The organism is Haloarcula sp. KBTZ06, assembly GCF_048595605.1.
In the GTDB taxonomy this organism is placed as follows: domain Archaea; phylum Halobacteriota; class Halobacteria; order Halobacteriales; family Haloarculaceae; genus Haloarcula; species Haloarcula hispanica.
Map to the genome: position 1 here is coordinate 1,316,271 of NZ_CP184337.1, position 111,238 is coordinate 1,427,508.

A 111,238-nucleotide genomic window follows, 5' to 3' on the forward strand; every position below is an offset into this window, starting at 1 on the left:
ACGACCCCCCGGACTGGGAGTTCAGCGAGCGGGACATGTACATTCTGCGCGAACTCTCGGCGGACCCACAGCGGTCGTCCCGCGAGCTTGCGGACTTGCTGGAGTCCGAATACGGCATCGACGTGTCCCATGTAACGGTCAGCGAATCGATCCGGGAGATGCGCGCCGCGGGCGTCTTCCGGGAGACAATCGTCCCGAACGAGGAACTGTTCAATTTCGCGCTGTTCGAGTTCAAGTTCAACCCCGAGCATTTCGCCGACTCCTGGCACGACGCGATGGTCGCTATCCGGGACGACCGGCACACGCTGTTTTACTTCCTCTCCGACGGCGAGTATCAGTGGAAGTCAGTGATGATGTTCCCGAGTCGGACGGCCGAATCCCGCTGGATACACGACTTCTACAAGGACCACGGCGACGTGATTCAGAACATCCGGAACTCAGTCGTCCACAACGTCCTGAAATTCAAGACGGACCCGGAGCTGTTCACCGAACTCGACGGGGAGCAATCGTAGCCAAGCGGGAGAAGACAGCCGAAATAAAGACGAGAGAGACTGCGACTCGATAGCGTCGTACTTACAGTTTCCGCTCGGCGTCCTCGGCCAGTTCCTTCATCCGCTTGCTGACCCGGCCCGCGTCCGAGAACTCGTCTTCGCTCATCGCCGTCGCCAGGGAGTTCCCGAGCACGAACACGGCGTGTTTGTGCTCGCTTTTTGACTTGTGTACGTCCGATGGCCGCACGTCGAGTTCCTGATACGCGTCGAACAGGTCCGGATCGACCGAGTCCATGTCGTCGCGGAAGTACTCCATGATCGTCACCATCTGCTCGTGTAGCTCGAGAAGCTCGTCTTTGTGCATAGCTACAGTATGCGGTGGCACGTCCATAAGAATTGCTTGAGAAGGGATACCAGACGCTCACGCCCGTATTTTCAGAAGACGTACTCGTCGTCGTGGCCCATCATGCCGTCTTCTTCGAACCCTGGCTCCTCGTCTTCGTCCTGTGGTCCGGAGGTTTTGTACGCCTTGAGCCCGGTCGACAGGAGGTCCTCGATGGCTTCCTCGCGGTTGAGGAACTCGCCTTTCTCGACGAGCTGCGCGATCTGCATCTCCAGGTGTTCCGGGATATTGATCTCTACCTTAGGCATCGCAACATAGGGGGCTTCGACTATGCCCTATTTAAACCTGACGGGGGTGTGTTCGCAGATTGCAGAATTACAATTGTAGAACCGTGATAGGAAATTCGTAAACTCGGAGATTAATTTCCGCGAATCTGAACCAATAGCCGGCAGAGTACGTGGCGGGCCAGAACGGCGTGAAATCGACAGTTCCACCGTGTCCGTCCGATTGATTCCGACTACGCAGAATCGAGCGTATAGTTAGGCTCAAAGGTACGCAATCCTAAGGCATTGCTGATGGAACCACTGCGTGGTGACGAGACGACGGTTGGTGAGACAACGGTCGTCGCACGCGGGTGTCGCCTCGACGATGCACCGGTGCGGGCGGTACTGGAAACGGACGCTCGCCCCCGGTTCTTCTGGGCGGCCGGTACAGAGTCAATCGCGGCCCGCGGGAGCGCGGCGACTGTGACTGCCGACGGGCAGTCGCGGTTCGACGACGTGCGGACAGCGGTCGAAGCGCTGTTCGCTGACTGCTCAGTTCCCGACGACCTCCCGAGCGTCGCTCGACCGCGAGCGTTCGGCGGGTTCGCTTTCCACAACGGAACGCATGAAGGAGAGGACTCTCCCTGGGATGGGTTCCCCAGTGCGGCGTTTTTCCTCCCCGAAATACAGGTAACCAGAAGGGACGACGATGCCTGGCTCACAACGGTCGCGACAGGACCTGAGGCCGCGACCGAGGCGGAGGCGCTACTGGAGGAATGGCGCGACCGACTGGTCGCAGACTCCGAGCGCAATCCGGGTACACCGCCGGGAATCTCACACCGGAAGCGCACGCCAACACAGGACGGCTGGCGCGAGCAGGTGGCGGCCGCCACAGAGAGTATCGACCGGGGCGAGCTCCAAAAGGTCGTGCTCGCCCAGAGTCTCAGCGCCACACTGGACGCGGAGCTATCGGTCCCGGACGTGATGGCCCGGTTGTCGAAGACGTACCCGGACTGCTACCGGTTCATGTTGTCGCCCGACGCCGGCGGCACCTTCTTCGGGGCTACGCCGGAGCGGCTGGTGTCGGTCCGCGGGCGAACCGTCCGCACGGAGGCCCTCGCTGGCTCGACGGGGCGGGGCGACACGCCCGCTGAGGACGAATGGCTCGCCGCGGAACTCCTCGACAGCGAGAAGGACCGCCACGAGCAGAAGCTCGTCGCCGACGCGATACGGGACCAACTGGAACCGTTCGCTTCGACGGTCCGCATCGGCGACCGGACCGTTCGCCGACTCGCCACGGTTCAGCACCTTCGAACATCGATAACAGCTGAACTGGACGACGACGAGCACGTCCTCTCGCTCGTCGAGGCGCTCCACCCGACGCCAGCCGTGGGCGGACTGCCCCCGGACGCGGCGCTGCGGACTATCCGCGAGACAGAGGCGTTCGATCGGGGCTGGTACGCTGCCCCGGTCGGTTGGGTCGACGCCGCCGGCAACGGCACCTTCGCCGTCGGCATCCGCTCGGCCGTCGCCACGGAGCGCGAGGCGACGCTCTTTGCAGGCGCGGGCATCGTCGCGGACAGCGACCCCGACCGCGAGTGGGACGAGGTCCAGCTCAAATACCGGCCGATACTCGACGAACTAGAATGACCGCCCCGAACGTCAACACGCTGTGGGCGGAGACGCTCGTTTCCGAACTCGCCGCGGGTGGCGTCGACGCGGTGTGTCTCTCGCCCGGCAGTCGCTCGACGCCGCTGACGGTGGCATTCGCCGAGCACCCCGACATCGAAGTGTTCTCCCACCTCGACGAGCGCTCGGCGGCCTTCTTCGCGCTGGGTCGCGCCCGCCGGACGGGTGAGCCGACGCCGCTGGTCTGTACCTCCGGCACTGCCGCGGCGAACTACCACCCGGCGGTCATCGAAGCGAACCAGTCAGGTGTTCCACTACTCTTGCTGACGGCGGACCGACCGCCGGAACTCATCGACAGCGGAGCGAACCAGACCGTCGATCAGGAAAAGCTGTACGGCGACGCCGTGCGCTGGTACCGGGATATGCCCGAGCCCGAGGCCGAGCCGCGGAAGGTGCGAATGCTGCGGACCACCGCGGCCCGCGCGCTCGCAGAGAGCACCGGCGCCGACCCGGGGCCGGTCCACCTGAACTGTCGGTTCCGGAAGCCGCTGGAGCCGACGCCGATGCCAGATGACGACCCGGCGGGCGTTCCCGCTGGCTGGGCGGGCGGCGACGACGCGGCCGAGGTTGGCCGCGACGGCCCGTTCGTCACGACGAGCCAGGGCGTCGCTGCGCCGGACGAGCGGACGGTGCGCCGGGTACAGGACACGCTTCGGTCCGCCGAGCGGGGCCTCATCGTCGCTGGGCCGGCCGACCAGGGACTCAGCGCAGAGTCGCTTGAACGGCTGGCAACAGCCACGGGCTTCCCCGTTCTGGCAGACCCGCTCTCTGACCTGCGGTTCGGCCCCCACGTCGACCGGCTCGACGTGCCGGTCTGTGGCGGCTACGACGGCTATCTCGGAAGCGACGGCGTCGACGAGTGGAGCGACCCCGATGCCGTCGTCCGCTTCGGCGCGTCGCCGACCTCGAAGCCGCTGCGTCACTACCTCCGGGACGCCGACTGCCAGCAGTTCCTCGTTGACCCGGCCGGCGGCTGGTCGGAGGCCGAGTTCACGGCGACGGACCTGCTCGTTGCCGACCCCGACGCCACCGCGGATGCGCTCGCGGCAGGGTCGCTGGGTAGCGTTGCGGCGTCGTGGCGCGAACAGTTCGCCAGGGCGGAACAGACCCACTGGGACGCCGTGAGCGAAACCGCCGCGGAAACCTACTGGGAAGGCGGCGTCCTCTCTGACGTGGCCGCGCTGGCCCCGGACCCGGCCACGCTGTTTGTCTCCAACAGTATGCCGATACGGGACATGGACCGCTTTGGCCGGCCCCGTGACGCCGACCTGACCGTGCTTGGAAACCGCGGGGCGAGCGGGATCGACGGCATCACCTCGACGGCGCTCGGGGCCGGGAGCGCGACGGCGGACCCGCTCGTGCTCGTCACCGGCGACCTGGCGTACTACCACGACATGAACGGCCTCCTCGCGCTCGGTCGCTGTGCGGTGGACGCGACGGTCGTCTTGCTCAACAACGACGGCGGCGGCATCTTCCACATGCTCCCAATCGATGACCACCCCACCTTCGAGGACCAGTTCCGAACGCCACACGGGCTCGATTTCGAGCCGACGGAGGCGCTCTACTCGCTGGAGTTCGAGCGGGTGGCCGACCGCCGGCAGTTCCGCGAGCGGTTCGGCGAGTCGGTCCGAGCCGATGGGACACAAGTCATCGAGGTCCAGTTCGACGCGGGCGACAGCCACGCGGTCAGAGCCCGGCTTGCCGAACGGGTCGCCGAAACCCTCGCTGGCGACTGATTTTTCAGAGCCGCAACACGGACGCCGTCAACAGCGACAGTCCGAACGGGAGCCACGTCCCCGACAGTGCGAGCGCCCCGATGAGCGAGAACGCGCTGATGTTCAGCGTGACCAGCAGCACCGTCGTCGTCAGGCTCCAGCTCCCGAATACCATGATCGCGATAGTGGGCTCGGACTGGAGATAGCCGATCATGAAGAGGGTGCAGACCCCGATTGTCAGATTGACCCACAGCGGGAACGCCGGGAGCAGCGCGCTGAACAGCATTACCGGATAGAGCGCAAAGGTAATGGCAAACAGTGTCAGCCCCCGGCCGGTTGGCTTCTCCAAAAGCGATCCGCGGGAGGGAGTGTCGGTCTGGCGGACAGAGTACGCGGACGACGAACTCCAGGTGGCACCGCCGCCGGCGTTGTCGCTGAAGCCACTGGTCGCGGTGGTTCCGGATTGCCAGCCCGAATCTGACTCAGACGCTGTCGCCGTCTCGCTGGTCGTTTCGCTCGATTTGTCGTCGCTCGACGACGCCTCGGTGTCGTCCGTCGAGCGCTCGTGTCTGTCCTCTGCGACGCGGTCCCTGGCGGCCCGTTCGCGGCGTGCCCGCTCCCGGGCGCTCGTCCGAGATGTACTGCGGTCAGTGCTCGCTTCGGCCCGGTCGCCGGCCGACGCAGACCCGTCGTAGCCCGCGCGCCGTGCCGCTTCGGCCGCGTCACTGCCGCCGCCGTCCGCTATATCGCTCTCGCCCGCGACGTAGGCGTCGTGACCCACCCGGTCGTATCGCGCCCGCTCGTCCTCGTCGGTGAGCACGTCCCGGGCTTCGATGAGTCGCTGTGTCGCCTCGCCGGCGTCGGCCGCGTCGCTCACGTCGGGATGGGTTTCCTTCAGCCGCTCCCGGTACGCCGCTTCGATAGCCGCCGTCGAGGCGTCGGTTGAAACGCCCAGTACCTCGTAGAACGTCTCCGTCATGCCGGGCGTAACACCTGTAAGCGCGCGACCGACGTTCGCTGCCAGCTACCGCACTCAATCACTCGTTCTCGACGCCCCCTTCGGTCTCCGTACCGCGTTCGTACGACTCGGACGGTCGCTGGTAGTCTCCAGCGGATCCAGACCCAGCCGACTCCGACTCACGGGCGCGCGCTGTCGCAAGTCGTTCCAGCGCCGTGGCAATTCGTTCGAGCGTGAGGATGAACCGTACAACCAGATACAGGAGCCATGGGACCACAGCCACGATCAGTCCGAGCAGAATCTGCTGGACGATGATGAGACTGTACAGGACAACAACGATGGAGAGGCCCGCGAGTATCCCCACCATTGCTTTCTTGTTCGATGTGGAGGGCATCGCTAGTCGGTTCAGGTGCGCGACACCAAAGGGTTTCCTCCGCTGTGGTAGCACGTACGAGGAATCTTTTTGCGAGGGCCGTCCCGAGCCACGGTATGGTCTCTGAAATATTCGACCCGGAGCGGTGGACGGCCATCGACCGGTTCGACTTCGCCGACATCACCTATCACCGCTCGACCGACACGGGCGCGGTGCGTATCGCCTTCGACCGACCGGGGAAGCGCAACGCCTTCCGCCCGGAGACGGTCGACGAACTCGCGACGGCACTGGATCACGCCAAGCGCCAGACTGACGTGGGCTGTGTCCTCCTGACCGGGAACGGCCCCTCAGAGAAGGACGGCGGCTGGGCGTTCTGTTCCGGCGGGGACCAGAGCATTCGGGGTGAAAGTGGCTACGAGTACAGCGGGTCCGAAGAAACAGATGAGAGCGACGGCGTGGCAGACGACGCGCCAGAGAACGTCGGCCGCCTCCACATTCTCGAAGTCCAGCGTCAGATCCGCCACATCCCAAAGCCCGTCGTCGCCGTCGTCCCGGGGTGGGCCGTCGGCGGCGGCCACTCGCTGCACGTCGTCTGTGACCTCACGCTCGCCAGCGAGGAGCACGCCAAGTTCCTTCAGACGGACCCCGACGTGGGGAGCTTCGATGGCGGCTTCGGCTCGGCGTATCTCGCGCGACAGGTCGGCCAGAAGAAGGCCCGCGAGGTGTTCTTCCTCGGCAAGACCTACGACGCCGCCGAAGCCGCCGACATGGGGATGGTCAACGACGTGGTTCCTCACGAGGACCTTGAGGACACTGCTATAGAGTGGGCCGAGCGCATGAACGAGAAGTCACCGACGGCGATGCGGATGCTCAAGTACGCATTCAATCTCGACTCCGATGGGATGGTCGGTCAGCAGGTGTTCGCCGGGGAGGCGACGCGGCTGGCCTACATGACCGACGAGGCCCAGGAGGGGCGGGACGCGTTCAACGAGGGCCGCGACCCGGACTTCGACGACGTGCCGTGGCACTACTAACGCACGCCGCGTAACCGTCGGTCAGTCCTCGTACGCGAGGGTCATGACCCACTGCGAGAAGGTGTCGTCGTGGGGGTCGACCTCTTCGTCGCCGATAAACGGCGAGAGCTGGTCACCGGCCATCAGAAGCGAGAAGTCGAGGTCGCGGGCCGCGGGCGTCAGGTAGTACGTGTTGTGCCCCTCATACACCGTCTCCTCACGCTGGATGAGGTCCTTCTCGAACAGGGACTCGACGATGCGACTCCCCTTTCGCGAGGAGACGTCGAGTTCCTTCCAGAAGTCGCTCTGGTGGATGCCACCGGACTCACGAATCAGTTCGAGCCCGGCCCGCTCGCCGTCAGAAAGGTCCGCCTCCGACGCTGCTGAACTCATGTATTGTGTACACCGTGAGTCGGCCGCTTAAATCTGACCTTCGACCGGGCGGTAGGGCGTCCGGCACGGTGGCCCATCTGCGTACCGGTACTCCCTGTCGGCACCCAGCGTGATGAGCGACGACGACCGCGTCCCAAATCCGTCACCGTGGACGCAGACGCCGTACTCGTGGTCGCTGATGGTTTCGCCTGCCCGGTCAATCCATTCGCCGGCGGATTCGCCGGGCTCCGGAACCAGCGCCTCGCGCAACCGCGTTGCATTGTTCGCTTGCTCCTCGCCCGCGTCGGGTCGGTGGGCTGGAATCCGGTAGTCGCCGTCCGCCCCGACGTTGACAACGACGTGAACGCCGGGCTGGAAGTTCTGGACCGCGAGCTGGCCGTCCCATTCCAGCAGGACGGCAGCGTTCTCGTCTGCCAGCAGAAGGTTGAATCCCGAGTATTCGGCGTCTCTGGTCGCTTGCTCGACAGCGCGGGCAGCGGACTCCGCGCTCTCGTGACTCAGCGTGTCCCGGACGAGGAGCCCGCGCGAGCGCTCGCCGGCCAGGTCGGCGTCGACCCAGCGGTTCGTCACCGCCGCCAGCAGCCCCTGCTCGTTGTAGCCGATCCACGTCCCGTCGGCCTCCTCGTCGGCCGGCGCGACGACGTGACTCCCCCAGTGGCGCTGTTGTGGCGGCTGCGATGGCCTTTCAAGCCGCTCGTCGCGGTTCGCCGCGACCGCGACCGGCGTGCCGTCGAAGACCTGCCACGCGAGGACGATTGTACACACGGGACTGCATAAACTGCGGACGTAGAAAACCGCTTGGCTCGGCATCCCGAACTACCGGATCGAGTCGCTCGGTTCGTCATCCTCGGAAAGAAGCGACCGAACGGCGGACCGGTCGACAGTCCCGGACGCCGTCCGCGGAAGCGCGTCGGCAATCCGAACCGTCTTCGGGACTTCGTACGGCGCGAGTCGCTCGGCGCAGTGGTCGCGAACCGCCGCGGGCGAGATGTCCCCGACGACCAGCGCGGCGACGCGCTGGCCCCATTCCTCGTCGGAGAGCCCCACGACGGCAGCTTCGGCAACTGCTGAATGGTCACGAATCGCCGCGGCGACCGTGCTCGCGTCGACGTTCTCCCCGCCGGTCACGATCTGGTCGTCGACGCGGCCCTCGACCCAGAGGTGGCCGTCCGCGTCCCGGTAACCGATGTCGCCGGTCCGGAAGCCGTGGTCGCCGAACGCGCCGCCGTCGCCGTTCAGGTAGCCCGATGTCACCGTGGGACCGTCGACGACGATTTCTCCTCGCTCGCCGGAGTCGCAGGGTTCGCCGTCCGCGACGACCGTTACGTCAGTGAAAACGAGCGGCTGGCCGACGGTGCCGGACCGCTCGAATGCTGTTTCGGGCCGTGCTGTCGCTATCTGGGACGCCGTCTCGGTCATCCCGTAGGTCGGACAGACAGGAACGCCCCGCTCCCGACATCGCTCGATGAGGCTCTCGCTGGCCGGCCCGCCACCGAGCAGGACGAAGCGGAGCGAAGACGGCGGTTCCCAGCCAGCGTCCAGCAGCCGCGAGAGCATCGTCGGCACCAGCGAGACGCCCGTTACCGCCCGGTCGGCGATGACCTGCTGTGTCGTTTCGGCGTCGAACGACCGCTGAACGACAACGGCGGTGCCATACAGCGCGCTTCGGACGAACGGAGCCAGCCCGCCCATGTGGTAGGTCGGTAAGCAGACCAGCCAGCGGTCATCCGGAAGCACGCCGAGGCGGTACGACGACGCGACGGCGCTAGCGACGAGGTTGCCGACGGTCAGTCGGACGCCTTTCGGCTCGCTGGTCGTCCCCGAGGTGAAGATGACCAGCTGGGTGTCCGTGCGGGAGAGGGGTGCCGGGGTCACGTCGGTGGCTGTTTCACCAGCCGAACCCGCCGCTGCTGTCTCGTCGGCGACGGCAGCCGCTGACAGTTCCCTGTCGACCGAAACGGTGGGACAGCCGTCGATGTCGGCCGCCAGCGACGCGGTGCCGTCTCCACAGACCAGCAGGTCCGCGTCAGCTGTCGAGAGCTGGCTTTGGAGCGTCGCCGCGTCGAGTTCGACGTTCAGCGGCGCGAGTGTCGCCCCCAGTCGCATCGCCGCAAACAGGAGCGTCCCGACTGCCGGCCGTGTCGGCAGGAGCGTCGCGACGGTGGCGTCCGGGGCGTCGACCCGCCGGTCGAGTTCGGCAGCCACCGCATCGACGGCAGCATCGAGTTTCCGGTAGGTGACCGCGTTCCCGGAGGCCGCCGCGACCATCGCCGTTCGGTCGGGTGTCGTGTCGGCGCGGTGCGTTACGAGGTCCTGTGTCGGCCAATTGAGGGGGTCACGCATCGGTCCCCACCTCTGTCGGATCGATTCCCAGACCGGTCGACTGGGGGACCGACATCGCACCATCCGTTACTGTCGTCGGGTCCGGCGCGAGGTCGGCCGCCAGTCGGTCGCCGGTCGCCAGACCGCACGCGGCCACGTCGGGAATCGCGGCGGCGACGTGCAGCGCCGCAAGGCGGGCAACGACGGCGTCGATGGTCGTCGTGACGACCGGCTCGACACCCTGTTCGCGTGCCCGGAGTGCCAGCGTGTGGGCGTTGCCGGGGCCGCCCAGCACCATCGGCTTCAGTATCAGCACGTCGGCTGCGTCGGCATCGAGGACGCTGTCGACCCGGCGGTCGACGAGGGACTCGTCGAGCGCAACGCCGACCCCGTTGCCTCGAAGCCCGGCGTGTCCCGTGAGGTCATCGGCCGGGAGTGGCTGTTCAACGTAGGCCACGTCCAGCGGTGCGAGCCGGTCGAAGGCGTTAGCGGCCTCCTTGCGGGACCACGCGCCGTTGGCGTCGGCGCGAAGCGTCACGTCGTCGCCCACGCGCTCACGGACGGCCCGAACGCGCGCGACATCTTCATCAACGGTGTGCTTTCCGACTTTGAGCTTACAGCAGTCGTAGCCGGCCTCGACCGCCTGCTCGACGGCGTCGGCTGTCTCGGCCGGTGACCCGTCGCCGACCGTCGCGTTGACCGGGACCCGGTCGCATCGCCTGTCGGGCTCGAACCACTGGTACAGCGGCACGCCGTCGGCTCTGGCGTCGGCGTCCAGTAGCGCGGTCGCAAAGCCGTGTCGGGCGGCGGGGACGGACGCGGCGTCCAGCGACAGGAGAATGTCGGTGTGGCCGCCGTCAATTGCAACCGTGGCAGCGTCGTTGAGCCCGCGCTGGCAGTCGTCGACCGACTCCGTCCAGCCCGGAAGCGGCGTGGCTTCGCCGACACCCGTTTCGCCGCGGTGGTCGTAGCGGACGACGAACCCCGAGCGCTGGCTGATGGTCTCGCGGGCGGTGGCGAGCGGACTCGACAGCGGGAGCGAGAACGGGTCGACCTTCATAGTAGCTGTGGGACGGCGAGTCCCAGCGCGAACAGGACGGAGTGGACAAAGAGCGTCTGCCCGACCCGTTCGAGTGTCGGATTCAGTGCCTCGCCGTCGGTCTGTGTGAGGACTGTCTTCGAAATAGTCGCCGCCAGTGGGAGGGTCAGCAGCGGGGCCAGTGCGGGCAGACCGTACCGGCTGTCGAGGGCGAACACGACCGGGACGACGTAGGCCATCCCGACCATCAGGAGGAACTCGACGCGGCTCCACCCGTAGCCCAGATAGACGGCCAGCGTCTTCTTGCCCGTGGCGCGGTCCGTCTCCCGGTCGCGGATGTTGTTGACGACGAGAATCGCGGTCGACAGGCCGGCCGCCGGGAGACTCGCTGTAATGGCGGCGGCAGTGACCGACCCCGGCGGTAGCGTCATCGGGAACGTGCCGACACCGCTTTCGCTCGCAACGGCCTGCACGTAGTACGTGCCGGTCACAGCGACGAGGCCGAAGTAGACGAACACGAACAGATCACCCAGACCGCGGTAGCCGTAGGGGAACGGACCGCCGGTGTAGAGAATCCCGGCGGCGATACCCGAGAGACCCACGACGACGATGGGGAGGCCGCCGACGGCGACGAGATAAACACCGATGACGACGGCGAGCCCGTAGGTCGCGATCATCGCTCGTTTGACTTCGTCGGCGTCGATGAGACCGCCAGCCGTCACGCGGGTGAACCCCTCGCGCTCGTCGGTGTCGGCCCCCTTCACCGCGTCGTAGTAGTCGTTCGCGAAGTTCGTACCTATCTGGATGAGCAGCGCGCCCACCAGCGCTGCGACCGCCGGCAATGGAGCGAAGACGCCGGCGTGGACTGCCAGCCCCATCCCGACGATGACCGGCGCGGCCCCGGCAGGTAGTGTCTGTGGCCGCGCGGCCATCACCCACGCCTGCCGCTTCGAGACGTCCGCCGTCGCTGTACTCATTGGTGAAATCTGGGGACGCTATCCCCAAAGCGACTGCGGTTCGACCGATACCCGAAATATGACCCGTCGCGTGACAGCAAGATCAGGGGTGTATCACAACCACTTTATCATGATTAACCATACGATAGTCTGAGATGCATAAGCCACTGCTGACCACGGATTTTCTCGACCGTGCGCGGGAATACTACGGGGACAAAGAGGCTGTCGTCGCCACGACCGGTGAACGCTTCACGTACGACGAGTTCGGGGAGCGAGCCGACGGGTTCTCGGCGGCGATGGCCGCCCGTGGCATCGAGAAGGGGGACCGGGTGGCCGTGCTGGACCCGAACACGCACTACCAGCTCGAAGCGGCCTACGGGACCATGCAACTGGGTGCGGTCCACACGCCGCTGAACTATCGGCTCGTGCCGGACGACTTCGAATATATCCTCTCGGACGCCGAAGTCGACGCCGTTTACGCGGACTACGAGTACGCGGACAAGATCGAGCCGATCCGTGACGAGGTGCCCACCGACATCTTCGTTACTAACGACACGGATGCCGTCGACGGCGACTGGGAGTCCTTCGACGAAATCATCGAGGAGGCGGGAACCGACTACGAGCGGCCCGAGATGGACGAGGACGACCTCATCACCATCAACTACACCTCGGGGACCACCGGCGACCCGAAGGGCGTCTGCCGGACCCACCGGACGGAGACGCTCCACGCGTACATTGTCGCGCTCCATCAGGAGATCTCGGACGACGACGTGTACCTCTGGACGCTGCCGATGTTCCACGTCAACGGCTGGGGCCACATCTTCTCGGTTACCGGCATGGGCGCGAAACACGTCTGTACCCGCGGCGTTGACGCCGAGGGCATCTTCGACGCCGTCAGGACCGAGGACGTCTCCTATCTCTGTGGCGCGCCGACGGTGCTGAACATCCTTGCGGACCGCTACGAGGACCATGACGGGGAGATCGAGACGACCGGTGCCAACGACGTGCGCATCGCGACGGCCGGCAGCGCGCCGCCGGAGGCCGTCATCCGAACCGTCGAGGACGACTTCGGCTGGTACCTGAAACACGTCTACGGCGCGACCGAAACCGGCCCGCTCGTCACGACCTCGGACGCTCGCCGCTTCTTCGAGGACGGCAGCGACGCCCGCTTCAGCGTCAAGAAGCGCCAGGGCATCGGCTACCTCGGGACCGATGTCCGGGTCGTCGACGAGGACGGCAACGACGTGCCACATGACGACGAGACGCTCGGGGAAGTCGTCGTCCGCGGCAATCAGGTGATGGACCGCTACTGGAACAAGCCCGAACAGACGGAGGAGGCCTTCTCCGACCGCGTCGAGGGCTACTACCACATGGGAGACCTGGCGACAGTCGACGAGGACGGGATGATCGCCATCCGCGACCGCAAGAAGGACATCATCATCTCCGGCGGCGAGAACATCTCCAGCATCGAACTGGAGGACACCCTCTACGAACACGACGCCGTCAGCGATGTCGCAGTTATCCCCGCGCCGAGCGACGAGTGGGGCGAGACGCCGAAGGCCTTCGTCGTCCCGAACTCCGGTGACCCCGACAACCCGGGCGTGACGGCCGAGGATCTCCGGAACTTCACCCGAGAGGAACTGGCAACCTACAAAGTCGTCCGCCGCGTCGAGTTCGTCGAGGAACTACCCACGACAGCGACCGGGAAAGTCCAGAAGTACGAACTCCGCGAACAGGAGTGGGAAGACGAGGACGAGATGGTCGGCCAGGGATAGAAACAGCCAACAGACGGAAAAACATCAGAAAGGTGTAATATTCTTCGGGACGAGATATAGTCCAGACTGACCATTAACGGCGTCGATATGTCACCTTCTGAGTACAGAGACGGTCTTTTAATTCGGCGTCCTGTAATGTGTGACTACTGGGCAAAGTTATGACTGATATCGCTGGGACGATGCGTATTCTCCACGTCGACGACGAGCCGGGATTCGCCGACATGACGGCGACGTTTCTCGAACGCGAGGACGACCGGCTGGACGTGCAGGCCGCGACGAGCGTCGCGGCGGGACTGGAAATCCTGACCGACACCGACATCGACTGCGTCGTCTCCGACTACGACATGCCTGACCGGAACGGGATCCAGTTCCTCGAAACCGTTCGCGAGGAGTACGGTTCGCTCCCCTTCATTCTCTACACCGGCAAAGGCTCGGAGGAGATCGCCAGCGATGCGATTTCGGCCGGTGTCACCGACTATCTACAGAAACAAAGCGGCACCGACCAGTACGCGGTGCTCGCGAACAGAATCACGAACGCTGTGGAGTCACAGCGCGTCAAACGCGAGCGCAACCGCCAACTCGACGCCATCGAGACCGCACAGGAAGGAATCAGCATTCTCGACGAAGACGGGACGTTCATTTTCGTCAACGAAGCCTACGCCGACCTCTACGGCTACGAACCGGACGAGATGGTCGGTGAGCACTGGGAGCTACTGTATCAGGCGGAGGACATCCCGCGAATCTACGACGAGATCGTCCCGACTGTCGATGAAACTGGGTACTGGAGTGGGACGACGACCGGGCTCCGTGCCGACGGGAGCACGTTCACGGAAGACCACGTACTCGCGCGGACCGACCGCGGTGAACTGGTCTGTACTGTCCGGGATATCTCCGACCAGCGAGACGGCGAAGAGGAACTTTCCCGGATCAAACGTGCCATGGACGAGGCACCGGTCGGGATCACGATTACCAGCCCCGAACAAGATGATAACCCGATCACCTACGCCAACAGGCAGTTTCTGGAACTGACCGGCTACACGGAGTCGGAGGTGTACGGCCGTAACTGCCGGTTCCTGCAGGGTGAGGAGACCGAGTCAGAGCCAGTCGACGCGATGCGAGCGGCCATCGACGCGGACGAACCCGTGTCGGTCGAACTCCGGAACTACCGGAAGGACGGAACGATGTTCTGGAATCAGGTGACTATCGCCCCAGTCCGCGACGATGACGGAACAGTCGTCAACTACGTCGGGTTCCAGCAGGACATTACTGAACGGAAGGAACACGAACACCGCCTCAGAGCTCTCAGTGAGTCTGTACAGAACCTCCTTCAGGCAGACACACGCGAGGAAGTCGCCGAGATCGGCGTCGACACGGCGTGCACTGTGCTCGGGCTCGAAGCGAACACGATCCACCTCTACGACGAGGGCGACCGGACCCTCGAACCGGTCGCCGCGTCCGACGCGATATACGACCTGCTAGACGATTTGCCGACCTTCACGCCCGGAGGCAGCATCGCGTGGCGTGTCTACGAGTCCGGCGACGCGCTCGCCGTCGATGACGTCCATGCCGACCCCGACATCTACAACCCGGACACGCCGATCAAGAGCGAGCTATATCTCCCGCTCGGCGAGCACGGAATCCTGCTGGCCGGTTCGGAGACGGCCGCGGCGTTCGACCAGCGGGACGTCGTCCTCGGTGAGATCCTGGCCGGACACGTCACCAGCGCGCTCAAGCAGGTCGAAGGGACCGAACAGTTGCGCGACCACCAGCAGGAACTCGAACAGCACAACGACCGGCTCGAAGCGTTTACCAGCGTCGTCTCCCACGACCTGCGGAATCCGCTGACCGTCGCCGAGGGACGACTGGAACTAGCACGCGAGGAGTGCGAGAGCGAGCATCTGGCCGCTGTCGAGCGGGCACACGAGCGGATGGACACGCTGATAACGGACCTGCTCACGCTGGCACAGGACGGGGAGACGGTGACCGACCGCGAACCGGTCGCGCTCGCATCGCTCGTGGAAGATTGCTGGACGAACGTCGAGACAGCCGATGCCACGCTCGTCACCGACATCGACCGGACCGTCCTGGCAAACGAGAGCCGTCTGAAACAGCTATTCGAGAACCTCGTTCGGAACGCGGTCGAGCACGCCGGGGCGGACGTAACCGTGACGGTCGGGGCGGTAGACGACGGGTTCTACGTCGCGGATGACGGCCCCGGCATCCCCGAAGCCGACCGCGACACCGTGTTCGAAGTCGGCTACTCGACGAGCACGGAGGGGACCGGGTTCGGGCTCAGTATCGCCCGGAAGGTCGCGGAGGCCCACGGCTGGGAAATCAACGTTCGCGATAGCGCGGACGGTGGTGCACGCTTCGAGGTTACCGGCGTCTCGTTTGACGAGGTGTAGCGACTGTCGAGGAGTCGTTTGCGGTTTTGCTGGCACTCACTGGGAGCCGGTCGTCGCCTCGCCACTGTTCGATGGTGAGCGGACGCGATCTATCTGGAGGAGATGTCTCTGCCTCGTTTGTCTGCAAAAACGTCGGCAAGTCGTGTTCCGTTAGTCTTCGAGCGCGTCGGCGATGCGGTCGAGCGAGCGTCGCATGTCGTGGACTTCGTCCCGGAGCTTTCGCATCTCACGGGTAAGTTCCTCGTTGTCGTTGCCGCCCGATTCCTCGTGCTGCCCTGGCGGGCCGCCGCCCATGCCGCCGGGGCCGCCCGGACCGGGGCCGCCGGGGCCGCCGCCCATCATGCCGCCCATCATCTGCGCGAAGGGGTTGCCCCCGCCCATGCCGCCGGGGCCGCCGCCACCGCCCATCATCTCTTCCATGCGCTCCTCGCGGCTCATCTCTTCGCCGTCACCCTCGCCTTCTTCGCGCTCCTCGGCGCGCTGCTGTCGGATCTCCTCGACCCGCTCGCGGAAGGACTTCTCCTCGCCGCCGTCCTCGGTCGCGTCCGCCGATTCGTCAGCGTTTTCGGGTTCATCGTCTGCCATACGCCCGGTTTTGGTTGGCCCGCTGAAAAGGGTTGCCGTCCGAAGACAGACTCGATAAACGGTCGGTCAGCGAGGGACGCTGGTCCGGAGAATTGCGCCGTCTTCGGGTGACTGGTTCGCAAAGTTACAGATGAACAGCGACTCCTGCTGGTCGCCGGTCCCGAAGAGCACATCGGAAGGGAACACCAGCCCGTCGTCCGCCGTTGCGACGACGTCCGTGGTCCCGTCCGCAGTCACTCTGACGACGCGGTTCTGGCTGTTGGCCGCGACGTAGATGTCGCCGTCCCGGCTGGTAATCCCGTCGGCTCCAAATATCGCCCCACCCTCGAAGAACATCGAGGGCTCGCCGGCAGCGCCGTCCGACTCAACCGGAACGCGGAGCAAGCGGCCAGTTTCTTCGGGGGCTCGCGTCACTGCGACGAAGATGTCGCCGTCGGCGTCGCGGGTGATTCCGTTCGCGCCGAAACTCTCCGTTTCCAGCCGGTCGGCATCCAGCCAGGTCGACCGCTCGCCGTCGGTCGTGACCGCGTAGACCACGCCGTTCCGGGATTCCGTCACCAGCAGGCGCTCCCGGTCGGCGTCGTAGTGGATGTCGTTCGGAAACCCGCTAATCCTGACGAGCTGTGACGCTTCGCCGTCGGGTGGGACTTCCCAGACGCCAGCCTGATCGTCCTGTGTGGCGACGGCAACGTACACCGTTCCATCGGGCGCTGCTTCGACGCCAATCGCGCCGGGCAGCGTCGCAATCTGTTCGGTATCTTCGAGAGAAAGGCCGGTCGCGCCGGTCTCTGCCGCAGGGACGCGCCGAACCTCGCCGGCCGTGATACCGAAGTACAGGCCGCCGTCAGGACCGAGGGCCATGTTCTCCGGTACGCGGTCGCCGCCGACCGAGACGAGCGTCTCGACGGCCGCTTGGTCCGGCGTCGCTGTCGCGGTGTCGGTTGCCGGCGGCTCGTCGGTTGTCGTCGTGGGTTCGGCATCACCATCGTCAGTGGGTGACGGCGTCAAGTCAGTGGCAGTCGACTCGTCGCCGCCGGTACAGCCGGCCAGCCCCACACTGGCGATGGCGCTGCAGCCCATCAGGAATCGTCGCCGCGTCGCGCGTCGTTGGGTCATGATATCCCTCTCGACGTATGGCTGACAGGTGCCTGAAACCTCGGATTACTGAAACGCCGACTGTGGGTACCTGATATGGCTGGGGACGGGCTCAGGCGAGTCGTCGGACCAGCACCGAGAGCCCCAGTCCGCAGCCGAGCACCACGGCGAGGTTGAACGCCGCGTTGAACAGCGGTCGATATCTGTCGGTGACGAACGTATCAATCGCCGACGACGCGGAAAAGTAGAACTGGAGTGTCCCGATGAGCGCGACGAGCGTGAGGATAGCGAATACGGCCCATTGCGCGTAGATAGCTATTGTCGGACCCGCGTTGTCGTCGTCTGGCTCATCGACTCCGCCGCCGGTATCCGCGTCAATATCCTGTGCCACTGTGTCGGTGGTGGAGGTATCACTCATTGGTCTGTCTCCGTGCGATGAGGAGCGCGCTTGCGAGGACGGCAATCAGGCCGACCAGCGCCGTGAAGCCGGGACCTTCTCCGGCCGCAGTCTGCTGTGGTTCGTCCATCTCTCGTTCTTCGGGGCGGTCCCGTTCGAAGTCGCTGGACTGGAAGCCGACTTCCTGTCGTGTTTCGTTCTCCTGGAGGCGCTCCGTCGGGTGGAGGTTCGCCGGGGAACTTTCGGTCCCGACGATGACGCCGTCGGAGAGCAGCATGCCGTCGAGCCAGTAGTTGTAGTCGTCAGGCACCGTCAGGTGGGTTCTGACGATCTCTGTTCGGCCGGGGCGAATCTGGCCGACCCGTACGGTCGACTCGTCGGCGATGACGTTCGAGTCGGCCTGCCGCGCCCGGAGCCGGAGCGAAAGGTCATCAGACGGGTCGTTGCCGGCATTTGTGACGTACACTGAGACGTTCAGTGTCGTCCGGTTGTCCGAGACGCCGTCGATTCGGTAGGTGATGGAATCGAGCGGGACGCCGGCGTTCTCGAACCGCTGGAAGGTCACGCTACTCCGGGCGTACGCCGGCGTGAGCGCGTCGACGTTCTGGACCGACTGCTGACCGGTCTCGACGCGGTCACCGTCCTCGTAGACGATTGTGTCGATACGATAGCCGCCTGCCCGCTCGACCGTGATGTTCGACCGCACCGATACCTCTCGTTCCCCTTCGATTGTGCCGACTGACTGCCGCGTCGTCGTCGCGACGAGGCCGGTGTCCGCGTCGATGGCCCGCGTCTCGACGGTGACGTTCTCGGCGGGACCGCCGCGGTGCGAGAGCCGGGCGTCGATAGAGAGCGTCACTGTCTGGCCGTCGACCGACGCCGGTTCGATGGTCGTCTCGCGGAGGTCGAGATAGCTCTCGCGAACGTCGTCCTGTGGTTCGGAGAGCGCGCCGGGGACCGCTGTTGCACCGATGAGCATGGTCAGGACGACCACGACCACGCCACCGGTCAGGAGGGTTTCACGTCGCACACGAGGATGGGCAACAGCCGCCACTAAATGTCTTCTGCACAGACAAGTGCGGATTACAGCGACGCCAGTCTCGCGTGTTACCTGAACGCGCCGAGACTCGACTGGAGATTGCGGTCCGTTCCGCCGTCTGTGAGTTCGTAGCCGACGAGCTGTCGGAGGTCGACGGCGTAGACGCTCCCGTTGTTCTCAAGCACGGCGACTCGCCCCTTCGTCCCCCGGACAGTCCCCGTCGCCAGGGTTTCGGCCATCGGACGGTCCGAGAGGTCGAGCCCGTATTCGAAATCGTAGGTTGTCAGCGGGTCGTAGCGCTCACAGAGCGACGCCCACCAGTCGGTGTCGACGGACTGGTCGAAGCCCGCTATTTTGGTGGGTACTCTGACCCGGTCCCCCAACTCGACGGCGATGTCGGCCTCGACCTGCCGGGCGATTCGGCCGTCGGCGACGGTCCGGAGGTGGGCGGCCCTGTCGGCCCCCTGCTCGCGGAGGCGGGTCTCCAGTCGCCAGGATCGGGTGACGCCGACCTTGACGATGTCCGGCGCAAACGCCGCCAGATACACCGCGTGTTCCTCGTCGCAGGTGTCGAGCGGCTTGTTGCAGTCCCCGGTACAGCGGGCACACGGCCAGATGTCGGTGTGTTCTGGACAGTACGGCGCGGGGTCGTTGTCGCATCGAAAATGCTGCTCCCCGTCCACCGCGCCGGCGCAGTGGCGCTCCCCGAGCGTATAGGAGAGTTCGGTTCCCGGGTCAAGTCGCTCAGTAGTGACGCTCCCGTCCTCGGCTAACAGGAGCGCGGCGTGTTCGTCGACCCGCGCATGGTAGCCCACGACCTGCACGTCCGGCGGTTCGGTGCGGAGCCGCAAATGGCTGCCGGGACGACGTTTTTGTGTTTGTCTGTCATATCTCCCGACATGGCAGACCTACAGCTCCGAAGTCCGGCCTTCGACGACGGGGACCGTATCCCCGAGGAACACGGCTACTCGGCGGCGAACACGAACCCCCCGCTGGAGGTCGAGAACGTCCCGTCGAACGCGTCGTCGCTCCTCCTCATCGTCGACGACCCGGACGCCGAGGAGCCGGCCGGGAAGGTGTGGGACCACTGGCTCATCTGGAACATCCCGCCGGATATCGACCGGATTCCAGAGGGATGGGCACCCGACGAGGCCACAGAGGGACAGAACGACTTCGGCGAGGTCGGCTGGGGCGGTCCGAGCCCGCCGGACCGGGAGCACACGTACCGTTTCCTGCTGTACGCGCTAGACACGACGCTCGACCTCTCCCCGGCAGCGGACAAGGACGACGTGTACGACGCGGCCAGCGGCCACGTCGTCGAAAAAGCACAATTAAACGGTACGTACCCGGCCTGACGCCGCGCTCAGAGTTCTTCGAGTAGTTCGCGGGTCGACTGCCGCACCGCGTCGTCGCTCGACTGTTCGGGCTCCCAGCCCAGCGCCGAGAGCTTGTCGACGGAGAGGCGCATTCGCGGCACGTCACCCGTCCAGCCGCGGTCACCGCCGGTGTACTCGTACTCGGGGTTGATGCCCATCTCGTCGGCGACGATGCTGGCGATGCGGTCGACTGACGTGGTGGTCCGCGTCCCGAGATTGAACACGTTGTGGTCCTTGTCGGCGTGTTCGACGGCGAACAGCATCGCGTCGATGCACTCGGAGATGTGCATATAGGACTTCTCTTGACGGCCGTCACCGAGAATCGTCAGCGTCGACGGGTCCTCGGTGAGCTTCTCGATGAAATCAGGAATGACCGCGCCGCGCAGGCGGGGGCCGACGATGTTGGCGAAGCGGAACACCCACGACTGGATGTCGTGGCTGTGGGCGTACGTCGAGACGAGCGACTCCTCGGCGAGTTTCGTCGCGCCGTAGACGCTGATTGGTTCGAGCGGCGCGTAATCCTCCGGAGTCGGCCGCGGCGCTTCGCCGTATACAGTAGATGACGACGTAAACACGAGGTTCTCGACGCCGACTTCCTGCATCCGTTCGAGGATGTTGTAGGTGATGTCGCTGTTGTCCTCGAACTGTCGGCGGGGCGTGTCCGTGTCGACCAGTTTCGACGCCGCGAGGTGGACGACGAGGTCGACATCGCTCGTGATGGCCTCGGCGACGACGTCGGGGTCGGTGAGGTCACCATCCAGATAGGTCGCGTCCTCATGGACCCACTCGGATTGCCCGTTCGCTTCGTTGTCGACGACCACTACGTCGTTGTCCGGACCGAGGCGCTCGACCAGATGCGACCCGATAAAGCCCGCCCCGCCGGTGACGACTATTCGCTTCTCTGATACGTCCATAGGTGCGATGCTTCCCATGCGAGAAAAAACGTTGTGGTCGCGGCCGATTCCAGGGGAATCCGTACCCCAGTAACGGATGACAACGTCGTTTTATAGCTTCCCCTGTGAGAGTCGGCTATGACTCGATTCACTCGCCGCGGGCTGCTGGCGGCCACCGTCGGCACTGTCGGCGCGATGGCCGGCTGTGCCGGCGGTAGCTCGGAGTCGGAATCAGCCGGGACAACGGAGACGCCGACGCCCCTCCCGGGCCAACCGCTCTCAACGCCGGTTGCGGGCGACCCCGGGGCCGACGTGACCGTTGCGGTGTACGAGGACTACGCCTGTCCACATTGTGCGACCTACTCGGAATCCGTTTTCCCGCAACTCCGCGACGACTACCTCGCTGACGGAACCGTCCGCTACGAGCACCACGACTTCCCGATTCCGGTCGACGAGGAAGTCTCGTGGCAGGCCGCAAGCGCCGCGCGCGCCGTGCAGGACAACGTCGGCGCGGCGGCCTTCTTCACGTATTCCAAGCGCCTATTCGCGAACCAGAACCAGCTGGGCCCGGACACCTACGCCGAACTGACGGAGGGACTGGACGTCGACGGCGAAACGGTTCGAGCGGCCGCGACGGGGGAACTGTACCGCCCGACAGTCTCCGGCGACCGCGATGCCGGTATCGACCGTGGCGTCCAGGGGACGCCGACCGTGTTCGTCAACGACGAGCGGGTCGAGTGGAGCGAAATCGCCTACGAGCCGGTTCGGTCGGCTATCGAAGCGGCACGGAGCGACGGATGAAAGAGTCGCCGCAGGTGACGGTGCTTCGACTGGGCCACCGCCCCGGTCGGGACGAGCGGATGACGACCCACGTCGGACTGACCGCACGCGCGCTCGGGGCCGACAAGGTCGTGCTGGCCAACGCCGCCCGCAATCAGGCCGACACAGTCATCGACATCACCGACCGGTTCGGTGGCCCCTTCGACGTGGCCTCGACCGAGGAGCCAAAGCGACTCATCCGTGATTTCGAAGGCCGCGTCGTCCACCTGACGATGTACGGCGAACCGGTCCAGGATGTCGAGGACGACGTTCGTGACGCCCACGCCGAGGAGCCGCTGCTTGTCGTCGTCGGCGCGGAGAAAGTCCCCTTCGAGGTGTACGAACACGCCGACTGGAACGTCGGCGTCACCAACCAGCCACACTCCGAGGTCGCTTCCCTGGCCGTCTTCCTCGACCGCCTGTTCGAAGGCCGGGAACTGGACCGCGAATGGGAGAACCCCGACAGGGTCGTCGTTCCTCAGGAAACCGGCAAGCGGGTCGTCGACCCCGACGAAGAGTGATACCCACGCAGTTGTGCCGCGGGCCTTTTATCCCTCGACGCGAAGTGGGGCTCAGATGTCGCGTCACAACGTGTTGGTCGTCGTCGCTGACAGTCTCCGCGCCCGGAACACCTCAGTCCTGGGCTATCGCCGGGAGACGACGCCTTTCCTCGACGCCTTCGCCGAGGAGGCGACGGTGTACACACAGGCTCGCAGCCCGAGCAACTGGACCGTTCCCAGCCACGTCAGTATGTTCACTGGCCACGAGGTCCACGAACACGGCGTCGACCACACCGCTAGACTCGACGCCGGCCACACGATCTTCGAAGAACTGGCAGAAGCGGGCTATGACACGGGGTTGTTCTCCGACAATCCGTTCCTGACTGACCACGAGTCGGGGCTCGACGAGGTGTTCCAGACGGCCATCGGCTCGCCCGAGCAGTACGACTCGGCCTACGAGACGAACGGTTCGCTGGGCGACTGGCCAAACGGCTTCTGGTACGCCGACCGGACGCTGGAGTGGATTGACGAGCGTGAGAGCGAGTGGGCCGCCTGCATCAATCTGATGGACACCCACCGCCCGTACGAACCGCTCGCCGAGTACGACGAGTGGAGCGACGAGCGCTCCCGCGAACTCCAGGAGTCGATGGGGTTCAAGTGGCACTGGGAGTTCCTCTCGGGGAACCTGTCGCTTGGCTTTGCCAGCATTCTCGAACAGATATACGACGGCGCAGTCCGGCAGGCCGACGCCATCTTCGAGACCCTGATCCGCGGGCTGGACGAGCAGGGCGTCCTCGACGACACGCTGGTCGTCTTCGCCGGTGACCACGGCGAGGGCTTCGGCGAACCGACGGCAATTCCCGAGGAACCGCCGGCCGTCAGCCACCGTATCGGGACCCACGACGCGATGTACCACGTCCCGCTCGTCGTCCGTGCCCCCGGCCAGCGGCACGGGCACCGCGTGACCGATCTGGCGACGCTCAGCCGCTTCCCCGACGCCGTCCGCGCGATGGCACTCGGCGACGGCAACGCGGACGGCCCGGCGTTCGCCTCGCCGAACGGGACCGTCGTCGCGTCCCAGGCCCCCATCGGCCCGGCGATGCGCGAGGAGGCCGAACGGATCTGTGGCGACGCCGCACCCTTTGCGAAGCACGCCCGACTGGTCTACCACGACCGGCCCGGCGACGAGGTCCGAAAGCGGGCGGCGTGGGGCGACAGCGCTCACGAATCCGTCATCAAGGGCTGTGGCGGCACGGCCGAGGACAGCGATATCGCCGCCGCCGTCGTCCGGAACCACTTCGACAGCGACCGGTACGCCGACGTGGATATCGCGACGCTACTCGATGGCTACACCGAGTTCGAGGACGCGTCCGACACACAGTTTGCCGACGATCTCGACGACCGGCTGGAGGCACTTGGTTACAAATGACAGCACCCCACACCGAACTGGTCCTCGTAGTCGCAGCCGACGAGAACAACGTCATCGGCCTGGACGGCGGCGTCCCCTGGCACTATCCCGAGGACGTGCGCCAGTACAAGGACCGCATCGCGGGTCACCCGGTCATCCTCGGCCGCCGGACGTTCGATTCGATGGACCCGCTAACTGACTGCTACACTGTCGTTCTGACGACCGATGATAGCCGGAGCGCCGACTCCGAGACGGTCGAGTACGCCACGACGCCGCAGATAGCCGTCGATGCCGCCGCCCGCGCTGGCGCAACCGAAGCGTTCGCTGGCGACGACTCAGCCGAACCGAGCGACTCGCCACCCGTCACCTACGTCATCGGCGGCGAGGCGGTGTACGACCTGTTTCTCCCGTTTGCCGGCCGGATTTTTCTCAGCCGCATCCACGAGCGAAACGAGGGGGACCGCTACTTCCCGGACCTGGGAGCGGAATGGACGGAGTTGTCCCGGGAGTCCCACGACGGGTTCGACGTTATCGAATACGAACAGGCGTCGCCGCGACCGCTCGACGACCTCTGACCGTTCATCAGTGAAGCCGGTCGTCCGGAACTGTCCGTGGCTTGAAAACCACAGCTGTTAAAGTAATTCAAATGACTACTATCCTGCACCAACTCGCGATGCTAGACAAAATCAAAAAATCCGTATCGGACGTACTCTCGGGTGGGAAACGGCAGTCGGACAGCGGACCACAGGCCGGAACAGTGACGGAGAAACGAGTCAAGGCCAGTTCTGCCGGGGATAGCGGTACGGACGCGGCCGACGGACCTGAATCGAATCTCTACGAGTGCCCCTCCTGTGACTCCGTCTTCGTCGCTATCGACAAAGAGACCTGTTCCTCCTGCCGGACCTCGGTCGAGAAAATCGAATAGTGGGGTTGTCGAGGTCGTCGCGACGGGTTCCAGTGCTGGTGGTATTACAAAGGGACTGCTGTCCGTCGTTGTGGCCCGTTTGCGGGCACATCGGGAACTCCCCGACAGCATCATGGCCCTGGCCTCTGCGTCAGCGTTCGAGAGAGGACGACCCGATGGTTTTAACCACATGACTCCCGGATGTGCGGGTAATGGCTTTTGAGGAACTCTTGGAGGACCCCGTCATACAGAAGTACCTCCACGAGCTGGTCGGACCGAAAGGGATGCCGGTCGCCGCCGCGCCGCCGGACGGCGAAGTGACCGACGAAGAACTGGCCGAGGAGCTCGGACTCGAACTGAACGACGTTCGCCGAGCGCTGTTTATTCTCTACGAGAACGACCTCGCGACCTATCGTCGGCTCCGCGACGAGGACTCCGGGTGGCTCACGTACCTCTGGACGTTCCAGTACGAGAAGATCCCCGAACAACTGCAAGAGGAGATGCACCGCCTGCTCGACGGCCTTGAAGAGCGCCGCGAGTACGAGCGGGAAAACGAGTTCTACCTCTGTGAACACTGCGGCATTCGCTTCGAGTTCGGCGAAGCGATGGAGTTCGGCTTCGAGTGCCCCGAATGTGGCAACCAGGTCGAGACGATGGAGAACACCCGTCTCGTCACCGCGATGGAGAACCGCATCGAGGAGCTCAGAGACGAACTGAACGCTGACGTGGACGTGGAAGCCTGATGGTCGTCCTCGGTACAAAAGTGTACGTCGCCGGCGACGCCCGGGACCGTACGCTCGACGGCCTGCGCTCGATGGTCGGCAACGAACTCGGCGACCTCGACGTGGCGTACGACATCGGCCTCCGGGACGACGAGTTCCCGTCAGTGACCGTCGACGGCCCCGACGAGACGGTCGCGAAGAACCTGCTGCGCGAGGAGTTCGGCGAGATGGTCGCCGACCACGAGGACGGCGAGACGTACGTCGGAACGCTCGATAGCTGGGACGAGGACGGCTTCGTCCTCGATGTCGGCTTCGGGCAGACGGTCCGAATTCCGGCCGATCAGCTCGGTCTCGGGCAGGGGACGCCCAGCCAGATCCGGAAGCGGTTCGGACTGGTCCAGCACCTTCCGCTCCGGTTCGTCGCCGGCGACCCAGCACGCCTCGCGGAGGTCGAACAGGACCGACTCTACGAGTGGACCCGTGGCGACAACGGTCGTATCAACGCGAACAGCGTCACGCGCTCCGAGGCGCGAGCGACAGTTAACCGTGCCGGCCACGCACAGGACATCGTCACTGTCGAACGCATCGGCCTGTTAGAACAGAGCATCATCTGCAACCCGGACACCGACCCGCCGGGGCTGCTCGCCGACATCGGGCAGTACATGCCGTCGGAGCTGCTGGCAATCGTGCCCTGACTTTCGAGCTATGAAACGCCGCCATCTCCTGTTGGTCGCCGTTCTCGCACTGGTCGCCCTTTCGGGGTGTAGCGGCTTCTTCGGCTCCGAAGAGGTCGACCCGGAGCGGCTGAACGAGAACGCGAGCTACGACTGGAATACCTCGGCAGACGGAACAATCGTCATCGAGGAATCGAGATACACCGCCGTCTACGCCGTGGAGAACGAGACCACATTTGACGTGTACACCGTCGACGGCCTCGGGCGCGAGCGAAGCGTTCCCATCAGTGCGCTTCGGTTCCGGTACGCGAACGGGACGGTCGTTAGCGCCGCAAACTCCTCGCTGAGCGCTTCGGAGAGTCGCCAGCGAACGACAGTCAATCTCTCCGGGAACGTCTCCGGAAAGGTGGGCTACTCGGTCGCTCGGACCGGCAAGCGCTTCGCTTCCCCCACGCTCGTCGAGGACGGCTCGTACACGGTCGTGCTCCCGCCCAACACTGGGGCCGGGATTCCGTTCCTCTCGCGAATCAGCCCGGGAGGCTACGAGTCGGAGACCGTCGACGGCCAGCAGGTCATCCGCTGGGACGAGGTGACCTCCGACCAGATTGTCGTCCGGTACTATCTTGACCGCGACCTGTGGCTGTTCGGCGGCCTGTCGGCCATCGCCATCGTCATCGGCGTCGTGGGGACGCTGTACTACTATCGGCAGTTGCAGGAAGTGATTCGCCGACGCAAGGAGGCCGGTATCGACCTCGAAGAAGAGGACGGTGACGACGACCCGCGGGACCGTGGTCCGCCGCCAGGGATGCGTTGAGGCCGGATCGAAAGCGAGATCCGACGCGTTTCGCAGGCGCTAACCGGGTCACTTTTTCGCGTCGGGCGTACACACACGGCTATGAGCAACGGGTGGTTCGCCGGGCTGGACCCGGACGACGACGCGGCCGCTGTCGAACAGATAGAGGCCGGGCGAGCCGACACGCCGGAGGACTGGCCACAGCAGGCAGTCGAGGCGGGGTTCGCAGACGACGAAGCGGACTACTACGACCGTCTGCACGAGGTGACGATGGCGGCCACCAGCGCGGCGGTCGCCGAACGAGAGGGCGCTGACGACCAGCAGCTCGTCCACGCGGTCCGGGCGATGGCCGACTGCGAGCGCACGGCAAACGAACTCGCCGAACGGGTCGCCGAGTGGGGCGGGAGCCGGCACGGTGATAGCGGGAGCGGCGTCGAGTACGCTCGCTCGCTGGCCGACCGAGACGACGAGGACGAGGGAGACACTGCCCTCCGGTCGCTCGCCGGGCAGACGGCCGAGCTGGCCGACGAAGCGGACTCGCTTCGGGCGTACATCGAACGGACCGCGCCCGCCGTCGCGCCGAACCTCTCGATGCTGGCCGGGCCGGTGCTTGCGGCCCGCCTGATTTCACTGGCCGGCGGCCTCGAAGCGCTGGCGAAGAAACCGAGCGGGACGGTACAGGTCCTCGGCGCGGAAGACGCGCTGTTCGCACACCTCAAAGGGAACGCGCCGTCCCCGAAACACGGCGTCATCTTCACCCACGAGTACGTGCGCGGGACCCGTCGTGCGGACCGCGGGTCTGCCGCGCGGGCGCTGGCCGGGAAGCTCTCAATCGCCGCTCGCGTCGACCACTACAGCGGCGATCGTCGGCCGGACCTGCAGGCGGAACTCGACGGGCGTATCGAGCGGATTCAGGCCCGGGCCGAGGAGGGCGACGAATGACGCTCCCGACTGGCGTCGAGCGCCACGACTTCGACGGCGAGACGAGCCTCGCCACGCAGGGTCAGCCGGTGTACGGCGAGCGGACCGACGGCGACTGGCGGCGGTGGGACCCGCACCGCTCGAAGCTCGGCGCGATGCTCGAACAGGGGATGGACACCGGTCTGGAGGGCGGTGAGACCGTCCTGTACCTCGGTGCGGCGGCCGGGACGACCGTGAGTCACGTTGCCGATTTCGGCGGCCCGACCTACGCCGTCGAGTTCGCGCCCCGGCCCGTGCGGGAACTGCTGGACGCCGCGGAGAGCCGGCGGAATCTCTTCCCGCTGCTCAAGGACGCACGCAAGCCTGAGAGCTACGCCCACGTCGTCGAACCGGTCGACGTCGTCGTGCAGGACGTGGCGACCAGGGGGCAGGCTCGGGTGGCGACGCTCAACAAACAGTTCTTGACTGACGACGGGCGGCTCCTCGCGGCTATCAAGGCCAGAAGCGAAGACGTGACCGCCGACCCCGACGCCGTGTTCGACAGTGTGCGTACGGAACTCAGCGCTGAGTACGAACTGCTTGAGACGGCGCGTCTGGACCCGTTCCACGAGGACCACCTCGGTATCGTTGCCCGGCCGCGAGAGGACTAGTTGGGATTGGTACTGCCCGCGATAATCGTCCGAGACGGAATCCAGTTGTGCGGGCTGAGCGGGCGGGGACGGAAGGCTTTACCGGGTCGATTCCGATGTGCTGAGTAATGGACGCGACGGGATCTGCCGAGCATTTTACCCGGATGGGGACGCTCGGCATCGAAGAAGAGTTCTACGTCGTCGACGAGTTCGGTCGCCCGACGTCTGGCACGGACGAACTCGTCTACGAGACGGAGCCGCCTGCGGTTCTCGACGGCCGGCTCGACCACGAACTGTTCAAGTGCGTTATCGAGACGCAGACGCCGCGTATCGACGACCCGGCGGACGCCGGGAAGCACCTTCGGTCAGTCCGGGATGCGCTGGTCGACCACGCCGAAGCGAACGGGTTCGGTATCGCCGCTGCTGGACTGCACCCGCTGGCGAAGTGGCGCGAACTCGAACACGCCGAGAAGCCCCGGTACAAGTCCCAGCTAGACCGAATCCAGTACCCACAGCACCGCAACACGACCGCAGGCCTGCACGTCCACGTCGGCGTCGACGACGCCGACAAGGCCGTCTGGGTGGCGAACGAACTCCGCTGGCATCTCCCGCTGATGCTTGCACTGTCGGCGAACTCGCCGTACTGGAACGGCTTCGACACCGGGCTGCAGTCCGCCCGCGGGAAGATATTCGAGGGCCTGCCCAACACCGGGATGCCGACAGCGTTCGACGACTACGACGCCTTCGAGACCTACGAACGGCGGATGCTCGAAACTGGTAGTATCGACGACCGCGGCGAACTCTGGTTCGACGTGCGACCGCATTCGGGCCACGGCACCGTCGAGGTACGTGCTCCGGACGGGCAAGCCGACCCGGACCGGGTGCTGGCCTTCGTCGAGTACGTCCGCGAACTCGTCGTCGATCTCGCCGAGCGCTACGAAGACGGGGAGTCCGGCCGGCGACTCCGCCGGGAGTTCCTCGACGAGAACAAGTGGCGTGCAATCCGCCACGGCCAGTCCGCAGAACTGATATCGCGTGACATCTCGACGACACGCTCGGTCGAGGAACTGGTCGAGATGGAGAGCGACCGGCTGGGTATCGGCGGACTGTGGGAGCTGTACGACCGCGAAAGCGGGGCCGAGCGACAGCGCCGGCTTCGTGCGGAGGAGGGGGTCATGGCGCTCGCTGACTCGCTTCGCCTGTCCTGATCTGGGCTGTCGTCCGCGGCCGGACTTGCCTGCTCGATACTGCGGAGCGACAGGAGAGTCTGAGCCAAGGGTTTTTATCCAGCTGTAGCTTTTGTCCTCACAGAGACAACGCATGTCTGCAGACGACAACGATCACGACGACCTCGAGGACACAGGCGATGTCCGTGAACGAATCGAACAGGAGGCGGACCGCGCGGTCGAGCAGTTCGACGAAGGGATCGTCGACCTGCTGGCGTGGGTGCTCGACACGGAGACGCGGGCGCGGATCTACGTCCACCTAAGACAGCATCCCGAGAGCACCAGCGAGGAGATAGCCGAGGGGACCGGTCTGTATCCGAGCACGGTCCGCGAGGCTCTGGCGGCGCTCACCGAGGAGGAAGTCGTGACCCGCCAGAAGCGTGAGAGCGACGGCGCGGGCAACAACCCCTACGAGTACAGCGCTATTCCGCCGAGCGACCTCGTCAACACCATCGTCGGTGACATCCAGTCGGAACTGAACACGGTGTTCAACCTCGACGACCATATCGGCGGCGGCGAGACGACGCTGGAACCCGACGACGAGCCGGTAACGATTTCGGTCGAGGATGCGAACGACGGCACGAACGACGCCGACGCCAGCGAGGACACTGGCGACGAAGGAAACGGGTCCGAGGGCGGCGACGACGACGCCGACGTGTAGTCAAAACGGGTTCCTGCAAGCCGTTTCGCGAGTCGATATTACTAAACCTACCCGCGCCGTTGCCCGGGATATGAATGTCGCGCTGGGGGGAACGTTCGACCCGATTCACGACGGACACCGCGCGCTGTTCGAACGCGCATTCGAACTCGGGGACGTGACAGTTGGCCTCACCAGCGACGACCTCGCGCCGAAGACGCGCCACGACCAGCGCCACGTTCGGCCGTTCAGCGAACGGAAATCTGCACTCGCCGACGAACTCGCGACGCTCGCCGCCGACCAGGGCCGCGAATGGGCGGTCCGGGAACTCACCGAGCCGACCGGTATCGCCACGGAGCCGCAGTTCGACACGCTCGTCGTCTCGCCCGAGACGGAGACCGGCGGCCGCCGCATCAACGAGATCCGCGAGGAGCGGGGCCACGACCCGCTCGAAATCGAAGTCGTCCCGCACGTCCGCGCCGAGGACGGTGACATCATCTCTTCGACCCGGATCGTCGAGGGCGAAATCGACGAACACGGGAACCTCACGCCGAACCGCACCGGCCGTCAGAACATTTCGTAGCTACCAGCCCGGCGCTTCCAGCCCGGCCGTCTCCAGCAAGTCCTTCCAGCGCTGTTGAATCGTCAACCGGGAGACGCCAGTCGCCTCCGCGACAGCGGACTGGGACCGCTCCTCACCAGCGACCAGCGCGGCGACGTACACGCTGGCAGCCATTGTCGCCTGTTTCGAGCGGTCTTCGTCCGGAACTGTCGAGAGAAACAGGTCGACCGCGTGGGACCGCGCCTCCGTCCCGAGGTCGAGCCTATCCGACGCGGCTTCGATGTCGGAGAGCCACTCGTCGTGCTCGATTCGGTCGCTGGCGCGGTACATACGAGTTCGTTGTTCCCCATCCTACCTAAACCTTCGTCGCCCGCAAGCGAAGGGTTCTTGATGCCAACGCGGATACCGACTGGTGCGCGCGGGTTGCCGAGCCAGGCCAAAGGCGTAGCGCTTAGGACGCTATCCCGTAGGGGTCCGCCGGTTCGAATCCGGTCCCGCGCATTCTTGCTGCGAGCAAACCGCGAGCAGCAGAATCGCCAGCGGATTCCGAACCCTGGGAGTCGCAGCGGCCGAGCAACGCGAGGCCGACCGTCTCCATCCGGTTCGAATCCGGTCCCGCACACCGCTCTACCCGAACAGTTACTGGGGCGATAGCATCCACCGCCTCTACTGGCTGATTCTCACACCGCAGGAATCACAACTGCCGCTTATGAGGAGTGTCCACGTCGTTTCAAACGAGGGACTGACGATGTCGGTGTATGACCCACTCCGTGATTCGTCTGCTCGCCCCGCGGGATCGGCTCGCTTCGACTATGCGGTTGACGACGCGGACAATCCGACAGAGCTCACTGTCTTCAGCGATCAGGACGACGAGCTCCCCACCCACTGGATTTCGGTCGACATCGAGCACGCGGTCGCGCTCGACGAGATGCGGTGAGCGAGGAGTGGGCTCGCTCAGGCTCGCGGTCATCTATTTTGACGAGAGACGGGACAGCGAACGCTCTGGAAGCGTTGTGTCCGAAGTAAGTTTGCGTGGGTGCAGTCCCAAGGGAATGCACCTGCACTCTGAGAGTGCGTGGGACCGGATTCGAACCGGAGCAAGAAATGCTCGCTCACAGCAGTTCGCTGTGCGTTCCTTGCAGGGTTCGAATCCGCTCTGTTCGATTAGCAGAGCGCTCACGATTTGTTCGCGCTCAAAGAAATGCGTGGGACCGGATTCGAACCGGCGGACCCCTACGGGACAGCGCCCTCAACGCTGCGCCGTTGGCCTGGCTTGGCTACCCACGCGCGCTCTTGCTGAGTGCATTCAATCGTTTCCGGTGGGATAATAAAAGCGCTTTCGTTTGGACCCGCCCCGGGAGGGTGTGTCACTCGCGCGAACCGGACGTTTGAAATATCACGAAACCGCTACGGGGGGCATGGCCAAATACTCGACCGGCAGTGGTGGCGATAGCGCCGGCGGGAGCTGTGAGCTCTGCGGTAGCGACGGCGGCGACCTCCAGACCGCGAACGTCGCTGGTGCGACCCTCCAGGTGTGTGACAGCTGTGCGCGTGACCACGGGGAAAACGAGCGAACGACGGGCAGTGACAGCTCGCGCGACGAGCAGAACCGGAAACGCAAAGCCGCGCAGAACGCGGCGAAGATGCAAGACGCACAGCAGGCCGATGCCTCCCACTGGGAGGACGGCGCTGATTACGACGACGACCAGCTCCCGTATCTGGTCAGCAAGTACGGCGAGCGCGTGACGGAGGCGCGTCAGGGCGAGGGCCTCCAGACAGGTGAGTTGGCCGAGGAGCTCGATCTTGACGAAGCGGACATCCTCGCTGTCGAGCAGGGGCGCGCGACGCAGGCGAACGTCGGTGGGTCGACGATCAAGGCGCTCGAACAGTACCTCGACATCGACCTCGTCGAGTCCAACTGACCCCGAATATTTTCGTGACTCCGCTGTAACGGTCGGTATGGATCTCTCCGCTGCACAGCGAGCCATCCGTGACACCGTTCGAGAGTTCGCGGTCGAGGACATCCGTCCGAAAGCCGCCGATGCCGACCGCGAGCAGTCCTTTCCCGAAGAGTGCTGGGACGGGCTCGCGGATATCGACATCACTGGGCTGACGACACCGGCCGAATACGGCGGCTTCGACGCCGACAAGCCGACGTACGCGCTGGTCAACGAGGAACTCGCGTACGGGTCGCTCGCGGTCGCGACGGCGCTGTCGGTCCACTGTCTCGCGACCTCGTGTATCGCACAGTTCGGCTCCAAAGCAGTGCAGGACGACTGGCTCCCCGACATGGCCGACGGCCGCCCGGTCGGCGCGTTCGCGCTCTCGGAGCCACAGGCCGGGTCGAATCCGCGGGAGATGTCGACCACCGCCCGGCGCGACGGCGACGAGTACGTCATCGACGGCGAGAAGCAGTGGATTACCAACGGCAAGCGGTCGGGCGTCGTCATCGTCTTCGCGAAGACCGACCCCGACGACCCGGACTCGATAACGCAGTTTCTGGTGCCGAAAGACACCGACGGGCTCACCGTCGGCGAGAAAGAGGACAAACTCGGCCTCCGCGCGAGCGACACGACTCCGCTCCAGTTCGACGGCGTCCGCGTGCCCGAGCGCTACCAACTGACCGAGGAGGGCAAGGGACTGGCCGCGGCGCTGTCGATTCTGACGACCGGTCGGGTCGCCATCGCCGCGCAGGCCGTCGGACTCGCACAGTCCGCGCTCGACGAGGCCCTCGACTACGCGCAGGAGCGCGAGCAGTTCGACCAGCCGATCAGCGAGTTCCAGACGATTCAGCACAAGCTCGCGGACATGGCGACGAACGTGCAGGCGGCGCGGCTGTTGACGTGGGACGCCGCAAAGCAACTGGAACGCGGCGAGCGAGCGAGAGCGGCGGCGAGCATGGCGAAGTACTTCGCGAGCGAGACGGCGGTGGACGTAGCCAACGAGGCGATTCAGATCCACGGCGGCTACGGCTACACGACGGACTACCCCGTCGAGCGCTTCTACCGCGATGCGAAGGTGACGACCATCTATGAGGGGACCAGCGAAATCCAGCAGAACATTATCGCACAGGACTTGCTGGAGTAGGCTCGACGGGGCGAAGCGGTTTTGCGGGCGTCGGCCCTATCGCTTGGTGTGACACACGACGCCGTCATCTACGACCTCGACGGGACGCTCGTCAGGCTGGCCGTCGACTGGGCTACGGTGACCAGCGACGTCGCGACGGTCCTGCGGGAACGAAACGTCGACCCCGAGAACCGCGACCTCTGGGAGATGCTGACGCTGTCATCCGAGACCGGCCACCGTGACGCCGTCGAGGCGGCGATCACCGACCACGAGCGGACCGGGGCGCACGAGTCGGAGCGACTGACCCTCGCCGACGGCCTCCCACACAGCGTCCCCGTCGGCGTGTGCTCGCTCAACGCCGAGGAGGCGTGTCGGGCCGCGCTGGATGTCCATGGCCTCGACGGTCACGTTGGGCCGGTCGTCGGCCGTGACACCGTCGAGTCACCGAAACCTGACCCGGAGGGTCTGCTGGCGATTGCCGAAGAAATCGGGGTCGACCCTGGCGCGGCCGTGTTCGTCGGCGATTCAGAGAGCGACGCGACGGCCGCCCGGCGGGCCGGGATGGCGTTCGAGTGGGCGAGCGAGTTCGATCAAGCCCGGTATCGCGCGTAGAGGTAGACGCAGACGGCCGTCAGGAACCAGATGAGTGCGCCGACGCGGACCGCGAACATCGCCCGCGCGGTCCAGGTCTGGAGCGTGACCGCGGTCGACGCGAGCACAACGAGTGGCGAGCCGACCAATATCGTCGTCACGAACGTGACCTGCATCACCCACCCGAAGTCCACGCCGTCCGGGTCCGTCTTCTCGACTGTTGGCACGACCTGTGGTACAGCTAGGTGCGGCAAGCACCTTGCGGTTTCCTGTGCGAACTGCGCAACCCGAACAGGTAAGGCGCAGGCGCGCCCCCGCTCGGATATGCCAACTGTCCGGGATCTGCAGGCGATGGCTGGTGAGGAGCCGATCACGATGCTGACAGCGTACGACGCCGTGACCGCGAGCATCGTTGACGACACCGGCGTGGACGTCATTCTCGTCGGCGACAGCATGGGGAACGCCGTCCTCGGCCACGACGACACGCTCCCGGTCACGCTCGACGAGATGGCCTCACGGGTCGGCGCGGTCGCACGCGGTGCGGACGACGCGCTGGTCGTCGCCGATATGCCGTTTCTCTCCTTCGGCACGGACGAGAGCGAGAGCATCCAGAACTGCGGGCGGATGCTGAAAGAAGAGGGCGCAAACGCGGTCAAGCTCGAATCAGGGCCACATACGGTCGAACTGACCGAGCGGCTGACGGAGCTGGGCATCCCGACGATGGCCCACCTCGGACTCACGCCACAGAGCGTGAACCAGACCGGCTACACGAGGCAGGCGACCGGCCGCGAGGAGGCAGAGGAGATCCTCGACCTCGCGCGGGAACACGAGGCCGCCGGCGCGTTCGCGCTGGTGCTCGAACACATCCCGGCCAACCTCGCCGCCCAGGTCACCGAGGCCGTCGACATCCCGACTATCGGCATCGGAGCCGGCGGCGACTGTGACGGGCAAGTGCTCGTGTTCACCGATGTGGTCGGCCTCTCCGAGTCCAGCCCGCCTTTCGCCGAGCAGTTCGGCGACGTTCGCGGCGAAGTCGCCGACGCTGTCGACGAGTACATCGACGCCGTCGAATCCGGCGAGTTCCCGGCTGAGTCCCACAGCCACACCGAGGGCGAACTCGACGACCTGTACTGACGCTTTTCACGCCTACTCAGCAGTCCGCTAGTCGGCCGAAGCCGTCTGATTCTCCATCCAGGCGTCGTAGGCGGACTGATTCTTGACGACGACGGTGGCGTTCATCTTGCTGTGGCCGGACCCGCACATCTCAGCGCAGTACAGCCGGTACTCGCCGGGTTCGGTCGCGTGCGTTCGGGCCGTTATCGTCCGGCTGGGGAAGACGTCCTGTTTGACGCCTAGTTGCGGGATGTAGATGGCGTGGATCACGTCCGTCGTCCGCAGCCTGAACGTGACGTTCCTGTCCGCTGGAAGGACCAGCCGTTCCTCCGTCGTGACGTTCGCTTCGGCGTAGGAGAACTCCCATCCCCACTGGTAGGCAAGCACGTCTATCTCCGTATCCTCCGCGAAGGCGTCGCCTCCGCCGGCGGATGCCTCGGCCGCTGCAGGCGTGATGTAGGGGTTAGCCATCACCACGAACGCCGAGATCCCGACAAAGACAAGTATTGCGCCCGTCGCGGCCGTCCAGGTCACCTCTAGCGCCGGGTCGTCGACCGTCGGTTGCGGGTCGTCGTTGTTCCGGAACCGGTAGATCACGTACACGAGCGTGAGTTCGACGAACAACGTCAACGGCAGAGCGACGTACAGGAGCTGTTCGTTGAGGTCGTCGATAGCCGCCCTGTTGACCGACTGCGCTGTGGCCGGGGCAGCAAGTAGCGAGAGCCCGACCACGACAAGGCCCGCCTGAATCACGCGTCGTCGGAGACGCATTGTCACACTGTACCAATCGCCGTGTCAAATAACTTGCCCAAGGTGATGACAGCTGACCGGTGACCCGTACTGGTGTCGGGTTCCCAGCGTAGTTTTATGAATGTGGGCGTGTCAATTATTGGTAACGTGTAGCATGACGAGACGAGCAATCGTTCCGGGACGGCACGTTACACACAGATGCTAAACAGGGCTATCGTTGAGGGAACTGCCCTGGCCGTGCTGGCGCTGTCGGTGCTTCTTCTGTGGCTCCGGGAGCGGCAGAAAGCACGACCGGAGAGCGACGGCGGCTACACGACCCGAGAGGAGATCGAATTCGAAATCGGTCGACTCCAGTCTGAAGTGTCCCGCTGGCTGACGACGACGGACCACCGGGACATCGGTCTGCTCTACATCGCTTTCGGCACCGCCGCCGGTCTGTGGGGTGGCGTCGACGCGATGATGCTCCGGACGGAACTGCTGACGCCGCCGGCGGACATCTGGACGCCGGAGACGTACAACGCGCTGTTTACAACGCACGGGCTGACGATGCTGATATTCTTCGTCCTGCCCGTGTTCTTCGGCATCGGGAACTACGTCCTGCCGCTCCTCATCGGAGCCGACGACATGGCGTTCCCGCGGGTCAACGCTATCGGGTTCTGGCTCCTGCCGCCGGCACTCATTATGGTCCGGATGGGACTCATGATCCAGGTCCTCGGCCAGGTTCTGAATCTGGTGCTCCCGGCGAACGCTATCCGGTTTTTCCTCACGATGCGCGAAGTGAGCATCGGCTGGACACTGTACGCACCACTGTCCGTGCAACAGCCCAATCCGCAGATAGACCTGCTGTTGCTCGGGTTGCACCTGAGCGGCATCGCCACGACGGTCGGTGCTATCAACTTCATCACCACAATCGTCTACGAACGTGGCGAGGGCGTCACCTGGGCGAACCTCGACATCTTCTCGTGGAACATGCTCGTCACGAGCGGAATTGCACTGTTCGCCTTTCCACTGCTGGGGAGCGCGCTCGTGATGCTCCTGCTAGACCGGAACCTCGCGACGACGTTCTTTGCGACGGAAGGCGGTGGTGCTATCCTCTGGCAACACCTGTTCTGGTTCTGGGGCCACCCGGAGGTGTACATCCTCTTCCTCCCGGCGACGGGGCTGATGAGCCTTATCTTGCCGAAGTTCGTCGGCCGGAAACTCTTCGGCTACCAGTTCATCGTCTACTCGACGCTGGGGCTGGGCGTCCTCTCCTTCGGCGTCTGGGCGCATCATATGTTCACGACGAGCGCGGACCCGCGGGTCAAGCTGTCGTTCATGGCGGTTTCCATCGCTATCGCCGTTCCGAGCGCGATCAAGGTATTCAACTGGATCACGACGATGTGGGAAGGGAACATCCGCCTGACTGCGCCGTTTATCCTCTGTGCTGGCGGGATAGGGACGTTCATCATCGGTGGCGTCACCGGCGTGTTCCTCGCAGTTATCCCGATCGACATCCTCTATCACGGCACCTACTACGTCGTCGGCCACTTCCATCTCATCGTCGTCGGCATCATCCCGTTCCTGATGATCGCCGCGAGCTACTACTGGTACCCGCTCATCACTGGTCGGTGGTACGACACGCGGATGGCGAGATTCCAGGCGCTGCTGATCGTCTTCGGCTCGTTCGTGACGTTCATGACGTTGCTGGTCATCGGCGGGCTTGGGCTGCCGCGACGACAGGCCATCTACCCACCGGAGTACCAGTTCGCCCAGCAAATCGCGACCGTGGGCGGCTACATCATCGGCCTGAGCGCCCTGCTGTGGCTGTACAACATGCTCGTCTCTTACTGGCGGGGGACGCCCGTGTCGACGACGGACCCGTGGGGCCTGAAGGCGACGAGCCAGTTCACCCGCGAGTGGCAGTGGTTCGAACAGCACATGATGAACAAGTACGATATGGAGCCGACCGAGCCCGAGACGACACGGCGCTCCTACGCCCCTGAAGCCGAGCCGACCGGACTGGCCGGCGGCGTCGGTACCGTCGCCGAGACCGTCTCACGAAACGCCTGGATGGCCGCGGCTGGCGGGTTTGTCGGCACAGTCCTGATGAGCGGTGGGCTCATCACAGCGATACTCATCGGCGTCCTCGACCCGGTTTCCTTCAGTGAAATCGCCGAACTGGTCGGGCTGCCCGCGAGCCCGGCTATCGGGGCCGTGCTCTTCCTCGTCGGTGGGACCGTCACCTGGCCGCTCCTGTTCCTTGCGTTCTCCGACTACCTCCCCGGTCGCTTGCTGTTCGAGACCGGGCTGGTGTTCGCAACGCTGATATCCAGCGGGTTTGCTATCGCGTTCTACACCGGGCAGAGCGGGCTCGCGTTTGTCGGGTACCTCACCTTCGTACTCGTCTCTCACTGGGCCTACGGCATCGGGCTAACCGTGACCTTCCAGTACCTCAAGTCGGACGAGACGCTTCGGACCCGGACCGACGGGGGCGGCTGACAGATGAGCGACGGCGCTGATTCGTTCGTCTTTCAGTATCTCGCGCCCTTCGTCGGCGTCTTGCTCATCGCGGTCGGTATCGCCGGAGCCGTGCCCGGCGGCTACGCGATTATCGAGCCGGACCTGGAGAACTGCGGGAACCCGACAATCGGCGTGGAAGGGCCGGAGGAGACGGCCGAGCGGTTCGGCGGCGACGAGCTGGGGCCGCGGCTCCCGCAGTTGGCCTTCGAGGACCTCTCCGCGGACGAACAGACGGCGTTCCTGACCGCCGTAGACGACCCGGTCGGTGAGGAGCAGGTCGTGGGTGACGTGCCCAACGCCGACGCCTTCCGCCGCGGGGCTCTCGTCACCTACGAGGGCGAGCAGTACTACGTGACCCTCGTCGCCGAGAACACCTGCTTTGCGGCCGCGCCGCTACAGTTCCCGCTGGGGGTGTTCGCCATCGCGCTCGGGTTCCTCGGCGTCCTGGCCCCGCCGCTGTACCGGCGGCTGGTGCGGTTGGAACAGCGGGCCGGCCGGTCAGAGTAGCGGTCCCTCGCTCGGTGTTCGCTCAGAGCGCAGCGCCGACGTACAGCACGACGACGAGGAACACCCACACGAGGTCGACGAAGTGCCAGTACAGCGACGTGGTCCGGATGGCGGTGTCGCGTTCGGGTGCGTAATGGCCCCGGAGCGCACGAGCGAAGGCGATAGCGAGCAGGAGCACGCCGAGCGCGACGTGGAGGCCGTGGAGGCCGGTCAGGCCGTAGAACGCGCTTCCGAACGCGCCGGAGCCGATGCTGAATCCATCGACGGCGACGAACTCGTAGTACTCGTACACCTGTCCGGCGAGGAAGACGACGCCGAGCGCGAGCGTCACCCCGAGCAGGCCCAGGAACCGCCGCCGGTTCCCGTGTTCCAGCGCCTCGTGCCCGTAGTGGAGCGTCACGCTGCTGGCGAGCAGTAGCACCGTGTTGATGACCACCAGCGAGCCAAGCAACGGCGGGAGGTGGGCCGGTGGCCACGACCCGGCCCGGATGAAGGCGTAGTAGATGAAACCGGCGGAGAACGTCGCCACGTCGGAAACGAGGAACAGAACCATCGTCGTGGCGTACAGGTCGGAATCGCTGTCCCCGCGGTTCCGGACGTAATCGGCGATGAATGCCTCGTTGGCCCACCCGGCGAGTCCGGCCAGCAAGCCAATCGCACCAGCGCCGCCGAGTGCGATCGGGACCACGGACGGGACCAGGTCGAGCCCGACAAACACCAATCCGACGCCCAGGTACAGCGACGCAGCACCGATTGCAGCTATTAGAGGCCACCGACTCCGGTGTTCGTGGCCGTCTTCGGCGGCGTGCTCAGTTGCCGTCTCCGTCGAACCAGCCATGTGACTGCGTAGCAGTGGGTCTGGTAAAACGGTACCCCCACGATCTGTGTGTCGGTCGCCGGACCCACCCGAATCTTTATCAGACCGTCAACCGACAGCGAGAATGTGGTTTACGAGACGGGCAACCAAACGATAGACGACGCTGTCGCACGCGTGCTGGACGGCGAATGCCTCGACCGCCGGGACGGATTGGCTCTCATCGCACAGCCAGTCGACGACCTGGCGTCCGGGGCCGACTACGTGCGCACGCAACTGGGTGACGACACCGTCGACGCGTGTTCGATCGTAAACGCCAAAGCCGGGAACTGCGCGGAGGACTGTGGCTTCTGTGCCCAGTCTGTCCACTTCGACACCGGCATCGACAACTACGGCTTTCTCGGCCCGGAGAAGATACTGGAGGCCGCAAAGCGCGCCGAACGCGACGGCGCACAGCGGTTCGGTATCGTCGTCGCCGAGAAGGGCGTCTCGAAGGAGAACCGCCCCGAGGAGTGGGAGGAAGTCCTCGAAGCCATCCGCCTCGTCCGCGACGAGACGGACGTGGAGGTCGACGCGAGCCTCGGCATTCTGACCGAGGAGGAGGCCGCGATTCTGGCTGATGAAGGACTCAACCACTACAATCACAATATCGAGACCTCTCCCCGGTATTTCCCGGAGGTCGTCCAGACCCACACGTTCGAGAAGCGGGTCGAGACGCTCCGGGTCGCCAAGGACGCCGGGATGGACCTCTGTGCCGGTGTCATCCTGGGGATGGGCGAATCCCCGACCGATAGAGTCGACGCGGCGATGGCCCTGCAGGACATCGGCATCTCCTCGCTCCCGGTCAACATCCTGAATCCGGTCGCTGGGACCCCCATGGCCGAACAGGGGCTGCCCGATATCACGACCGAGGAGGTCGTCAAGACCATCGCGGTGTACCGCCTGCTCCACCCCGAGTCCCGGGTGCGCCTCACCGGCGGACGCGAGGTCAATCTCGACACAGATGGACAGGTGGCCGCGCTGGAGGCCGGTGCTGACGGCATCCTCACTGGTGATTATCTCACTACCGAGGGACAGACGGCGGCCGACGACCTCGAAATCATGGAAGAGGCCGGACTGGAACCCAACACGGAGGCCAACGAGTTCGACCCTGAGGCGGTCAAAGAACGCGCGGCTGACGAGACAGAAACCGAGACGGCGGCAGGGACAGCACAGACGAAATCAGAACTCAAATCCGACGACTGACAATGGACGACATACGCTTTGCAGTGCTCGGAACCGGTGGTATCGGACGGCGGACGCTCGAAGTCTCACAGCACAAGGACGGCCTCACCGCGGTCGCGGCCTGTGACCGCAACGGCGTGGCTCTCGACCACGATGGCCTCGACGTAGACGAACTGCTGGCGGCGACGGAAGGCAATATCGCGAGTGGGCCGGCGGAACACGCATCCGACTCGACCCCCGCGGCACCCACGGACGACTACGCCTCGGACGGCGGGGCGGCCGCAGTCGAGGGTGGCGGCGTCAAACAACATGGCGATCAGTCCGGTATCGTCGCCAGCGAACAGGGCGAACCCACGGAGACACCTATCGACGACATCATCGCCGAGAGCGACGCTATCGACGCCGTGCTGTTGGCGCTCCCGAACCTCGAACACGACTTCATCCCGCGCGTGGCTGAGCGCTTCGCCGAGGCCGACTACGAGGGCGTCATGATCGACGTGCTCAAACGCTCCCGAGTCATCGGCATGCTCGACGACCGCGAGGACCTGCTGAAAGAGTCCGGCATCACGTTCGTCTGCGGGGCCGGCGCGACCCCCGGCTTCCTCACCGGCGCGGCGGCACTCGCCGCCCAGTCCTTCGTCGAAGTCGAGGAGGTCGAGATCTGGTGGGGCGTCGGCCTCAAGTCCGGCTACGAGGACAACCGGGGGACGGTCCGGGAAGACATCGCCCATCTCGACGGCTACGACATCGAGACGGCCAGGGAGATGAGCGAAGCCGAAATCGAGGCACTCATCGACGAGCACGACGGCGTGCTGGAGTTCCACGACATGGAACACGCCGACGACGTGCTGCTGGAGCGGGCCGGCATCTGTGACGCCGAGGACGTCCACGTCGGCGGCGTCCTCGACGTTCGCTCCGACGAGAAACCGACCACCACGACGGTCAGCGTGACTGGCACGACATTCGACGGGGAGACGGGGACGAACACCTTCGAACTGGACGACGTGACCAGCATGGAGGCCAACGTTAACGGCCCGGCGCTTGGCTACCTGAAAGCCGGCGTCCGGAACAACCGCGCCGGGCACTACGGCGTGTTCGGCCCCGCCGATCTGATGCCCGGCTTCTGAGACCGCCTGATTCCCCTTTTCATGACACACGGCTTCGATTTGAACGACCGACTCGAACAGCGTGACGCACAGAACCTCCGCCGGCATCTGGAAGTCGCCGAATCCGTCTCGGCTCGGACCCGCTTTACCGACGACCCGAAAGGCGAACCACCGGAGTTCGGCGACGAAGCCGTCGTCTTCGCCTCGAACAACTATCTCGGGCTGGCCGACGACAGCCGGGTCCAGCGAGCGGCGGAACTGGGCGCACGGACCGTCGGTACCGGCGCGGGGGCTTCGCGGCTGGTCACCGGCGACACGCAGGTCCACCGGGCGCTGGAACGCGACCTCGCAGCCTCGAAAGGAACCGAGCGAGCGCTGGTGTTTTCCTCCGGCTACGCGGCCAATATTGGAACAATCGACGCGCTGGCCCCGGATGTCGTCTTTTCGGACGAGCTGAACCACGCCTCGATTATCGACGGCTGTCGCGTCGGAGCCAGCGAAACAGTGGTGTACGACCACTGCGACTCCGACGATTTGCGGGCGAAAATGGGCGCGCGAGCGGCCGATGTCGGCGGAGACGAACAGTGGCTCGTCGTCACAGACTCCGTGTTCTCGATGGACGGAGACATCGCGCCGCTATCGGCCATCTGTGACGCCGTCGACGAGTACGGCGCGTGGCTGATGGTCGACGAAGCACACGCGACCGGGCTGTTCGGCGACACCGGCGGCGGTGTCGTCCAGCGCGAGGGGCTGAGCGACCGCGTCGACGTGCAGTTGGGTACGCTCTCGAAGGCATTGGCGAGCCAGGGCGGCTATATCGCTGGCGACGAGGTGCTTATCGAGTATCTGCTGAACGCCGCGCGGTCGTTCGTCTTCTCGACCGGGCTATCTCCACCGAACGCCGCGGCGGCCCGCGAAGCGCTGCGAATCGCTCGCGAGACCGACCGCGCGGCGGAACTCTGGGACACTGTGGCCACGCTCCGGGACGGACTGGAGACGATGGGCTACGAGGTGCTCGGCGAGACGCATATCCTCCCAGTCGTCGTCGGTGACCGCGGGGACGCGCTGGAACTGGCCGACAGACTCCGCGACCACGGTATCGTCGCGCCTGCGATCCGACCGCCGACAGTGCCCGAGGGCACCTCTCGTATCCGGGTCGCGCCGATGGCGACACACACCGCCGACGACATCGCGCAGTGTCTCGACGCCTTCCGAACCGCCGGTACAGAGGTGGGCGTGCTATGAGCGATACGAGCGAGGATTCGGGCCTTGACCGCGGGACTGGCCGCATCGCGGAGGACGGCGTGTTTGTCGTCGGCACCGACACCGGCGTCGGCAAGACGGTCGTGACTGCCGGGCTGACGGGCTGGCTACGGGACGCGGGTACGGAGGCAGTCGCCGTCAAGCCCTGCCAGACCGGATATCCGCCGGACGACGACGCGGCGTTCGTTGAGTCCGTCTGCGGTACGACCGATGCCGCGGTCTGTCTGAAGCGGTTGTCGCCACCGCTGGCACCGGAAGTGGCCGCAAGAGAAGCAGACGACGACGTCACGCTTTCCTACGAGTCGATCCGCGACGGGGTCGCCGATGTCGTGGCAGGAAGCGAGACGGCTGTCGTCGAGGGTATCGGTGGCCTGCGCGTCCCACTCGCGGACGGTCGGGAGATCATCGACCTCGTTTCGGATATCGGGCTTCCCGCGCTGGTCGTCGCCCGCTCGGGCCTCGGGACGCTCAATCACACGGCGTTGACGGTCCGAGCGCTCCGCCAGAGAGATGTGCCAGTCGTCGGTGTCGTTCTCAACGAGTACGAAGGCGCGACGACCGCAGAGCGGACGAATCCGTCGGTCATCGAACGGATGACCGGGTGCTCCGTCTGGCCCGTTCCGCCGCTGGACGTCGAGTCGTCAGACAGCGTGATTTCGGGGATCAGCACAGATCTCCCGCGGTCGGTGGTACGGCCAGCTATCGACCAGTAGCTGTCCATACGTGGCCGAGCAAAGGGGATAGAACGGGGGCAAACCCCCGTCGTGTGACACTACGGAGCCGGTAAGGCTCCATCTGATACTTGACTACCAACCACTAAAATAGTAAGGCACGTTTCATGTGGAGGTTTCGCCCTAGCGCGGGGCCATGTTCCGTTAGGAACGGACTAACGCCCAGCCGAAACGACGGTACTACAGATCGATTGACAGCAGCGCCTCGATATCGACACCGTCGTCCAGTAGCGACTGCATACGGTCGACTGTTGCCTCGTTGCGTGTCTGGCCGGTCCGGAGCACCTCCTCGACCCTGTCTATCGTCGTCCGCGTGTCCGATTGGACTGACAGCACTGGGACGTTTTTCTCGGCCGCCTGTCCGATGACCGCACTGGGGGGCTGGAACCCACCCGTGAGGAGTAGCGCCTTGATACCGGACGCTTCGAGAGCAGCGGTCTGGACCTCCGAGCGGTCGCCGCCGGTGACGACGACGGCATCGCGCGTCCGCCGGAAGCGTTCGAGTGCGCTGCTCCCGCTCATCGCGCCGACGCTGAACCGCTCGACGTGGACGTCGGTGTTGGCATCGCCAGTGAGGATGTCCGCGCCGAGGTTCCGGGCGAGGTCGGCAACGGTGACGCCGGCGAGCGAGCGGTCACGCGGCAGAATGCCGTGGACTGGAATCCCCTCGCCTTCGAGGAACGGAACCACGTCGTCGGCGAGTTCGTCCACCGTCGCGTCGGTGACGCCGTTGAACAGGACGCCGTCGAGTCGATCACCGATCGCCCGGGCCGCGGACAAAATCTCGTCCGTATCACTGGGCGTGTCGTAGCCGGTGACTAACAGCACGCGGGCGTCGAGCAGTTCCGCGATATCGATGTCCGTGAGGTCGACGATACTGCCGGTCGTCAGGTCGCTACTCCCCTCGACGAGGAGCAGGTCGGTCCCGTCAGAACACGTCTCGATGCCCTCTTGCAGTCGCTTGCGGAGGTCATCCGGGTCCTCACGCCCGCGGATGGCTTCCTGGATGAACGTCGGCGAGTAGACGATGGGTTCCATGTCGTGGAGGTCGGTCTCCAGATCGAGCAGTTCGCGGGCGAGCATCGGGTCCTCGTCCCGCGTCTTGCCGACCGCGCTCCGCAGGCGCGTCCCCTTGGGCTTCATGTAGCCGACGTCGTAGCCCGCGTCGTGGGCACGCGTCGCTAGCGCGAGCGTGATAGCCGTCTTGCCGATACCTTCCTCCAGTGACGTGACGAGTAGCGTGTTCGTGTCGGTCATAGTTTCTCCTGGTCGAGGGTGAGTCGCAGGTCGACCGCCTGCACCCCGTCGGGCGTCGCGACGAGGGGGTTGATGTCCAGTTCGACGATAGCGGGGAAGTCAGTGACGAGTTGCGAGAGCCGCTGGATGGTTTCCACCAGCGTCGCTTCGTCGACGGGGTCGCGGCCTCTCGCACCGCGCAACAGCGGTGCGGAGTCGATGTCGTCGAGCATCCCTTTCGCCTCGTTCTCGCTGACGGGGGCGACACTGACAGTGTTGTCTTCGAGCACCTCGACGAAAATACCGCCGAGGCCGAACAACAGCAGCGGCCCGAACTGCGGGTCGCGGTTCATCCCGAGGATCGTCTCGACGCCGTTGTCGAGGTCGACCATCTCCTGTACCTGAACGCCGAGAATTGTCGCATCCTCCTGGTAGTTGCGCGCCCTGACGACGAGGTCCTCGTAGGTGTCCCGGACGTCTTCGACGGGGACACCGACCTCGACGCCGCCGATGTCCGACTTGTGCAGGATGTCCGGGCTGACGATTTTCATCACCACGTCGTCGCCGATCTCCTCGGCGATAGCCTCCGCTTCGACGGGCGAGGAGACGACATCGCCCTGCGGTGTCGGAATCCCGTACGCGTCGAGCAGGTCCATCGCTTCCACGCCGAGCCGGTTCGACCCGCGGCGGGCACCGGATTCGAGTATCTCGCGGGCCCGCTCGCGGTCTACGTCGAACGTCGTCGGCTCCTCGTACTCGGTCGCCCTGATCTCCCGATAGCGTCTGAGAGCGTCCAGACTCCCGACCGCGCGGGCCGGATCGAAGTAGTTCGGCACGCCCGCCTCGCTCAGGACGTTCGCACCGGCGTCGACTGACTTCCCGCCCATCAGCGTCGCCGCGACGGGTTTCTCGAACCGCTCCTGCTGTTCGACGACCCGTTCCGAGAGTTCCTCGAAGGAAAGCACTGCCGTCGGACAGGCGACGACGACGGCCATCGAGACGCTGTCGTCCGCAAGTACCGTTTCAAGCGCCGTTTCGAAGCGCTCCGCGGGAGCGTCCCCGATGATGTCGACCGGGTTGTAGATGTTGGCTTCCTCGGGCATCTCCTCGCGGAGCCGGGAGAACGTCTCGTCGCCGAACTGCGCGAGTTGCAGGTCCGAGTCGCCGACGGCGTCGGTCGTCATCACGCCGGGGCCGCCGGCGTTCGTGACGATGGCGATTTCGTCCCCGTCCGGGAGCGGTTGGCCGGCGAGAATCTGGGCGTAGTCGAACAGTTCCTGTACGGATTCGACGCGGAGCGTCCCAGCCTTGTCGAGGCCGGCCTCGTAGGCCCGCTCCGATCCGGCCATCGCACCGGTGTGGGAGGCCGCCGCGCTCGCACCCGCGTCCGTGCGACCGGACTTGACGAGGACAATCGGCGTGTCCTGTGTCACTTCACGGGCTGTCTGTACGAACGACGACCCGTCGTTGATGTCCTCCAGATAGCCCAGAATGACGTCGGTATCGGGGTCGTCGCCCCACTCGGCGACGAAATCGCTCTCGTCTAGCACCGCTTTGTTCCCGAGCGAGACGATGTCTTTGAAGCCGACATCGCGCTCGGCGGCCCAGTCCAGCACGGCGGTGATGAACGCGCCCGACTGGCTCATAAAGGAGATGTCGCCGTCGCTGGCCATCTCATTGCCGAAAGTGGCGTTGAGCCCGACGGGGGTCGACATCACGCCGAGGCTGTTCGGGCCGACCAGATTCAGGTCGTATTTGCTGGCCGCCTCGCGGAGCCGCTGCTCGCGTTCGGCCCCATCACTGCCGGTCTCACCGAACCCGGCAGTGATGACGACGACGTTTTCGATACCCGCTTCCCCGGCGTTCTCGATGACGTCGACCGCCACCGTCGGCGGCACGACGACGACAGCCACGTCGACCGTCCCGGGGTCTTCCAGGCCGGCGAGGTTGTCGTAACACGGCAATCCAAGCACTGTCTCTTTGTTCGGGTTTACGGCCACGACCTCCCCTGCAAACGAATCGAGCAGGTTCGTGGTGACCGCGTGACCGACGGACCCCTCCGAATCGGTCGCCCCGACCACTGCGACACGTTCCGGCGCAAACAACGTCGATAATCGTCCCATGCCTCTACTCGGTGGTTACAGGGGGCCCGAATATAGATGTGGGGAACTCCCAGCAAGCGGGAATCTAGACGATTCATTACCGCGATTTCGGTGTGACGGTGTTTTTGTTCGTCACCCCCGTAGCGACGTCCGATGACTGACGTAGCGCTCTTAGCACCGTTCGACGACGAAGTGGTCCGTGGAGTCGCAGGGGCAAACAGCGTCGACGAGGAACAGTTGCGAACCGCGCTCGCTGACCACCAGCAAACGATGCGTGACAATCCCGGTGTCGAGGACCTCGTCTACGAGTGGCGAAAGCGGTTCGACGACGCAGTGCTACGCCGCACGCCCGAGACGTTCTTTATGGCGGTCAGAGAAACTGTCTGGGAAGAGTACGGCGCACATCTCGGTCTGGACGACTACCTCCTCGCCGCGGTCGTCGCAGTCCATCAGGAGCAAGTCCTCCGTGAGACAGCGGTCGACAGCAGCGCAATCGACGAGGACGCGGTCGCGCTCGTCGTTTCCCGGCCGTCGTCGGAGTAGTCCTATCCCTTTTATATCAAGCGCAGAGTGCTGACTCGAGCGAGGGTTGGTATCAGCGGATAATATTTCTGTTCAGGTAACCAGCCATTCTATCTTAGAACATATTTTTTGGGTTCCCGAAAACATATTTTCACAAAACAATCTTTAAGTGGCTTCCCCCTGTACAATAAGATGACTATGGCAACACAAGAGCACGTCCGACGCGAGTTCGGGGAAGTCGAAGAGAACGAACTCCGCCTCGACAAAGAGAAGTCCGAGCAGGTTATCAACGCGCTGAATCAGGACCTTGCGGACACGTACACACTGTACCATCAGGTCAAGAAGCACCACTGGAACGTCGAGGGTGCCGAGTTCCGCGACCTCCACCTGTTCCTCGGCGACGCCGCCGGCAACGCCGAAGAGGCAGCCGACGAACTCGCGGAGCGGGCCCAGGCCCTCGGTGGCACGCCCGTCGCTGGCGGCAAGGCACAGGAAGAGCACGCGTCGGTAGAACCGGAAGGACAGGACGTGTACGACATCCGGACGTCGCTCGAAAACGACCTCGAGATGTACGGCGACATCATCGAGTCGCTCCGTGATCACATCGACCTTGCGGAGAACCTCGGTGACCACGCGACGGCGCAGATCCTCCGGGAAATCATCGTGCAGACCGAGGAAGACGCACACCACATCGAGCACTACCTCGAAGACGACACGCTCGTCTTGGACTAACGTCGGCCCACCGCCTTCTGCCGAATTTTCTGTTACTGGTAGCGTCGCTACCCAGTTCAGATCGTGGAGAGACCCGCCTGTGAAGAAAGTAACTCAGGAGTCAGAGGAAAGAGAAACGCGGCGCGGACGAACGGACTACCGTCGAAGGTCGACGGTGACGTCGGTCGAAATCCAACCGTCTCGGTTCCCGTCTTCGGTAAACACGGTTCTGTCAGCACCGCTGTCCAGTGCTGCAACGTCCGGGCGGTCCTCGGAGGTCTCGACATCGTCCGTCTGTGATGGCATTACCTGAGTTAGGCACCCCTAAAGCTAAAAGGATTTTGGTTGGCCTAATCATCTGTGGCTGCCAGCCCCCACACCGGGGGGAGAGACGACACGAAACCGGCCGGCCACACGGCGCGGCCTTTAGTACCCGAGGCGACAAGAGAGAGGTATGAGCTCGGACGACGACCTTTCCGCCCTGATTACGGACCTCGTTACGACGCTGCAGGAGCTAGAGACGGAGGTCGAGCCTACGACCGACAGCGGCCTGCCGCGGCCGCCGACACCGAGCGAACTCCTCCGGTTCACCAGCGACGTGACCATTCCTGCGGTCATTCTGGTGTTGAAGACCAACATCGAGGCGCTGAAGATACTCCGTCGAGCCCTCCGGATGGCCGAAGGGCGGCCGACATCGACCGGGTCCGCCTCGGATGAGGTGCGACAGCGTGCGAGTGATCTGAGTCGGGCCACGCTCTCTCGCCTCGACGGTGCGTTGACCGACCTCCAGCAGGCTGTCGAAGGGACACCGGAAGATGAAGAGGCCCGCGAGCTTATTCAGGAAGCCCAACAATTGCGTGGCCAGATCCAGGATAGATTAGCCAATGAACCAGGGGTGAGCGAGGAGGTCGACTCCGACCAGGTTACTGACGTCCCAGTGGACGTAGACGCCGAACTACGGTCGATAAAGGACGATATCGAAGGTCCAGACAGGGACGACACCGGTCCCGAAGACGGAGAGGGGAGCGACGAGGAGTAAAGAACTTCAGCGTAGTGTGAGATTTTCACTCCTGGAAACATAATGATTTATTATGTCACAGAGCTAGGTACGAATACCGATGTCCAGCTCTACTGCTCCGGGCAGTCGTCGGGCGACCCTGTTCGTCCGGTCTGACCTCCCAGCGCTGTCACAGAAACGCTGTACCGCTATCGAACGTGAGCTACAGGAGCTGGTGTGCCGTGGCGTACTCGACGACGTCGACACAGTCGAGTGGGAGAAGCGCGTGCCGCTGCAGGGCTCCGGTAACGGACCTGAGCGGGACCTGTACAACGAGTTTGCGGAGTGGGCCCGCGAGGCTGGTGGCTGCCTCGCGCCGTTTTTCGACACCCGGCTCTGTTACAGTTCGACGACGGGCGAGAAGCGCCGCGAACTCGTCATGCCGGCCGTCTGCCTCGCAGTCTACGAGAGCGGTGACCTCGTACAGGTTGCCCCCTTCGCCGACAGAGGCCGAACTGAGTCCGTCGAAGAGTGTATCGCCGAGCTGGCTGAGACGGGGGCCCTTCCCGACACCTATTCGACAACGGTTTCGACCGTATAGCGCACTCACGTTCTGTTCGCGGCTTCTACGTCGTCTTCGGCGGCGCCGACGGGTACAGCATGCTCAGCGACGCAACTGTCCTCGTCTCGTCGAACGAGGACGCACTCCTCTCCGACCTCGTCAGCAACACTATCGAGGAACAGGGGACGATTTCGCCGACGACAGACGGTCGGATTATCCGACAGGGTGAGGAGAGCTGATCAGACCGGGTCCCAGCGGTAGCCGTCCCAGTCCTGACTCTCGGGCACTTTGATGCCCGCGTCGGGGTCGCGGAGTTCCTCGACGTAGACGGGTTCGACCGTGTCACCTGTTTCGACCTCGTCCGTGGTCACCTGCCCGAGCGCGCGGACGAACTCGTCGCTCGCATCGGAGACGTCCGTTATGTCGAACTCAACGATAGCCAGCGTGTTTGGCTCGCGGACGCCCGGCGGCGTCGCCGTCGAGTGGGTCCAAGTGACCACTTCGCCGGTCCGGTCCGCGAGGTCGAACGTCGCGTCCTGTGGTTCGCCACACTCCGGACACAGCGGATGGGTGGGGTACGAGACGTGACCGTTTGCGCACATGCCTGCTTCCAGCGTCATTCTGCGGCCTCCATGATGGTGGTGATGACACAGTTGCCAAAGCCGCCGACGTTACACGCCAGTGCGGTGTCGGCGTCGACCTGTCGCGGCCCGGCCTCGCCGACGAGCTGTTCGTAGATTTCGACGCCCTGCGCGACACCGCTTGCCCCCAGCGGATGGCCCTTGGACTTGAGCCCCCCGGAGGTGTTGATCGGCAGGTCGCCGTCCTTTGCAGTGGCACCGTCCATCGCCAGCTCCCAGGCCGTCCCTTGCTCGGCGACGCCGATACCCTCTAGCTGGAGGAACTCCAGAATGGTGAACATGTCGTGTAGTTCCGCCACATCGAGGTCCTCAGGACCGAGGCCGGCCATCTCGTAGGCCTCCTTGCTCGACTCGACGACCCCGCCCATGACCGTCGGGTCGTCGCGCTCGTGGACGACGTGGGTGTCGGTCGCCCCGCCGATGCCGGAGACGAGGGCGTACTCGTCGGTTATCTCTTTGGCGCGCTCCTCTGTGGTGAACATGAGCGCGGCGCTGCCGTCCGTGATCGGACAGAAGTCATACAGACGCAGCGGGTCCGCGATGATGGGTGACTCGAGCGCTTTCTCCATCGTGATCTCCGTCTGGAACTGCGCCTTGGGGTTGTCCACGCCGTTTCGATGGTTCTTGACCGCGACCCGGGCGAGCGACTCCCGAGGGGCGTCGAACCGCTCCAGATAGTGCCGGGCGGTCATCCCGGCAAAGGACGGGAGCGTCACGCCGTGCTTGTACTCGTCGGGGTGGGTAATCGAGGCGATGATGTCGGTCGCCTGGCCCGTCGTCTTGTGAGTCATTTTCTCCCCGCCGACTAACAGCGTCATATCGCTGGCCCCGCTGGCGACGGACTGCCAGGCCTCGTAGATGCCTGCTCCGCCCGAGGAAGAGGTCTGGTCGACCCGTTCGCTGTAGGCCGGAAGCACTCCCAGGTCGTGGGCCAGCAGATTCATGATTCCCGTCTGCCCTTCGAACTCGCCACTGGCCATGTTCGAGACGTACAGGTGCTCTACGTCGTCGGGCGCAACGCCGGCGTCCGTGAGGCATTCCTCGCCCGCCTGCGAGAGCAACTCGCGGATCCAGGCGTCGCGTTGCCCGAATTTCGTCATTGACGCGCCGATTACTGCGACTCCCATACCTGTGCCGTCACAGGGGTCTCGTGTATGTATTACGGTCCGACCTATAGATCGAGTGGAATGTTCACGCAGTCGTCGTGACGACCGACAGCCCTTCGGCGGGTTGGTCACCGGCCAGTGAGACGAGCAGGCGCCAGCCGTCCGGGGTTCGCTCGGCTTCGGCCATCTGTGGCGTGATACTCGTCCGGCGCAGCAGTTCGACGGCAATCGGCAACACTGGGCAGCGGAGGTCCGACAGCGTCGGGCGATAGTTCTGTAATGTAATATATCTGGAACAGCGGCCGGGACCGACCGCGGCGGGTTCGATTGCTGTCTCGTCGACCAGCCCCGCTGTTTCGAGGTCGGCGACGGCGTCCCGGACCGGCTCAGGCCCGCTTGGCTTCCTCGGTAACTGGCCGGCGGCTTCGCGGAGGGTGTCCGCCTGTACTTCCGGGTCGAGATTGTCGGCGATCGCCGTGGCCATACTTTCGAGCATCGCCAGACAGAGGCGCTCGCGGTTCTCCGTCTCCTCGGCCGCTTCGAGGTAGCTGTCGATGACTGCCTGCTCGACGGAGCGATGACGGCCTGACAACACCTCGAACAGCGACCCGGCGACCGTGTGACAGTACTCCGGGAGCGATGACGGGCCAGTCCTGACGGCGTCGGTCCCCCACGGCGCTTCACAGACGATGAGGCCGTGGACGGTGACACGGGGGTCGTAGCGGCGGAGGGCACTCCGGTAGGCGGTCGCGACGCTGGCCGCTTCGGCAGCCGTCTCGCGGTCCGGGAACTGCATTCCCGACACCGGGAACGGCGGCGTTCCTGTCCGGGCGCTGACGACGCGATACGGCCCGACAGCCACGCTGAGTTCCGAGAGCCTGTCACGGATGTCCGCGAGTGTTCGTCCGACCATGGTGCCCTACAGCTCTCCGGCGACGATATCGGCGACACGCTGACGGTCGAACAGGTTCCGGTCCACGTCGTACACCTGCGACGCGGCCCGTTCCGTGAGGACCAGGCTCGTTATCGGCCCCTGGTACAGCGGGCCACCGCGATACACGTTCCCGTTCTGTACCGCCGTCAGTTCGCTTCCGCTCTGGTCCGATTTGAGGAAGCTGACGACCGTGTCCTCGAACTCCGAGCGCGTTTTGTTCTCCTGTCCGCGCAGGAGCAGGTACTCCGGATCGATGTCGAGCAGGGTCTCGAAGTCGACCTTGCTGCGGTCTGCGTGGAAGTCCCTGACATCGGTCTTCGCGAAGGCATCGCGTACCCCGAGGTCTCGCCACTGTTTGAAGCTGGTCCCGGCCTCGATGAGGTACGGTGAGAAGCTGGTGGGCTCGTCGCTGCCGGCCCATACGATAGCTACCTCGGGCCGTTCGGACTCCGAGTCCGGCACGAGGTCTTCCAGGCTCGTCTGGAATTCTTCGTGGAGAGTCCGGAACGCCTCGAACCGGTCGGTCCGCTGGAACGCCTGGGACAGTTTCTCGAAAGCTTCGTACAGCGTGTAGTAGGTGTAGTCGTGCCACTCGTAGCCGGTCGAGAAGATGCTGTTCCCGAAGAAGGGACCGACCTGGGTTTCGATTTCGTCGATATCCGACTGTTCCCAGGACCCGCGGCTCTGCAAGAAGTTCGGGTCCATGACGTGGATGTCGGCGTCTATCTCGTAGAACTGCTCTTTCCCGACACCGCTGTCCCCCCACAGCTTCTGGATCGAACTCCCGTCGACGCTGACGCCCGGGATCTCGTCGTAGTACTGAGTGTGGTATCGGGAGGGGAGCCAGACGCCCTCTGGTGCGTCGAGGCCGAGCGCGATCCCCATGTCGGCCCAGCTCCCGTTGTTCGCGACCCAGCCCTCCGGAACTGCCTCGAACGTGACCTCGCCCACCGGTTCCATCGCGACGGAGTAGCCCGACTCCGTCGGTTCCGTGGTCGCTGTCGCGGTCGTCGTACCGGAATCCGTCGCGTCATCAGTCGCGCCGTCACCACCGCTCCCGGCCTCGGACTGACCCGAGCAGCCGGCGACGGCACCTGCCAGGCCGACACCGGTCGCAACGATGTACTCTCGTCGGTTCATATCTTTTTAGGCTTGCCTAAATGGTTTAAATCTTCCCATATTTAGGTAGCCCAAAAACGCCATGAATCGACAAACAGCACCATAGCCCCCGACAGTGAGAATCCACACAAAGTATATCCGTGTGTGCTAACCACACACGAAATATGCAGGAGGCCTGGCTCCAACTACAATGTCCGGCGTGTTCAGTTGCCTGGGAAGAGCAAGTGTCCGACCTCCCGGCTCCGGAGACACAGTTCGTCTGTGACGACTGCGGGGCCGAACGGGCGCTGTCGGAGTTCATGCGGACCACCCGCGACCTCGAAGTGCTGCAGGAGTTTACGGACTCTTAGTATCGCGCTCGCGCCGCCGCCTTCCACTCCTCGCCCCGCTTGACGTCGTTCGGGGGGCGGCGCTTGCCCACGCTCGCCAGCCGTCCGGCCAGCGTCCACTCGTCCACGTACTCGACGGTCGAGCGCTGCGATGACGCTTTAGCAGCGCGCCGGCGGTCGGTCAGGTGAGCGCTGATCACAGCGGCGATAGCCGCTGCTTCTGCCTGTGACGCGTCCGCCGGTATCGACAGCGACAGGTCCTCGGGGCCCTCGATATCGGTAAGCGGCGGCGTCTCCGCGTCCGACTGCGGTGTGTTGCGAGTCGCCATATTACAGCGGGATATTGCCGTGGTCTTTCGGCGGCGTGTCCTCGCGCTTGCGCTGCAGGAGGTCGAGGTCCTGAATGAGGCGCTTGCGCGTCTCTTTCGGTTCGATGACGTCGTCAAGATAGCCCCGTTTCGCCGGCCCGTACGGATTGGCAAACTCGTCGCGGAACTCGTCCATCAGTTCCTGACGCTTGGCATCCGGGTCGCCGGCGTCCGCGATCTCGTTCCGGTAGAGGATGTTGACCGCGCCCCGTGGACCGAGGACCGCCATCTCCGACCCCGGCCAGGCGTAGTTCACGTCGCTGCCGAGGAACTTCGAGGACATGACGATGTACGCACCGCCGTAGGCCTTCCGCACGACGACCGACAGCAGGGGCACCGTCGCCTCTGCGTAGGCGTAGATTAGCTTCGCGCCCCGCCGGATGATGCCGTTGTGCTCCTGGTCGGTGCCGGGCATGAACCCGGGCACGTCGACGAGCGTGAGGATGGGGATATTAAACGAGTCACAGAAGCGGACGAAACGGGCCGCTTTCTCCGCCGCGTCGATGTCGAGTGTCCCCGCGCTCACGCGTGGCTGATTGGCGACGACGCCGACCGACTGGCCGTCCATCCGCGAGAAGCCCACGACGACGTTGCGCGCCCAGTTGCCGTGAACCTCGAAGAAGGAGTCCTCGTCGACGATGGCGTCGATGACTTTCGTCATGTCGTAGGGCTTGCGCGGGGCCGACGGGACGATATCAGTCACGCCGGGAATTTCCCGGTCGGGGTCGTCCCACGGCTTGACCCGCGGCGGGTCCTCCATGTTGTTCGCCGGCAGGTACGACAGGAGGCGGCGGATGTTTTCGAGCGCTTCCTCCTCTGACGGGTACGAGAAGTGAGCGACGCCGGACTTGGTAGAGTGAGAGCCCGCACCGCCGAGTTCCTCCTTCGACACCTGTTCGCCGGTCACCGTCTCGATGACGTCCGGCCCGGTGATGAACATGTGGCTGGTGTCCTGCACCATGAAGGTAAAGTCAGTCAGTGCCGGACTGTAGGTGGCTCCACCGGCACACGGCCCCATGATGGCTGAAATCTGCGGGATGAGCCCACTAGCCTTGGTGTTACGCTCGAAAATCTTGGCGAAACCCACCAGCGAGTCGACACCTTCCTGAATGCGCGCGCCGCCGGAGTCGTTGAGGCCGATGACCGGGACGCCGTTTTCGATGGCCCGGTCCATCACCTTACAGATCTTGTCGGCGACGACCTCGCCGACCGAGCCGCCGAGGACGGTGAAGTCGTGGGCGAACAGGAACACCTTCCGACCGTCGACCTCGCCGTAGCCGGTGACGACCGCGTCGCCGGCGAAGCGCTTCTCCTCCATGCCGAAGTTCGTCGACCGGTGCTCGACGAACGGATCGACTTCGTTGAACGTGCCGTCGTCGACGAGGAAGTCGATGCGCTCGCGGGCGGTCATCTTGCCCTTCTCGTGTTGGGCTTCGATACGGGCCTCGCCGCCGCCGAGCTCGGCCTCGGCTCGTTTCTGTCGCAACTCCTCGACCGCGTCGTCGGGCGCGGTCTCGTCTTCTGGTTCTTCCTGCTGACTCATGCTACCACTCCATCCCGCCGTTGACGCCAAGTACCTGTCCAGTCATATAACTCGATTCTTCGCTCGCGACGAACCTGACGATGCCGGCGATGTCTTCGACGCGTGCGAACCGGTCGAGCGGAATCTCCCGCAAAATCTTCTCTTGAACGCGTTCGGGCACCTCCTCTAACATATCGGTCTTGACAAAGCCCGGCGCGACGCAGTTCGCGGTCGAGCCCGTGTGTGCTAGTTCGAGCGCTAGGGTCCGCGTAAAGCCGAACAGTCCGGACTTCGTCGTCGCGTAGTTGGCCTGTCCGATGTTTCCCTGCTGGCCGACGACGCTAGAGATATTTATCAGTCGGCCGTGCTCGGCGTCGCGGATGTCGTCGTAGAACGCCTTCGTCCCGTTGAACACGCCGCCCAGGTTGACGTCGATAACCGTCTCCCAGTCTTCACGGGTCATGTTCTCGAATTTCTTGTCGATGGTGATACCAGCGTTGTTGACGAGCACGTCCGTGGGACCGAACTCGTCGGCCACCCTCTCACGCATCGCCCGGACTTCATCGAGTTTCGCCACGTCGGCCTGCGCCGCGATAGCATTGCCACCGCTTTCGCGGATATCCTCGACGACGGCACGGGCTTCCGCGTCCGAGGACCGGTAATTTACGACGACGTTGGCCCCGTGAGCACCGAGGTCTTTGGCGATTCCGCGGCCGATACCGCGCGAGGACCCGGTGACGACACAGGTCTGATTATCCAGGTTCATTTGTGGTTGATCGGAGCCCTGTTGCTTCGTACGCTCATCACCTAATCTGGCAAAGCACAGCCAGATAATAGTTCTCCTAATACAACATTAAACGTCAGATTTAGAATATAATGATGTTCCGGTTTCGGGACACATGATGTCTGGAAAACAGATCTACGAGGGCAGCAAAGTGAGAACGCCAAATCTTTTAGGATGGCCTAAAGAGGTAGGGCCAGTACATGACAGCCGACATCTGCGTGATGGTGCCGACGATTCGAAACCACGAATGCATGCGTTCGTACTTCCAGAACGCCCGGAACCACGGGTTCGACCTGGACCGACTGTTCGTCGTGCTCATCACCGAGGACTTCTGTGACACCGACGCGATGGAACAGATGCTCGACGAGGAGGGCGTCGACGGGGCCGTCTACGACGGGACTGCTCGCGAAACCTGGTTTGAGAACCACGGCGCGAGCGAGTATTCGCACCTTATCCCCGAAGCGAGCCACGCGCAGACGTCGTTTGGCCTCCTCTACATGTGGGCCAACGACTACGAGTACGGTGTGTTTATCGACGATGACACGCTGCCACACGAGGACGCAGACTTCTTCGGGACCCACATGTCGAACCTGTCCTTCGAGGGCGAGATAGAGACGGTCAGCTCCGACGAGCAGTGGGTCAACGTGCTCTACCAGAACGAGGACGAGCACGGTCTCTACCCGCGCGGCTACCCCTACGCCGCGATGGACGAGGAAGTTTCGACGGAAGCGACGCAGGTCGACGATGTGGTCGCCTCTCAAGGCCTCTGGACGAACGTACCGGACCTCGACGCCGTTCGTATCCTGATGGACGGCGACCTCCAGGGACAGGCCCAGACCCGGACGAGCGAGGCGGACTTCGGCGAGGACTTCGTCGCCGCCAAGGGCCAGTACCTCACCGTCTGCTCGATGAACCTCGCGTTCCGCCGGGAAGTGATTCCGGCGTTCTACCAGCTCCCGATGGACGACAACGAGTGGGACGTGGGCCGCTTCGACGACATCTGGTCGGGCGTGTTCCTCAAGCGGGCCTGTGACGTGCTCGGCAAGCAGATCTACAACGGCGACCCCCTCTGTGAGCACAACAAAGCGCCCCGCTCGACGTTCTCGGACCTGACCAACGAGGTCCACGGGCTCGAACTCAACGAGCACGTCTGGGAGATCGTTGACGAGGCCGGCGCGGACGCCGACTCCTACGCCGAAGTGTTCGACGCAATCGGGACAGCGATGGCCGACGGCGATTTCAGCGACTGGGAAAACGGTGCCTTCCTTAACTACTGCGGGGAGTTCATGCTCGACTGGCTGGAATGTCTCGACGAACTGGACGCCGCCGCGACGGAACAGGTCCCCGCGACCGCCGACGACTAGAAAGGCCTAAGTTGTTTAGGCAACCCTAAATCAAACAATGAGTGATTCTAACGATCTGACTGGACGTAACGCGACGCAGTCTCGACGGCGCTTCCTCGCTCTCGGCGGCGCGACTGCCGCAACAGCGCTTGCCGGCTGTTCCGGCATTCTCGGTGGTGGCGATGGCGGTGAGGGTGGAAGCAACGGTGGAACTGATACCGGCGTCGGGCAGATTTCCCTTTCGGACTTCCGTGGGTCCGGCCCACTGGTGGAACAGCGGGACGCTCCCGGCGGCACATCCATCGAGGAGTTGCCGGACCTCAGCGGCGAACTGACGCTGTATCTCGGCGGTGGCGAGGGCGGGCTGTATCTCGACCTCATCAATCTGCTCGAACAGCTCTATCCGGACTTCACGGCGAACCACCGGCTCGAAGCCTCCAGCGACCTCGCGAACACGATTATCGAGGAAAACGAGGCCGGCGCGAGTCCCGCCGACGTGTTCATGTCCATCGACGCCGGTTCGCTCGGTGCCGTGGCCAACGCCGGTGCGACCGCGAGTCTCCCCGAAGAGGCCCTTTCGACGGTCCCCGAAGCCTACCAGGACAGCGAGGGCCGCTGGGTTGGCATCGCCGGTCGCGCCCGGGCGATCCCGTACAACACGAACCAGATCTCCGAATCCGACATCCCATCGACAGTTCAGGAGTTCCCCGAAACGGCTGCGCTGGAAAACAGCATGGGCTGGGCACCGAGCTACGGCGCGTTCCAGTCCTTTGTCACCGCGATGCGGCTCATCCGCGGCGACGACGAGACGATGTCGTGGCTCCAGGCGATGCAGGACCACGGTATCACTACCTACGACGACGAGTTCCGCGTTTCCAACGCCTGCGCCGACGGTGAACTCACCGCCGGCTTCGCCAACCACTACTACACGCTTCGGGTCCAGTCCGCCCGCGACGACTCGCCCATCGGCCTCGCGTTCACCGAGGGCGACGCCGGCGCGCTCGTCAACGTCTCGGGGCTGGAAATCATCGACGGAACCGACAACGCGGACCTGGCGTCGAACTTCGTCCGGCACGTTCTCTCGGCGGAGGCCCAGGAGTTCTTCGCCACCCGGACGTTCGCGTATCCGATGATTCCGGGCGTCGCACCGGTCGGCGACCTGCCGCGCATCGACGACCTGAACCCACCGGACATCAACCTGACCGAACTGGCCGACGTGGCCGGAACCGTGGACTTACTTCGGGACGCTGGCGTCCTCTAATATGGGCACAAAAGACCGGTACGAGCGGCTTCGGGAGCAGGCGACGACGTCGGAACGAGACTCGTCGCCGCACACGCTGCTCGCAGTGGTCTCGCTGGCGATCTCGCTGCTGTTACTGGCACCGCTGGTTTGGATCTTTCTCAGGGCAGGTGAAATCGAGTTCGCGCGTGCGGTCGAATTGCTGACAAGCGACACGACCGTCTCGGTGACGCTGAACACGCTGGCGCTGGTGACTGGTGTCACTGTCGCATCGATTCTCATCGGCGTCCCGCTGGCGATTCTCACCGCCCAGACCGATCTGCCGTTCAAACGGTTCTGGACGATCACGTCCGCGTTGCCACTGGTCGTTCCGAGCTACATCGGGGCCTTCGCGTTCGTCTCTGCCTTTGGCCCCCGTGGCGTCCTCGCGGACCTGCTCTCGCCGCTCGGTATCGAGCAAATCCCGACGATATACGGCCTGCACGGCGCAATACTCGTCCTGACACTGTTTACGTACCCGTACGTATTTCTGACTACGCGCGCGTCGCTGCTGTCGTTCGACGGGACCGTCGTCGAGGCCGCCCGGACGCTGAATCACACTCGTTGGGAGGCGTTCCGCCGCGTCACGCTACCACAGATCGCACCAGGCATCGCCGCCGGCGCGCTGCTGGTGGCACTGTACGCGCTCTCTGACTTCGGAACGCCGGCGATTATGCAGTACGACGTGTTCACGCGGATGATCTACAACGAGTTCGGCGCGCGCCGACTGGACTACGCCTCCGTGCTCTCGATGCTGTTGCTCGTGATGGCGCTCGGCATCCTCGCCGTCGAATCGCGGCTCAGCGCGGGCCGGGACGGTGCCTACGTCAGCAGCGGTTCGCGCCGGCCCGGTCTCATCAGGCTCGGGTACTGGAAGGCCCCGGCACTGCTGTTTTGCGGTGCCATCGCGTCCCTGTGTCTGGTGCTTCCCATCGGTATCCTGCTCCAGTGGCTCCTCCGTTCCGGCACGGGCTACAGCGGCGGTGGCTTCGCGTTCGAGGCGTCCTATGCCTGGAACTCGGTCGGTCTGGCCGCCGCCGCGGCCGCTATCTGCGTCGTGGCGGCGCTCCCGATTGCGTACCTCGCCGCGCGGGGCACGTCGGGTATTTCGTCACTTCCCGAGCGGGCCACGTACGTCGGCTACGCGGTCCCTGGTGTCGTTCTCGGCCTCGCGCTGGTGTATCTTGGGCTCCGGTACGTCCCCTTCCTGTATCAGAGCGTCATCCTGCTGGTGTTCGCCTACGTGATTCGGTTCCTCCCGCAGGCCGTCGGGACGACCGAATCCTCGATTCTGCAGGTCGACCCGCAGTACATCGAGGCGGCGCGGTCGCTGGGCTACCACCCGCTCTCGGCGTTCAGGAAAGTCGTCTTGCCGCTCGTCGCGCCGGGTATCGCCGCCGGGGCCGCGCTGGTGTTCCTGACGACCATGAAGGAATTGCCGGCAACGCTGATGTTACGCCCGACGGGCTTCGAAACCTTCGTCACGTACATCTGGCTCGTCCAGGGTGCCGGCTACTACGGACAGGCGGCGGTCCCGGCCCTCGTGCTCGTTGGCCTTTCCGGACTCTCCATGCTGGTCATTCTTCGACGGGAGGACACAAGCTAATGTCTCGACAAACACGCACACAGCAAACATCGGACTTCGACGACGTGGACGCAGCAGTAGCGAACCCGAACCGGACCGTCCTGGAACTCGACGACGTATCCAAGGACTACGGGCAGGAAGTCGCCGTCGAGAACCTCTCGCTCGACGTGAAAGACGGCGAACTGCTGACGCTGCTTGGTCCCTCGGGCTGTGGCAAGACGACGACGCTCCGGATGATTGCCGGGCTGGAACGCCCCTCCGACGGACAAATCTCTATCGCCGACGAAGTCATCGCCGACGGCACCTCGTTCCGGAAGCCCGAGGAGCGCAACGTCGGTATCGTCTTCCAGGACTACGCCCTGTTCCCGCATCTCACCGTCGCCGAGAACATCGCGTTCGGCCTGACCGAGATGGAGGAAGACGCTGTCGGAGAGCGGGTCGACGAACTGCTCGAACTGGTCGACCTGTCGGCCCATCACGACAAGATGCCGAGCCAGCTTTCCGGCGGCCAGCAGCAACGCGTCGCGCTCGCGCGCTCGCTGGCCCCGGAGCCTGACGTCCTCCTGCTCGACGAGCCGTTCTCGAACCTGGACGTGCGCCTGCGCGTCGAGATGCGCGAGGAGGTCCGCAAGATCCTCAAGCGGGCCGGCGTCACCGCCATCTCCGTGACCCACGACCAGGAGGAGGCGCTGTCGATCAGCGACCGCGTCGCCATCATGAACGACGGGACCATCGCTCAGATCGGCGACCCCGCTGAAGTGTTCGAGAACCCCGAGAGCCGCTTCGTCGCGAGCTTCCTCGGCCAGGCGAGTTTCCTCTCGGCCCGGGTGACTAACGACCAAATCGAGACAGGGCTGGGCTCGTTCGACGTGGACCTGCTGAACGGGCCAGTTGCGGCGTACAACGGCGCAATGGTGGACGTGCTCGTCCGGCCCGACGACCTGCAGGCGATGCCGACGAACGAGTCCAAAGCCGACGGCTACGTCGTCCATCGCCAGTACAACGGCCCCTCGTTCGTCTACCGGGTCGAGCTCCACAGCGGCGACGTCGTCCACTGCATGCACAACCACGTCGAGACGTTCGAACCGGGCCAGCCCGTCGAGGTCGACTTGGTCGCGGACCACGACCTGGCCTGGTACCCGACGGAATGAATCGACTGCGCCGGCCGGGGGTACAGGCGGGGCTGGTGGCGCTGCTGGGCGGGATCACCGTTTTCACGCTTGCCCACGTCGTTTTTCCGCACCACACCACCAACCATGACGAGGGCGTCTACCTCCAGCAGGCCGCGATGTTGCTGGAGGGGCAACTGTTCATTTACCCCCCGGTCGAGGAGTCGTTCCGGCCGTGGTTTTTCGTCGCCGACGGCGAGCGGCTGTATCCGAAATACGCGCCGGTTCCGGCGGCGATGTTCGCCGTCGGGAAACTACTCGGCGGCTACCGCATTGCGCTCGGCCTGATTTCGACCGGCGTGCTGGCGCTGACCTACCACACCGTCCGTGAGGCATTCGACGCTCGAACCGGCGTGGTAGCGACCGTCCTCATGCTCGGATCGCCGCTGTTCCTCGTCGAGGCGTCGGTGTTCCTCTCGTACGTGCCGACGACGCTCTGGAACCTCGGCTTCGCCGCGGCGTATCTCCACGCCGACCGGACGGGGAGCCGGAAGACGGCGGCGTGTGCTGGGCTCGCGATCGGCATCGCCTTTTTCGCACGGCCGTACACGGCGGTGTTGTTTGCGACGCCGTTCATCGCCCACGCGCTGTGGTCGCTCCGGACGCGCGACCCGGCGCGGTTCACGCGACTGTCGCTGACTGCCATCGGCGGGCTCACCGGCGTTGCCGCGACGCTTGCATACAACCGCGTCGTCACCGGCTCCGCGCTGTTGTTCCCCTACGAGGTGTTCGCCCCGCAGGACGGCCCGGGCTTCGGCTACCGAGAGATTCTGGGCTACTCTCGGGAGTTCACGCCAGCGATGTCGCTGGACGCGAACGCCGAACTCCTCTGGAAGCTCGTCACCCAGTGGGTCGTCGCCGGGCCGCTGGGAACGCTCGCTGCAGCCGTCGGACTCGGGGCTGCCGTGCGCCGCGGGATAGATGGTCGACAGGCGGCGCTGGCCGGCGTCCTCCTGACGGTCCCGCTCGGCAACGGCTACTTCTGGGGCACCGTGAACATGCTCGGGGACCTCTCGGACCCGACCGACGGCCTGGTCGCCTTCCTGGGGCCGTTCTACCACGTCGACATGCTCGTCCCGCTGACGGCCTTCGGTGCCGTCGGCGTCGTTGCGGTCGCTCGATGGACGAGCCGACTCGTCACCGAACAGGTCAGCGCCGACCGCGTCCGTCCGGTTCTGCTCGCGGTGGCGCTGTGTGGCGCGGCGCTGGGCGGCGGCGCGGCCGTCGCGACGGCGGCCGAGCCGGTCTCGGACAACTACGCGGTGACCCAGCAGCTAGAGCAGGCCTACGAACCATTCGAGCAGCGTGACCTCGACAATAGCCTCGTCCTGCTTCCCACGCCCTATGGCGACTGGCTCAACCACCCGTTCCAGTCGGTTCGCAACGACCCCGGCTTCGACGGCGACACCGTCTACGCGATGCAACACCGCCAGTTCGAGGTGCTCGACGCCTACCCCGACCGGACCTACTACCGCTACGTGTTCCGCGGCGAGTGGGTCCCGTATCTGGGGCTGCCCGTCGAGCCGCGACTCCAGCCGGTGTCGGTCGCGGAGGGCGAGACGGTCCAAACGGACGTGTCGGCGTCGGTTCCGGAGCAGGCCGCGCTGGTCTCGATCCGGCTCACGAGCGAGGGTGAGAACGACTACGCGACAGTTACCGGAACGGACCGGCTGGATCTGCAGCTCTCGACCGACCGGAATCGGACGCGACTCACCGGCGACGGAATCGACGACCAGGTCAGCGTCCCGACGCCGGAAAGCGGGACGGTGACGCTGATTATGTTCGTCGACTACGGCACCGGTGCAGGGTTCGAATACCGGGCGGAGCTACCGGTCGACCAGACGGATGAGGGCGTCCGGGCGCTGACGCCGCGGCTCGAAGTCTGTCGGGACCAGCGCCGCTGCGGCGGCGAAGCGGCCTACGTCCCGGGCACGCATCGCGATGGCATCAGCATGAACGCGACCACGACAAGCGAGAATACGTGAGACTCACCGATGACTGACTACGAACTCACCAGACGCGACGCACTGAAAGCACTCGGCGCGGCGGGTGTCACCGTCGCCGGCGGCGCGGCGGCGCTCGCCTGGGACAGGTCGACAAGCGACGATGCTGACGAGTCAGCCGAGGCCGACGCCGCCAGTTCCGAATCGAGCTTCGGGGACCACGAACGCGAGACGTACCGTGCCGTCGCCGCTATCGTCTATCCGAGCGAGGTGACGGGCGTCGCTGGATTCGTCGACAGCTACGTCGCCGGACGGGTCGAGGCAGACCCCGAACGAGCCGAAGCCATGGCGGCAGCGGTTTCGGCTCTGGACACGTACACCCGAGAGTGGGAAGGCACCGACTTCGTGGCGGTCGATGCTGCGACGAAAGAAGATACGCTTCGGGGAATGGGGGTCAAGGCCTCTGATCCGGACCCACATGGCGACCCGAGGCACCGCGTCCGCTACTACCTCGTCAACGACCTCCTGTTCGCGCTGTACAGTTCGCCGACCGGCGGTAAGCTCGTCGGCATCGAGAATCCACAGGGCCACCCCGGTGGAACGGGTAGCTATCAGCAGCCACCGAACGACCGATAAGCCGGGTCCCGTCGTCGACTGCTTCGGCGGTGTTACCGGAACCGTTCTTCGAGCGCAACGCGGACGATAGATTTCGCGATGGCGGCCCCGCCGGAGAACGGGTCGAGCTTCGTCTCGCCTTTCCGCTCGTCGTACGCGATGGGGCGCTCACGCACGTCGTAGCCACGCATCAGCGGCCGCATGAGCAGTTCGGCCGAGAGTCCGGTGTTCTCGGTCCAGACGATCTTCTGGAGGACCTCGCGGCGGTACGCGCGCATTCCAGTCGTCGTGTCGTGGACGCGCTTGCCCATGAGCACGCTCGCGAGTAGCGCGAACAGTTCGTTCCCCAGTTTGTTCATCGCCGGCATCTGTTCGGCCCCGTAGTACAGTCGGTCACCGCTGACGACGTCGGCCCCGTCGTTTATTTCCGCGAGGAAATCGGGCAGACGTTCCATCGGATACGTGTCGTCGCAGTCCGTCGTGACGACGACCGGCCGGTCCGGTGTCAGCACGGCTTCGCGGACTGCCACGCCGTACCCCTGCGGTTCCTGTTGGATGACTGTAGCGCCGTGCTCGCGGGCGATCTCCGGTGTCCGGTCGCTGGACCCGTCGACACAGACGACTTCGGCGCGCCCGTCAGTCACTGCAGCGATGTCATCGAGCACGGTGCCGATTGCTTCTTCCTCGTTGTACGTGCCCATAACGACCGCGAGGTCGTCGAAGGTGTAGCCGGCCGGTTCGTCGCTCCGTGAACCCTGAATAGCCATTGCTCATCCGTCAGAACCCACGGTTCTTGAATGTTTAGGTTTGCCAAAATCAGCGGTCGGCGAGATACGTTTCTATCGGGGTTGCATCCGTCCAGAGGTGCGCAAACAGGTCCCGTGCCCACGAAATAGCGCTGTCCGTTTCGGAGACGATTTTCGCCGACGGCCAGGCTCCGTCGAGTTCTGGGAGCGTCAGGATCATCCAGTCGTCGGCGACGGCAAGTGCGTACGGGACCTCCGTGACACGAACGGTCGTCTCCTCGTATCGATTCATATCGAGCGAGACGGACTCCTTGCCGAGTATCTCGTCGATGACAGCACAGCTTACCACCAGTCTCGAGTCGGGGCTATCTGGCATCGCTTCCTCGTACTCTGGGTGGTAGACGGGCGAGACCACGTCGCAGTTCTGGACGCTCTCGACGCGGGTGACGACTTCGCGGACCGGGCGGTTGATATCGGTCTGCGTGCCACGGATGACCGTGTACTCGTCGAGTTCTGGGAGGCGACACCGGAACGGCTGTGGTAGAACTGACGTATCGTGGGACTCCCAGTACTGCGGGGCCACGGCGAAGAGTTCCTCGAGGCGTTGCTGGCGGTGAATCGTATCCGCGACGAGGCGGCCGGTGCCGGTGAGTCGCCATCCGTCATCCATCGAGGTGACCAGACCGCGGCCTTCGAGGTTCGAGAGCGCATCGTATATCGCGGACTCGCTCGCAGTGACCGCTGACAGCAGTTCGTTGGTGGCCTTGGCTCCGGGACACAGCGAGCCGATGATGTCCGTCCGGACGGACGACGTTCGGACGTACTGAATAACTGATTCTACGCCCATACTGTCCCCATATACTGTAGCTCATATTTTTCGCACATATCAGTTTCCATTTGTAATGGAATTCTCTCCGGAAGCTGTACTATTCTCTCGGGCATTGGATATTATTGCAGCCAATGTGTCCATCTTTTTTACCGCTCGTGACACAGACACAGTTGCTGTCCACGTAAGACCACGTCCCCGCTGAACGCAATGGAGCACGTTGGTCTTGTGGAACTGCCACGTTCGGGCCAGGCGATATCGTGCCTCTGACATACCTCGCCAGCCCGAAGGGTCATGCAATCACCGTGGGTTGCCCGCCCACGGTGCTCATTGTCTCCGCTGTCGTCTCGTCCAGCCGCGTCTGTTTACTTCGGACTCCGTCCGCCGGTTCCGTATCGACCGTCTGTAGTCAGGCGGTCACCGTGAGAAACAGCTACAGCCGACAGTGTCAGTTCTCGGGCGGTTCGTCCGTTCCGATCCGGATCTCGTACGCCTCCATATCCTCGAACGCAGCGACTTGTCCACCGACTTCTACCGGCCCCTCGGCCGTCTCGACGACCAGCGTCGCGACCTCGCGGTTCGAACTGAACGACGCCTGGTCCACCTTGCCCTCGACGACCCGGTGGTCGCCCGTTTCCACGTCCCGCCCCTCGATAGTCGCGTAGAACTCCCCGTCCAATGTCATCAAGTCAGAGATACAGCGCCTGATCGTCCCGTAGCGGCGCGGGAACGGCAGCCCGTCCCCGTCGCTGGCAATCGTTTCGGCCGTTGTCCACAGCACCGTGTTGAGGAACCCGGACACCAGAAACCCGAGTTCCGACCGATTGAATATGACGCCGTATCTGTCTGTGTCGCCGCGGACGCTCTCGCGGGTGGCGTACATCGAGTAGTTCCCATCGGCGACGGCGACGACCGGTGTCGTGATACCGCGGCGGGCCTTCACCGTGGTCGCGATGGACTCGTAATCGAACCGCGCTGGGTCGGGAGCGTCCACACCCGGTGAAATGAGAATTTCAATAGCGATGCCGGACTGCTTCCGGGCCGCGAGTCTGTCTTCGAACCGCTCTAGCAGGGCCGGGGTCAGCGACAGCGTCAGTTCGTACTCGGCCGTCTCGATGATGTCTTCGAGGTACCGGAGTATCGTCGGCCGGGATTTGACGAGCGAGACGGCTTCCGGCTCCCGTGCGGGGGCCGTGTAGCGCGAAGACAGGTCGTCGACGAGGTCATCAAGCGAGTCTTGAATCCCCTCGAAGGCTTCCCGAGGATCGATAGCCAGGACCTTCATCGGCCGGGACTCCTTGAGTTCGACGAGTCCGACGTCGCTGAGGCTCCGGACCGTATCGTACACCCGCGGCTGTGGAATGTCCGTGTTCTCCGAGATCTCCGACGCTGTCAGCTCACCGTGTTGCAACACGGCCAGGTAGGCTGAAATCTCGTACTCGCCGAGATTGAACCGCGCAATTACCTGTTCGAGCGATGCTTCCAAGTCGTCACTAGACATAGTGGAGCGTTTGCGAGTCGAGTACTAAGAACTTCGGCACTCTATTCAGCAGCCAGTTTCAGAACCAGTCATGTGACTCTGTGCTACTGTTGGTTGTCCCGTCACAGCGGCTGCCTACTCCTGTGACTCCGATCGTTCGAGTCGACACGGCAAAAAAACTGCGTGCTGTCGCTGGGTTATTAGTAGGCGCTGGAAATCTGGGAGACGACGTCCGCGGGCGCAGCACCGGAGTTCAGCGATGAGATAGCGGATTCGAGCGAGGACTTGACTGCCGGCGGTGCGGCCAGACCGTGCGCGACGGACGGCGGCTGGGCCTCGCTGTTCTGGAAGTCCTCTATCTGGTCCTTGGAGAAGTCGTTGAACGGGTCGGTGTTGACGTCGGTCCGCGGCGGAATCGACCCCTTCTTCGGGTTGAAGATCTCCTGTGCCTCCGTCGTCCCGACGAACTGGCACCACAGCGTGGTCGCTTCCGGGGACGGGTTGTTGACCGGATACGGGAACGAGTCCATGTTGAGGGCATAGTAGCCGTCGGTTCCCGGGAATGTCACATGGTCCCACTCCTCGCCGTACGTCAGGTCGTTCGTGAGGTACGTTCCGGCCGCCCAGTCACCCTGGTGGAGGAACGCCGCTTCGCCGTTGATGACCTGATTGTTGGCCTCGGTCCAGGAAATCGAACCAGCGTCGCTCGGGATGTAGTCGAGATAGGACTGCGTCGTCTCGACTGCCGACTCGAGCGCGTCGCTGTTGGCGTCGACCTCACCGTCGACGAAGATAGCGCTGTAGGTCTCGGCGTCCGTTTCGCCGAGGAGGACAGTCGCGAACATCTGGAAGCTGGACCACGGCGACCCGGTCTGGTGTGCCATTCCGGTGTAGCCGGCATCGTTGACCGTCGCCATCGCGTCGACGAGGTCAGACGGCGTTTCGAGGGAGGCCGGATCGACCCCGGCGTCCTCGACGACCTCGACGTTGTAGAAGAGGTTGTTGATCCGGTGGATGTTGAGCGGCACCGTCACGTAGTTCCCAGCGGGCTGGGCCGCGTCCTTGACGCCCTGAAGGTAGGCGTCCTCCATGCTGTTCTCTGACCACACGGAGTCGCCGATATCCTTCAGCAGGTTCGCATCGGTGAAGGGGAGCAGATTGTTTCCGGGCCAGGCTTGCCACGTACTCGGGTGGTTGCCGTTCTGCACCCGTGTCCGGATGTTCGCCTGCAGGTTCTCACCCGCACCGCCGGCGATGAGGTTCTCGTCGAACGGGACGTCCGGGTGTTGCTCCTTGAACGCATCCATTACGGACTGAATCGCTTCCAGTCCGTCGCCCTCGCCCCACCAGTGGGCGACTTCAAGTGTGCTGTACTGTGTCCCGCTGTCAGTACTGCCGCCGTCGCTGCTGCCGTCACCACTGCTGCCGTCACTACCGTCGCCGCTGCTGCCATCGCCGCTGCTGCCGTCACCGCCGTCACTCCCACCGCAGCCAGCCAGCGAGGCCGCACCTGCTGCACCAGCAATCCGAAGAGCGTTACGCCGCGTCAACCGTCTGTTTGAATTGTCATCAGCCATGGTTGCACCAATACCTCATAATTCCTTATTGAAGATTCGCACTTAATACTTCTGTATAGCGAAAATCAGCATTTGACATTCGGGTCGGTCCCGATAAATCATCTATATCCCACGATTCTTCGGGTTTGAGTGGAGAAAGAAATTAATCGAATGCGAGTAAATACCTCACAATCTTACATCTACTATCTTACATATACCGACATATCCCCGTCTAAATGGGGGGTGTTCAGGCCAAACTGCCGTGAAAAAGCTCGGGCGCGGTCCGGCCCGAGGGTTACAGCGAATCGAACTCGACGACTGCCTTTATCTGGTCGTCCCCATCCTCGAAGGCCGCCTCGACGTGTTCCGGGTCGGTAACCGTCGTGACCAGATCATCGAGCAGCCACTCCGGAAGGTCCTGTAGGGTCTCGACGGCGTCCTCGAAGTGCGAGACGTGTGAGTTGACCGTGCCGATGAGACACTTGTTGTGCAGGACGATCTCGTTGTGTAGCGAACCACCGTCGACTTCGAACTCCCACGGCTCCGGGATGCCGAGCAACACGCCGACTCCGTTCTGGTCGAGCGCCTTGACCGTCTGGAACGCGTGCGGGGCGAACCCGGTCGCCTCGTAGATATAGTCCATCGCCTCGTAGGCCTCCGGGAGTTCGTCCACCGGCGTTTCGCGGGAATCGACGTACGTGCTGCCGATCTCGTCGATGATGTCGACCGTCGGGTCGGGTCGGTCACGCCGACCGACACAGTAGGTCCGGTCGTACTCCTGGTCGAGCATCCACAGCGTCAGCAGGCCGAGCGAGCCGTTGCCCAGCACGCAGGCGGATTCCGGTCGCCAGTCGAACGGTTCCCGCGTCGCGTAGGCGTGCTCGTTGGCCTTCTCGGTGATCGAGAGCGGCTCGACGAGGAAGCCGTGCTCCGCGACTGACTCGGGGACCGGGACGAGGAAATCCGCCGGCGAGGTGAAGTACTCCGCCATGAAGCCGTGGTCACCGACGATGCCGCGTTCCGTGTACTCGCCGTCCGGAGCCATATCAGGCTCACCTCGGCGGAAGTAGTCGTTCGTCTCACCGTTCGGTTTCCGTCGGACGGTCGGCGCGACGACCTGCCCCGCCTCGAGCCCCGTGCCATTGGGCTCTTCGACGACGCCGACCGCCTCGTGTCCGAGAACCATGTGGTCCGCCCCGTCGGGGAACCCGCCGTGGGACCCGTTCAGGACTTCGTGGTCTGTGCCGTCAACACCAACGCGGAGCGTCCGGACGAGTGCCTCGCCCGGGTCAGGCGACGGTCGCTCCCGCTCTAAGAGCTGTGGGCCGTCGTCGTCCCGCGTAACACCAATCACTTTCATGCCAGGCAGAGAGTGAGAACACTGGGGATTAAGTCTTTCTTCAGGGTTCTGCCTCACCGACACTGACGGCCGTGCCAGTCTCGCTGGAGCGGTAGATTCCGTCCATCACACGCTGGACGCGAAGCGCCTGTTCAACGGTGTTCGTCGACGGCGGCGTCCCGTCTCTGACTGCGGAGACGAACCGCGCCTGTTCCCGGTGCTGTGGGTCCGACCGTTGCGTCTCGATGTCGGTCGTCCGGTGGTGCATCCGGCCGGTGTCGGCGGTTTCGAACAGCGTCAGCGACTGGTCCGCGAGGTCGAGTTTCGCGCCCGCCCCGGTCCCGCGGACGTAGTACTCCTGGCTGTCCGGCCGGTTCGTCGCCCACGCGACCTCCAGAGAGATCGTTGTCCCGTCTCCACAGCGGATGAAGGCGCTCGCCGAATCGTCGACGCTGAACTCGGCCGCACCGTGATCCTCGCCCCACATCTCGACGTACGCGTACTCCTCGTCGACGCCGAACTGAGCGCGGGTGTCGCCCGACACCTCGACGACCTCGGGATGGTCGGCGACGTGCAGCGCCAGGTCGATAGCGTGCGCGCCGATATCGATGAGCGACCCGCCGCCAGCCACGTCGCTGCGCGTGAACCACGACCCCCGGCCGGGGACGCCGCGACGCCTGATGTAGTTCGCTTCGATGTGAGACACCTCGCCAATATCGCCCGCATCGCGGTAGCCCACAAGCGTCTGGACCGGGTCGGCGAACCGGTTGTGGAAGCCGACCATGCAGAACCCGTCGGCCGCGTCGGCGGCCGCGGCGATCCGCTCGGCGCTTTCGAGCGTGTGGGCCAGCGGCTTCTCGACGAGCACGTCTAGCCCTGCCTCAAGGGCTGCGACGACGTACTGTTCGTGAAACTTGTTCGGTGTCGTCACCAGCACGGCATCCACCGTCTCGAACATCGCCGCGGCTTCCTCGTACACCGCCGCGTCGTACGTCTCGGCGAACCGGCGGCGCGCGTCGGCGTCGACATCGACGCCCGCCGCTATCGAGACCGGCTGGTCGAGCTGTCGGAGGTTGGTACAGTGGATGTCCGCGATGTTCCCCAGTCCGATGATGCCTATCCGAACGGTCTCAGTCATGTCTCTCGAAGTCTGCACCCGGTGTCGGGTTAATACAACTGCTTTTCACGCTCTTCGCGTTCCTCTTCCTGTTCCTGCTTTGCCTTCTCACGGCGTCGACCGCGCCGATACTGGATGATGCCGGGGACGATTTTGTTCTTCAGGTCCAGGATAAACGACACGATACCGTACGCCCAGAAGAAAAACAGCACGAGCATCCCGCTCCAGTACAGCATCGCGAGGTGGCTGCTCATATCAGTCGTCTGACTCTACTTCGCTACTGGATGCAGTGCCTTCGGCCTCGTACGGGATGAGGTCATGGACGATCGCGTCGCCGGTGGCCGAGTCGAACAGGTGGACGTTCCGTCGGTCGATGACGACCCCGATCTCGTCGTCCTCTTCGAGGTCCGAGTCGGGATCGATGCTCATCAGCAACTGGTCGTTCGTCGCCAGTTCCTGAGACATCGACGTTTCGCCGTCGCCCAGCAGCAGGTAGGCGAATATCTCGTCACCCATCGGTTCGAGAATGTCGGTCGTCGCCGTAATCATTCCCGACGGGTCGGGGACCTCTGACTTGAATTCGCCCGGGTAGATGTCCTCCGGGCGGATGCCGAGTGTCACGTCGTCACCGACTCCGACGCCTTCGATGGACGACGGATTGAATTCGAGGGAGAAGTTCGGCGTCTCAAGTGTGGTCTCGGTGACTGTCCCCTCGACGAAGTTCATCGACGGCGAGCCGATGAACCCGGCGACAAAGAGGTTGTCCGGCTCGTTGTAACAGGTCAGCGGCGGGTCGATCTGCTGGAGCTGCCCCGAATCGAGGACGGCGATGCGGTCGGATAGCGTCATCGCCTCCTCCTGGTCGTGGGTCACGTAGATGATCGTCGTGTCCAGTTCCTTGTGCAGGCGCTGAAGCTCCGTCCGCATATGGACCTTGAGCTTCGCGTCGAGGTTCGCCAGCGGCTCATCCATCAGGAACACGTCGGGCTCACGCACGATAGCGCGGGCGATGGCGACGCGCTGACGCTGTCCACCGGACATCTCTTCGGGCATCCGGTTGAGCATTCCCTCTAGCTGGACGATGTCCGCGGCCCGCTCGACGCGGCGGTCAATCTCGTCTTGCGGGTAGTCCCGCAGCCGCAGCCCGAAGGAGATGTTGTCGTACACGTCCATGTGCGGGAACAGCGCGATGTTCTGGAACACCATCGCGATGCCGCGGTCCTTCGGCGGGAGGTTCGTCACCTCGCGGTCGCCGATATATATCTCGCCCTCGGTCGGGATGGTGAGCCCGGCGATGGTCTCCATCGTCGTCGACTTCCCGCAGCCCGAGGGGCCGACGAAACAGATGAACTCGCCGTGGTCGATGTCAAGGTTCATGTCGTCGACCGCGGTGACCACGTCACCCTGGTCGTCGTAGCGCTTCGTTACGTGTTCGAGTCGTACTCTTGCCATTGTGTTACTCCTTGAGTGCGCCTGAGGTCAGTCCGCTGACGATGCGTTCCTGTGCGACAATCACGAGAATGACGACGGGGAGGACCCCGACGATACTCGCCGCCGCCATGAGGTTGAACTGCGTGGTGTACTGGGTCTGGTAGCTGAGAATCCCGCCGACGATAGGCGACCACTTGGCCGCCTCCGGCGAGGTCGCCATGATCGAGCTGAAGAAGTACTCGTTGTAGACGGCGATGAACGTCAGCACGGCCGCGGTCGCCACGCCCGGCGCAGACAGCGGCATGATGACCCGGAACAGCGCGCCCAGTCGCGTCGTTCCTTCGACCCGTGCGGCGTCCTCCAGCCCGTCGGGAATCTGGCCGTAGAACGTCGTCAGGATGAAGATAGACAGCGGCATGAACAGCGCACTGAACGGCAGCACCATCGATCCCGGGGTGTTCAGCATCCGTGGCGGGGTAAACAGCGGGATGGACGTGAACGGCACTGTAATCGGGGCGTTGCCGGCGAACGCCTGAAACAGCGGGATGACGAACGCGGCCGGCGGGAAGTAGCTGATCGCCAGAATACCGAGCATCAGCAGTGCGCGGCCGGGGAACCGAAGTCGGCCGAACACGTAGCCGGCGAGGCTGGCGACGAACAGGACGATGACCGTCGTCGTGACCGCCAGCGCGAAGCTGTTCAGCATGTACAGGTGGAACGGCACCTGTTCGAAGACCGTGACGAACGCGCCCGGGTTGAAGCCCTTCGGAACCGGCAGCGGGAACGTCCCGCTGACGCCAAAGAGGTTTACTGTCGGGAGGAAACTGCCCGAGAGCAGGTTCCCCTCGGGGGTCACCGCCAGCACGATGAGCCAGTAGAAGGGGAACAGCGTCGTCACCAGGAAAAACACCATCGCCGCGTAGAACAGCGCCCGGTACACTTTTTCCGGGTCCTGGATGGCGCTCTGGGTCCAGCGCTGTAGCGGTCCGTCGCTCGACTGCTCCTGGGTGTCGGTTGGCGTTGCCATGTTAGATCGCGTCCTCCCCTTGCCAGACGATGAGTCCCATTACGACCGTCCCGATGATGGCGGCCGTCACGAACGCGATGGCCGCGGACGTCCCTTCACGGGTGGTGAACGTCGCGACGACCATGCATGACAGCGACGGCACGACGGTACAGCTCGACACCGTATCGATGATGCCGTACACACGCATCGCCTGCACCGACCGGAACAGCACGGCGACGCCGATGGTCGGCAGAATAAGCGGAAACGTAATGAGCTTGAACTGCTGCCATTTCGTCGCGCCGGCGACCTTCGCCACGTCGTACAGGCCTCTGTCGATGCTCTGGAGCCCCGCCAAAATGAGCAGGGCCATGAACGCCGACGTCTTCCAGATATCGGCGACGATGATGATAAACGTCGCACTTGCCGTGTCGTTGAGCGTGTTCGTCGGCGCGAGCAATCCAAGGTCAGCAAGCGGTGGCGTCAGGAACCCGACGTTCGAATTGAACATCAGGAAGAATATCATCCCCTGAATAACGATAGGGACAGCCCACGGGATGATGATGGCCGCGCGAATCCACCGCCGCCCGTAGAAGTCCTGGTCGAGGATGAGTGCCTGTCCGAGGCCGATGAGTGTCTCGAACAGTACACTCACGACGGCGAAGATTATCGTGACGACCAGCGCGCTGTTCAGCAATGCACTCGTGCCAACTCCTTCGGGAAGGAATGTCGTTCCGCCCGGCAGGTACCGGTTCTTTTCGCCAGTGAACAGTTCGACGTAGTTCCCAGCGCCGACGAAGGTAGTGCTTGAAAAGTCCGCCGAGAGCGCGAACAGCGACAGCTCGAAGGTGCGCAACAGCGGGTACAGCGCGACGATGCCCAGAAGGACGAACACGGGCACCAACAGCAGATACGCGTACTGCGTGTCGCTGAGGTTCTCCATCCACCGCATCACGCTGACGAGTGCCCCCGAGCGTCTGGATTCACGGCCGGTTTCTGTACTCATTCGGTTACCTCCGTCCGTCGTTTGAATGTGTCATGGTAAATAATCACAGGGGTGGTTGTGTAACGTTTGCCTGTGGCTTCAGGTCTGCTCGGTCTCTTCCAGTGCGGACTCTAGCGTCGCCATCGCGTCGGCCGAGGAGGCTTCCTGACCGACTGCGCGGTTCGCTTGCTGTGCGATTTTGCTGGACTGATCACTCCAGACAGCCGTCACCGGGCGCGGCATCGTGTTGTTACCGGCGACCTGCAGCGTGTCCATGTACCGGCCAACGACGGGCACGTTCTGCGCCTCGCTGGAGTTGAACAGTTCAGGCCGCGGCGGCAGCCATCCCTGAACGGACAGCAGCGTGAGCTGGAAGTCCGGCTCCATGGCGGCGCGAATGACCTGCGTCACGGCGTCTAGGTCCTCCGTGTTGGGGTTGACCGTCATGTGCCAGCCACCGAGGGCGGCCGTGGTACCGCCCGTGCCGGGCTGTGCGGCCTCGCTCTCGGGCACGGCGTACGGAATCGGCATCGCACCGAGGTTCTCGCCGAGCGCCGGGTCCTCGGTCTCCTCCGGGTTGCGGCCACCGAGCGCTAGCGAGTAGGGCCAGTTCCGGTGGAAGACGGCGTTGCCGTTGACGAACGGCGCGCGAGCGTCTTCCTCCTTCCAGCCGAGGATTTCGGTCGGGGTGAAGCCGCCGCCGTAGCCCTCGAACTGTCCGTCGAACTCCTCGTCGTGGACGAACTTCCGCATCATGTTCAATGCGTTGTGGACCTCTTCGTTGTTCACCGTGATCGGCCGCTCACCGATCGGCCCGAAGAGGTTGTCGCGGCCGCCGAAGTACGCGCCACCCCACGAGGACATGACCTCGTTGAACGTACAGCAGGAGGTCCCCTCGTAGATGTCCCACTGGGTGGTAAACCCGTACTCGACATCGGCGTTGTCGTAGGTGTCCGCGGCGATGTTCGACCACTCTTCCCACGTCATTGGCTCGGTCGCCCAGTTGTTCTCTTCGGGGCTGTAGCCGGCTTCCTCGACGAGGTCCTTGCGGTACTGCATCGTCGGGAAGTCCGGGAACACCGGGACGCCGAACAGGTCACCTGTGCTTGGATTCCGGGCCGTGTCCGTGAACGCCGAGAAGTAGTTGTCCGACACGTCCGTGAGCAGTTCCTCGGGCAGCGTCTGCGAGAGGTTCTGGAGCTGTCCCCGCTGGATGAAGATGTTCGTCCAGCCGTTGTCCATCAGGAACATATCCGGGTTCGTCTCGCCGGCCGAGAGCAGTCGGTTGTAGTTCGACCGGGCCGCACCGGTGTCCTGGTCACGCGGGACGAACTCTATCTCGATGTCGTCCGACAGGCCGTTGTCGTGCAGTGCCTGCTTGATTGCGTCGCCGTTGTTCTGGACGGCCACCGGGTCGAAGCCCCACTGGACCGTCGTCGTATCGCCGCTGCTACCGTCGTCAGTCGAGCCACCGTCACTCCCGTCGCCGCCATCGCCACCACCAACGAAGTCCGCACAGCCTGCCAGTCCACCGACAACACCTGCTGCTCCGGCGGCACGGACGAACCGTCGCCGGGAGACGCCTGTCGAGTTCCGCTCGCCGCTTGTGCCATTGTCCGACATATCTATTCTGAGCTATCCCGGACACACCTTAAAGGTTGTCCATAATTAACCACAGGTGTTGTTAATTGTCGGCCTCAGCCCGGCAATCGTGATATATTATTGACTATTCGATATCGTATAAATCTTTCAGTATATATACGCAGGGATAGGTCAAACAGCTGTTTGCCACATAGAGGATCTCAAACGCGCAAACTGAGGGAGAGTTTACTGATCCCGAAAAAACGGCGTCTGTGTCACTCGTACGTGACGTCCGTAATTGTAATCTCGGTCGCTTCGATTTCCTCGATGACGGCCCCCCAGCCACCGACCTCGTACGTCCCGTCGTCGGTGACCAGCGTCGCACTGATTCGACCGGCCAGTTGTGCCAGTGGGACGGGGTCCTTCCGACCGATGCTACTCCCGGTGTAGTCGATGTCGGTAACGCGCCCTGTCAGCTCGACCGACTCCTTCGTTTCCGTGTCGTACCCCTCAATGACGGCCTCGATAGTCGCATCTTCGTTCAGCAGCGGTTCGATATCCCGGACGGCGTGGCGGAGGTCGACGTACGTCGTCGGGGTTTCCGGCGTCCGCTCGGTGTACAGTGTGTCCCAGATCTCCCAGAGACAGGTCAGGAAGAACCAGTGGAAGACGTAGGTGTGGGTCCGGTCCTTGACGAGCACGCCGTACTCGTTGACTGAGTCGTGGTGAGGCGCAAAACACGTCCAGGTCCGGTCGACCAGCACGAAAAACGGGGCCGGGATCTCCCGGTTCCGAGCCTCCGTACAGGTCCCCTCGATGTCGGAAAGCGGCGGTACTTCCTCTCCAGGACCTGTACAGATGCTGAGTTTGATGTTCACGCCGCGGTCGTGGGCGGCAATGAGTTCCTCACGAACCGCGTAGAACTGCTCCGGGTCCACACCGACCTGAATCTGGTTTTCGGCCGCTTCGATGAGCTCCCGGGCTCGGCTGACGACCGTTTCGAACCGCTTGACGATACTGACCTCGTGGTCTGATATCTCGGGCTGGTTCCAGCGTTCCTCGATCGTCTCTGCCGCGTCGAGGTACTTGCTCGACCGGGACCGCAGGTCCTCAAGCACTACGTCCGGATTGCGGGCGCGGGCGGTCAGGCTATCCTGCTGGAACGTCTCGATATACCCCTTCGTCTCCAGGTCCCGGAGCACGTCGTAGATCCGCGGGTCCGGAACGTCACAGGAGTCAGCGATGTCGGTCGCCGATGCGGTCCCCAACCCCAGCAACGCCACGTAGGCCTCCGCCTGATACGGGGAGAGACCGGCATCTTCGAGGACATCGGTTAGTTCGCTGTCGTCCATGTGTGTACAGGGAAACTGAGTACGCAGTTAACGTGCATGGTTATCTATCGAGGTCCACAGGTCAGTCCTTGCCCTCGACCGGCCACTGTGGCTGTTTCGGAGCCTCGATTCGGGCGCACTCCTCGTCAGTTAACTCGATGTCGAGTGCCTCGACGTTCTCCTCCAGATGGCCCATGGTCCGCGGGCCGATAATCGGCGCGTCGACGACGTCCTGATGGCAGAGCCACGCCAGGCTGACCTGTGCCGGTGTCGCGCCCTTCGCGTCGGCAATCGCCCGCACCTCGTCGAGGACCGCCCAGTTCTCGTCGCTGAACCGGTTTGCTGTGTACTCGTCCGTGCTTGCTCGGCCCTCGGAGAGGTCGTCGTCGCGTTCATACTTCCCGGCCAGGAAGCCGCCGGCCAGCGGCGACCACGGGATGACGCCGACCCCTTCCATCTCACACACCGGCAAGAGGTTCGCCTCCTCGTGGCGGTCGACGGCGTTGTACTCCGGCTGCATCGAGACGAACCGCTCGTACCCCTCGATATCCGCCGTGTACAGCGCCTTCTGGAACTGCCAGTTGGCCATCGTACTCGCGCCGATGTAGCGGACCAGCCCCTCGTCGACCAGATACGTCAGCGCGTCCAGCGTCTCCTCGATGGGCGTGTCGTCGTCCCACCGGTGGATCTGATAGAGGTCCAGATAGTCGACGCCGAGGCGGTCCAGGGTGGCGTGACACTGATCGATGATGTGTTTCTTCGAGAGCCCGCTGCCGTTCGGGCCGTCGTGCATATCGAAGTATACCTTCGAGGCTATGACCAGTTCGCCGCGGCGAGCGGAGTCGATTGCACTGCCCAGAATCCGCTCGCTCTCCCCGTTCGAGTAGGCGTTGGCAGTATCGAAGAAGTTGATACCGAGATCGAGCGCCCGTTCGAGTATCCGGCGGCTCTCAGCCTCGTCGTTCAGCATCCAGGGCTCCGCGCTCCCGAAGTTCATCGTTCCGAGACAGAGTTGGGACACGTCGAGCCCTGTCGACCCGAGCGTGGTGTATGTCACCGGCGAATCACTCATGCCACTTTGTACCACAGCTGTTGTTAAAGAATTTTGGGACTGCATACCGATGTCCGAACATGAGCCGGGAGTCCGCACCGAAGGAAACAGATCCGATGGACGCACTCAGAACGCTCAGCGACGAGTCGCACACCGGAGAGAACAGATGCTGGCCGTGTACTGTCCTGAATCTGGGGCTCGTTGGAATCGGTGTCATGTTCCTTCGCGCACGCAACCGCCCGCGGGCGAGCCTGCTGGTCGCCGTTGTCGGCGTCGCGGTGGTCTACCTTCGGGGGTATCTGGTTCCGTACACGCCCGAATTTGCCCCGCGGCTGGTGGCAGCGTCACCGGTCCCGGACGAGTGGTTCCACGGAAAGCCATCACACAGAGAGTCATCCCGGCAAGACGTGACTCGCCAGGAAAGCGAATCGCTGGCCGACGACGTGGGGATGGACGGCGAGACCGTCCTCCGGGAGCTATCGGCGGCCGGCATTATCGAAGTCGAAGGGGAGCGGCTGTTTCTCGCGACGGCCATCGACTCGGCGTGGCACGAGCGAATGGACGAACTGGCCGACCAGTCGCTCGATTCGCTTTCGACGGCGCTGCAGGCATCGCTCCCGCGAGTCGACTACACAGAACCGTACGCCGACGACGCGGAGTGGGTCGCACTCGGCTCCGACCACAAGCAGCTCCTTCCTCGACCGGTCGTCGTCGCCGAGCTCGCGGCGTACGAGGTCCTCGGCGAGCGTCTCGACGACGAGCGGCTCAGAATCGCCGGTGCGGAGGCCTTCCGGATGTTTCTCGACAGGTGTCCGGTCTGTGGCGCCGAACTGGTCGAGTCGTCGTCGGTGTCGTGTTGTGGCGGCCATCTGGGACCACGGCAGGACCCCGACGAGACGCTCGTCTGTCCGACCTGCGAGCAGCGCCTCTACACCTTTGAAGTGAGCGACAACTGAAACGAGGTACAGGAACGGCCGAATCGGTGTCTGGTCCGGGATTCGAGACGCTAGCCGGGTTCTGTTCGGAGAGACGATGGACGGGAACGGCGGGAGAGTCCCGCCTGTACCGCTGGTGCGTGCGGTCCCGCGGACAACCATGCTCCGTGAGACGGTTGACGTCGGCCGGGTCGGAGTGGTGGGGAACATTGGTGACCCAACGGTGGTCCCACCTGGTCCCGGACGGCAGGGGGAGTGAAACCCAGCCGCTAGAAATATACAACTGATGTTGTAAATAAATTTTCGGTAAGTGAAGAACACTGCCTATTAAATCCTCGCACACGGAGATGGTGGTATGAAGAATATCGACGACCTCGTCGACAGCGCGTCCGACCTGGCACAGCGTGGCCTCTCTAAGGGCGAGATCGCTGACGAGCTCAACGTCTCCCGCGAGACGGCGAGTTGGCTTGTCGAACGCAGCGGCACCGGCACGGAACCGGAGACGAGCGACGACGGCGGTCCCCACGACATCCACGTCGACTGGTCCGCCGTCGGGCGGGACAGCAACCGGCTGTACCACGCGGGGGCGGCGATGGCGGACCTGCTCTCGAAGAAAGGCGACGACGTGGACCTCACCATCGGCATCGAGAAGGCCGGCGCACCGCTTGCGACGACTGTTGCCCGGGAACTGGAAACCGACCTCGGGACGTACGCCCCGACGAAACACCAGTGGGACGACGACGAGAGCGAGACCAGTGACGGTTCGTTCTCCCGGAACTTCGCGCAGATCCGGGACCGCGACTGCTACGTCGTCGACGACACTATCACGAGCGGCAAGACGATGGGCGAAACCATCGACGCGATCCACGAACAGGGCGGCAACCCCGTGGCCTGCGTCGTGCTGGCTGACAAGCGCGGCGTCGGCGACATCCGCGGCGTCCCGGTGTACTCCCTACTGCAGGTCATCCGAGTCGGCAGCGACGGCGACTCGTAACAATCCTGACGGACTGAGCGGAGCGCGTGTTACGTCGAGCGGCCGTCGAAGCACCTGAATCAGTGTGGCCGCGCGAGAGACTATCCTTTTATTCGTGCCGTGCGTAATCCGCGGCATGACTGTACTGTCGTTCGACGAACAGGGCGTAGATGTCGTCTACGAGGGGACGGAGTTCCGCCTCGAAAAGGCCCTCATCGAGGACGCCATCCAGAAGTCGTATCCCGACGTGACCGATCACGAAGTGCTGCAGATGGTCGAGCCGGAACCCGCGCTATCGGGAGAACCCCAGCGTATCGCCGAGATCGTGAACTGAAGCGGAGATAGTTCCTTTCTGGGCAATAGATCCTTCGTGGGAGATAACCTCGATTAAGAACCCATACCCCGTTTTTAGGCGTTTATGGCCCCGAATATGCGCTAATTAAGCATCCGAGCAGTAGGCATTTAAGCCGTCAGCGCACACTGGGAGATAATGTCAGACCCACGTATCGCCGGGGCTAGCGTGACACATTTCGGGAAACACCCCGAGCGAACCGGCCGAGACCTGTTCGCCGAGGCCGGACTCGAAGCGCTATCGCAATCCGGAATCGACCCGGACGACGCTGAAGCCCTCTATTACGGCAACTTCATGGGAGAGCTCGCGGAACACCAGGGCCATCAGGGCCCGCTTATGGCCGAGGCCATTGGCCTGGACGTTCCGGCGACCCGCGTCGAAGCGGCCTGTGCATCAGCCGGTACGGCCGTTCGTGAAGCCGTCAAGACGATCCGGAACGGCGAAGCGGAGGTCGTCGTCGTCGGCGGCGCAGAGCGGATGACTAATATCGGGACGGCGGCGGCGACGGACGCGCTCGCTATCGCCGCCGACGACCTCTACGAGGTCCGCGCCGGGATGACCTTCCCCGGGGCGTACGCGCTGATGGCCCGGTCGTACTTCGACCAGTACGGCGGCTCCCACGAGGACCTCGCTCACATCGCCGTCAAGAACCACGAGCACGCGCTGGTCAACGAGCACGCCCAGATTCAGCAGGAAATCACGGTCGAGGACGCGATGGAGGCCCCGACGATTGCGGACCCGCTGGGCCTCTATGACTCCTGTCCGATTACTGACGGGGCCGCGGCTGCCGTCCTGACGACGGAGGCCTACGCTGAGGAACACGACCTGGACGCCCCAGTCGCCATCACCGGCACCGGACAGGGCGGCGACAATCTCGCACTGCAGGACCGCCCGCATCTGGCACAGACCCCCGCCGCCGACAAGGCCGCCGAAGAGGCCTATGGGGACGCCGGCGTCGGTCCAGACGACGTCGACTTCGCCGAAGTCCACGACTGTTTCACTATCGCGGAAGTACTCGCAATCGAATCGCTGGGCTTCTACGAGCGCGGTGAGGGCATCGCCGCGGCGCGCAACGGGGAGACGACCCGTGACGGCGACCTCCCGATAAACCTCTCTGGCGGGCTGAAAGCCAAAGGTCACCCGGTCGGCGCGACCGGTGTCGCCCAGTTGGCGACCGTTGCCTGGCTCCTCGACGGGTCGCACCCGCGGGCCGACGCCGTCCCGGACAGCACCGTCGGCGTCGCGCACAACGCGGGCGGTACAGTCGCGTCTACGACCGTCCACGTCATGGAGGTGCAAGAATGACCGAATCCGCACGAGACGGCGAGTACGACGAGTGGCTCGACAGCATCGAATCGGACGACGGTTATTACCTCGAATGTTCGAACGGCCACGGCTGGCTGCCGCCCCGGCGAGTGTGTCCGCGCTGCCACGACCAGGAACTCTCGGCGGTCGATCTGCCAGAATCCGGCGAAATCGCGAGCCACACGACGATTACCGTCCCGACGCCGCAGTTCGAGGACGACGCGCCCTACGTCACCGCCATCGCCGACTTCGGACCGGTGTCGGTCACGGGACTCGTCCGTGACGTGGACCCGGACGACGTTGCCATCGGCGACGTGGTCGGTATCGACGTCGGCGAGCGCGTGACGACCGGCGACAGAGCCGTCGTGTTCCGGCCGCGCTAGAACTCAGTTCTCGACCGTTACCGACGTCACTCTGTCGCGGACCACGTCGACGAACTCACCGGGGTGTTCGACGTGGGGCAAGAGCAGCGAGTCACCGAACACGACGAGCATCGCGTCCGCCTGTTCGGCCAGGTCGCGACCCTCCGACAGCGGCGTGATGTCGGCGTCCTCGCCCCAGACCAGCGTCACGGGCACGTCGAGGCCGGCCAGCGTTTCACCGAGGTCGTCCTCCGGGTCGAGGAAGCCGGAGACGAACGACGCCGGTGCGAACCGCGCGCCGGGCTGGTGGCCGCTCTGCCACTCGTAGTCGACGACGTCCTCGGTGAGATTATCCATGTCGTAGTAGCCGTGGTCGGCGTGGAAGTGCCGGATGGAGGGTTTCGAGACGGTAAGGTTGTAGATGGCCTCGCCGATGACCGGCGCGCGGAGCAGCGAGCGGAGCCAGACGGTACGATTACCCATCGAACTGTCCGTCGGGCAGATGAGGACGAGTTCCTTGACGTCGACTTCCTGTGCCGCGCTGGCCGCGTAGGCCCCGGTCAGTGACGACGCGACGACGGTCGCATCGGTGGTGTTGTCCTCGATGAAATCGCGCACGAAGGCCGTGTACAGCGACGCCGAGTACAGCAGCGGCGGCCGGTCCGTGTGCCCGAAGCCCGGCAGATCCGGCGCGATGACGTGGTAGTCCTCGGCCAGCGTGTCGAACACCGTGTGGAACTCGTGATTGCTGGCAGCGGCGTTGATGCCGTGGCACAACACGAGGTCCGGGTCCGACGGGTCGCCGGCTTCAGTGTACGCAATATCGAACCCGCGCCAGCGGTACGTCCCCTGTTCCCCGTCGAGCATCGGTTCGAACGCGCCGGCCCGCGACTGCAGCACGCGGTTGGCAGCGGCTGTCGCGCCGACCGCACCAACGACCGCCCCGAGCGCCTTGCGGAGTCTCATACTGATATCTTGGGGCCCGGAGTGTGTTATACATGCTGGACGAGCATCAGGTGTCGATTGCCCGAGAGCTTTCTCAGTCCGGTGGGTGCCAGCCTCGTACTCAGGCCCCGTCGCGACGCTCGTCGAGACACGCACGGAGCGGCGCGAGGACCTCGTCGACGACGGTGTACGGGTCGGTGTTTCGCTCGATAACGGCATCGACGTACTGCTCGATGCCGCCGCGGCGGTCGAGTTCGTCGACCAGTAGTTCGTTGGCGTCCTCCCGAAGCAGGGTCCGAATCTCGGCGGCGAAGCGCTCCCGCGCCTGGCCCTCTCGGCGGCCGGTTCGGTCCAGATACGCGCCGTGGTTGGCAAGCGCGTCTAAGAAATCTTCGACGCCCTCGCCCCGATTGGCGACTGTCTCCACGATAGGGGGATTCCACGTCTCCGACTCGTCCGCCTCATCATCGGCGGCATCGGTGGACGCATCGCCATGGTCGCCGGCGAGTTCAGTCGCGCCGTGATGGCCGGAGTCCGGGCGTCCGCTCTGTCCCTGTAACATCTCCCGGAGTTGCTGGACGGTCCGGTCGGCCCCATCGAGGTCGGCCTTGTTGACCACGAACACATCCCCGATTTCGAGGATGCCGGCTTTGAGCATCTGCACGTCGTCGCCGCTGCCCGGCGGGACGAGCACGGCAACGGTGTCGGCGGTGCGGACGATGTCGACCTCGTTCTGGCCTGCGCCGACCGTCTCGACGATGATCTTGTCCTTGCCGAACGCGTCCAGCGCGGTCACGGCGTCGGTCGTCGCCGTCGACAGCCCGCCTAGCGAGCCGCGAGCGGACATCGACCGGAAGAACATGTCCATATCGCCGGCATTCGAGGCCATCCGTATCCGGTCGCCGAGCACTGCGCCGCCGGAGAACGGCGAGGACGGGTCGATAGCGATGACGCCGACGGTCTGGCCCTGCTCGCGGTAGGTCGCTGCGACCTTGTCGACCAGCGTGGACTTGCCCGCACCGGGGCTGCCCGTGACGCCGATAACGTCGGCTGTCCCGGTGTGCTGGTGGAGGTCGGAAATTATCTCTCGGTACCCCGACGAACGGTTCTCTATCAGTGTGATGACTCTGGCGAGGGCGCTGTGCTTGCCCGCAAGCAGGTCAGCGACGAGGTCGCTCATCGCTCGGGCGCGTTCTCGTGGATGTAGTCGATCATCTCCTCCATGGACGCGCCCGGGCCGAATATCTCGTCGACGCCCTGGCCGCGGAGTTCCTCCTGATCGTCATCCGGGACGATGCCGCCGACGAGGATGAGCCGGTCATCGAACGCGTCATACTCTCTTAGCCCGTCGAGAATCTTTGGGACCAGCGTGTTGTGCGCCCCCGAGAGAATGGAGATGCCGACAACATCTACGTCCTCCTGCACAGCGGCCTGCACGACTTCGTCGGGCGCTCGATGGAGCCCTGAGTAAATCACTTCAAAGCCAGCGTCACGGAGCGCCCGCGCGATGACGTGTGCGCCCCGGTCGTGCCCGTCGAGTCCGACTTTCGCCACCAGACACCTGATGGTCCGTTCCGTCTGCTCCTGCTCGACACTCATGCCAGTACGTACCGCGCGGTGTGTTTTCATTCTTGCCCTATTCATCATGACCGATGTCGATTGCGAGTCCCCGCAGGGAACGAAATATGCTGCCGGGTCGAGTGCGGGCTCACAGACCAGAATAGGACCATTCCATAGAACGACAATTCTAAGTTCGCTGCTAGCGGCGTTTCCACCAGTGCGAACAGTCGCCGTCATCCCCGCGTACAACGAGTCGTCCACCATCGGGTCGGTGATCGACGGAACGAGCCGCTACGTCGACGAGGTGGTCGTCGTCGACGACGGGTCGTCGGACGACACCGCGGCCATCGCTCGCGAGCACGGCGCACACGTCGTCACACACGTCTTTAACACCGGCGTCGGCGGAGCCGTCAGGACGGGCTACCAGTACGCCATCCGCCACGACTACGACTTCGTCGTGCAGGTCGACGCCGACGGCCAGCACGACCCGGAGAAGATTCCGACCCTGCTTTCCCACGCCGAGGACGCGGACATGGTCATCGGCAGCCGCTACCTGAACGAGAGCATCGACGACTACCCGCTCATCAGGCGGCTGGGAATCACCTTCTTCACGACCGTCGTACGGAAGCTCGGCGGCATCGACATCACCGATGTGACGAGCGGCTTCCGCGTCTACCGCGTGTCGGCGCTACAGGACATCCTCCACCGCTCGGACAACCACTGGGCGGTCGAACAGACGCTCGACGCGGCCCAGCGCGGCCAGCGGATCGAAGAAGTATCGATAGAGATGCCGATCCGGGACGAGGGCGAGTCGCAGTTCAGCCTCGACACGCTCGTGCTCTACCCGCTACGCATGACCGACACGGTGTTTCGCGTCCTCCTCTTTCGATAATCATGGTCTTTGGATTCGACTACTCACTGGTCAACCTCCTGTCGCTGGTCGTCGGCCTGGCCTTCCTCGCGAACGGGTACATCATCGTCAGAAGCGAACGCGAATCGCTGGAGCTGTTCGTGATGTCGCTGCTGCTCGGCGCGGGGCTCATCGTCGTCGCCATCGTCCCAAACGTGTTCGAGGTCGTGGCGCGGCTGCTGGGCCTGGAGTGGAAAGCCCGGGCCATCCTCGTCATCTCGAACCTGACGCTGTTCGTGGCGGTGACGTACCTGCTCAACCGCATCGGGCACATGTACGACCGGCTGTCGCGGCTGAACGAGGAGCTGAGCCTCCTCCGGAGCGAACTGGAGGAACACCAGCTACAGACCGAGGACAAGCAGGATGAGTAACCGCGCGGTGCTGTCGATAGATTTCGAGCTGTTCACCCAGACGCCGGCGTACCGGAGCGCGTCGGGGACGACGGACCGCGACGGCGTCGGTCTCGACGGCGGCCGGTTTTTCAGGGAGATATTGGCGGAGTACGACGCGACTGCCACCGCGTTCGTGGTGTCATCAGTCGCTGACTCCCATCCCGACGCCGTGCGGGCGCTCGCTGACGCGGGCCTGGAAATCGCCTCGCACACGCACACCCACCAGTTGCTCTCGGAACTCGACAGCGACGGGCGACGGGGGGAGCTGTCCCAGTCGAAGGACGTGCTGGAGCGAGTCACCAACGAGCAGGTCTCCGGGTTCCGCGCGCCCGCCTTCGACATCACCGACGACCACTTCGACCTGCTTTCCGATACCGGCTACACGTACGACTCGAGCGTGGTTTCCAGCCGGTCGATTCCGGGGTGGTACGGCGGCGAACACGACGTCCACAGACCGGTTCCGGCGTCGGCGGTGCACCCGGACGCGCCGGACAGTATCACCGAGTTCCCGGCGAGCGTCATGCCGGGGCTGCAGTTGCCCCTCACCGGGACCTGGCTCCGGTTTTTCGGCCCGCGGTACACGATTCTGGGCATGAGGCTACTGGCCCGCCGGGGCATCACGCCGATGCTGTACGTCCACCCGTGGGAACTGGTGGACCTGCCGGCCGTCGAGGGGGTGCCGACGCGGGTGTACGTCAGGACCGGCGACTGGATGCGACGAGCCGTCGAGCGAATCTTGCAACAGGACTTCGAGTTCACGACCGTACAGGCGGTGCTGGCGGATGGCGAAACGGTCGCGACACGGCTACAGAGGGGCGAGGCACCGTGACGAGTCGAGCTCGTGATCTGGGGATCACGGTCGCCCAGTACGGTATCGCCGTCGTTGCGCTTTCGTGGCTGCTCACGCAGTTCGACATCGCGAGCGCAATCGACCTGCTCGCCAGCGTCGAAACCGAAACGGCGCTCGCGGTCGTCGCCATAAGCGTTCTCGGTATCTGTGGCCGGACCTACTCGTGGCACGCGGTAATCACCCCGCTCGCACCGGTCCAGTTCCGGACCGCCGCCGGGACGACGCTCATCGTGAACTTCGTTAATCAGTTGCTCCCCTCGCGGCTCTCGGGACGGCTGGCCGCGCCGTTCGTCCTCCGGAGCCAGACCGGAATGGCCTACAGCGACGCCGCCGCGGCGTCGGCGCTTCACACCGGCATCTTTGCGATATACTACGGCGTCGCGGCGACCGCAGGGCTCGTTCTAGCGATTCCACTGCTCCGGCTCGAACTCCTCCTGCTGTTAGCGCTTGCGACGAGCCTCTACTTCGCGGCCGGCCTCGCCATCCTGTTTGGAGGCCTCAATCTCTCGTATCTGGACCGGCTCATCGGCTTGCTGTCCGGGGTCGCGGTCCGGGTTCCACGCTTCGGTGAGGGACTCGCGGCACGGCTCGACGGCCTGCTGGAGTTTACCGACAGTTCGACCACGACGTTTCGGTCGCTCGCGAGCGAGCCGGCAGTGTGGCTCCGCTACGCGGTCGGCTGGGCCGTCGACCTCGTGCTCGCACCCGGTGTCCGCGTCGGCCTGCTGCTGGGGAGTTTCGGCGTCGCGTTCGAACCGCTGGTCGCGTTGCCGCTGTATCTCTTGGTCGCGTACACCGTGACGCTTCTGCCGCTGACGCCCGGCGGCATCGGCATCACCGAGGCCACGGCGACGGCGGTGTTCGTCGCGCTGGGTATCCCAGCGGAGGTCATCATCCCTATCATCTTCGTCGACCGGTTCCTCAGTATTTACCTGCCCTCGCTCGCGGGCTGGTATCCCTCCGTTCGGCTCGACGTCACGTCATTGACGACGGAGTAGTCGGCGGAAAACGGAGCGGGAAGTCGAGAAAACGGCTCAGAACGGCGGATGCCGGCTCGTGTCGCACTCGCCGTCCCGTTCCAGAATGAGGGTGTACTGGTTCGCCGCGAGTTCTTGCTCGTCGGCGAACTGGTCCGTGTGCGGGACGACACCGAGCCGCAGCAGGTCGGTGAACGACCCGGGGGTCGGTCGCTGGGGAACGAAGTTCGGCGGCCGCTCCTCGAACTCGGCGACGATTCTGTAGTTGTACTCCTCGTTCAGGAGATTCCGGAGGTAGGTCGCCTGTGCGTCGCCGTTCCGGTAGTAGGTGTCCTCCTTGAGATACAGCAGATCCCGATACCCGACCTGGATGTACCGCGGGCAGGCCATCGCCTCCTCCGCCTCCGAGTCCTGACCGGCGACGTGTCGGGCAGTCATCGAATGCGGGACGGCGGTGTCCTGGATGTGGACGCGGTAGGTCTCCACCACGTCGCCCTCGTCGCTGTTGTCTTCGAGCCAGGCCGTCGCCTCGTCTCGGGGCATGGATGCGAACTGTGCCGTCCCGATACCGGCGTAGACCGCCGTCGTCACCAGCAGAACGGCCAACACCGGGCGAGCGAGACTGGTCGAGCGCTCGCGGAGCTGCACCAGTCGGCCCCCGACGAGTAAGGCGATGAGCGGGAAGGTCGGCAGGAGGTGGTGTACGCGGAAGTCGTGCCACTGGGAGAACATCGCTATGTAGGCCACCAGTCCCGTCAGAACGAGGACGGTGCCGTGGAAGGCAGAGCCGCGGTCACGGATGGTTGCGACGGTCGCCACGACGCTCGCTGCGGCCGCGGCAAACAGCGGTAGCCCCAGCGCGCTGAAGTAGCCCCGGAGGAACCACCACCACATCGGGGCGTCAGGGCCCGTCGGATGGCTCATCCGCGAGGTCGAGCCGCCGAAGACCCGCTCGATGAACGGTTCGGCTCCCGCCACGAGCGCGGTTGGGAACCCGAGGACAATCATGGCGAACCCGAGCAGTGCGCCACTCAGCAGGAGCTTCGGCCGGTACAGCGTCTCCGTCAGCGGCGCGTCAGCGGCATGGGCACGCAGCAGGAAGGCGACACCGATGAGGAGGACGACCGGCGCGGCCGTCAGTTTGAACGCGATTGCGACACCGCCGGCGGCGCTCGCCGCCAGAAACAGCGTTCCGTCGTCCGTCTGGACGTACCTGACCAGCAGGTACAGCGCGAGGAGGACGAACACCAGCGCCGGCATATCTTCGCCGGCCTCCTTCGAGATGGTGAGGAAGCCGAAGGTCAGCGAGAGCACGACGGCCGACAGCCGGCCGGCGTTGCGGCCCTCGAGTGCGACGCCGAGGCGGTAGGTGAGGTAGACGGCACAGATTGCAGCAACGACGTTGGTTAGCCGGATGAAGACCAGGCTCCAGGTCCAGATCCACTCTGGCGTGGCGGCCCAGACTTCGTAGTGGCCGAACTCCCAGCTAGGGAAGGCAATCGTGGTGAATGCGCCCAGGTCGCCGGTGATGGCGGCGACGAGCACGACGGGGAGGATAGCCAGCGCATAGAGGTACAGCGTCGCGCCGAAGGGGGCCCGGCCCCACTCGACGCCGGCCTTGAGCCCCTCGAAACTCGGTTCTTCGAGGACCGACCCGTAGACGACCATCGCGTCAAGGAGACGACTGTACTCGTCACGGGTCGCGAAGTTCGGGATGCGGTGCCAGAACCAGAACCCGACCATAACAGTCGACAGCAGGAGCACGTAGCGGAGATAGGGGTCGTCCCGGAAATCCGACCGTACCTGTTCGACAGCACGTCGGGACAGTGACCGCCAGCTACTCATCGTGTCACTGCTCCGGGGTGTGTGTTGAAAAGGCTGCCCTTCTCAGAAATAGTCGGCATCGAACTCCCGGCGGAGGATGTAGTGGTTCGCGTACCCGCGGACGTACTTCGCAAACAGCGAGAGATATCCCTCGTCGGCCTCACGGCGGGCCGACGTAGCGACGCAGGAGTCGGCGTCGTAGACGATTCGGCCGTACTCTTTCATCCGCAAGGAGAGCTCCGTGTCCTCCATGAACGGGATGTCCTCGTCGAAGCCGCCCGCGGCCTCGAAGGCGTCGGCCCGGAAGCTACAGTTGAAGCCCGGTTGCTGGACGAAGCCCAGCGGCCAGGACACCCGATACCAGTAGTCCGACAGCAGTTTGAACAGCACGCGGTGTTTGAGGCTGTCTTCGAGCGGGCGTGCGGGGCCGCCGACCCCCACCACATCGTCGTCGGTGTAGTGCCTGAGATGCAGGCGGACCCAGTCCTCGGGGACGACCGTATCGGCGTCGGTAAACAGCAGTATCGGGGCTTTTGCGGCCGCTGCTCCGTGGTTTCGGGCGATTCCCGCCCCGCCCTCGTCGCACCGGACGACCGTATCGACGAAGGGCGTGTCACGGGCCACCTGTTCCGTACCGTCGTCGCCGCCGACCACGACGACCAGTTCGACGGGCTGTGACTCGAAGGGAGCCAGGCAGCGGGCCAGCGACTCCGCCTCGTTGTAGGCCGGGACGATGACTGCGGCGTCCATCTGAGAGGCAGGTACATCGTACAGACAGAAATAGCAAGCGATGCGACGGCCTGTCCCCGGTCTCAGGCAGTCACGAACGCCGCGCGAGGGCGGTTCCCGCGAGAACGGCGACGAGTGCAATTCCGGCGAGCGTCCCGAACAGCGCCGTCGCGTTCGCAAAGGCCAGAATCGACCCGGCCAGCCCGCCGCCGAGCGCGCCGACGCCGAACACGCCCAGATACGTGTAGCCGTACGAGAGTCCGCGCGTGCCGGCGGGCGTGTACTCCGCAACTGCGGCCTGATACATCGGCTGGACGACGAAGAGGGTGACCCCTAGCAGCGCACCAAGCACCGCTAACGGACCGAAGCCCATCGCCGACACCGGAACGAACAGCACTGCAAGGACGGCAAGCACCAGAAACGAGCCGGCGATACCGTACTCGACGGGAATTCGGTCGCTCAGTTTCCCGCCGGCGTACTGGCCGAAAACGCCGATGAGCAACAGTCCGGCGTAGAAGTAGTCCTGTGGCTTGAGCGTCTGGCCCGTCCCGGCCTCGATACCGAGCGCCGACAGGACGCTGGGAGGCAACAACGTCTCTATCGGGATGGGCTCGAAGCCCGGCAGGTCCCGCAGGAGTTCCGGGAGGAAGGTGAGGACGCCGCGGTAGTACAGCCCCGAGCACATGACGACGACGAACACGAGCAGGAAGCTCCCTGTCAGCAGGTGCTTGCTCTCCGTGAGGAACTCCCCGAGCGAGTCGATACCGCTGCTGGCCTTCGACCCGCCGTCGGTTGCAGTCGTCACGGCTGCCGTCTCGTCGAAACTCGCCCGCGAGGCGTAGACGGCGGCGAGCAACGCGGGAACGCCGAGGACGAGCGCGACCGTCCGCCACTCGGCGACCAGCAGGAGAATTGCGGCGACGAGTGGGCCGAGGCCGATACCGAGGTTCCCGGCGACACCGTGGTAGGCCAGCCCGGTTCCGCGCTGTTCGACGCCTTTGCTGATGAGCGAGAGCCCGGCCGGGTGGTAGACGCTGGCCGAGAGTCCCCAGAGGACGAGCGCCAGCGCGATGACGACCATGCTCGGAGCCAGTCCCAGCAGGATGTACGAGCCGCCCATCCCCAGCAGACAGCCGGTGATGAGTCGGCGGGAGCCGATACGGTCAACGACGATACCGCCCGGGAGCGCACCAGCCCCGAACAGGCCGTAGCCCAGCGTCACGATGACGCCGACGGTGGCCGTCGTCACGTCGAACTGGGCGATACCGAGGTTGATGAGGTCAAACTCGGTGAGCCAGATGACGACGAATATCGGGACCGCCATCTCGTAGGTGTGGACCAGCCCGTGTGCGAGCATGACCAGCGCGGTAATCGCTCGGTCGTTCGCGTTCACACTCTGGTTCGTGTCGGCCGCCGGCAAGTGTGTGACGGTTCCGCGCATCTGCGCGTGCGCCTTTTTCACCCCTCCCAAAACCAGGGGTGGGTTTTTATGTCCGAACAGTATAGGCGGCAAGTGTGAGCAAGATCAAGGTGTCACTTCCGGACCAGGTGGACTCGGACATCCAGCGACTCGTCGAACAGGGCGAGTTCCTCAACCGCGACCAGGCCGTCGAAGACCTCCTGAAGCGAGGGATTTCGGCCTACAACACTACGACGGAAGAGACCGAGACACTCGACGAAGAGATTTTCGACCAGACGGCATCCGAACAGCAGGACCCCGCGATGCAGGACGATTTCCTCTAGTCGCGGTTCTGTGAGAGTCGGCCGTCGTCCTCGGATGCCCGCCGTCCGGAGCCGTCGTTTTCCTGCCGACGTTGCTTCATTTTTGCGCCGGGTTTCGGACCTCTGTCGACTGACTCGTACGGCGTTTCCGCGATGCTCTCCGGGATGATGTACCACGCGAGGCCACCGCCAACGACGGTTCCGCCAACAAACATTCCGGCGACAACCAGCAGTTCCGCACCGCCGTACAACGTCACCAGCCCCATCGAGACGCCGATGAGAAGCGCGAACCCGACCTGCGTGTATCTGAGGAAGCGTTTCCGGTCGGCGTCCGTCATCGAGGGACCGACCATTAGCGACCCCCGAAACCGGTGGCGCGCGTCGGTTCGGCCATCAGTAGAAGCCCCGCGCTACGTCTTCCTCGATGACGTCCTCGAACTCCGCGTCGAGTAGTTCCTCCGCTTCCTCGAACGTCTCCGTGAGTTCGGTCATCTGGTCGGGCCGGTCGTGGTGGTCGAACTCCATCGGGCCGTAGGCCGGGGAGTCCATCGCGTCCATCATGTCCTCAAGCAGCGCTTGCGGCGACGTGGGTGCGTCCGCGTGGGTTTCGAGTACCGTTTCGAGGTTCTTGGCCTTCTCCTTGGCGTCGTCCTCGTCTTCCGGTCCCTGCTGGACGCCGAAGATGCCCGACCCGTCGTTCGGAAACAGCGGGTCGATGTCGTCGTCGATACGGCGGGCCACCTGTGACCCGACGCCCTGTACCTCGAAGGGGTTCTTCGCGTAGGTCTTGAGCTGGTAGACACCGGCGTCGGGGTGACCGAAGTAGATGTCCTCGCCGATACCGTTCGCGCGGTCGCCCCCGACGGCGCGCCAGTCCCCCGGATTGGCATTGCTCTCCATCACGTCTTCGAGAATGTCCTGCCAGTCGCGAACGCGCATTGTCAGTTCGCTATTCGGCCTGAGCCAGAATGAACCCATCGGTCCCGACCGCCGGGCGGAAGCAGGGAGGTCGTGTATACGGACTGGCCAGCGTGCCCACACGACTGTCGCTGCTGTCAACGACCATACCGGGGATTGATTATCTTTCACGCAGATATCTATGATAACAGCGTTGGGTGTCGCGGTACGGGCGTAAGTTACGAGGGGCGACAAGTGGGTACAGCATCCGAGACCGGCCATGGCGGCGTCGACTGGCGGCAGCTGGCACTGGTAAGTCTCTGCCTCGTCGGGCTGATCGTCGCCGCGTTTCTGGCCCCGCCACCGATCACTGAGAGCGGGACCAGCAGCGGGGGCGGTGACGGGAGTCACGGCACCGAGCCAGTCACGCAGACGCCAGCCGATACGCGGGAACAACGCCGCGACGGTGGCGGGGGCGGCAGCGTCACCGACACCCAGACACCTGCAGGCACACGGGAACACCGTCGCGACGGAGGTGGGAGCGGCGGCGTCACGGGAGGAACAGAGCCGATTCCGATTCCCGGCGATACCGCCCCGCCCACTGCGGACGGCTGTGGCGTCCTCGTCGAGTCAGAGCCGAAAGCCGGGCATCCCCTCACCGTTCTGGTGTATCAGGACCTCGAACCGGCTGCCGCGACCCGTGTCTGGTTCAACGACCGATACGTCGGCCGGACTGACCAGAACGGCCAGGTGACCGCACAGGTTCCGTACCAGCGCGAGCTGAACGTAACGGTCGAATCGCCGGGAACAGAGCCCTGTCAGTTCTACCGGCGACCGTACGAGGAATCGGGTACTGAAACAGCAAGCCTCCTCGCGGAAGGGGATGGGTGGTCACTTGGCGGGACTACCTCGGTCTCAAACGGAGACAGTCACGCCCGCAGTACCCTTGGCACATCTGGGGCGGTTTCTGGTGCATCTGGGATGGTCGATTCGACGGCCCCACGCCAGCAGACAGCGGCCGACAACGACACCGGTCAGTACCGTGTCGGCGGGAGCATCAACGTGACACTGCTCGGCGAGCCGTACCCCGGGTCGACTGTCCCGCTCGTCGCAACGGTCGACGGCGTGCCAGTACGGAACGCGACCGTGACCCGCAGCGGCAACACCGTCGGTCGAACTGACACCGCCGGCCGGTATCAACTGACAGTCCCCGACAGCGATACCGCCGCAGTAACGGTGTCCCGTGGCGAGTTCGACGGGTCCGCGCGCGTCGACGTGCTGAACTTACACGTTCGCGTCGTGCCTGCGAAGGCCCTCCCGGTACCAGGTGACAGGGCCGCTATCAACGCCACGATAAACGGAAAGCCGGTCGAGAACGCGACTGTCACGCTCGGCGACCAGCGTCGGGGGACGACTGGCACTGACGGCGCTGTTGCCGTCTCGCTCCCAGCAAACCCCTCGCTTCCCGTCACAGCGGCAACAGACAGACAGACAGCGAGAACGACGCTCTGGGGCGCGTACACCGGGACCATCGTGGTAAGTTCGATACTGCTGGTGGCAACCGTCGTGACCGTCGCTATCGCCGCAGTGATGTACTCCCCCAAGGTCGCACGCGGCGTCGGTATTCTCTGGACAATCTTCGATTCGCTGTTTGTCATCGGCGTGCTCTGGGAACGGGACGGGCTGGTCGTCGCGCTCGCAGTCGTGGGCGTCGCCGCGCTGTACCACTATCGGACGGCTGCTTTCTCGGGCGGACAGGCGGTCGCATACGCGGCCAAGAACGGCGGTGAAACGGCGGCTGGCTTCGTCGCCCGCGTCGTTCAGTGGACCCGGCGAACGGCACTCTGGCTCGTCGGCCGTATCGAAGCCACGCTGAACATGGGCCGCCGACTGGCCGCCCGTCTGGCGACGTGGCTCTCATCGCTTCCGCTAACGCTGTCAGGGCTGTGGCGTCGCTTCCAGCGGTGGCTCCGGTCGGCCGGGTATCGAGCCATCACTGTAGCCAGGGCTGAAACCACGCCGCGCAGGATTGTAACGCTCGGATTCTCGTGTGTCGTCGTGATACTGAGCTATGTTCGCTGGGGCACGGCCGGTGCCGTCGTGGCTGGGGCCGGGGTGGCACTGGGTGCGGTCGGTGTCTACATCGCTGGCCGGGTCGGCGATACGGACCGCCCGACTACGGCATCTAGCTCCGGACCGAGCGGGTCGGTCACTGACTCGTCGGGCGGCGGCGAATCGGCTCTCCCATCGATTCGCGACCTCTGGCGTTCGTTCGCCAAGCATGTCGTCCCCGGGCGCTGGCGGACGCGGACGCCCGGCGAGGTGTCCCGGGCCGCAATCGACAGCGGCCTCCCGAGGGCACCCGTCGAAGCACTGACAGAGGCGTTCCGGGACGTCGAATACGGCGGCCATTCGAGCGACAGCCGGCGCGAGCAGGCCCGTAGCGCGTACGATGCGCTGGTGGGTGCGAGCGACGAGCAGGAGGACGAAGGGTGAATCGCCGTCGCGTCGGGCTGGGAATCGCCGTGTTGTGTGGCCTGCTACTCGTGGCTGCCGGCGCGGTCCTCGGGCTGACAGGGACGCCAGAGCCGGCGGATTCCGGGCCGAGTGCGGCGGGTGTCCTCGTCCTCTTCGTCTGCGTGCTCGTGGCCTTCTGGAAGCTCTTCCGGACGCCCGACGACCCCTCGGTATCACCGTCGCCGTGGACTGCTGACGACAAGTTCACCGAGGGGTTTCTGGAGACGACACCGACAGACGACGCTGTCTCCGGAACCGAACTCGCGGAACGCGTCGAAGCGGCGGCTGCACAGGCCCGCGACGACGGGCCGGTCGCCGAGAGCGTCGGCCCCGTTCGGGAACCACTTCGGGCGGCGCTCACGGAGGCACTGGTCCAGGGCGGCCACGACCCCGACTCGGTGAAAGCACAGTTAGCCGCGGGGACCTGGACGGACGACCCGGTTGCCGCCGCGGTACTGGACGAATCCGTCACGCCACCGGACCGACCGTTTCGCACGCGCCTGTGGGCCTGGCTGTTTCCCGAAAAAGCCGTCCGGAAGCGGTGCGCACGGGCGATGACGGCAGTCAGCGTCGCGGCCGACGACGCGTTGCCGACAGTGGTCGGCCAGCAGGCGCCGCGTCCGGTGCCAGTCGTCGCCCCAGCGGTCGCCGACCTGCAGCGGGCGGCTGACGGGAGCCTCCAGCGGGCCGTCGACGGGTCGATTCCCGAGCGGGAAGCCGTCGGGACCAGCGCAGACGGCGCGTCTGACGGTGCCCACGTCGACGGAGCCGCCACCGAGGGCGCAACTGCCGCGGACCGCCCGGCTGACTCCGAGTCTGAAGCTGGCGGGACAACGCCGGTTGACGAGGACGGAACGGATACCACAGCGACCGACGGGGCCGACTGGGGCGATGTGACGGAGGTGCAGGACTGATGGGCCGACGAGCCATGCGGTGGCGCGGCGCAATCGTCGCCGCACTGACACTCGCCGGAGCGGGCATCTGGGAGGGGAGCGGGACACTCCTGCTGGCCGCCACACTCCCGCTCTCGTATCTGGCCTACGGAATCCTGTCGACTGCTGCTGTCCCGGCAGAGCTCGTCGTGTCGCGGGCGGTCGACCCGACTCCAGCGCCGCCGGGGCACCCGGTTGCAGTCCAGTTGACGGTGACAAACAGCGGCCAGCAGACGCTGTCGGACATCCGGGTCGTCGACGGCGTTCCGACTGACCTCACAGTGCTGGAAGGGACGCCACGCGGCGGCGAGACGCTTGCGGCCGGCGAATCAGTCACGCTCGAGTACACGCTCATCGCCCGCCGAGGCGAACACGACTTCGGCGAGCCGCGGCTCCGCGTCCGGGGTACGGGAGCCGGCGAGGTCGCGACTGCGAGACAACAGGCGGAGGGCGATGACAGGCTGGTGTGTCAGCTTGACGCCCAGGCACCGCCGCTGTCCGACCAGGGGACCGACCGCGTGGGCCAACTCACAACCGACGACCCCGGCGATGGCTTCACCTTCCACTCGACGCGGGAGTATCAGCGCGGGGACCCGGCCGGCCGCATCGACTGGCGCGGGTACGCGAAGCGGGGAGCGCTGTCGACGGTCAACTACGAGCAGTGGGTGTCGACGACGGTCGTGTTCGTCGTCGACGCCCGCTCGCCGGCGCGGGTGACCGCCGGCCCCGGTCGCCCGACGGCAGTCGAACTCGGCGCGTACGCGACGACGCACGCAGTGACCTCGCTGCTGGATGCCGGTCACGAAGTCGGGCTGGCAATCGTCGGCATCGACGGCGACGGTCCAGCGGGACTGACGTGGCTCCAGCCGGGCGACGGACCCAACCAGCGGTCGCTGGCTGTCGAACGGCTACGAACCGCCGCCGATGCTGCCGAGAGCGACCCGGCTGGTGGTCCAGAAGACGAGGGCGACACACAGCGGCAGTTCCGGAAAGTGATGGAGGTAGCCGGACCGCGCTGCCAGCTGGTGCTCGTGTCGCCGTTGCTCGACGATGCGCCGGTCGCCGCGATGGAGTCCTGGGCGGCGTTCGATTGCCAGCGAACCATGCTCTCGACGGACGTAACCGCGGCGAGCACCGTCAGCGGACAGTACGAGCACGTCCGCCGTCGGACCCGTCTGGCGCGGTGTCAGGCGTCTGGGGCCCGGACAATCGACTGGCGGCGTGGGACACCGCTGCCGCTCATCCTCGATTACGCCTTCGCCGTTGCGGCGCACCAGCCGCGTGGCAGCGTGCAGCCGGGAGGTGGAGCGTAAATGATCGGCGGGCCGCGACTCGATACACCATCGGCCGTCGGCGACGAGGGGCGGCCGCGGGCGACCAGCCTAACTATCGTCGCGCTCATCGTCACTGCGTTCACCCTGGCGACAGGGGTTCTGTCCGGCGACCCGCGACTGTTCAGCGGTATCGCACTCCTCGCCGGCATTGCCGTGGCGGGGTTATCGCTACTGGACCGGGACGGACTGGGACCGACGGTCATTGGCCACCTCTGTTTCCTGCCGGCAGCGACTGGCGTCGTTGCCTCGGTCGGGCAGGTGTCAGTCGCCCCGCTCATCGCGTTCGGTGTCGCCGTCGCAATGGTCGGCGTCGCGACCGCCTGGACCGACGTGCTCGACAGAGAGACCGTTTCGGAAGCGACAGTGAGCAGCGTCGTTTCGTATCTGTTCGCCGTGGTGGGCCTCGTCGTGGGTACGGTCGTCGTCGCGCTCGCGTGGCTTTGCTGGAAGGTGGTAAGCGCTGTCGCCGGTGGAGCGTCGCCGATAGCCACCACGGTCTGCCTCGGTGTACTCGGCGTCGCCGCGTCGGGCTGCCTGTATTTTGCTGTGACACAGCTCCCGCTCTTGCAGTTGACAGCTCGGAGCCGCCGCGACGCGATGGCGAACAGACTGAAACGGGGTACCCAGTCGCTCAAACTGGTCGCACTCGGTTCGGCAGCGTTCACTGTGGTCGTGCCGTTGGCACTGCTGTTGACGCCGTTTGGTCAGCTTGTCGCGTCCCCACCGTTCAGTCTCGGTATCCGAGTGCTGTCGTCGTGGGTCGTTCTTGCGCCGCTTCTGGCAGTCACAGTCGGCGCGCTGGTTGCTGGTAGCGGTGCGATTGTCATCCGAAAGTTCACGACTGAGTTCGACGCCGCTTCGGTGCGGACTGTCGGGGCCGCCATCGCGGCCGCTGGCTACGTCGTGTTGCTAGCCCCGTTCCTCCTGCGAATCGGTATCTTCGGGTTCGCCTCGCTCCCGGCGGTGTTCTTCGGTGCCCTCCTGCTCCCACTGGTGGTGTATCTGCTTCTCGTTCTCGTCATCGGGGGACTCACGTTTGGCCTGTTGCCGGCGCGTGCCGGCCCCGCGGCACTGACCGCTTCGGGACTCATCTGTGCGAGCATCGGTGCGGCACAGGCCGACCTGTCATCGTTACTGGTGTTTGCTGGCGTCGTCGGCGGCCTCGTTGTCTGGGACGTTGGCACGTTCGGCCTGGGGCTGACAGCGGAACTGGGGCATCGGCCGGAAACGCGCCGGCTGGAGCTGTATCACAGCGTGTTCGCCGTCGGCGTCGGCCTTCTCGGTATCGCCGCCGTCGGTCTCGTCGATACAGCGCGTCACGCCGTCGGTGCCGCCATCGGATCGCCGGAGACAATGGCACTCGCCGCGATCGGTGTGTTACTGCTGCTCGCCCCGCTTCGTGGCTGAGGGACTGCTTCGCTGCTGGCCCGTCCAGAATGTGTCAGTAGCCACTGTGGCTCGACAAACGAGGGCTAATGGTACACATTGATACTTCCCCAGTGTAACGCATGGGGCATGGCCGGGTTAACGGGGGATTTGAGCGTCGAGGCTGCGTCAGACCACTGCCTCGACATTGTGGAGCGAGTTGAGGAGGCTGTCGTCGTCGAACGCCGGGTGCTGTTCGAGACACTGGCTGGCGTCATCGCCAGAGGCCACGTTCTGGTCGAGGACGTGCCGGGAACGGGGAAAACGGTCCTGGCGCGGGTGCTGGCGGAGTCGCTCGGACTCGAATTCAACCGGGTACAGTTTACACCGGACCTGCTGCCGGCGGACGTGACCGGGTCGAACGTGTACAACGAACACGAGCGGGAGTTCGAGTTCGCACAGGGGCCGGTGTTCTCGAACGTCGTGCTCGCGGACGAGATTAACCGCGCGCCGCCGAAGACCCAATCTGCGCTGCTGGAATCAATGGAAGAGCGGCAGGTCAGTGTCGACGGGACGACGCATCCGCTCCCGACACCGTTCGTCGTTATCGCGACCCAGAACCCCGTCGAGCAGGAAGGCACATTCCAGCTTCCCGAGGCCCAGCGGGACCGCTTCAGCGTGAAAACGTCGATGGACTATCCGGATGTCGAAGGGGAGATGGGGCTGCTCGACCGGCGGGCCAACCGGCGAACAATCGCGCCGTCGGTCGATCCGGTAGTGGACCCAGAGACGGTGCGCGCCCTGCAGGAGTGTGCGGAAGACGTCCGCGTCGACACCAAGGTTCGTCGCTACATCGTCGATCTGGCGCGGGCGACTCGCGAAGACGACCGGACAGAAATCGGCGTCTCGCCGCGGGGCGTCCAGCGGGTCTTCGAGGCAGTCCGAGCCAGTGCAGTCATCGCCGGCCGGCAGTATTCCACCCCGGACGACGTGAAGCGACTGGCGAATGCGACGATGAGCCACCGACTGGTCCTGACGACGGAGGCGACCATCGAAGGGACGGAGAAGGCCGACGTGATTCGGGCCGCTCTGGACGCCGTCGACGTGCCCGCAGTCTCACCGAATGCACCGGATACGGACGACACGCCCAAGCAGACGACAACAGGCGGGTCCGAACGCGCTGACTCACCATCGGAGGCGACACCAGACGGCGATTCTCCCGGGCAGCGCCCCGAACGGAGTGCTGGTGAAGCAGCGGAGAACGAAGCTACGCAACTGGACGGAGATGACGGTCAGCCCACCGACTCGTCAGGTGACAGTCGGGACCGGAGTGATGATGACAGCGGACACGGACAGTGAGCGCAGGCGGGTAGCCGAACGGCTTTACTCCACGGAACAGCCAGACGTGGTATGGAAAGCGAACGCAACGTCCTCGGCGGGGAGCTGGCCCCCTGCTCGATGGACCCGGAGACCGGATTCATGCGCGACGGCTACTGTTATCCGCTCCAGCGCGACCCGGGTCGGCACGAAATCTGTGCCGTGATGACGGCGGAGTTTCTGGAGTACAGCAAGGCCCAGGGCAACGACCTCGTGACGCCGCGGCCGGAACTGAACTTCCCCGGGCTTGACCCGGGTGACCACTGGTGCGTCTGCGTCCCGCGCTGGATAGAGGCCCACGAGGCCGGGCGCGCACCGCCGGTGAACCTCGATGCGACGAGCGAGGACGTACTCGAAGACGTGTCGCTGGAGACGCTGCAGGAGTACGCCGCCGATGGTGACTCGAATGCTGATGCGACGACTGAATGAGCCGCGGCGCGAACGACTTTTGAGGGGGCGTCCCGTCGCTTGGGTCGTGCAACAGGGGAGGGCCAAACGATGAGCGTCGACCGCGTTCGTGGCGTCGTCGTCGACATCGAGGAGCCGAAGACGGTGAACACTCAGTACGGCGAGAGCGACCTCTGTGAGGTGACGATTCGGCCCGAGCGCGGGGCCGGCGAGCCGACGACGGTGACGCTCTGGGGGAAGTGGACCGAGAACGCCGCAGTCATCGAGACGGGCATGGAAATCGCCGTCTACAACCCCGACGAGCGGGAGTATCAGGGTGAGCAGCAGTACTCCGTCGGCGGCGACGCCACCCTCGTCGTCCAGCCGGATTTCCTCGTCGACGTGACCGACATCCGGGCGTGGGTGCAGTGCCCGCGGATGTACTACCTCCGGAAACTCGACGGCGCTGACCACGCCTACCCGCTGGTGAAAGGGACCGTCGTCCACGAGGTGTTCGGGGACCTGCTCCGGGGCCGGGACCTCGACACTGCTATCGAGGAGCAGGTCGACGCCGCCGGCCTCGACATCGGACTGCTCGGCCGGGAGGCCGACGAAGTGGCCGGGGACGTGCGCGACCACGCGTCGGCCATCCAGGGGTGGCTCCAGCAGGGGACGCTTACAGAAACGGATGGAGCGGCGACAGCCGCTGACAACTCGGAGCGGGACTTCAGTCCCGCGGAGAGCGAGTGGCGCTCCGAAATGACGCTCATCTCCGAGCGGTTCGGCATGAAAGGGCGGGCCGACGCCGTCCGACGCGGGATGCCCGTCGAACTCAAGACTGGCAAAAACACCAAGCGGGAGCCACGGTTCCAGGACAAGATTCAGGCGACAGCCTACGCGCTGATGCTTGGCGAGCGCGCGGCCGGTGCGGGCAGCGCCGTCGACGCCGCGCCGGACACGGGCACGCTTCTCTACACGAAAAACGCCGCCGTCGACCGCAACGAGGAGAGCGGCGACCTCTCGCCGGCCAAGGAGTTCTCCATCGGGAGCGGCCTGCTGAACTACGTCGTCCGGACCCGCAACGCGATTGCGGCGATGGAGTACGACTCGGGCGTGCCGACGGGCTACGAGGCAAACGCGAAGTGCGAGTACTGCTTCGAGCAGGACACCTGCATGGCCGTCTCCGGCCGTCTCGATCAGGAATCCAAGGCCGGCACGGTCGGCCGAGCGGTCCCGGAGGAGGAACTGGAGTACTTCGAGGAGTTCTACACGGCAGTCGAGGCCGAGCGCCGTGCTGTCCACCGGGAGTACGCAAAGCTCTGGGAGCAAACGCCCGAAGAGCGCGCCGACAACGACCGGGCGCTCATCGGTCTCGAACCGACCGGCCGCCGGGAACTCGACGGCGGCCGCTGGGAACTCCGGGCAACCGGGACGGGGGCCGTCTCGAAGATTCGTGAAGGCAATCTCGTGCTCGCCAGCGACGGCGACCCGGTGACCGGCAACGCCGAACTGGCCCGCGTGGAACGTCTCGGCGAAGAAATCGTCGTCACGGCCGACGAGCCGCTGGACCTCCGCCGACTGGACGTGTATCCCTCCGAACTGACGACCGACCGGCTCCAGAACGCGCTCCACGACGCCGTGCTCCTCCAGTCGCCCGAGCAGAAAGACGTGCTGTTCGGGCGGCGCGAGCCGGATTTCAATCCGGTCGAGGAGACGTTCATCGACAACAACGACGCGCAGAACGAGGCCGTCCAGCTAGCCGTCGGCGCGGCGGACTTCGCGCTCGTCCACGGCCCGCCTGGCACGGGCAAAACGTACACGCTGGCGCGGATGGTTCGGGCCCTCGTTGCTCGCGGTGACCGAGTGCTGCTCTCGGCGTTCACCAACCGCGCCGTCGACAATCTGCTGGAGGCGCTGGAAGAACAGGGCTACACCGATATCGTCCGAGTCGGCACGGAGAGCGGCGTCCGCGATGACATGCAGAAATACCGACTGGAGACCAGCGGCGACCCCGGCGAATGTGCGAGTCGGCTCCAGGGCGCGCAGGTCGTCGCGGCGACGACGGCCACCTGCGGCGGGAGCACGCTCCAGACCCAGGAGTTCGACGTCGCGGTCGTCGACGAGGCCGGCCAGCTGACCGAACCGGGGACGCTCGCGGCGACGACGCTCGCCGACCGATTCGTGCTCGTCGGCGACCACCAGCAGCTCCCGCCAGTGGTCCAGTCCGAGGACGAGACGCTGTCGACCTCGCTGTTCGAGCGGCTCATCGACGCCCACCCGGAAGCCGGCGTAATGTTGGACCGGCAGTACCGGATGGCCCAGCACATTCAGGCCTTCGCTTCGCGGGAGTTCTACGACGGGCAGTTGCGGCCCGCGACAGGCGAGGTGGCCGCCCAGCGGCTCGACGACCTCGGCGGCGTCTCAATGGCTGACTTGCCAGAGATACTTCAGGACCGCGTGGCGTTCGTCGCCCCCGACGGAAGCCAGGTCGGCAACACCAACCCGGCTGAGGCCGACCGCATCGCCGAAATCGTCGCGTCGTACCGATCCGCAGGAGTTCCGGCCAACGATATCGGTGTCATCGCGCCGTACCGCGCCCAGGTCGCGGAGATTTCCAAGCGCCTGCCGGACGTGACCGTCGACACGGTCGACCGGTTCCAGGGGTCGAGCAAGGAGGTTATCGTCATCTCCTTCGTCGCCACGGGCACGCTCGACAGCCCCATCTTCGAGGATTACCGGCGCATCAACGTCGCGCTCACGCGAGCGAAGAAGGCGCTCGTCCTCGTCGGCGACGGCGACGCACTGGCGACCGACGAGGTGTACGGCCGAATGGTCGAGTGGGCGCGGGGCTGACTACGCGTCCGCGTCGCTGGCCCTGTCGCCCGTCCGCAGCCCTGCGACGTGTGCGGTGAGGCGCTCCCGAAGCGTGTCTCTGAGTTCTTTTGCGATGTCCTCGTCGATGTCGTACACCCGGGCGATACCACCGAGCAGGCTCGACGAACTCGCCGTGTCGGCCCCCACAGTCGCCAGGTCGCGACGGCGCTGGAACGGGGACCGCGTGACGAACACCGTCTGAAGCCGGTAGTACGGGACGATTCGCGTCGTCCGCCGCCAGAACCCGCTCCGGGTCGCCAGCACGGACTCGTCCAGGTCGTACCCACGGTGTCGCCAGCGAAGGTGGGCTGCCGGCACAACTGTAAGGAAGAGGAGGGCGGCGACCCACCAGTAGCCCGTCTCCAGCACCAGCGAGTCCACGGCGTAGGCGACTGCAGTGAGCCCGGCCGCGGCCAGTGAAAAGCGCGCGAGATACCGTCTGCGGGCGCGCTTCGGCGACCGGTCGAAGTCGAGGTCACCGAACGGCTCTATGTCACGGGCCAGTTCGTACACTTCTTCGCGGGGCGCGAGCGGGACGGCGACGCCCTGCGTGGACTGCTGGTTCCCGCCGCTGTAGCCGGCCGTCTCGACGGCCAGCGTCGCGTAGCCGAACCGCCGCATCAGGACGTTCTCTCGAATAGTGACCGTCTGGACCTTCTCCAGCGGGATGTTGCCGCTGTAGCGGCGCAACAGCCCCCGCTCGTACCGGAGGTCGCCGTCGGCCTGCGTGAGCTGGAAGCCGTAGTACTCGATGACGGTCAGCGCCACGCTGACGACCAGTGCGAGTAGGAGGAACTGGACGACGGAGAGTACGGCAAAGACGGCGAGCCGCGTGGTTTCCGGTGAGCCGGTCAGCCAGCGAACTACCGGCCCGCTCAGCGATGCGCCAGCAAGGGTCGCATTGAACCGCAGAACCGCCCAGACGACGTCCATCCCAAGCGGGAGTGACGCCAGCGTCAGGACCGGCGCGGCCGGCCGAACGGAGACGAGCGCGTACGTCAGGAGTTCGCGCTGGTCGAACGCGAACAGCAGCGATCCGTCCGGCTCGTCGCGTTCCGCCGTGTCCGATTCGGAAACCGGTTCCCCGAGGTCATTCCTCGACTGAGTGTCGCCAGCGTGTGTCGGTTTGGGGCCGGTCACGCCGGGCAGATCGGCGTGGGCCGACCGGCCAGGTGTCGCAGCTTCGGACACCGCGTCGGCGGTGGCTGTCTCTGCCTCGGCGGCCTGGTCCCGGTCGTGGGTCCGCACGTAGTTCCGCAGGCGTTTGACCTCGGCCTCGTCGACTGCGTCCAGCGTAGCCTCCGTCGCGCTGCCACCGGCCGTCTCGAAGCGGACGATTGCGAGTCCGAGCAGGCGGTTAAGGATGTTCTGCTCGACGTCTAAGTTCTGGACGCGGCCCAGCGGAATCTGGCGGGACTGCCTGGCGAAGACGCCGGATTCGACAGTAAGCGTGTCGCCGTCGAGTTCGTACTGAAAACGGAAATAGCGCGCCAGCGCGTAGCCGCTAAACGTCAGCGCGCCGAGCAGGCCAAGCAGTGGAACCGCGAACGCCGGCAGTCCGAGCATCCCGGTCCCGAGCGACCCGCCAAAAAAGCCGAAGAAGCCGCCTTGCAGCGCTGCTCGGGTGACTCGCAGGACCGCACTTCGCGGGTGGAGCCGGTTCATACCGCGTCCGTGGCCTCGCTCTCGTTTGCGAGGTCACGGAGCTGCTCGCGCAGTTCAGTGGCTCGTTCGGGCCGCAGGCCTGGAATCGTGATGTCCGCGCCGCGGGTCCCAGCAGTGTAGACGACGACACTCGCCAGCCCGATAGCTCGCTCTACTGGGCCGCGCGTGGTGTCGACGTGCTGTACACGAACGTACGGGACCGACGTGTCGGTCCGGGTGACGACACCGCGAAGGAGAAAGAGCGCGTCGTCCTGTAGGTCAAAACGCCAAATCCGGTGGGCAGCGATGGCATGGGCAACACCCAGAAGCACCAGCACAACCCAGCCGCCGACGACCACCGTCTGTGGCAGTGAAACCGCGAACCGGTCGACAAGATACGCGATGACACCGAGCACCGACGCCTGGATAACTGTCGACAGAACCCACAGCAGTCTCACTCGCGGGTGAAGCGACTCCATGTCTCACCCGTGGGGCCGGCCGCGGATTAACGGTTTGGCTCAGGGGCGAAATTGGAAGAGTTCCGGTCCACACACGGACCAAACTATGGGCGGAATCGTCCGAGACTTCGAAAAATCTCCTTGTATAGCCCCGACGCCGGACAAAGCGTATGTCACGAAGCCGACGGACGTTTCTGACGACGCTCGCCGCTGCAAGTGTCACGCTCCCGCTCGCTGGCTGTGCCGGCGGCGACGAGCGATCCGGAGACGAGGGGACGGATACAATGAACGACGGGGCGACTGGTTCGATGGAGGATGAAGGGATGACTGACTCCATGACGGGCGGCGAAGCGAGCGGCTCGATGGAGCAGGTGAACGAAACGGAGTCGATGGGACCCGGCGCAATGACCGAGTCGATGACGGAGTCCACGGCTGGCGAGTCGATGGGTGACGACGTGACGAACGACACGATGGCCGAAAACGAGACGGCGTCGTGAGTCGCGCGGTGACGACCGCAACAGACTCCGCCGGCCTACACGCGCTCGTTGACCTGGTCGGCCTCAGTCGTCAGTCGCGACGGCGCTGTCGTCGCCGTCTCCATCTTCAATCTCGCTCAGCACTCGCTGGTGGAACTCCTGTAAGACGGCCGACTCGTCCTCGGCGAGGACCACGTCGCTGGCCATCAGCGTCGCGAGGCCGAAGGCGCGCGGTGACGGCGAGTCAACGCGAGTCCGGACCACGCCCACGTCGCCGTCCTGCATCGCACGCAGGACGGTTTCGATACCGTCGACGTTGAGTTTGTCCTCCAGAATCTCGCGGTAGGTCTCCTCGACGACGGCGAAGTCCCCGAGGTCCCCGGCGAACCCGAGCAGCATCTCCGAGGAGACCTGCTGTTCGCTCGCGGACTTCTCGTAGCCCTTGTAGCGTTTGAGTATCATCAGCGACCGTGTGGCGTTGATACGGAAGTACCGCTGGAGCAGGTCTGTCCCGTCGAGGCTAGCCCGAAGGTCCTCGCGGGCCGTGTCCGGGTCTAGGTCGCCCACGATTCGGGCGATATCGACTTTGCGGTTCAGCGGCATCGAGAGCGTGAAGCCATTGTCGGCGACGGCGACCTGCACGTTCGCGCTGGCCGCCTGGGCGATGTGGTAGGCCAGCAGCCGCGAGAAGCCGTCGTTGAACCGTCGGCCGTAGTTCGAGTGGACGTGGTAGTGACGCTCGTACTCGTCGTGGTCCAGTGTCTCCTCGATGACGAGCCGGTCGGTCGTAGACACACTGTCCGAGCCGGCATAGGCTACCTGCTCGCGGAACATCCTCGCGATGGCCCGCACGCTGTTCTCGTCGATGGGGAACCCCCGGAGCCAGTTGCGGACCTCCGACATCCCGCCATCGGCCAGCCGGTCCAGTAGTTGGCCCTGGAAATCGAGTATCTCGCGGCCGAGGTCGTAGGAGAGGGGGAGCCGCTCGGAGAACCACGACGGGACCGTCGGGCGGGCGGCGGTCCGGTCGACGTACACCTTCGACCCGCGGCGGTAGCGGTACTCGAAGTTGTCACCGCCCAGCACGAACACGTCGCCTTTCTCCAGCGTGTCCAGATACGACTCGTCCAGTTGGCCGACCCAGCTGTCGTCGCTCCGGGTGACCACGTCACACGTAAAGGAGTCCGGAATCGTCCCGATGTTGGTCATGTAGATGACCCGCGCGAGCCGACCCCGTTTGCCGATGAGGTGCTCACCCACGTCGTACTCCTCGTAGTGGTGCTCCCCGTCGGGCGCGTCGTTCGTGTCCCGCCAGATCTTGGCGTAGACGTTCTTGTCTTCCATCCCCGGGTAGTCGGCGGTCATGTACCGCATCAGCTGCTCCCAGTTCTCGTCGTTGTAGTCCCGATACGGGTAGGCTCGCCGGAGGACCCCCTTGAACGTCTCTTCGGGACGAACGTCATTGATTGCCATGCCGTAGACGTGCTGGGTCGCCACGTCCTGTGCGTTCTCGGGGATGAACACGCGGTCGACGAAGCCCCGCTCGGCCTTTTCGAGCATCACCGCACACTCGACGAGTTCGTCGCGGTCCAGTGCGATTACGCGACCTTCGACCGTCTCACCGAGCTGGTGGCCGGCGCGGCCGATGCGCTGGAGCAGCGCGGCGACGGATTTGGGTGAGCCCACCTGTACGACGAGGTCGATGTGAGGCATGTCGATGCCCAGTTCCAGGCTCGTCGAGGTCGTCACCACGTCCAGCGTCCCGGCTTTCAGCGACTCCTCGATATCGCGGCGCTTCTCCTTCGAGAGCGAACCGTGGTGGCAGCCGGAGTTCGATTCGTCGTAGCCGTCGAACTTCTCACGAAGATTATGCAGGACGCGTTCGGCCCCAGAGCGCGTGTTCGTGAAGACGAGCGTGTTGGTGTGTGACTGGATGTGGTCGTGGAGCTGGGTGTAGAACCGCTCGGTGACGATGTCCCGCGGCGTGTTGATGAGGTCGTCGGCCGGACAGGACAGCTCCATGTCGAAATCGCGGGCAAAGCGCGTGTCGACGATTTCGTAGTCCCGTGGGTCGCCGCCAGGCTCCTCGCGACCCACGAGGAACTCGGCGACGGTGTCCAGCGGCTCGACGGTGGCCGAGCAGCCGATGCGTGTCGGCGGTTCCTCGACCATCTCCTCTAAGCGCTCCAGGGACACCGAGAGGTGTGTCCCGCGCTTGTTCTCGGCGAGGCTGTGAATCTCGTCGACGATGACGTACTCGATGGTTTCGAGTTTCTGCTTGAACTTCGGGGAGTTCAGGAGGATAGCGAGGGTCTCCGGCGTCGTATTCAGGATGTGGGGCGTCGTCTCCAGCATCGCCTGGCGCTCGCTGTCGCTGGTGTCGCCGTGGCGAATCGCGTGCCGGATTTCGACGTCCTCGCCGCGCTCGTCGAGTTTGGCCGTGATGCCGTCCAGCGGCTGTCCGAGGTTCCGGTGGATGTCGTTGGCCAGCGACTTCAGCGGCGAGACATAGAGGCAGTAGACGGAGTTCTCAAGCTCGTCTTCGCGGGCCTTCCCGAACAGTTCGTTGATGATGCCGGTAAAGGATGCGAGGGTCTTGCCGCTCCCCGTCGGCGCACAGATGAGAGCGTTCTCGCGCTCGTGGATGAGCGGGATGGCCTCCTTCTGTGGCGGCGTGAAGAAGCCGCCGTTGCCGGGGACGAACTCCCCGAACTGCTCGACCCACCACTCCTGGACGACGGGCGCGAGGCGGGAAAACACCTCGGCGTCGTCGATGTCGACCGCCTCCGGGTCGAAGTCCGGGTCTGTCGCTGCGAGACGCTCGCGTCCTCCCATTGTCGGTTCTTACCGACCAGTAGGACCGCCGCGGCAAGTGGGTTCCGCCCTATCGACGGGGAAAACGTCTAAGCGACCGCCGTGTCTGACCTGGTGCATGGCCGAGTCCTTCGACGTACTGACGCCGCTGGTGACGCCGTTCGACGCCGACGGTGACCTCGATGTCGCCGGGCTGGAATCGCTGGTCCGGCACGTCGCCGCGGCCGGCGTCGACGGCATCGTTCCCTGCGGGACGACCGGGGAGTTCGAGACGCTGTCGCCACAGGAGTACCGAACTGTCGTCCGAACCGCGACGGAGACAGCCTCCAACGATTGCCGCGTCATCGTCGGGACGGCCGCGACCGACGTCGAGACGGTGCACGACCGAATGCAGTTCGCCGCCGAGCAGGGTGCGGACAGTACGCTCGTCGT

Annotated in this window: 115 protein-coding genes and 2 tRNA genes (2 of these 117 only partly in view); 63 read left to right on the plus strand and 54 right to left on the minus strand. The window is 64.6% G+C overall.

Translation table 11 applies throughout. The annotated features are described in order from the left end of the window. On the plus strand, window positions 1-512 hold the 3' portion of the coding sequence (locus tag ACNO8S_RS06925) for an Lrp/AsnC family transcriptional regulator (protein WP_151103367.1). 7 nt of this gene lie to the left of the window's left edge; 512 of the gene's 519 nt are visible here — the last part of the coding sequence; its start codon lies beyond the left edge, outside the window; the stop codon is at window positions 510-512. Window positions 513-573: 61 nt separating this feature from the next. Here the strand turns inward: ACNO8S_RS06925 and ACNO8S_RS06930 are convergent, their stop codons facing one another. Both ACNO8S_RS06930 and ACNO8S_RS06935 read right to left on the minus strand, forming a co-directional pair. Continuing rightward, window positions 574-855: a UPF0058 family protein gene (locus tag ACNO8S_RS06930; protein ID WP_004517945.1), complete on the minus strand. Its 282-nt coding sequence runs from the start codon at window positions 853-855 to the stop codon at window positions 574-576. 71 nt (window positions 856-926) lie between these two features. Beyond that, window positions 927-1,142: a ribbon-helix-helix domain-containing protein gene (locus ACNO8S_RS06935; RefSeq protein ID WP_004517946.1), complete on the minus strand. Its 216-nt coding sequence runs from the start codon at window positions 1,140-1,142 to the stop codon at window positions 927-929. A 267-nt stretch (window positions 1,143-1,409) separates the two neighbouring features. Here ACNO8S_RS06935 and ACNO8S_RS06940 point away from each other — a divergent pair, with 267 nt between their 5' ends. Together ACNO8S_RS06940 and menD are read left to right on the plus strand one after the other, a co-directional pair. After that, window positions 1,410-2,747 carry an isochorismate synthase gene (locus tag ACNO8S_RS06940; RefSeq protein WP_420182705.1) on the plus strand — a complete coding sequence of 446 codons (1,338 nt, stop codon included), beginning with the start codon at window positions 1,410-1,412 and terminating at the stop codon, window positions 2,745-2,747. After that, window positions 2,744-4,522, plus strand: a complete 1,779-nt coding sequence (gene menD, locus ACNO8S_RS06945; protein ID WP_420182706.1) for a 2-succinyl-5-enolpyruvyl-6-hydroxy-3-cyclohexene-1-carboxylic-acid synthase — start codon at window positions 2,744-2,746, stop codon at window positions 4,520-4,522. The genes ACNO8S_RS06940 and menD overlap by 4 nt, the downstream gene beginning before the upstream one ends. 4 nt (window positions 4,523-4,526) lie before the next feature. Here the strand turns inward: menD and ACNO8S_RS06950 are convergent, their stop codons facing one another. Continuing rightward, on the minus strand, window positions 4,527-5,480 hold the full coding sequence (locus ACNO8S_RS06950) for a J domain-containing protein (RefSeq protein WP_064288033.1): 954 nt from the start codon (window positions 5,478-5,480) through the stop codon (window positions 4,527-4,529). A 58-nt stretch (window positions 5,481-5,538) separates the two neighbouring features. Continuing rightward, window positions 5,539-5,853 (minus strand): hypothetical protein, encoded by a 315-nt coding sequence (locus tag ACNO8S_RS06955; RefSeq protein WP_044951827.1) that lies wholly within the window; start codon window positions 5,851-5,853, stop codon window positions 5,539-5,541. A 95-nt stretch (window positions 5,854-5,948) separates the two neighbouring features. On the opposite strand from ACNO8S_RS06955, the gene ACNO8S_RS06960 reads away from it, so the two are divergent. Then, on the plus strand, window positions 5,949-6,866 hold the full coding sequence (locus ACNO8S_RS06960; RefSeq protein WP_420182707.1) for a 1,4-dihydroxy-2-naphthoyl-CoA synthase: 918 nt from the start codon (window positions 5,949-5,951) through the stop codon (window positions 6,864-6,866). 21 nt (window positions 6,867-6,887) lie between these two features. Here ACNO8S_RS06960 and ACNO8S_RS06965 read toward each other — a convergent pair whose 3' ends face one another. From ACNO8S_RS06965 to ACNO8S_RS06985, 5 genes are read right to left on the minus strand one after another with little or no spacing between them, the layout of a single operon-like run. Further along, window positions 6,888-7,238: a helix-turn-helix transcriptional regulator gene (locus ACNO8S_RS06965; protein WP_004517952.1), complete on the minus strand. Its 351-nt coding sequence runs from the start codon at window positions 7,236-7,238 to the stop codon at window positions 6,888-6,890. Between the two features lie 27 nt (window positions 7,239-7,265). Further along, the gene (locus tag ACNO8S_RS06970) at window positions 7,266-8,003 is read right to left on the minus strand and encodes an NRDE family protein (protein WP_420182708.1); all 738 of its coding nucleotides are present in this window, start codon (window positions 8,001-8,003) and stop codon (window positions 7,266-7,268) included. A gap of 51 nt (window positions 8,004-8,054) precedes the next feature. Further along, window positions 8,055-9,581, minus strand: coding sequence for an AMP-binding protein (locus tag ACNO8S_RS06975; RefSeq protein WP_420182709.1), 1,527 nt, complete (start codon window positions 9,579-9,581; stop codon window positions 8,055-8,057). Further along, window positions 9,574-10,620 (minus strand): mandelate racemase/muconate lactonizing enzyme family protein, encoded by a 1,047-nt coding sequence (locus ACNO8S_RS06980; protein ID WP_129755764.1) that lies wholly within the window; start codon window positions 10,618-10,620, stop codon window positions 9,574-9,576. The genes ACNO8S_RS06975 and ACNO8S_RS06980 overlap by 8 nt, the downstream gene beginning before the upstream one ends. Beyond that, window positions 10,617-11,576, minus strand: a complete 960-nt coding sequence (locus ACNO8S_RS06985; protein ID WP_151103373.1) for a 1,4-dihydroxy-2-naphthoate polyprenyltransferase — start codon at window positions 11,574-11,576, stop codon at window positions 10,617-10,619. Before ACNO8S_RS06985 ends, ACNO8S_RS06980 begins: the two co-directional genes overlap by 4 nt. Before the next feature lie 134 nt (window positions 11,577-11,710). Here ACNO8S_RS06985 and ACNO8S_RS06990 point away from each other — a divergent pair, with 134 nt between their 5' ends. Continuing rightward, window positions 11,711-13,330, plus strand: coding sequence for a long-chain-fatty-acid--CoA ligase (locus tag ACNO8S_RS06990; RefSeq protein WP_014040321.1), 1,620 nt, complete (start codon window positions 11,711-11,713; stop codon window positions 13,328-13,330). Between the two features lie 158 nt (window positions 13,331-13,488). Then, the gene (locus ACNO8S_RS06995; RefSeq protein ID WP_014040322.1) at window positions 13,489-15,735 is read left to right on the plus strand and encodes a PAS domain S-box protein; all 2,247 of its coding nucleotides are present in this window, start codon (window positions 13,489-13,491) and stop codon (window positions 15,733-15,735) included. A gap of 150 nt (window positions 15,736-15,885) precedes the next feature. Here ACNO8S_RS06995 and ACNO8S_RS07000 read toward each other — a convergent pair whose 3' ends face one another. From ACNO8S_RS07000 to ACNO8S_RS07020, 5 genes are all read right to left on the minus strand, one after another. Continuing rightward, window positions 15,886-16,320: a hypothetical protein gene (locus ACNO8S_RS07000; protein WP_336330452.1), complete on the minus strand. Its 435-nt coding sequence runs from the start codon at window positions 16,318-16,320 to the stop codon at window positions 15,886-15,888. A gap of 66 nt (window positions 16,321-16,386) precedes the next feature. After that, entirely contained in the window at window positions 16,387-17,436 is a 1,050-nt protein-coding gene (locus tag ACNO8S_RS07005) for an SMP-30/gluconolactonase/LRE family protein (RefSeq protein ID WP_420182710.1), read from the minus strand. Between the two features lie 91 nt (window positions 17,437-17,527). Further along, entirely contained in the window at window positions 17,528-17,833 is a 306-nt protein-coding gene (locus ACNO8S_RS07010; protein WP_420182711.1) for a hypothetical protein, read from the minus strand. Continuing rightward, entirely contained in the window at window positions 17,826-18,842 is a 1,017-nt protein-coding gene (locus ACNO8S_RS07015) for a DUF7490 domain-containing protein (RefSeq protein WP_420182712.1), read from the minus strand. The genes ACNO8S_RS07010 and ACNO8S_RS07015 overlap by 8 nt, the downstream gene beginning before the upstream one ends. A gap of 77 nt (window positions 18,843-18,919) precedes the next feature. Beyond that, window positions 18,920-19,702 carry a DUF2797 domain-containing protein gene (locus tag ACNO8S_RS07020; RefSeq protein ID WP_420182713.1) on the minus strand — a complete coding sequence of 261 codons (783 nt, stop codon included), beginning with the start codon at window positions 19,700-19,702 and terminating at the stop codon, window positions 18,920-18,922. Window positions 19,703-19,750: 48 nt separating this feature from the next. Between ACNO8S_RS07020 and ACNO8S_RS07025 the strand changes: the two genes are divergently transcribed. Then, a complete protein-coding gene (locus ACNO8S_RS07025) occupies window positions 19,751-20,206 on the plus strand; it encodes a YbhB/YbcL family Raf kinase inhibitor-like protein (RefSeq protein ID WP_420182714.1) in 456 nt (151 codons plus the stop codon). Window positions 20,207-20,214: 8 nt separating this feature from the next. On the opposite strand, the gene ACNO8S_RS07030 is transcribed toward ACNO8S_RS07025, so the two are convergent. Beyond that, window positions 20,215-21,141 carry an NAD-dependent epimerase/dehydratase family protein gene (locus tag ACNO8S_RS07030; RefSeq protein ID WP_191449516.1) on the minus strand — a complete coding sequence of 309 codons (927 nt, stop codon included), beginning with the start codon at window positions 21,139-21,141 and terminating at the stop codon, window positions 20,215-20,217. A 117-nt stretch (window positions 21,142-21,258) separates the two neighbouring features. Here ACNO8S_RS07030 and ACNO8S_RS07035 point away from each other — a divergent pair, with 117 nt between their 5' ends. From ACNO8S_RS07035 to ACNO8S_RS07095, 13 genes are all read left to right on the plus strand, one after another. After that, window positions 21,259-21,921, plus strand: a complete 663-nt coding sequence (locus tag ACNO8S_RS07035; protein WP_151146302.1) for a DsbA family protein — start codon at window positions 21,259-21,261, stop codon at window positions 21,919-21,921. Then, on the plus strand, window positions 21,918-22,460 hold the full coding sequence (locus ACNO8S_RS07040) for a tRNA (cytidine(56)-2'-O)-methyltransferase (RefSeq protein ID WP_420182715.1): 543 nt from the start codon (window positions 21,918-21,920) through the stop codon (window positions 22,458-22,460). The genes ACNO8S_RS07035 and ACNO8S_RS07040 overlap by 4 nt, the downstream gene beginning before the upstream one ends. 55 nt (window positions 22,461-22,515) lie before the next feature. After that, window positions 22,516-23,868, plus strand: coding sequence for a sulfatase (locus ACNO8S_RS07045; protein ID WP_420182716.1), 1,353 nt, complete (start codon window positions 22,516-22,518; stop codon window positions 23,866-23,868). Continuing rightward, window positions 23,865-24,422 carry a dihydrofolate reductase gene (locus ACNO8S_RS07050; protein WP_129755755.1) on the plus strand — a complete coding sequence of 186 codons (558 nt, stop codon included), beginning with the start codon at window positions 23,865-23,867 and terminating at the stop codon, window positions 24,420-24,422. Before ACNO8S_RS07045 ends, ACNO8S_RS07050 begins: the two co-directional genes overlap by 4 nt. Window positions 24,423-24,493: 71 nt before the next feature. Next, on the plus strand, window positions 24,494-24,772 hold the full coding sequence (locus tag ACNO8S_RS07055; RefSeq protein ID WP_186764071.1) for a hypothetical protein: 279 nt from the start codon (window positions 24,494-24,496) through the stop codon (window positions 24,770-24,772). 191 nt (window positions 24,773-24,963) lie between these two features. Continuing rightward, window positions 24,964-25,494 (plus strand): transcription factor E, encoded by a 531-nt coding sequence (gene tfe / locus ACNO8S_RS07060; RefSeq protein ID WP_004592762.1) that lies wholly within the window; start codon window positions 24,964-24,966, stop codon window positions 25,492-25,494. Next, window positions 25,494-26,168 carry a DUF2110 family protein gene (locus ACNO8S_RS07065; RefSeq protein WP_014040334.1) on the plus strand — a complete coding sequence of 225 codons (675 nt, stop codon included), beginning with the start codon at window positions 25,494-25,496 and terminating at the stop codon, window positions 26,166-26,168. Before tfe ends, ACNO8S_RS07065 begins: the two co-directional genes overlap by 1 nt. Window positions 26,169-26,178: 10 nt before the next feature. Then, window positions 26,179-26,961, plus strand: coding sequence for a DUF5803 family protein (locus tag ACNO8S_RS07070; RefSeq protein WP_420182717.1), 783 nt, complete (start codon window positions 26,179-26,181; stop codon window positions 26,959-26,961). Between the two features lie 81 nt (window positions 26,962-27,042). Beyond that, window positions 27,043-27,882 (plus strand): NOP5/NOP56 family protein, encoded by an 840-nt coding sequence (locus ACNO8S_RS07075; protein WP_014040336.1) that lies wholly within the window; start codon window positions 27,043-27,045, stop codon window positions 27,880-27,882. Next, window positions 27,879-28,511 carry a fibrillarin-like rRNA/tRNA 2'-O-methyltransferase gene (locus tag ACNO8S_RS07080; protein ID WP_008309199.1) on the plus strand — a complete coding sequence of 211 codons (633 nt, stop codon included), beginning with the start codon at window positions 27,879-27,881 and terminating at the stop codon, window positions 28,509-28,511. Before ACNO8S_RS07075 ends, ACNO8S_RS07080 begins: the two co-directional genes overlap by 4 nt. Before the next feature lie 107 nt (window positions 28,512-28,618). Then, window positions 28,619-29,698, plus strand: coding sequence for a glutamate--cysteine ligase (locus ACNO8S_RS07085; RefSeq protein ID WP_420182718.1), 1,080 nt, complete (start codon window positions 28,619-28,621; stop codon window positions 29,696-29,698). Window positions 29,699-29,810: 112 nt separating this feature from the next. Next, window positions 29,811-30,377, plus strand: a complete 567-nt coding sequence (locus ACNO8S_RS07090) for a winged helix-turn-helix domain-containing protein (protein WP_014040339.1) — start codon at window positions 29,811-29,813, stop codon at window positions 30,375-30,377. 70 nt (window positions 30,378-30,447) lie between these two features. After that, entirely contained in the window at window positions 30,448-30,936 is a 489-nt protein-coding gene (locus ACNO8S_RS07095; protein ID WP_014040340.1) for a phosphopantetheine adenylyltransferase, read from the plus strand. On the opposite strand, the gene ACNO8S_RS07100 is transcribed toward ACNO8S_RS07095, so the two are convergent. Then, complete coding sequence (locus tag ACNO8S_RS07100) at window positions 30,937-31,245, minus strand: cyclin (protein ID WP_014040341.1); 309 nt, start codon at window positions 31,243-31,245, stop codon at window positions 30,937-30,939. It abuts the gene before it with no gap. An 86-nt stretch (window positions 31,246-31,331) separates the two neighbouring features. Between ACNO8S_RS07100 and ACNO8S_RS07105 the strand changes: the two genes are divergently transcribed. Then, window positions 31,332-31,416, plus strand: a tRNA-Leu gene (locus tag ACNO8S_RS07105). A gap of 208 nt (window positions 31,417-31,624) precedes the next feature. Continuing rightward, entirely contained in the window at window positions 31,625-31,852 is a 228-nt protein-coding gene (locus ACNO8S_RS07110) for a DUF7511 domain-containing protein (RefSeq protein WP_239642278.1), read from the plus strand. Between the two features lie 265 nt (window positions 31,853-32,117). On the opposite strand, the gene ACNO8S_RS07115 is transcribed toward ACNO8S_RS07110, so the two are convergent. Further along, window positions 32,118-32,202: transfer RNA gene (locus tag ACNO8S_RS07115), tRNA-Leu, on the minus strand. Between the two features lie 131 nt (window positions 32,203-32,333). On the opposite strand from ACNO8S_RS07115, the gene ACNO8S_RS07120 reads away from it, so the two are divergent. From ACNO8S_RS07120 to ACNO8S_RS07130, 3 genes are read left to right on the plus strand one after another with little or no spacing between them, the layout of a single operon-like run. Further along, complete coding sequence (locus ACNO8S_RS07120; RefSeq protein WP_064288051.1) at window positions 32,334-32,837, plus strand: helix-turn-helix domain-containing protein; 504 nt, start codon at window positions 32,334-32,336, stop codon at window positions 32,835-32,837. A 37-nt stretch (window positions 32,838-32,874) separates the two neighbouring features. Continuing rightward, a complete protein-coding gene (locus tag ACNO8S_RS07125; protein WP_014040344.1) occupies window positions 32,875-34,002 on the plus strand; it encodes an acyl-CoA dehydrogenase family protein in 1,128 nt (375 codons plus the stop codon). A gap of 48 nt (window positions 34,003-34,050) precedes the next feature. Further along, entirely contained in the window at window positions 34,051-34,593 is a 543-nt protein-coding gene (locus ACNO8S_RS07130) for an HAD family hydrolase (protein WP_014040345.1), read from the plus strand. On the opposite strand, the gene ACNO8S_RS07135 is transcribed toward ACNO8S_RS07130, so the two are convergent. Continuing rightward, entirely contained in the window at window positions 34,572-34,799 is a 228-nt protein-coding gene (locus ACNO8S_RS07135) for a DUF5822 domain-containing protein (RefSeq protein WP_005534398.1), read from the minus strand. The two genes, ACNO8S_RS07130 and ACNO8S_RS07135, sit on opposite strands and share 22 nt — an antisense overlap. Before the next feature lie 97 nt (window positions 34,800-34,896). Between ACNO8S_RS07135 and panB the strand changes: the two genes are divergently transcribed. Beyond that, window positions 34,897-35,706: a 3-methyl-2-oxobutanoate hydroxymethyltransferase gene (gene panB / locus ACNO8S_RS07140; RefSeq protein ID WP_014040346.1), complete on the plus strand. Its 810-nt coding sequence runs from the start codon at window positions 34,897-34,899 to the stop codon at window positions 35,704-35,706. Window positions 35,707-35,733: 27 nt separating this feature from the next. Here the strand turns inward: panB and coxB are convergent, their stop codons facing one another. Continuing rightward, window positions 35,734-36,456, minus strand: a complete 723-nt coding sequence (gene coxB, locus ACNO8S_RS07145) for a cytochrome c oxidase subunit II (protein ID WP_014040347.1) — start codon at window positions 36,454-36,456, stop codon at window positions 35,734-35,736. A gap of 177 nt (window positions 36,457-36,633) precedes the next feature. On the opposite strand from coxB, the gene ACNO8S_RS07150 reads away from it, so the two are divergent. Then, a complete protein-coding gene (locus ACNO8S_RS07150) occupies window positions 36,634-38,916 on the plus strand; it encodes a DUF6789 family protein (RefSeq protein ID WP_050038059.1) in 2,283 nt (760 codons plus the stop codon). A 3-nt stretch (window positions 38,917-38,919) separates the two neighbouring features. After that, window positions 38,920-39,444 (plus strand): hypothetical protein, encoded by a 525-nt coding sequence (locus ACNO8S_RS07155; protein ID WP_050038060.1) that lies wholly within the window; start codon window positions 38,920-38,922, stop codon window positions 39,442-39,444. A gap of 22 nt (window positions 39,445-39,466) precedes the next feature. On the opposite strand, the gene ACNO8S_RS07160 is transcribed toward ACNO8S_RS07155, so the two are convergent. Next, window positions 39,467-40,282: a cytochrome c oxidase subunit 3 gene (locus ACNO8S_RS07160; protein WP_420182719.1), complete on the minus strand. Its 816-nt coding sequence runs from the start codon at window positions 40,280-40,282 to the stop codon at window positions 39,467-39,469. Between the two features lie 105 nt (window positions 40,283-40,387). Here ACNO8S_RS07160 and bioB point away from each other — a divergent pair, with 105 nt between their 5' ends. From bioB to bioD, 4 genes are read left to right on the plus strand one after another with little or no spacing between them, the layout of a single operon-like run. Continuing rightward, window positions 40,388-41,503, plus strand: a complete 1,116-nt coding sequence (gene bioB / locus ACNO8S_RS07165) for a biotin synthase BioB (protein ID WP_420182720.1) — start codon at window positions 40,388-40,390, stop codon at window positions 41,501-41,503. Window positions 41,504-41,505: 2 nt separating this feature from the next. After that, entirely contained in the window at window positions 41,506-42,609 is a 1,104-nt protein-coding gene (locus tag ACNO8S_RS07170) for a transcriptional regulator (RefSeq protein WP_050038063.1), read from the plus strand. 21 nt (window positions 42,610-42,630) lie between these two features. Next, the gene (locus ACNO8S_RS07175; RefSeq protein ID WP_064288058.1) at window positions 42,631-43,833 is read left to right on the plus strand and encodes an aminotransferase class I/II-fold pyridoxal phosphate-dependent enzyme; all 1,203 of its coding nucleotides are present in this window, start codon (window positions 42,631-42,633) and stop codon (window positions 43,831-43,833) included. Next, the gene (bioD, locus tag ACNO8S_RS07180) at window positions 43,830-44,564 is read left to right on the plus strand and encodes a dethiobiotin synthase (RefSeq protein ID WP_420182721.1); all 735 of its coding nucleotides are present in this window, start codon (window positions 43,830-43,832) and stop codon (window positions 44,562-44,564) included. The genes ACNO8S_RS07175 and bioD overlap by 4 nt, the downstream gene beginning before the upstream one ends. A 198-nt stretch (window positions 44,565-44,762) precedes the next feature. On the opposite strand, the gene ACNO8S_RS07185 is transcribed toward bioD, so the two are convergent. After that, a complete protein-coding gene (locus tag ACNO8S_RS07185; protein WP_014040355.1) occupies window positions 44,763-45,839 on the minus strand; it encodes a phosphotransacetylase family protein in 1,077 nt (358 codons plus the stop codon). Then, window positions 45,836-47,941 (minus strand): acetate--CoA ligase alpha subunit, encoded by a 2,106-nt coding sequence (gene acs / locus ACNO8S_RS07190; RefSeq protein WP_008309166.1) that lies wholly within the window; start codon window positions 47,939-47,941, stop codon window positions 45,836-45,838. The genes ACNO8S_RS07185 and acs overlap by 4 nt, the downstream gene beginning before the upstream one ends. 132 nt (window positions 47,942-48,073) lie before the next feature. Here acs and ACNO8S_RS07195 point away from each other — a divergent pair, with 132 nt between their 5' ends. Together ACNO8S_RS07195 and dpsA are read left to right on the plus strand one after the other, a co-directional pair. After that, window positions 48,074-48,463, plus strand: a complete 390-nt coding sequence (locus ACNO8S_RS07195) for a hypothetical protein (RefSeq protein ID WP_420182722.1) — start codon at window positions 48,074-48,076, stop codon at window positions 48,461-48,463. A gap of 177 nt (window positions 48,464-48,640) precedes the next feature. After that, the gene (dpsA, locus tag ACNO8S_RS07200; protein WP_008309164.1) at window positions 48,641-49,174 is read left to right on the plus strand and encodes a DNA starvation/stationary phase protection protein DpsA; all 534 of its coding nucleotides are present in this window, start codon (window positions 48,641-48,643) and stop codon (window positions 49,172-49,174) included. Between the two features lie 135 nt (window positions 49,175-49,309). Here dpsA and ACNO8S_RS07205 read toward each other — a convergent pair whose 3' ends face one another. Continuing rightward, entirely contained in the window at window positions 49,310-49,459 is a 150-nt protein-coding gene (locus ACNO8S_RS07205) for a hypothetical protein (RefSeq protein ID WP_004961340.1), read from the minus strand. Window positions 49,460-49,607: 148 nt separating this feature from the next. On the opposite strand from ACNO8S_RS07205, the gene ACNO8S_RS07210 reads away from it, so the two are divergent. The 3 genes from ACNO8S_RS07210 (at window position 49,608) to ACNO8S_RS07220 (ending at window position 50,951) form a co-directional block, all read left to right on the plus strand. Then, window positions 49,608-50,192, plus strand: coding sequence for a DUF7547 family protein (locus ACNO8S_RS07210; protein ID WP_014040359.1), 585 nt, complete (start codon window positions 49,608-49,610; stop codon window positions 50,190-50,192). 79 nt (window positions 50,193-50,271) lie between these two features. After that, complete coding sequence (locus ACNO8S_RS07215; RefSeq protein ID WP_420182723.1) at window positions 50,272-50,751, plus strand: HTH domain-containing protein; 480 nt, start codon at window positions 50,272-50,274, stop codon at window positions 50,749-50,751. 59 nt (window positions 50,752-50,810) lie between these two features. Then, a complete protein-coding gene (locus ACNO8S_RS07220) occupies window positions 50,811-50,951 on the plus strand; it encodes a hypothetical protein (RefSeq protein ID WP_014040361.1) in 141 nt (46 codons plus the stop codon). Here ACNO8S_RS07220 and ACNO8S_RS07225 read toward each other — a convergent pair whose 3' ends face one another. From ACNO8S_RS07225 to ACNO8S_RS07240, 4 genes are all read right to left on the minus strand, one after another. After that, complete coding sequence (locus ACNO8S_RS07225) at window positions 50,952-51,332, minus strand: Zn-ribbon domain-containing OB-fold protein (RefSeq protein ID WP_023843261.1); 381 nt, start codon at window positions 51,330-51,332, stop codon at window positions 50,952-50,954. It abuts the gene before it with no gap. Beyond that, a complete protein-coding gene (locus tag ACNO8S_RS07230) occupies window positions 51,329-52,480 on the minus strand; it encodes a thiolase C-terminal domain-containing protein (RefSeq protein WP_014040363.1) in 1,152 nt (383 codons plus the stop codon). Before ACNO8S_RS07230 ends, ACNO8S_RS07225 begins: the two co-directional genes overlap by 4 nt. 64 nt (window positions 52,481-52,544) lie before the next feature. Then, complete coding sequence (locus tag ACNO8S_RS07235; RefSeq protein ID WP_014040364.1) at window positions 52,545-53,372, minus strand: DUF7551 domain-containing protein; 828 nt, start codon at window positions 53,370-53,372, stop codon at window positions 52,545-52,547. A gap of 6 nt (window positions 53,373-53,378) precedes the next feature. Continuing rightward, on the minus strand, window positions 53,379-54,533 hold the full coding sequence (locus ACNO8S_RS07240; RefSeq protein WP_050038071.1) for an ABC transporter substrate-binding protein: 1,155 nt from the start codon (window positions 54,531-54,533) through the stop codon (window positions 53,379-53,381). 143 nt (window positions 54,534-54,676) lie between these two features. Between ACNO8S_RS07240 and ACNO8S_RS07245 the strand changes: the two genes are divergently transcribed. Then, window positions 54,677-54,862, plus strand: coding sequence for a hypothetical protein (locus ACNO8S_RS07245; RefSeq protein WP_008309156.1), 186 nt, complete (start codon window positions 54,677-54,679; stop codon window positions 54,860-54,862). Here ACNO8S_RS07245 and ACNO8S_RS07250 read toward each other — a convergent pair. The 3 genes from ACNO8S_RS07250 to ACNO8S_RS07260 are packed head-to-tail and all read right to left on the minus strand — an operon-like array spanning window position 54,859 to window position 57,497. Beyond that, window positions 54,859-55,170 (minus strand): hypothetical protein, encoded by a 312-nt coding sequence (locus ACNO8S_RS07250; protein ID WP_050038072.1) that lies wholly within the window; start codon window positions 55,168-55,170, stop codon window positions 54,859-54,861. The two genes, ACNO8S_RS07245 and ACNO8S_RS07250, sit on opposite strands and share 4 nt — an antisense overlap. A gap of 1 nt (window position 55,171) precedes the next feature. Continuing rightward, window positions 55,172-56,752 (minus strand): acyl-CoA carboxylase subunit beta, encoded by a 1,581-nt coding sequence (locus ACNO8S_RS07255; RefSeq protein ID WP_420182724.1) that lies wholly within the window; start codon window positions 56,750-56,752, stop codon window positions 55,172-55,174. 1 nt (window position 56,753) lies between these two features. Beyond that, window positions 56,754-57,497: a beta-ketoacyl-ACP reductase gene (locus ACNO8S_RS07260; protein WP_420182725.1), complete on the minus strand. Its 744-nt coding sequence runs from the start codon at window positions 57,495-57,497 to the stop codon at window positions 56,754-56,756. A 218-nt stretch (window positions 57,498-57,715) separates the two neighbouring features. On the opposite strand from ACNO8S_RS07260, the gene ACNO8S_RS07265 reads away from it, so the two are divergent. The 6 genes from ACNO8S_RS07265 to ACNO8S_RS07290 are packed head-to-tail and all read left to right on the plus strand — an operon-like array spanning window position 57,716 to window position 65,470. Continuing rightward, window positions 57,716-58,879 carry a hypothetical protein gene (locus tag ACNO8S_RS07265; protein ID WP_014040368.1) on the plus strand — a complete coding sequence of 388 codons (1,164 nt, stop codon included), beginning with the start codon at window positions 57,716-57,718 and terminating at the stop codon, window positions 58,877-58,879. A 37-nt stretch (window positions 58,880-58,916) separates the two neighbouring features. Then, a complete protein-coding gene (locus ACNO8S_RS07270) occupies window positions 58,917-60,119 on the plus strand; it encodes an extracellular solute-binding protein (RefSeq protein WP_225308105.1) in 1,203 nt (400 codons plus the stop codon). Between the two features lies 1 nt (window position 60,120). Next, on the plus strand, window positions 60,121-61,743 hold the full coding sequence (locus ACNO8S_RS07275; protein ID WP_014040370.1) for an ABC transporter permease: 1,623 nt from the start codon (window positions 60,121-60,123) through the stop codon (window positions 61,741-61,743). Continuing rightward, the gene (locus ACNO8S_RS07280; protein WP_151146251.1) at window positions 61,743-62,873 is read left to right on the plus strand and encodes an ABC transporter ATP-binding protein; all 1,131 of its coding nucleotides are present in this window, start codon (window positions 61,743-61,745) and stop codon (window positions 62,871-62,873) included. Before ACNO8S_RS07275 ends, ACNO8S_RS07280 begins: the two co-directional genes overlap by 1 nt. Then, the gene (locus ACNO8S_RS07285) at window positions 62,870-64,876 is read left to right on the plus strand and encodes an ArnT family glycosyltransferase (protein WP_420182726.1); all 2,007 of its coding nucleotides are present in this window, start codon (window positions 62,870-62,872) and stop codon (window positions 64,874-64,876) included. The genes ACNO8S_RS07280 and ACNO8S_RS07285 overlap by 4 nt, the downstream gene beginning before the upstream one ends. A 9-nt stretch (window positions 64,877-64,885) precedes the next feature. Continuing rightward, a complete protein-coding gene (locus tag ACNO8S_RS07290; protein WP_014040373.1) occupies window positions 64,886-65,470 on the plus strand; it encodes a gluconate 2-dehydrogenase subunit 3 family protein in 585 nt (194 codons plus the stop codon). Between the two features lie 32 nt (window positions 65,471-65,502). On the opposite strand, the gene ACNO8S_RS07295 is transcribed toward ACNO8S_RS07290, so the two are convergent. The 13 genes from ACNO8S_RS07295 to ACNO8S_RS07355 form a co-directional block, all read right to left on the minus strand. After that, window positions 65,503-66,216 carry a dolichyl-phosphate hexose transferase gene (locus tag ACNO8S_RS07295; RefSeq protein ID WP_014040374.1) on the minus strand — a complete coding sequence of 238 codons (714 nt, stop codon included), beginning with the start codon at window positions 66,214-66,216 and terminating at the stop codon, window positions 65,503-65,505. A gap of 49 nt (window positions 66,217-66,265) precedes the next feature. Next, the gene (locus tag ACNO8S_RS07300) at window positions 66,266-67,042 is read right to left on the minus strand and encodes a helix-turn-helix transcriptional regulator (protein WP_014040375.1); all 777 of its coding nucleotides are present in this window, start codon (window positions 67,040-67,042) and stop codon (window positions 66,266-66,268) included. A 427-nt stretch (window positions 67,043-67,469) separates the two neighbouring features. Beyond that, a complete protein-coding gene (gene trmB, locus ACNO8S_RS07305; protein ID WP_014040376.1) occupies window positions 67,470-68,522 on the minus strand; it encodes an HTH-type sugar sensing transcriptional regulator TrmB in 1,053 nt (350 codons plus the stop codon). 179 nt (window positions 68,523-68,701) lie between these two features. Next, window positions 68,702-70,078 carry an ABC transporter substrate-binding protein gene (locus ACNO8S_RS07310; RefSeq protein WP_023843263.1) on the minus strand — a complete coding sequence of 459 codons (1,377 nt, stop codon included), beginning with the start codon at window positions 70,076-70,078 and terminating at the stop codon, window positions 68,702-68,704. A 274-nt stretch (window positions 70,079-70,352) separates the two neighbouring features. Then, a complete protein-coding gene (locus ACNO8S_RS07315) occupies window positions 70,353-71,417 on the minus strand; it encodes a glucose 1-dehydrogenase (protein WP_050038076.1) in 1,065 nt (354 codons plus the stop codon). A gap of 40 nt (window positions 71,418-71,457) precedes the next feature. Beyond that, the gene (locus ACNO8S_RS07320) at window positions 71,458-72,534 is read right to left on the minus strand and encodes a Gfo/Idh/MocA family protein (protein ID WP_129755167.1); all 1,077 of its coding nucleotides are present in this window, start codon (window positions 72,532-72,534) and stop codon (window positions 71,458-71,460) included. A gap of 29 nt (window positions 72,535-72,563) precedes the next feature. Then, window positions 72,564-72,767: a hypothetical protein gene (locus tag ACNO8S_RS07325; RefSeq protein WP_014040380.1), complete on the minus strand. Its 204-nt coding sequence runs from the start codon at window positions 72,765-72,767 to the stop codon at window positions 72,564-72,566. A gap of 1 nt (window position 72,768) precedes the next feature. Further along, window positions 72,769-73,965, minus strand: a complete 1,197-nt coding sequence (locus tag ACNO8S_RS07330; RefSeq protein ID WP_014040381.1) for an ABC transporter ATP-binding protein — start codon at window positions 73,963-73,965, stop codon at window positions 72,769-72,771. Window positions 73,966-73,969: 4 nt separating this feature from the next. Continuing rightward, window positions 73,970-74,971 carry a carbohydrate ABC transporter permease gene (locus ACNO8S_RS07335; protein ID WP_008309125.1) on the minus strand — a complete coding sequence of 334 codons (1,002 nt, stop codon included), beginning with the start codon at window positions 74,969-74,971 and terminating at the stop codon, window positions 73,970-73,972. Between the two features lies 1 nt (window position 74,972). Beyond that, entirely contained in the window at window positions 74,973-75,953 is a 981-nt protein-coding gene (locus ACNO8S_RS07340; RefSeq protein ID WP_420182727.1) for a carbohydrate ABC transporter permease, read from the minus strand. A gap of 78 nt (window positions 75,954-76,031) precedes the next feature. After that, window positions 76,032-77,555, minus strand: a complete 1,524-nt coding sequence (locus ACNO8S_RS07345; RefSeq protein WP_420182728.1) for an extracellular solute-binding protein — start codon at window positions 77,553-77,555, stop codon at window positions 76,032-76,034. Window positions 77,556-77,788: 233 nt separating this feature from the next. Further along, window positions 77,789-78,865, minus strand: coding sequence for a TrmB family transcriptional regulator (locus ACNO8S_RS07350; protein WP_014040385.1), 1,077 nt, complete (start codon window positions 78,863-78,865; stop codon window positions 77,789-77,791). A gap of 61 nt (window positions 78,866-78,926) precedes the next feature. Continuing rightward, window positions 78,927-79,916, minus strand: coding sequence for an aldo/keto reductase (locus ACNO8S_RS07355; protein WP_014040386.1), 990 nt, complete (start codon window positions 79,914-79,916; stop codon window positions 78,927-78,929). A gap of 59 nt (window positions 79,917-79,975) precedes the next feature. Between ACNO8S_RS07355 and ACNO8S_RS07360 the strand changes: the two genes are divergently transcribed. The 5 genes from ACNO8S_RS07360 (at window position 79,976) to ACNO8S_RS07380 (ending at window position 83,843) form a co-directional block, all read left to right on the plus strand. After that, window positions 79,976-80,851, plus strand: coding sequence for a hypothetical protein (locus tag ACNO8S_RS07360; RefSeq protein WP_064288072.1), 876 nt, complete (start codon window positions 79,976-79,978; stop codon window positions 80,849-80,851). Window positions 80,852-81,185: 334 nt separating this feature from the next. Further along, on the plus strand, window positions 81,186-81,824 hold the full coding sequence (gene gfcR / locus ACNO8S_RS07365; RefSeq protein WP_014040388.1) for a transcriptional regulator GfcR: 639 nt from the start codon (window positions 81,186-81,188) through the stop codon (window positions 81,822-81,824). Window positions 81,825-81,939: 115 nt separating this feature from the next. Further along, the gene (locus ACNO8S_RS07370; RefSeq protein WP_008309112.1) at window positions 81,940-82,137 is read left to right on the plus strand and encodes a DUF5800 family protein; all 198 of its coding nucleotides are present in this window, start codon (window positions 81,940-81,942) and stop codon (window positions 82,135-82,137) included. Window positions 82,138-82,293: 156 nt separating this feature from the next. Then, window positions 82,294-83,460, plus strand: a complete 1,167-nt coding sequence (locus ACNO8S_RS07375; protein ID WP_008309110.1) for a thiolase domain-containing protein — start codon at window positions 82,294-82,296, stop codon at window positions 83,458-83,460. Next, window positions 83,457-83,843 carry a Zn-ribbon domain-containing OB-fold protein gene (locus ACNO8S_RS07380; RefSeq protein WP_014040390.1) on the plus strand — a complete coding sequence of 129 codons (387 nt, stop codon included), beginning with the start codon at window positions 83,457-83,459 and terminating at the stop codon, window positions 83,841-83,843. Before ACNO8S_RS07375 ends, ACNO8S_RS07380 begins: the two co-directional genes overlap by 4 nt. 3 nt (window positions 83,844-83,846) lie before the next feature. Here ACNO8S_RS07380 and ACNO8S_RS07385 read toward each other — a convergent pair whose 3' ends face one another. From ACNO8S_RS07385 to ACNO8S_RS07395, 3 genes are all read right to left on the minus strand, one after another. Next, entirely contained in the window at window positions 83,847-84,788 is a 942-nt protein-coding gene (locus ACNO8S_RS07385) for an alpha/beta fold hydrolase (protein ID WP_014040391.1), read from the minus strand. 100 nt (window positions 84,789-84,888) lie between these two features. Continuing rightward, window positions 84,889-85,947 carry a methylmalonyl Co-A mutase-associated GTPase MeaB gene (gene meaB, locus ACNO8S_RS07390; RefSeq protein WP_420182729.1) on the minus strand — a complete coding sequence of 353 codons (1,059 nt, stop codon included), beginning with the start codon at window positions 85,945-85,947 and terminating at the stop codon, window positions 84,889-84,891. Next, a complete protein-coding gene (locus tag ACNO8S_RS07395) occupies window positions 85,944-86,366 on the minus strand; it encodes a cobalamin B12-binding domain-containing protein (protein ID WP_004961266.1) in 423 nt (140 codons plus the stop codon). Before ACNO8S_RS07395 ends, meaB begins: the two co-directional genes overlap by 4 nt. Window positions 86,367-86,544: 178 nt before the next feature. Between ACNO8S_RS07395 and ACNO8S_RS07400 the strand changes: the two genes are divergently transcribed. From ACNO8S_RS07400 to ACNO8S_RS07415, 4 genes are read left to right on the plus strand one after another with little or no spacing between them, the layout of a single operon-like run. Continuing rightward, window positions 86,545-87,219: a glycosyltransferase family 2 protein gene (locus tag ACNO8S_RS07400; protein ID WP_014040394.1), complete on the plus strand. Its 675-nt coding sequence runs from the start codon at window positions 86,545-86,547 to the stop codon at window positions 87,217-87,219. 2 nt (window positions 87,220-87,221) lie between these two features. After that, a complete protein-coding gene (locus ACNO8S_RS07405) occupies window positions 87,222-87,608 on the plus strand; it encodes a DUF2304 domain-containing protein (protein WP_050038083.1) in 387 nt (128 codons plus the stop codon). Beyond that, complete coding sequence (locus ACNO8S_RS07410; protein ID WP_420182730.1) at window positions 87,601-88,458, plus strand: polysaccharide deacetylase family protein; 858 nt, start codon at window positions 87,601-87,603, stop codon at window positions 88,456-88,458. The genes ACNO8S_RS07405 and ACNO8S_RS07410 overlap by 8 nt, the downstream gene beginning before the upstream one ends. After that, window positions 88,455-89,477 carry a lysylphosphatidylglycerol synthase transmembrane domain-containing protein gene (locus ACNO8S_RS07415; RefSeq protein WP_420182731.1) on the plus strand — a complete coding sequence of 341 codons (1,023 nt, stop codon included), beginning with the start codon at window positions 88,455-88,457 and terminating at the stop codon, window positions 89,475-89,477. The genes ACNO8S_RS07410 and ACNO8S_RS07415 overlap by 4 nt, the downstream gene beginning before the upstream one ends. Window positions 89,478-89,513: 36 nt before the next feature. Here the strand turns inward: ACNO8S_RS07415 and ACNO8S_RS07420 are convergent, their stop codons facing one another. The 3 genes from ACNO8S_RS07420 to ACNO8S_RS07430 all read right to left on the minus strand — a co-directional run bounded on the left by ACNO8S_RS07420 (window position 89,514) and on the right by ACNO8S_RS07430 (window position 93,450). Continuing rightward, window positions 89,514-91,301 carry an ArnT family glycosyltransferase gene (locus ACNO8S_RS07420; protein WP_050038086.1) on the minus strand — a complete coding sequence of 596 codons (1,788 nt, stop codon included), beginning with the start codon at window positions 91,299-91,301 and terminating at the stop codon, window positions 89,514-89,516. A gap of 42 nt (window positions 91,302-91,343) precedes the next feature. Then, a complete protein-coding gene (locus ACNO8S_RS07425) occupies window positions 91,344-92,030 on the minus strand; it encodes a glycosyltransferase (protein WP_050038087.1) in 687 nt (228 codons plus the stop codon). Window positions 92,031-92,100: 70 nt separating this feature from the next. Next, complete coding sequence (locus ACNO8S_RS07430) at window positions 92,101-93,450, minus strand: MFS transporter (RefSeq protein WP_050038088.1); 1,350 nt, start codon at window positions 93,448-93,450, stop codon at window positions 92,101-92,103. A gap of 74 nt (window positions 93,451-93,524) precedes the next feature. Here ACNO8S_RS07430 and ACNO8S_RS07435 point away from each other — a divergent pair, with 74 nt between their 5' ends. Next, window positions 93,525-93,752: a ribbon-helix-helix domain-containing protein gene (locus tag ACNO8S_RS07435; RefSeq protein WP_004518043.1), complete on the plus strand. Its 228-nt coding sequence runs from the start codon at window positions 93,525-93,527 to the stop codon at window positions 93,750-93,752. Here the strand turns inward: ACNO8S_RS07435 and ACNO8S_RS07440 are convergent. Continuing rightward, on the minus strand, window positions 93,749-94,084 hold the full coding sequence (locus tag ACNO8S_RS07440) for a hypothetical protein (RefSeq protein WP_050038089.1): 336 nt from the start codon (window positions 94,082-94,084) through the stop codon (window positions 93,749-93,751). The two genes, ACNO8S_RS07435 and ACNO8S_RS07440, sit on opposite strands and share 4 nt — an antisense overlap. A gap of 40 nt (window positions 94,085-94,124) precedes the next feature. Further along, window positions 94,125-94,670: a hypothetical protein gene (locus ACNO8S_RS07445; protein ID WP_014040403.1), complete on the minus strand. Its 546-nt coding sequence runs from the start codon at window positions 94,668-94,670 to the stop codon at window positions 94,125-94,127. Between the two features lie 213 nt (window positions 94,671-94,883). Between ACNO8S_RS07445 and ACNO8S_RS07450 the strand changes: the two genes are divergently transcribed. The 7 genes from ACNO8S_RS07450 (at window position 94,884) to ACNO8S_RS07480 (ending at window position 105,393) form a co-directional block, all read left to right on the plus strand. Next, window positions 94,884-97,124 carry a DUF4129 domain-containing protein gene (locus ACNO8S_RS07450; protein ID WP_420182732.1) on the plus strand — a complete coding sequence of 747 codons (2,241 nt, stop codon included), beginning with the start codon at window positions 94,884-94,886 and terminating at the stop codon, window positions 97,122-97,124. Further along, entirely contained in the window at window positions 97,121-98,059 is a 939-nt protein-coding gene (locus ACNO8S_RS07455) for a DUF7269 family protein (RefSeq protein WP_151103406.1), read from the plus strand. Before ACNO8S_RS07450 ends, ACNO8S_RS07455 begins: the two co-directional genes overlap by 4 nt. Continuing rightward, complete coding sequence (locus ACNO8S_RS07460) at window positions 98,059-99,390, plus strand: DUF58 domain-containing protein (RefSeq protein ID WP_420182733.1); 1,332 nt, start codon at window positions 98,059-98,061, stop codon at window positions 99,388-99,390. Before ACNO8S_RS07455 ends, ACNO8S_RS07460 begins: the two co-directional genes overlap by 1 nt. Beyond that, window positions 99,391-100,818: a DUF7519 family protein gene (locus ACNO8S_RS07465; RefSeq protein WP_420182734.1), complete on the plus strand. Its 1,428-nt coding sequence runs from the start codon at window positions 99,391-99,393 to the stop codon at window positions 100,816-100,818. It begins immediately after the preceding gene. Between the two features lie 108 nt (window positions 100,819-100,926). Next, window positions 100,927-102,135, plus strand: coding sequence for an AAA family ATPase (locus ACNO8S_RS07470; RefSeq protein ID WP_420182735.1), 1,209 nt, complete (start codon window positions 100,927-100,929; stop codon window positions 102,133-102,135). A 51-nt stretch (window positions 102,136-102,186) separates the two neighbouring features. Then, window positions 102,187-102,582 carry a DUF2237 family protein gene (locus tag ACNO8S_RS07475; protein ID WP_420182736.1) on the plus strand — a complete coding sequence of 132 codons (396 nt, stop codon included), beginning with the start codon at window positions 102,187-102,189 and terminating at the stop codon, window positions 102,580-102,582. Window positions 102,583-102,651: 69 nt separating this feature from the next. Further along, complete coding sequence (locus ACNO8S_RS07480; protein ID WP_420182737.1) at window positions 102,652-105,393, plus strand: AAA domain-containing protein; 2,742 nt, start codon at window positions 102,652-102,654, stop codon at window positions 105,391-105,393. On the opposite strand, the gene ACNO8S_RS07485 is transcribed toward ACNO8S_RS07480, so the two are convergent. Next, the gene (locus tag ACNO8S_RS07485; protein WP_191450294.1) at window positions 105,394-107,079 is read right to left on the minus strand and encodes a PH domain-containing protein; all 1,686 of its coding nucleotides are present in this window, start codon (window positions 107,077-107,079) and stop codon (window positions 105,394-105,396) included. Beyond that, entirely contained in the window at window positions 107,076-107,537 is a 462-nt protein-coding gene (locus tag ACNO8S_RS07490) for a PH domain-containing protein (RefSeq protein WP_004961231.1), read from the minus strand. The genes ACNO8S_RS07485 and ACNO8S_RS07490 overlap by 4 nt, the downstream gene beginning before the upstream one ends. A gap of 149 nt (window positions 107,538-107,686) precedes the next feature. Here ACNO8S_RS07490 and ACNO8S_RS07495 point away from each other — a divergent pair, with 149 nt between their 5' ends. Continuing rightward, window positions 107,687-108,013 (plus strand): hypothetical protein, encoded by a 327-nt coding sequence (locus tag ACNO8S_RS07495; protein ID WP_014040412.1) that lies wholly within the window; start codon window positions 107,687-107,689, stop codon window positions 108,011-108,013. 63 nt (window positions 108,014-108,076) lie between these two features. Here the strand turns inward: ACNO8S_RS07495 and ACNO8S_RS07500 are convergent, their stop codons facing one another. Next, window positions 108,077-110,827 carry an ATP-dependent helicase gene (locus tag ACNO8S_RS07500; RefSeq protein ID WP_420182738.1) on the minus strand — a complete coding sequence of 917 codons (2,751 nt, stop codon included), beginning with the start codon at window positions 110,825-110,827 and terminating at the stop codon, window positions 108,077-108,079. Between the two features lie 97 nt (window positions 110,828-110,924). On the opposite strand from ACNO8S_RS07500, the gene ACNO8S_RS07505 reads away from it, so the two are divergent. Beyond that, window positions 110,925-111,238, plus strand: partial view of a dihydrodipicolinate synthase family protein gene (locus tag ACNO8S_RS07505; protein ID WP_420182739.1) — the start only. 559 nt of this gene lie beyond the right edge of the window; 314 of the gene's 873 nt are visible here — the first part of the coding sequence; its start codon is at window positions 110,925-110,927; its stop codon lies beyond the right edge, outside the window.

Coding starts and splice junctions, on each gene's coding strand:
- ACNO8S_RS07125 (WP_014040344.1), top strand. CDS start 32,875: ATGGATCTCTCCGCTGCACAGCGAGCCATCCGTGACACCGTTCGAGAG.
- ACNO8S_RS07320 (WP_129755167.1), bottom strand. CDS start 72,534: ATGACTGAGACCGTTCGGATAGGCATCATCGGACTGGGGAACATCGCG.
- ACNO8S_RS07275 (WP_014040370.1), top strand. CDS start 60,121: ATGGGCACAAAAGACCGGTACGAGCGGCTTCGGGAGCAGGCGACGACG.
- ACNO8S_RS07330 (WP_014040381.1), bottom strand. CDS start 73,965: ATGGCAAGAGTACGACTCGAACACGTAACGAAGCGCTACGACGACCAG.
- ACNO8S_RS07370 (WP_008309112.1), top strand. CDS start 81,940: ATGACTGTACTGTCGTTCGACGAACAGGGCGTAGATGTCGTCTACGAG.
- panB (WP_014040346.1), top strand. CDS start 34,897: ATGCCAACTGTCCGGGATCTGCAGGCGATGGCTGGTGAGGAGCCGATC.
- ACNO8S_RS07340 (WP_420182727.1), bottom strand. CDS start 75,953: ATGAGTACAGAAACCGGCCGTGAATCCAGACGCTCGGGGGCACTCGTC.
- ACNO8S_RS07195 (WP_420182722.1), top strand. CDS start 48,074: ATGACTGACGTAGCGCTCTTAGCACCGTTCGACGACGAAGTGGTCCGT.
- ACNO8S_RS07100 (WP_014040341.1), bottom strand. CDS start 31,245: ATGTACCGCGCCAGCGACCGAATCGAGCACGACGAGTGGCTCTCCGAC.
- ACNO8S_RS07280 (WP_151146251.1), top strand. CDS start 61,743: ATGTCTCGACAAACACGCACACAGCAAACATCGGACTTCGACGACGTG.
- ACNO8S_RS06940 (WP_420182705.1), top strand. CDS start 1,410: ATGGAACCACTGCGTGGTGACGAGACGACGGTTGGTGAGACAACGGTC.
- ACNO8S_RS07095 (WP_014040340.1), top strand. CDS start 30,448: ATGAATGTCGCGCTGGGGGGAACGTTCGACCCGATTCACGACGGACAC.
- ACNO8S_RS06935 (WP_004517946.1), bottom strand. CDS start 1,142: ATGCCTAAGGTAGAGATCAATATCCCGGAACACCTGGAGATGCAGATC.
- ACNO8S_RS07260 (WP_420182725.1), bottom strand. CDS start 57,497: ATGAACCTGGATAATCAGACCTGTGTCGTCACCGGGTCCTCGCGCGGT.
- ACNO8S_RS07360 (WP_064288072.1), top strand. CDS start 79,976: ATGAGCCGGGAGTCCGCACCGAAGGAAACAGATCCGATGGACGCACTC.
- ACNO8S_RS07030 (WP_191449516.1), bottom strand. CDS start 21,141: ATGGACGTATCAGAGAAGCGAATAGTCGTCACCGGCGGGGCGGGCTTT.
- ACNO8S_RS06990 (WP_014040321.1), top strand. CDS start 11,711: ATGCATAAGCCACTGCTGACCACGGATTTTCTCGACCGTGCGCGGGAA.
- ACNO8S_RS07395 (WP_004961266.1), bottom strand. CDS start 86,366: ATGAGTGTCGAGCAGGAGCAGACGGAACGGACCATCAGGTGTCTGGTG.
- acs (WP_008309166.1), bottom strand. CDS start 47,941: ATGGGACGATTATCGACGTTGTTTGCGCCGGAACGTGTCGCAGTGGTC.
- ACNO8S_RS07335 (WP_008309125.1), bottom strand. CDS start 74,971: ATGGCAACGCCAACCGACACCCAGGAGCAGTCGAGCGACGGACCGCTA.
- ACNO8S_RS07220 (WP_014040361.1), top strand. CDS start 50,811: ATGCTCAGCGACGCAACTGTCCTCGTCTCGTCGAACGAGGACGCACTC.
- ACNO8S_RS07485 (WP_191450294.1), bottom strand. CDS start 107,079: ATGAACCGGCTCCACCCGCGAAGTGCGGTCCTGCGAGTCACCCGAGCA.
- ACNO8S_RS07495 (WP_014040412.1), top strand. CDS start 107,687: ATGTCACGAAGCCGACGGACGTTTCTGACGACGCTCGCCGCTGCAAGT.
- ACNO8S_RS07225 (WP_023843261.1), bottom strand. CDS start 51,332: ATGACGCTGGAAGCAGGCATGTGCGCAAACGGTCACGTCTCGTACCCC.
- ACNO8S_RS07175 (WP_064288058.1), top strand. CDS start 42,631: ATGACACACGGCTTCGATTTGAACGACCGACTCGAACAGCGTGACGCA.
- ACNO8S_RS07215 (WP_420182723.1), top strand. CDS start 50,272: ATGTCCAGCTCTACTGCTCCGGGCAGTCGTCGGGCGACCCTGTTCGTC.
- ACNO8S_RS07355 (WP_014040386.1), bottom strand. CDS start 79,916: ATGAGTGATTCGCCGGTGACATACACCACGCTCGGGTCGACAGGGCTC.
- ACNO8S_RS07110 (WP_239642278.1), top strand. CDS start 31,625: ATGAGGAGTGTCCACGTCGTTTCAAACGAGGGACTGACGATGTCGGTG.
- ACNO8S_RS07460 (WP_420182733.1), top strand. CDS start 98,059: ATGGGCCGACGAGCCATGCGGTGGCGCGGCGCAATCGTCGCCGCACTG.
- ACNO8S_RS07080 (WP_008309199.1), top strand. CDS start 27,879: ATGACGCTCCCGACTGGCGTCGAGCGCCACGACTTCGACGGCGAGACG.
- ACNO8S_RS07465 (WP_420182734.1), top strand. CDS start 99,391: ATGATCGGCGGGCCGCGACTCGATACACCATCGGCCGTCGGCGACGAG.
- ACNO8S_RS07000 (WP_336330452.1), bottom strand. CDS start 16,320: ATGGCAGACGATGAACCCGAAAACGCTGACGAATCGGCGGACGCGACC.
- tfe (WP_004592762.1), top strand. CDS start 24,964: ATGGCTTTTGAGGAACTCTTGGAGGACCCCGTCATACAGAAGTACCTC.
- ACNO8S_RS06930 (WP_004517945.1), bottom strand. CDS start 855: ATGCACAAAGACGAGCTTCTCGAGCTACACGAGCAGATGGTGACGATC.
- dpsA (WP_008309164.1), top strand. CDS start 48,641: ATGGCAACACAAGAGCACGTCCGACGCGAGTTCGGGGAAGTCGAAGAG.
- ACNO8S_RS07170 (WP_050038063.1), top strand. CDS start 41,506: ATGGACGACATACGCTTTGCAGTGCTCGGAACCGGTGGTATCGGACGG.
- ACNO8S_RS07090 (WP_014040339.1), top strand. CDS start 29,811: ATGTCTGCAGACGACAACGATCACGACGACCTCGAGGACACAGGCGAT.
- ACNO8S_RS07445 (WP_014040403.1), bottom strand. CDS start 94,670: ATGCGCGTTCGCGACTGGCAGGACATTCTCGAAGACGTGATGGAGAGC.
- ACNO8S_RS07250 (WP_050038072.1), bottom strand. CDS start 55,170: ATGGCGACTCGCAACACACCGCAGTCGGACGCGGAGACGCCGCCGCTT.
- ACNO8S_RS07440 (WP_050038089.1), bottom strand. CDS start 94,084: ATGGTCGGTCCCTCGATGACGGACGCCGACCGGAAACGCTTCCTCAGA.
- ACNO8S_RS07055 (WP_186764071.1), top strand. CDS start 24,494: ATGACTACTATCCTGCACCAACTCGCGATGCTAGACAAAATCAAAAAA.
- ACNO8S_RS07315 (WP_050038076.1), bottom strand. CDS start 71,417: ATGAAAGTGATTGGTGTTACGCGGGACGACGACGGCCCACAGCTCTTA.
- ACNO8S_RS07500 (WP_420182738.1), bottom strand. CDS start 110,827: ATGGGAGGACGCGAGCGTCTCGCAGCGACAGACCCGGACTTCGACCCG.
- ACNO8S_RS07385 (WP_014040391.1), bottom strand. CDS start 84,788: ATGAGACTCCGCAAGGCGCTCGGGGCGGTCGTTGGTGCGGTCGGCGCG.
- ACNO8S_RS07075 (WP_014040336.1), top strand. CDS start 27,043: ATGAGCAACGGGTGGTTCGCCGGGCTGGACCCGGACGACGACGCGGCC.
- meaB (WP_420182729.1), bottom strand. CDS start 85,947: ATGAGCGACCTCGTCGCTGACCTGCTTGCGGGCAAGCACAGCGCCCTC.
- ACNO8S_RS07185 (WP_014040355.1), bottom strand. CDS start 45,839: ATGACCGACACGAACACGCTACTCGTCACGTCACTGGAGGAAGGTATC.
- ACNO8S_RS07050 (WP_129755755.1), top strand. CDS start 23,865: ATGACAGCACCCCACACCGAACTGGTCCTCGTAGTCGCAGCCGACGAG.
- ACNO8S_RS07045 (WP_420182716.1), top strand. CDS start 22,516: ATGTCGCGTCACAACGTGTTGGTCGTCGTCGCTGACAGTCTCCGCGCC.
- ACNO8S_RS07480 (WP_420182737.1), top strand. CDS start 102,652: ATGAGCGTCGACCGCGTTCGTGGCGTCGTCGTCGACATCGAGGAGCCG.
- ACNO8S_RS07380 (WP_014040390.1), top strand. CDS start 83,457: ATGACCGAATCCGCACGAGACGGCGAGTACGACGAGTGGCTCGACAGC.
- ACNO8S_RS07310 (WP_023843263.1), bottom strand. CDS start 70,078: ATGGCTGATGACAATTCAAACAGACGGTTGACGCGGCGTAACGCTCTT.
- ACNO8S_RS07295 (WP_014040374.1), bottom strand. CDS start 66,216: ATGGCTATTCAGGGTTCACGGAGCGACGAACCGGCCGGCTACACCTTC.
- ACNO8S_RS07265 (WP_014040368.1), top strand. CDS start 57,716: ATGACAGCCGACATCTGCGTGATGGTGCCGACGATTCGAAACCACGAA.
- ACNO8S_RS07235 (WP_014040364.1), bottom strand. CDS start 53,372: ATGGTCGGACGAACACTCGCGGACATCCGTGACAGGCTCTCGGAACTC.
- ACNO8S_RS07245 (WP_008309156.1), top strand. CDS start 54,677: ATGCAGGAGGCCTGGCTCCAACTACAATGTCCGGCGTGTTCAGTTGCC.
- ACNO8S_RS07085 (WP_420182718.1), top strand. CDS start 28,619: ATGGACGCGACGGGATCTGCCGAGCATTTTACCCGGATGGGGACGCTC.
- ACNO8S_RS06960 (WP_420182707.1), top strand. CDS start 5,949: ATGGTCTCTGAAATATTCGACCCGGAGCGGTGGACGGCCATCGACCGG.
- ACNO8S_RS07010 (WP_420182711.1), bottom strand. CDS start 17,833: ATGAGTGATACCTCCACCACCGACACAGTGGCACAGGATATTGACGCG.
- ACNO8S_RS07040 (WP_420182715.1), top strand. CDS start 21,918: ATGAAAGAGTCGCCGCAGGTGACGGTGCTTCGACTGGGCCACCGCCCC.
- ACNO8S_RS07475 (WP_420182736.1), top strand. CDS start 102,187: ATGGAAAGCGAACGCAACGTCCTCGGCGGGGAGCTGGCCCCCTGCTCG.
- ACNO8S_RS07150 (WP_050038059.1), top strand. CDS start 36,634: ATGCTAAACAGGGCTATCGTTGAGGGAACTGCCCTGGCCGTGCTGGCG.
- ACNO8S_RS07065 (WP_014040334.1), top strand. CDS start 25,494: ATGGTCGTCCTCGGTACAAAAGTGTACGTCGCCGGCGACGCCCGGGAC.
- ACNO8S_RS07375 (WP_008309110.1), top strand. CDS start 82,294: ATGTCAGACCCACGTATCGCCGGGGCTAGCGTGACACATTTCGGGAAA.
- ACNO8S_RS07230 (WP_014040363.1), bottom strand. CDS start 52,480: ATGGGAGTCGCAGTAATCGGCGCGTCAATGACGAAATTCGGGCAACGC.
- ACNO8S_RS07205 (WP_004961340.1), bottom strand. CDS start 49,459: ATGCCATCACAGACGGACGATGTCGAGACCTCCGAGGACCGCCCGGAC.
- coxB (WP_014040347.1), bottom strand. CDS start 36,456: ATGCGTCTCCGACGACGCGTGATTCAGGCGGGCCTTGTCGTGGTCGGG.
- menD (WP_420182706.1), top strand. CDS start 2,744: ATGACCGCCCCGAACGTCAACACGCTGTGGGCGGAGACGCTCGTTTCC.
- ACNO8S_RS07120 (WP_064288051.1), top strand. CDS start 32,334: ATGGCCAAATACTCGACCGGCAGTGGTGGCGATAGCGCCGGCGGGAGC.
- ACNO8S_RS07035 (WP_151146302.1), top strand. CDS start 21,259: ATGACTCGATTCACTCGCCGCGGGCTGCTGGCGGCCACCGTCGGCACT.
- ACNO8S_RS07345 (WP_420182728.1), bottom strand. CDS start 77,555: ATGTCGGACAATGGCACAAGCGGCGAGCGGAACTCGACAGGCGTCTCC.
- ACNO8S_RS06980 (WP_129755764.1), bottom strand. CDS start 10,620: ATGAAGGTCGACCCGTTCTCGCTCCCGCTGTCGAGTCCGCTCGCCACC.
- ACNO8S_RS07405 (WP_050038083.1), top strand. CDS start 87,222: ATGGTCTTTGGATTCGACTACTCACTGGTCAACCTCCTGTCGCTGGTC.
- ACNO8S_RS07425 (WP_050038087.1), bottom strand. CDS start 92,030: ATGGACGCCGCAGTCATCGTCCCGGCCTACAACGAGGCGGAGTCGCTG.
- ACNO8S_RS07490 (WP_004961231.1), bottom strand. CDS start 107,537: ATGGAGTCGCTTCACCCGCGAGTGAGACTGCTGTGGGTTCTGTCGACA.
- ACNO8S_RS07025 (WP_420182714.1), top strand. CDS start 19,751: ATGGCAGACCTACAGCTCCGAAGTCCGGCCTTCGACGACGGGGACCGT.
- ACNO8S_RS06985 (WP_151103373.1), bottom strand. CDS start 11,576: ATGAGTACAGCGACGGCGGACGTCTCGAAGCGGCAGGCGTGGGTGATG.
- ACNO8S_RS07325 (WP_014040380.1), bottom strand. CDS start 72,767: ATGAGCAGCCACCTCGCGATGCTGTACTGGAGCGGGATGCTCGTGCTG.
- ACNO8S_RS07470 (WP_420182735.1), top strand. CDS start 100,927: ATGGCCGGGTTAACGGGGGATTTGAGCGTCGAGGCTGCGTCAGACCAC.
- ACNO8S_RS07300 (WP_014040375.1), bottom strand. CDS start 67,042: ATGGGCGTAGAATCAGTTATTCAGTACGTCCGAACGTCGTCCGTCCGG.
- gfcR (WP_014040388.1), top strand. CDS start 81,186: ATGAAGAATATCGACGACCTCGTCGACAGCGCGTCCGACCTGGCACAG.
- ACNO8S_RS07410 (WP_420182730.1), top strand. CDS start 87,601: ATGAGTAACCGCGCGGTGCTGTCGATAGATTTCGAGCTGTTCACCCAG.
- ACNO8S_RS06965 (WP_004517952.1), bottom strand. CDS start 7,238: ATGAGTTCAGCAGCGTCGGAGGCGGACCTTTCTGACGGCGAGCGGGCC.
- ACNO8S_RS06975 (WP_420182709.1), bottom strand. CDS start 9,581: ATGCGTGACCCCCTCAATTGGCCGACACAGGACCTCGTAACGCACCGC.
- ACNO8S_RS07240 (WP_050038071.1), bottom strand. CDS start 54,533: ATGAACCGACGAGAGTACATCGTTGCGACCGGTGTCGGCCTGGCAGGT.
- ACNO8S_RS07155 (WP_050038060.1), top strand. CDS start 38,920: ATGAGCGACGGCGCTGATTCGTTCGTCTTTCAGTATCTCGCGCCCTTC.
- ACNO8S_RS07290 (WP_014040373.1), top strand. CDS start 64,886: ATGACTGACTACGAACTCACCAGACGCGACGCACTGAAAGCACTCGGC.
- ACNO8S_RS07285 (WP_420182726.1), top strand. CDS start 62,870: ATGAATCGACTGCGCCGGCCGGGGGTACAGGCGGGGCTGGTGGCGCTG.
- ACNO8S_RS06950 (WP_064288033.1), bottom strand. CDS start 5,480: ATGACGGAGACGTTCTACGAGGTACTGGGCGTTTCAACCGACGCCTCG.
- ACNO8S_RS07210 (WP_014040359.1), top strand. CDS start 49,608: ATGAGCTCGGACGACGACCTTTCCGCCCTGATTACGGACCTCGTTACG.
- trmB (WP_014040376.1), bottom strand. CDS start 68,522: ATGTCTAGTGACGACTTGGAAGCATCGCTCGAACAGGTAATTGCGCGG.
- ACNO8S_RS07430 (WP_050038088.1), bottom strand. CDS start 93,450: ATGCGCGGAACCGTCACACACTTGCCGGCGGCCGACACGAACCAGAGT.
- ACNO8S_RS07005 (WP_420182710.1), bottom strand. CDS start 17,436: ATGACCCAACGACGCGCGACGCGGCGACGATTCCTGATGGGCTGCAGC.
- bioD (WP_420182721.1), top strand. CDS start 43,830: ATGAGCGATACGAGCGAGGATTCGGGCCTTGACCGCGGGACTGGCCGC.
- ACNO8S_RS07070 (WP_420182717.1), top strand. CDS start 26,179: ATGAAACGCCGCCATCTCCTGTTGGTCGCCGTTCTCGCACTGGTCGCC.
- ACNO8S_RS06955 (WP_044951827.1), bottom strand. CDS start 5,853: ATGCCCTCCACATCGAACAAGAAAGCAATGGTGGGGATACTCGCGGGC.
- ACNO8S_RS07270 (WP_225308105.1), top strand. CDS start 58,917: ATGAGTGATTCTAACGATCTGACTGGACGTAACGCGACGCAGTCTCGA.
- ACNO8S_RS07255 (WP_420182724.1), bottom strand. CDS start 56,752: ATGAGTCAGCAGGAAGAACCAGAAGACGAGACCGCGCCCGACGACGCG.
- ACNO8S_RS07420 (WP_050038086.1), bottom strand. CDS start 91,301: ATGAGTAGCTGGCGGTCACTGTCCCGACGTGCTGTCGAACAGGTACGG.
- ACNO8S_RS06995 (WP_014040322.1), top strand. CDS start 13,489: ATGACTGATATCGCTGGGACGATGCGTATTCTCCACGTCGACGACGAG.
- ACNO8S_RS07160 (WP_420182719.1), bottom strand. CDS start 40,282: ATGGCTGGTTCGACGGAGACGGCAACTGAGCACGCCGCCGAAGACGGC.
- ACNO8S_RS07350 (WP_014040385.1), bottom strand. CDS start 78,865: ATGGACGACAGCGAACTAACCGATGTCCTCGAAGATGCCGGTCTCTCC.